General features: G+C 68.8%; 106 protein-coding genes and 1 pseudogene (2 of these 107 running past the window's edge). 43 read left to right on the plus strand and 64 right to left on the minus strand.

The genetic code is table 11. From position 1 onward, the window contains the following. The 6 genes from E1P53_RS20420 to E1P53_RS08465 all read right to left on the minus strand — a co-directional run. A protein-coding gene (locus E1P53_RS20420; protein ID WP_181954837.1) for a hypothetical protein crosses the window boundary here: on the minus strand, positions 1–1,182 show its 5' portion. Its footprint begins 669 nt before the window's first position; only the first 1,182 of its 1,851 coding nucleotides appear in the window; the start codon lies at positions 1,180–1,182; the stop codon falls past the left edge of the window. 156 nt (positions 1,183–1,338) lie between these two features. Next, positions 1,339–3,006: an allophanate hydrolase gene (atzF, locus tag E1P53_RS08445; protein WP_131734013.1), complete on the minus strand. Its 1,668-nt coding sequence runs from the start codon at positions 3,004–3,006 to the stop codon at positions 1,339–1,341. Further along, complete coding sequence (locus tag E1P53_RS08450) at positions 3,003–5,075, minus strand: 5-oxoprolinase/urea amidolyase family protein (protein WP_131734014.1); 2,073 nt, start codon at positions 5,073–5,075, stop codon at positions 3,003–3,005. The genes atzF and E1P53_RS08450 overlap by 4 nt, the downstream gene beginning before the upstream one ends. A gap of 42 nt (positions 5,076–5,117) precedes the next feature. Continuing rightward, positions 5,118–5,786 carry an urea amidolyase associated protein UAAP2 gene (locus tag E1P53_RS08455; RefSeq protein ID WP_131734015.1) on the minus strand — a complete coding sequence of 223 codons (669 nt, stop codon included), beginning with the start codon at positions 5,784–5,786 and terminating at the stop codon, positions 5,118–5,120. A gap of 30 nt (positions 5,787–5,816) precedes the next feature. Beyond that, positions 5,817–6,662, minus strand: coding sequence for an urea amidolyase associated protein UAAP1 (locus E1P53_RS08460; protein WP_131734016.1), 846 nt, complete (start codon positions 6,660–6,662; stop codon positions 5,817–5,819). 57 nt (positions 6,663–6,719) lie between these two features. Beyond that, positions 6,720–8,291, minus strand: coding sequence for an amino acid permease (locus E1P53_RS08465; protein ID WP_131734017.1), 1,572 nt, complete (start codon positions 8,289–8,291; stop codon positions 6,720–6,722). Positions 8,292–8,518: 227 nt separating this feature from the next. Here E1P53_RS08465 and E1P53_RS08470 point away from each other — a divergent pair, with 227 nt between their 5' ends. After that, a complete protein-coding gene (locus tag E1P53_RS08470; protein WP_006899259.1) occupies positions 8,519–9,163 on the plus strand; it encodes a TetR/AcrR family transcriptional regulator in 645 nt (214 codons plus the stop codon). Between the two features lie 11 nt (positions 9,164–9,174). Here E1P53_RS08470 and E1P53_RS08475 read toward each other — a convergent pair whose 3' ends face one another. Together E1P53_RS08475 and E1P53_RS08480 are read right to left on the minus strand one after the other, a co-directional pair. Further along, complete coding sequence (locus E1P53_RS08475; RefSeq protein WP_131734018.1) at positions 9,175–9,900, minus strand: ABC transporter permease; 726 nt, start codon at positions 9,898–9,900, stop codon at positions 9,175–9,177. A 232-nt stretch (positions 9,901–10,132) separates the two neighbouring features. Further along, entirely contained in the window at positions 10,133–10,345 is a 213-nt protein-coding gene (locus E1P53_RS08480) for a hypothetical protein (RefSeq protein WP_131734019.1), read from the minus strand. A gap of 345 nt (positions 10,346–10,690) precedes the next feature. On the opposite strand from E1P53_RS08480, the gene E1P53_RS08485 reads away from it, so the two are divergent. Next, positions 10,691–11,194, plus strand: coding sequence for a MarR family transcriptional regulator (locus E1P53_RS08485; RefSeq protein WP_006899256.1), 504 nt, complete (start codon positions 10,691–10,693; stop codon positions 11,192–11,194). Between the two features lie 449 nt (positions 11,195–11,643). On the opposite strand, the gene mmsB is transcribed toward E1P53_RS08485, so the two are convergent. From mmsB to E1P53_RS08500, 3 genes are read right to left on the minus strand one after another with little or no spacing between them, the layout of a single operon-like run. Beyond that, positions 11,644–12,513 carry a 3-hydroxyisobutyrate dehydrogenase gene (gene mmsB / locus E1P53_RS08490; protein WP_006899254.1) on the minus strand — a complete coding sequence of 290 codons (870 nt, stop codon included), beginning with the start codon at positions 12,511–12,513 and terminating at the stop codon, positions 11,644–11,646. 58 nt (positions 12,514–12,571) lie between these two features. After that, complete coding sequence (locus E1P53_RS08495) at positions 12,572–13,747, minus strand: acyl-CoA dehydrogenase family protein (protein ID WP_006899253.1); 1,176 nt, start codon at positions 13,745–13,747, stop codon at positions 12,572–12,574. 11 nt (positions 13,748–13,758) lie between these two features. Then, complete coding sequence (locus E1P53_RS08500; protein WP_131734020.1) at positions 13,759–15,291, minus strand: CoA-acylating methylmalonate-semialdehyde dehydrogenase; 1,533 nt, start codon at positions 15,289–15,291, stop codon at positions 13,759–13,761. 280 nt (positions 15,292–15,571) lie between these two features. On the opposite strand from E1P53_RS08500, the gene E1P53_RS08505 reads away from it, so the two are divergent. Further along, positions 15,572–16,018 carry a flavodoxin domain-containing protein gene (locus E1P53_RS08505; RefSeq protein WP_131734021.1) on the plus strand — a complete coding sequence of 149 codons (447 nt, stop codon included), beginning with the start codon at positions 15,572–15,574 and terminating at the stop codon, positions 16,016–16,018. 40 nt (positions 16,019–16,058) lie between these two features. Here E1P53_RS08505 and E1P53_RS08510 read toward each other — a convergent pair whose 3' ends face one another. Beyond that, the gene (locus E1P53_RS08510; protein WP_131734022.1) at positions 16,059–16,934 is read right to left on the minus strand and encodes a DMT family transporter; all 876 of its coding nucleotides are present in this window, start codon (positions 16,932–16,934) and stop codon (positions 16,059–16,061) included. Between the two features lie 114 nt (positions 16,935–17,048). Here E1P53_RS08510 and E1P53_RS08515 point away from each other — a divergent pair, with 114 nt between their 5' ends. From E1P53_RS08515 to E1P53_RS08530, 4 genes are read left to right on the plus strand one after another with little or no spacing between them, the layout of a single operon-like run. Further along, positions 17,049–17,345 carry a hypothetical protein gene (locus E1P53_RS08515; RefSeq protein ID WP_131734023.1) on the plus strand — a complete coding sequence of 99 codons (297 nt, stop codon included), beginning with the start codon at positions 17,049–17,051 and terminating at the stop codon, positions 17,343–17,345. Continuing rightward, positions 17,342–17,836, plus strand: a complete 495-nt coding sequence (locus E1P53_RS08520; protein ID WP_131734024.1) for a SixA phosphatase family protein — start codon at positions 17,342–17,344, stop codon at positions 17,834–17,836. Before E1P53_RS08515 ends, E1P53_RS08520 begins: the two co-directional genes overlap by 4 nt. Positions 17,837–17,875: 39 nt before the next feature. Beyond that, positions 17,876–18,700, plus strand: a complete 825-nt coding sequence (nadE, locus tag E1P53_RS08525; RefSeq protein WP_131734025.1) for an NAD(+) synthase — start codon at positions 17,876–17,878, stop codon at positions 18,698–18,700. 40 nt (positions 18,701–18,740) lie between these two features. Beyond that, positions 18,741–20,771 (plus strand): NAD(+) synthase, encoded by a 2,031-nt coding sequence (locus E1P53_RS08530; RefSeq protein ID WP_131734026.1) that lies wholly within the window; start codon positions 18,741–18,743, stop codon positions 20,769–20,771. A 27-nt stretch (positions 20,772–20,798) separates the two neighbouring features. Here the strand turns inward: E1P53_RS08530 and E1P53_RS08535 are convergent, their stop codons facing one another. The 3 genes from E1P53_RS08535 to E1P53_RS08545 all read right to left on the minus strand — a co-directional run bounded on the left by E1P53_RS08535 (position 20,799) and on the right by E1P53_RS08545 (position 24,976). Then, the gene (locus E1P53_RS08535) at positions 20,799–22,199 is read right to left on the minus strand and encodes a WS/DGAT/MGAT family O-acyltransferase (RefSeq protein WP_006899245.1); all 1,401 of its coding nucleotides are present in this window, start codon (positions 22,197–22,199) and stop codon (positions 20,799–20,801) included. A gap of 129 nt (positions 22,200–22,328) precedes the next feature. Then, on the minus strand, positions 22,329–23,147 hold the full coding sequence (locus E1P53_RS08540; protein ID WP_131734027.1) for a fibronectin type III domain-containing protein: 819 nt from the start codon (positions 23,145–23,147) through the stop codon (positions 22,329–22,331). Next, entirely contained in the window at positions 23,147–24,976 is a 1,830-nt protein-coding gene (locus tag E1P53_RS08545) for a serine/threonine-protein kinase (protein ID WP_131734028.1), read from the minus strand. The genes E1P53_RS08540 and E1P53_RS08545 overlap by 1 nt, the downstream gene beginning before the upstream one ends. A 122-nt stretch (positions 24,977–25,098) precedes the next feature. On the opposite strand from E1P53_RS08545, the gene E1P53_RS08550 reads away from it, so the two are divergent. From E1P53_RS08550 to E1P53_RS20425, 7 genes are all read left to right on the plus strand, one after another. Beyond that, positions 25,099–25,629, plus strand: a complete 531-nt coding sequence (locus tag E1P53_RS08550; RefSeq protein ID WP_006899242.1) for a nuclear transport factor 2 family protein — start codon at positions 25,099–25,101, stop codon at positions 25,627–25,629. Between the two features lie 347 nt (positions 25,630–25,976). Beyond that, positions 25,977–26,969, plus strand: a complete 993-nt coding sequence (locus E1P53_RS08555) for an acyl-ACP desaturase (RefSeq protein WP_109238684.1) — start codon at positions 25,977–25,979, stop codon at positions 26,967–26,969. Positions 26,970–27,022: 53 nt separating this feature from the next. Continuing rightward, a complete protein-coding gene (dusB, locus tag E1P53_RS08560; RefSeq protein ID WP_181954838.1) occupies positions 27,023–28,204 on the plus strand; it encodes a tRNA dihydrouridine synthase DusB in 1,182 nt (393 codons plus the stop codon). 176 nt (positions 28,205–28,380) lie between these two features. After that, positions 28,381–30,702: an LCP family protein gene (locus E1P53_RS08565; RefSeq protein WP_131734029.1), complete on the plus strand. Its 2,322-nt coding sequence runs from the start codon at positions 28,381–28,383 to the stop codon at positions 30,700–30,702. A gap of 94 nt (positions 30,703–30,796) precedes the next feature. Then, on the plus strand, positions 30,797–31,459 hold the full coding sequence (phoU, locus tag E1P53_RS08570) for a phosphate signaling complex protein PhoU (protein WP_006899238.1): 663 nt from the start codon (positions 30,797–30,799) through the stop codon (positions 31,457–31,459). 114 nt (positions 31,460–31,573) lie between these two features. Continuing rightward, complete coding sequence (locus E1P53_RS08575; protein WP_131734030.1) at positions 31,574–32,593, plus strand: IS481 family transposase; 1,020 nt, start codon at positions 31,574–31,576, stop codon at positions 32,591–32,593. A gap of 199 nt (positions 32,594–32,792) precedes the next feature. After that, positions 32,793–32,942: a hypothetical protein gene (locus E1P53_RS20425; RefSeq protein ID WP_165484408.1), complete on the plus strand. Its 150-nt coding sequence runs from the start codon at positions 32,793–32,795 to the stop codon at positions 32,940–32,942. Between the two features lie 9 nt (positions 32,943–32,951). Here E1P53_RS20425 and pstB read toward each other — a convergent pair whose 3' ends face one another. The 6 genes from pstB to E1P53_RS08605 all read right to left on the minus strand — a co-directional run bounded on the left by pstB (position 32,952) and on the right by E1P53_RS08605 (position 38,697). Next, complete coding sequence (pstB, locus tag E1P53_RS08580; RefSeq protein WP_006901720.1) at positions 32,952–33,728, minus strand: phosphate ABC transporter ATP-binding protein PstB; 777 nt, start codon at positions 33,726–33,728, stop codon at positions 32,952–32,954. 47 nt (positions 33,729–33,775) lie between these two features. After that, positions 33,776–34,675: a phosphate ABC transporter permease PstA gene (gene pstA / locus E1P53_RS08585; RefSeq protein WP_006901719.1), complete on the minus strand. Its 900-nt coding sequence runs from the start codon at positions 34,673–34,675 to the stop codon at positions 33,776–33,778. A gap of 2 nt (positions 34,676–34,677) precedes the next feature. Beyond that, the gene (gene pstC / locus E1P53_RS08590) at positions 34,678–35,700 is read right to left on the minus strand and encodes a phosphate ABC transporter permease subunit PstC (protein WP_131734031.1); all 1,023 of its coding nucleotides are present in this window, start codon (positions 35,698–35,700) and stop codon (positions 34,678–34,680) included. A 69-nt stretch (positions 35,701–35,769) separates the two neighbouring features. Further along, the gene (gene pstS, locus E1P53_RS08595) at positions 35,770–36,840 is read right to left on the minus strand and encodes a phosphate ABC transporter substrate-binding protein PstS (RefSeq protein ID WP_131734032.1); all 1,071 of its coding nucleotides are present in this window, start codon (positions 36,838–36,840) and stop codon (positions 35,770–35,772) included. Between the two features lie 155 nt (positions 36,841–36,995). Beyond that, positions 36,996–37,904, minus strand: a complete 909-nt coding sequence (gene mshD, locus E1P53_RS08600) for a mycothiol synthase (RefSeq protein ID WP_006901716.1) — start codon at positions 37,902–37,904, stop codon at positions 36,996–36,998. After that, positions 37,885–38,697: a winged helix-turn-helix domain-containing protein gene (locus E1P53_RS08605; RefSeq protein ID WP_131734033.1), complete on the minus strand. Its 813-nt coding sequence runs from the start codon at positions 38,695–38,697 to the stop codon at positions 37,885–37,887. The genes mshD and E1P53_RS08605 overlap by 20 nt, the downstream gene beginning before the upstream one ends. 208 nt (positions 38,698–38,905) lie before the next feature. Between E1P53_RS08605 and E1P53_RS08610 the strand changes: the two genes are divergently transcribed. From E1P53_RS08610 to E1P53_RS08625, 4 genes are all read left to right on the plus strand, one after another. Then, a complete protein-coding gene (locus E1P53_RS08610) occupies positions 38,906–39,769 on the plus strand; it encodes an LmeA family phospholipid-binding protein (protein ID WP_131734034.1) in 864 nt (287 codons plus the stop codon). Between the two features lie 402 nt (positions 39,770–40,171). Beyond that, complete coding sequence (locus tag E1P53_RS08615; protein WP_131734035.1) at positions 40,172–40,999, plus strand: sulfurtransferase; 828 nt, start codon at positions 40,172–40,174, stop codon at positions 40,997–40,999. A gap of 17 nt (positions 41,000–41,016) precedes the next feature. After that, positions 41,017–41,322, plus strand: a complete 306-nt coding sequence (locus E1P53_RS08620) for a DUF1416 domain-containing protein (protein ID WP_006901712.1) — start codon at positions 41,017–41,019, stop codon at positions 41,320–41,322. Between the two features lie 244 nt (positions 41,323–41,566). Next, positions 41,567–42,301 carry a heme-binding beta-barrel domain-containing protein gene (locus tag E1P53_RS08625; RefSeq protein ID WP_131734036.1) on the plus strand — a complete coding sequence of 245 codons (735 nt, stop codon included), beginning with the start codon at positions 41,567–41,569 and terminating at the stop codon, positions 42,299–42,301. A gap of 72 nt (positions 42,302–42,373) precedes the next feature. On the opposite strand, the gene E1P53_RS08630 is transcribed toward E1P53_RS08625, so the two are convergent. The 13 genes from E1P53_RS08630 to E1P53_RS08690 form a co-directional block, all read right to left on the minus strand. Next, positions 42,374–44,152, minus strand: coding sequence for an FUSC family protein (locus E1P53_RS08630; protein WP_165484409.1), 1,779 nt, complete (start codon positions 44,150–44,152; stop codon positions 42,374–42,376). Positions 44,153–44,735: 583 nt separating this feature from the next. Then, on the minus strand, positions 44,736–45,374 hold the full coding sequence (locus E1P53_RS08635; RefSeq protein WP_109238743.1) for a hypothetical protein: 639 nt from the start codon (positions 45,372–45,374) through the stop codon (positions 44,736–44,738). 89 nt (positions 45,375–45,463) lie between these two features. Further along, entirely contained in the window at positions 45,464–46,465 is a 1,002-nt protein-coding gene (locus E1P53_RS08640) for an Rv1363c family protein (RefSeq protein ID WP_210754816.1), read from the minus strand. Continuing rightward, positions 46,429–47,868, minus strand: coding sequence for an MCE family protein (locus E1P53_RS08645; protein ID WP_131734038.1), 1,440 nt, complete (start codon positions 47,866–47,868; stop codon positions 46,429–46,431). Before E1P53_RS08645 ends, E1P53_RS08640 begins: the two co-directional genes overlap by 37 nt. Next, the gene (locus E1P53_RS08650) at positions 47,868–49,181 is read right to left on the minus strand and encodes an MCE family protein (protein ID WP_006901705.1); all 1,314 of its coding nucleotides are present in this window, start codon (positions 49,179–49,181) and stop codon (positions 47,868–47,870) included. Before E1P53_RS08650 ends, E1P53_RS08645 begins: the two co-directional genes overlap by 1 nt. Further along, complete coding sequence (locus E1P53_RS08655; RefSeq protein ID WP_131734039.1) at positions 49,178–50,437, minus strand: MCE family protein; 1,260 nt, start codon at positions 50,435–50,437, stop codon at positions 49,178–49,180. The genes E1P53_RS08650 and E1P53_RS08655 overlap by 4 nt, the downstream gene beginning before the upstream one ends. 2 nt (positions 50,438–50,439) lie before the next feature. Beyond that, on the minus strand, positions 50,440–51,660 hold the full coding sequence (locus E1P53_RS08660) for an MCE family protein (protein ID WP_131734040.1): 1,221 nt from the start codon (positions 51,658–51,660) through the stop codon (positions 50,440–50,442). Continuing rightward, positions 51,657–52,715: an MCE family protein gene (locus E1P53_RS08665; protein WP_131734041.1), complete on the minus strand. Its 1,059-nt coding sequence runs from the start codon at positions 52,713–52,715 to the stop codon at positions 51,657–51,659. The genes E1P53_RS08660 and E1P53_RS08665 overlap by 4 nt, the downstream gene beginning before the upstream one ends. Further along, a complete protein-coding gene (locus E1P53_RS08670; RefSeq protein WP_280526269.1) occupies positions 52,708–53,883 on the minus strand; it encodes an MCE family protein in 1,176 nt (391 codons plus the stop codon). Before E1P53_RS08670 ends, E1P53_RS08665 begins: the two co-directional genes overlap by 8 nt. A 1-nt stretch (position 53,884) precedes the next feature. Beyond that, on the minus strand, positions 53,885–54,736 hold the full coding sequence (locus E1P53_RS08675; protein WP_006901700.1) for an MlaE family ABC transporter permease: 852 nt from the start codon (positions 54,734–54,736) through the stop codon (positions 53,885–53,887). A gap of 3 nt (positions 54,737–54,739) precedes the next feature. Next, positions 54,740–55,504 (minus strand): MlaE family ABC transporter permease, encoded by a 765-nt coding sequence (locus E1P53_RS08680; protein WP_006901699.1) that lies wholly within the window; start codon positions 55,502–55,504, stop codon positions 54,740–54,742. A 63-nt stretch (positions 55,505–55,567) separates the two neighbouring features. Continuing rightward, the gene (locus E1P53_RS08685) at positions 55,568–56,458 is read right to left on the minus strand and encodes a 3-oxoacyl-ACP reductase (RefSeq protein WP_006901698.1); all 891 of its coding nucleotides are present in this window, start codon (positions 56,456–56,458) and stop codon (positions 55,568–55,570) included. Positions 56,459–56,541: 83 nt separating this feature from the next. Continuing rightward, positions 56,542–56,736 (minus strand): ferredoxin, encoded by a 195-nt coding sequence (locus tag E1P53_RS08690; protein ID WP_131734042.1) that lies wholly within the window; start codon positions 56,734–56,736, stop codon positions 56,542–56,544. Positions 56,737–56,881: 145 nt separating this feature from the next. On the opposite strand from E1P53_RS08690, the gene E1P53_RS08695 reads away from it, so the two are divergent. The 5 genes from E1P53_RS08695 (at position 56,882) to E1P53_RS08715 (ending at position 61,437) form a co-directional block, all read left to right on the plus strand. Further along, the gene (locus E1P53_RS08695) at positions 56,882–58,084 is read left to right on the plus strand and encodes an acyl-CoA dehydrogenase family protein (protein WP_131734043.1); all 1,203 of its coding nucleotides are present in this window, start codon (positions 56,882–56,884) and stop codon (positions 58,082–58,084) included. Between the two features lie 27 nt (positions 58,085–58,111). Beyond that, positions 58,112–59,230, plus strand: coding sequence for an acyl-CoA dehydrogenase family protein (locus E1P53_RS08700; RefSeq protein WP_131734044.1), 1,119 nt, complete (start codon positions 58,112–58,114; stop codon positions 59,228–59,230). A 41-nt stretch (positions 59,231–59,271) separates the two neighbouring features. Beyond that, on the plus strand, positions 59,272–60,783 hold the full coding sequence (locus E1P53_RS08705; RefSeq protein WP_131734527.1) for a long-chain-fatty-acid--CoA ligase: 1,512 nt from the start codon (positions 59,272–59,274) through the stop codon (positions 60,781–60,783). A gap of 83 nt (positions 60,784–60,866) precedes the next feature. After that, entirely contained in the window at positions 60,867–61,160 is a 294-nt protein-coding gene (locus E1P53_RS08710; protein ID WP_131734045.1) for a hypothetical protein, read from the plus strand. A 97-nt stretch (positions 61,161–61,257) separates the two neighbouring features. Then, positions 61,258–61,437 (plus strand): hypothetical protein, encoded by a 180-nt coding sequence (locus E1P53_RS08715; protein ID WP_131734046.1) that lies wholly within the window; start codon positions 61,258–61,260, stop codon positions 61,435–61,437. A 121-nt stretch (positions 61,438–61,558) separates the two neighbouring features. Here the strand turns inward: E1P53_RS08715 and E1P53_RS08720 are convergent, their stop codons facing one another. Together E1P53_RS08720 and E1P53_RS08725 are read right to left on the minus strand one after the other, a co-directional pair. Then, the gene (locus E1P53_RS08720; protein ID WP_006901692.1) at positions 61,559–62,695 is read right to left on the minus strand and encodes an NAD(P)H-dependent flavin oxidoreductase; all 1,137 of its coding nucleotides are present in this window, start codon (positions 62,693–62,695) and stop codon (positions 61,559–61,561) included. A gap of 30 nt (positions 62,696–62,725) precedes the next feature. Then, a complete protein-coding gene (locus E1P53_RS08725; protein WP_131734047.1) occupies positions 62,726–64,351 on the minus strand; it encodes an acyl-CoA synthetase in 1,626 nt (541 codons plus the stop codon). A gap of 63 nt (positions 64,352–64,414) precedes the next feature. Here E1P53_RS08725 and E1P53_RS08730 point away from each other — a divergent pair, with 63 nt between their 5' ends. Together E1P53_RS08730 and E1P53_RS08735 are read left to right on the plus strand one after the other, a co-directional pair. Then, positions 64,415–65,239, plus strand: coding sequence for a crotonase/enoyl-CoA hydratase family protein (locus tag E1P53_RS08730; protein ID WP_131734048.1), 825 nt, complete (start codon positions 64,415–64,417; stop codon positions 65,237–65,239). Positions 65,240–65,255: 16 nt separating this feature from the next. Then, positions 65,256–66,257 carry a TIGR03617 family F420-dependent LLM class oxidoreductase gene (locus E1P53_RS08735; RefSeq protein ID WP_131734049.1) on the plus strand — a complete coding sequence of 334 codons (1,002 nt, stop codon included), beginning with the start codon at positions 65,256–65,258 and terminating at the stop codon, positions 66,255–66,257. Between the two features lie 119 nt (positions 66,258–66,376). Here E1P53_RS08735 and E1P53_RS08740 read toward each other — a convergent pair whose 3' ends face one another. Then, a complete protein-coding gene (locus E1P53_RS08740; protein ID WP_109238741.1) occupies positions 66,377–67,414 on the minus strand; it encodes an LLM class F420-dependent oxidoreductase in 1,038 nt (345 codons plus the stop codon). 94 nt (positions 67,415–67,508) lie between these two features. Between E1P53_RS08740 and E1P53_RS08745 the strand changes: the two genes are divergently transcribed. From E1P53_RS08745 to E1P53_RS08755, 3 genes are read left to right on the plus strand one after another with little or no spacing between them, the layout of a single operon-like run. Beyond that, positions 67,509–68,540 (plus strand): OB-fold nucleic acid binding domain-containing protein, encoded by a 1,032-nt coding sequence (locus E1P53_RS08745; protein WP_006901687.1) that lies wholly within the window; start codon positions 67,509–67,511, stop codon positions 68,538–68,540. Next, the gene (locus tag E1P53_RS08750; RefSeq protein WP_131734050.1) at positions 68,540–69,586 is read left to right on the plus strand and encodes a thiolase family protein; all 1,047 of its coding nucleotides are present in this window, start codon (positions 68,540–68,542) and stop codon (positions 69,584–69,586) included. Before E1P53_RS08745 ends, E1P53_RS08750 begins: the two co-directional genes overlap by 1 nt. Next, a complete protein-coding gene (locus tag E1P53_RS08755) occupies positions 69,586–70,764 on the plus strand; it encodes a thiolase family protein (RefSeq protein ID WP_131734051.1) in 1,179 nt (392 codons plus the stop codon). The genes E1P53_RS08750 and E1P53_RS08755 overlap by 1 nt, the downstream gene beginning before the upstream one ends. Before the next feature lie 174 nt (positions 70,765–70,938). Here E1P53_RS08755 and E1P53_RS08760 read toward each other — a convergent pair whose 3' ends face one another. From E1P53_RS08760 to E1P53_RS08770, 3 genes are all read right to left on the minus strand, one after another. Beyond that, positions 70,939–71,487, minus strand: coding sequence for a carboxymuconolactone decarboxylase family protein (locus tag E1P53_RS08760; protein ID WP_040527308.1), 549 nt, complete (start codon positions 71,485–71,487; stop codon positions 70,939–70,941). 247 nt (positions 71,488–71,734) lie between these two features. Then, entirely contained in the window at positions 71,735–72,184 is a 450-nt protein-coding gene (locus tag E1P53_RS08765; RefSeq protein ID WP_006901683.1) for a nuclear transport factor 2 family protein, read from the minus strand. Then, positions 72,181–73,503 carry a cytochrome P450 gene (locus E1P53_RS08770; protein WP_131734052.1) on the minus strand — a complete coding sequence of 441 codons (1,323 nt, stop codon included), beginning with the start codon at positions 73,501–73,503 and terminating at the stop codon, positions 72,181–72,183. The genes E1P53_RS08765 and E1P53_RS08770 overlap by 4 nt, the downstream gene beginning before the upstream one ends. 344 nt (positions 73,504–73,847) lie before the next feature. On the opposite strand from E1P53_RS08770, the gene E1P53_RS08775 reads away from it, so the two are divergent. After that, positions 73,848–75,011: a steroid 3-ketoacyl-CoA thiolase gene (locus E1P53_RS08775; RefSeq protein WP_131734053.1), complete on the plus strand. Its 1,164-nt coding sequence runs from the start codon at positions 73,848–73,850 to the stop codon at positions 75,009–75,011. 4 nt (positions 75,012–75,015) lie between these two features. Further along, the gene (locus E1P53_RS08780; RefSeq protein WP_131734054.1) at positions 75,016–75,513 is read left to right on the plus strand and encodes a nitroreductase family deazaflavin-dependent oxidoreductase; all 498 of its coding nucleotides are present in this window, start codon (positions 75,016–75,018) and stop codon (positions 75,511–75,513) included. On the opposite strand, the gene E1P53_RS20550 is transcribed toward E1P53_RS08780, so the two are convergent. Further along, positions 75,450–75,926, minus strand: a complete 477-nt coding sequence (locus E1P53_RS20550) for a hypothetical protein (protein ID WP_181954822.1) — start codon at positions 75,924–75,926, stop codon at positions 75,450–75,452. The genes E1P53_RS08780 and E1P53_RS20550 overlap by 64 nt on opposite strands. Here E1P53_RS20550 and E1P53_RS08790 point away from each other — a divergent pair. The 4 genes and pseudogenes from E1P53_RS08790 to E1P53_RS08805 all read left to right on the plus strand — a co-directional run. Further along, positions 75,907–76,140 (plus strand): annotated as a pseudogene (locus E1P53_RS08790) (steroid C27-monooxygenase); the annotation flags it as partial. The gene E1P53_RS20550 and the pseudogene E1P53_RS08790 sit on opposite strands and share 20 nt — an antisense overlap. 231 nt (positions 76,141–76,371) lie before the next feature. Continuing rightward, complete coding sequence (locus E1P53_RS08795; RefSeq protein ID WP_131734528.1) at positions 76,372–77,199, plus strand: sulfurtransferase; 828 nt, start codon at positions 76,372–76,374, stop codon at positions 77,197–77,199. A 46-nt stretch (positions 77,200–77,245) separates the two neighbouring features. Next, positions 77,246–78,457, plus strand: a complete 1,212-nt coding sequence (locus E1P53_RS08800) for an LLM class flavin-dependent oxidoreductase (protein ID WP_131734055.1) — start codon at positions 77,246–77,248, stop codon at positions 78,455–78,457. After that, on the plus strand, positions 78,454–79,656 hold the full coding sequence (locus tag E1P53_RS08805; RefSeq protein ID WP_131734056.1) for an acyl-CoA dehydrogenase family protein: 1,203 nt from the start codon (positions 78,454–78,456) through the stop codon (positions 79,654–79,656). Before E1P53_RS08800 ends, E1P53_RS08805 begins: the two co-directional genes overlap by 4 nt. 519 nt (positions 79,657–80,175) lie before the next feature. Here E1P53_RS08805 and E1P53_RS20430 read toward each other — a convergent pair. From E1P53_RS20430 to E1P53_RS08845, 9 genes are all read right to left on the minus strand, one after another. After that, positions 80,176–80,487: an acyl-CoA dehydrogenase family protein gene (locus E1P53_RS20430; protein WP_244941146.1), complete on the minus strand. Its 312-nt coding sequence runs from the start codon at positions 80,485–80,487 to the stop codon at positions 80,176–80,178. Next, entirely contained in the window at positions 80,468–81,289 is an 822-nt protein-coding gene (locus tag E1P53_RS20435; RefSeq protein ID WP_165484411.1) for an acyl-CoA dehydrogenase family protein, read from the minus strand. Before E1P53_RS20435 ends, E1P53_RS20430 begins: the two co-directional genes overlap by 20 nt. Next, positions 81,286–82,341, minus strand: a complete 1,056-nt coding sequence (locus E1P53_RS08815; protein ID WP_131734057.1) for a ketopantoate reductase family protein — start codon at positions 82,339–82,341, stop codon at positions 81,286–81,288. Before E1P53_RS08815 ends, E1P53_RS20435 begins: the two co-directional genes overlap by 4 nt. Next, positions 82,338–83,078: a class II aldolase/adducin family protein gene (locus E1P53_RS08820; RefSeq protein WP_131734058.1), complete on the minus strand. Its 741-nt coding sequence runs from the start codon at positions 83,076–83,078 to the stop codon at positions 82,338–82,340. The genes E1P53_RS08815 and E1P53_RS08820 overlap by 4 nt, the downstream gene beginning before the upstream one ends. Continuing rightward, entirely contained in the window at positions 83,075–84,454 is a 1,380-nt protein-coding gene (locus tag E1P53_RS08825; protein ID WP_131734059.1) for an NtaA/DmoA family FMN-dependent monooxygenase, read from the minus strand. Before E1P53_RS08825 ends, E1P53_RS08820 begins: the two co-directional genes overlap by 4 nt. Beyond that, the gene (locus E1P53_RS08830) at positions 84,451–85,320 is read right to left on the minus strand and encodes an ABC transporter ATP-binding protein (protein ID WP_109238651.1); all 870 of its coding nucleotides are present in this window, start codon (positions 85,318–85,320) and stop codon (positions 84,451–84,453) included. Before E1P53_RS08830 ends, E1P53_RS08825 begins: the two co-directional genes overlap by 4 nt. Continuing rightward, positions 85,317–86,450 (minus strand): FecCD family ABC transporter permease, encoded by a 1,134-nt coding sequence (locus tag E1P53_RS08835; protein WP_131734060.1) that lies wholly within the window; start codon positions 86,448–86,450, stop codon positions 85,317–85,319. Before E1P53_RS08835 ends, E1P53_RS08830 begins: the two co-directional genes overlap by 4 nt. Before the next feature lies 1 nt (position 86,451). Beyond that, complete coding sequence (locus E1P53_RS08840) at positions 86,452–87,570, minus strand: ABC transporter substrate-binding protein (RefSeq protein WP_131734061.1); 1,119 nt, start codon at positions 87,568–87,570, stop codon at positions 86,452–86,454. A 335-nt stretch (positions 87,571–87,905) separates the two neighbouring features. Then, on the minus strand, positions 87,906–88,802 hold the full coding sequence (locus E1P53_RS08845; protein WP_131734062.1) for a LysR family transcriptional regulator: 897 nt from the start codon (positions 88,800–88,802) through the stop codon (positions 87,906–87,908). A 202-nt stretch (positions 88,803–89,004) separates the two neighbouring features. Here E1P53_RS08845 and E1P53_RS08850 point away from each other — a divergent pair, with 202 nt between their 5' ends. Next, positions 89,005–89,730, plus strand: coding sequence for an alpha/beta hydrolase (locus E1P53_RS08850; RefSeq protein ID WP_131734063.1), 726 nt, complete (start codon positions 89,005–89,007; stop codon positions 89,728–89,730). Positions 89,731–89,733: 3 nt separating this feature from the next. Beyond that, positions 89,734–91,086 (plus strand): FAD-binding oxidoreductase, encoded by a 1,353-nt coding sequence (locus tag E1P53_RS08855; protein ID WP_131734064.1) that lies wholly within the window; start codon positions 89,734–89,736, stop codon positions 91,084–91,086. Positions 91,087–91,694: 608 nt separating this feature from the next. Here the strand turns inward: E1P53_RS08855 and fadD8 are convergent. Next, complete coding sequence (gene fadD8 / locus E1P53_RS08860) at positions 91,695–93,341, minus strand: fatty-acid--CoA ligase FadD8 (RefSeq protein WP_131734065.1); 1,647 nt, start codon at positions 93,339–93,341, stop codon at positions 91,695–91,697. Positions 93,342–93,485: 144 nt separating this feature from the next. Between fadD8 and E1P53_RS08865 the strand changes: the two genes are divergently transcribed. Then, positions 93,486–94,142: a GNAT family N-acetyltransferase gene (locus E1P53_RS08865; RefSeq protein ID WP_006901677.1), complete on the plus strand. Its 657-nt coding sequence runs from the start codon at positions 93,486–93,488 to the stop codon at positions 94,140–94,142. Between the two features lie 73 nt (positions 94,143–94,215). Here the strand turns inward: E1P53_RS08865 and E1P53_RS08870 are convergent, their stop codons facing one another. From E1P53_RS08870 to E1P53_RS08880, 3 genes are read right to left on the minus strand one after another with little or no spacing between them, the layout of a single operon-like run. Next, positions 94,216–94,590: a DUF8021 domain-containing protein gene (locus tag E1P53_RS08870; RefSeq protein WP_131734066.1), complete on the minus strand. Its 375-nt coding sequence runs from the start codon at positions 94,588–94,590 to the stop codon at positions 94,216–94,218. A gap of 10 nt (positions 94,591–94,600) precedes the next feature. Beyond that, positions 94,601–95,497, minus strand: coding sequence for an SDR family oxidoreductase (locus tag E1P53_RS08875; RefSeq protein WP_109238642.1), 897 nt, complete (start codon positions 95,495–95,497; stop codon positions 94,601–94,603). A gap of 46 nt (positions 95,498–95,543) precedes the next feature. After that, complete coding sequence (locus E1P53_RS08880; protein ID WP_131734067.1) at positions 95,544–96,332, minus strand: SDR family oxidoreductase; 789 nt, start codon at positions 96,330–96,332, stop codon at positions 95,544–95,546. Between the two features lie 91 nt (positions 96,333–96,423). Between E1P53_RS08880 and echA20 the strand changes: the two genes are divergently transcribed. The 5 genes from echA20 (at position 96,424) to E1P53_RS08905 (ending at position 100,946) form a co-directional block, all read left to right on the plus strand. Beyond that, positions 96,424–97,224 (plus strand): (7aS)-7a-methyl-1,5-dioxo-2,3,5,6,7,7a-hexahydro-1H-indene-carboxyl-CoA hydrolase, encoded by an 801-nt coding sequence (echA20, locus tag E1P53_RS08885; RefSeq protein WP_006901673.1) that lies wholly within the window; start codon positions 96,424–96,426, stop codon positions 97,222–97,224. Position 97,225: 1 nt separating this feature from the next. Beyond that, on the plus strand, positions 97,226–98,119 hold the full coding sequence (locus E1P53_RS08890) for a CoA transferase subunit A (protein WP_006901672.1): 894 nt from the start codon (positions 97,226–97,228) through the stop codon (positions 98,117–98,119). Continuing rightward, entirely contained in the window at positions 98,116–98,895 is a 780-nt protein-coding gene (locus E1P53_RS08895; protein WP_006901671.1) for a CoA-transferase subunit beta, read from the plus strand. The genes E1P53_RS08890 and E1P53_RS08895 overlap by 4 nt, the downstream gene beginning before the upstream one ends. Continuing rightward, a complete protein-coding gene (locus E1P53_RS08900) occupies positions 98,892–99,992 on the plus strand; it encodes an NAD(P)H-dependent flavin oxidoreductase (RefSeq protein WP_131734068.1) in 1,101 nt (366 codons plus the stop codon). The genes E1P53_RS08895 and E1P53_RS08900 overlap by 4 nt, the downstream gene beginning before the upstream one ends. Before the next feature lie 165 nt (positions 99,993–100,157). Beyond that, a complete protein-coding gene (locus E1P53_RS08905; RefSeq protein WP_131734069.1) occupies positions 100,158–100,946 on the plus strand; it encodes an ABC transporter ATP-binding protein in 789 nt (262 codons plus the stop codon). A gap of 107 nt (positions 100,947–101,053) precedes the next feature. Here E1P53_RS08905 and E1P53_RS08910 read toward each other — a convergent pair whose 3' ends face one another. The 7 genes from E1P53_RS08910 to E1P53_RS08940 form a co-directional block, all read right to left on the minus strand. Continuing rightward, on the minus strand, positions 101,054–102,790 hold the full coding sequence (locus E1P53_RS08910) for an ABC transporter ATP-binding protein (RefSeq protein ID WP_131734070.1): 1,737 nt from the start codon (positions 102,788–102,790) through the stop codon (positions 101,054–101,056). Then, positions 102,787–104,709 carry an ABC transporter ATP-binding protein gene (locus E1P53_RS08915; RefSeq protein WP_006901667.1) on the minus strand — a complete coding sequence of 641 codons (1,923 nt, stop codon included), beginning with the start codon at positions 104,707–104,709 and terminating at the stop codon, positions 102,787–102,789. Before E1P53_RS08915 ends, E1P53_RS08910 begins: the two co-directional genes overlap by 4 nt. A 53-nt stretch (positions 104,710–104,762) precedes the next feature. Further along, positions 104,763–105,386, minus strand: coding sequence for a TetR/AcrR family transcriptional regulator (locus E1P53_RS08920; RefSeq protein WP_131734071.1), 624 nt, complete (start codon positions 105,384–105,386; stop codon positions 104,763–104,765). A 125-nt stretch (positions 105,387–105,511) separates the two neighbouring features. Further along, on the minus strand, positions 105,512–107,041 hold the full coding sequence (locus E1P53_RS08925) for an aldehyde dehydrogenase family protein (protein WP_131734072.1): 1,530 nt from the start codon (positions 107,039–107,041) through the stop codon (positions 105,512–105,514). 371 nt (positions 107,042–107,412) lie between these two features. Next, positions 107,413–108,570 carry an acetyl-CoA C-acetyltransferase gene (locus tag E1P53_RS08930; RefSeq protein WP_131734073.1) on the minus strand — a complete coding sequence of 386 codons (1,158 nt, stop codon included), beginning with the start codon at positions 108,568–108,570 and terminating at the stop codon, positions 107,413–107,415. Positions 108,571–108,619: 49 nt separating this feature from the next. Continuing rightward, a complete protein-coding gene (locus tag E1P53_RS08935; RefSeq protein WP_109238635.1) occupies positions 108,620–109,444 on the minus strand; it encodes an SDR family oxidoreductase in 825 nt (274 codons plus the stop codon). After that, a complete protein-coding gene (locus E1P53_RS08940; RefSeq protein ID WP_131734074.1) occupies positions 109,445–110,704 on the minus strand; it encodes an acyl-CoA dehydrogenase family protein in 1,260 nt (419 codons plus the stop codon). A gap of 41 nt (positions 110,705–110,745) precedes the next feature. Between E1P53_RS08940 and E1P53_RS08945 the strand changes: the two genes are divergently transcribed. After that, complete coding sequence (locus E1P53_RS08945) at positions 110,746–112,329, plus strand: FadD3 family acyl-CoA ligase (protein ID WP_131734075.1); 1,584 nt, start codon at positions 110,746–110,748, stop codon at positions 112,327–112,329. Between the two features lie 26 nt (positions 112,330–112,355). On the opposite strand, the gene E1P53_RS08950 is transcribed toward E1P53_RS08945, so the two are convergent. The 3 genes from E1P53_RS08950 to E1P53_RS08960 form a co-directional block, all read right to left on the minus strand. Next, positions 112,356–113,243, minus strand: a complete 888-nt coding sequence (locus tag E1P53_RS08950; protein ID WP_230825079.1) for a type IV toxin-antitoxin system AbiEi family antitoxin domain-containing protein — start codon at positions 113,241–113,243, stop codon at positions 112,356–112,358. A gap of 100 nt (positions 113,244–113,343) precedes the next feature. Next, a complete protein-coding gene (gene lysS, locus E1P53_RS08955) occupies positions 113,344–114,924 on the minus strand; it encodes a lysine--tRNA ligase (protein ID WP_131734076.1) in 1,581 nt (526 codons plus the stop codon). Between the two features lie 126 nt (positions 114,925–115,050). After that, on the minus strand, positions 115,051–115,343 hold the 3' portion of the coding sequence (locus E1P53_RS08960) for a rhodanese-like domain-containing protein (RefSeq protein ID WP_131734077.1). The gene runs 166 nt beyond the window's last position; only the last 293 of its 459 coding nucleotides appear in the window; the start codon falls outside the window, past its right edge — the gene reads right to left on this strand; the stop codon is at positions 115,051–115,053.

A 115,343-nucleotide genomic window follows, 5' to 3' on the forward strand; every position in this document is an offset into this window, starting at 1 on the left:
CTCCTTGCCGTTGACCTCCACCATCGGGTACAGCGTGACCTTCTGACCCATCCACTCGATCTCGATCGGCTTCGTGAAGCCGTATTCACTGGTCAAGCGAACGAAATTGCCGCTGAACAGGCCGTGATCACCGGCCAGCGACAGGCGTGAGAAGTCCTTGGACAGCGACATCCAGTCGCCGTCGAAGTCGATCCCTTCCTTGCTGAGGATCCCCTTGAGCAATCCCTCCAGCACTTCCTGCCCGGCGCCACCGAGGACGCCGAGCGGGTCCGTGAGCAGCGCGGTCGGATCCGTGAGTGCGAACTGCACCTCGCCGTTGGTGGCCTGATACCGGAAGTCGAAGGTTGCACCGACGTTGGCACAGGCACCCACCCCGTCGGCATAGGCGGCAGTGATGCCTCCGTAGCACCCGACGCCCTTGATGCCGGGCACCTGGACGAGCGGGAGATCTTGGCCGAGGACGCTGATCTTGGTCGGGTCGGCATTCCATGCGTGCGCGATGCCGATCAGCGCGAACGACTTCGCGGTGCGACCGTCGGTGGCTCCCGCGGTCGCGATGCTGATCGGGAGGAAGGAAATGGCCGTCGCGTCGCCGTCGCGGGAGGCGACGGCCAGCTGGAAGCCGTTTCCGATGACAGTCGCCGAGCCACGCGTTCGCGGGCCTTCGGTCATCGTCTTCGGCACGTCGAGTCCGATCCACCGGGCGATGTCACCCAGGATCGATGACGACAGGGTGTCGTAGGTCTTCTTCACCGGGTCGTAGATCGCAACCGGCACGACCTCGATCTTGTCGGGCAGGACGACGGCGATCCCCAGACCGCCGAACTCGGTGCTCGACTGCGTGCAATCGGCCCCGCCATTGGGTGCCGACGCGCCGGACACGCACGACTGGATGCGCCACTCGCCCGCGATGTCCGCCAGGGCACCGTTACCGATGCCGGAGATCAGGCCGCCGAGCGGGTTGCCCGAGTTGAAGCTTTTCGACCACGTTTCCAGCTTCTCGATCGGCTCCGGAAGCGGAACGATCGCCGCCTCGGCCGCCGCCGGCTCCATGGCCTGGCCGGCCCCCACCGCCGCGACCGTTGCGAGTGCCGCCGCGCCTGCCGCCACGCGGTGCTTGCGCTTCTTGCGCTCCGCACGCCGCGCGACCTTCTCCGAACGTTGAATCCCGTTCCGCCCCATACTGGTCAACCGTCCAATTTCCTTCTCCCCGACCCTTATGCGCGAGTAATTGAAACATCAAGGATAGAAAATCGGTAACGCAGGGGTGTGAAAGACGGACACAGCGACGACCTGGACGTTTGTCCAGATCGTCGCTTATGCCGCTTGGCTGCCGGGCTACCAGCGGTCGCGGTCGAGTTCCGTTCCTGCCGCGCCCGCGTCCGCGGCACATCCGAAGCCGACGATCCACCGCGACGATCCGGTGTCGTCGGCGATCTCGACCCGGCCGAGCATCATCGGCTCGGGAAGCGCCGCGAGGAACTCGCCGAGCGCTGCGGGCGACACCCGCCAGACCTCGCCCCGGATCGCCCGGCCGGCCTCCGGGTCCCGGATCAGACCGGGCTTGGGCGGGGTGGTGTCGAGCGCGACCAGCCGGTAGGCCGGCACGGTCACGACCTCGCCCGCCCACCGAGCGCCGCGTTCGGTGAGTTCGTGCGTCAACGGGCCGCCGCGCATGTGGGCGCCGAAGACCGCGAGCTCGACCGAATTCTCACCCTCCACCCACGACGCGCCCACCCCGGCGTCGCCGAGGAACCGTGCCGCGAGGTCGACGAGCACCGCGTCCTCGTGCGCCCGTCCGAGGAACGTGACACCGAATTGCGCTTCGGTGCCGTCGTTTTCGGCGACCGTCCCACCCGGGACGGCAAGGCCGCACAGGTCGAAGAGGTTGCAGAAGTTCGTGTAGGTCCCCATCCGCGAGTTGACGCCGACCGGGTCCGCGTCGACGTCGGCGATCGTCGGGTGTCCCGGCGCGGTCGGGACCATGAGCGCGGTGGCCTCACCCCACTGCCGCATCGCCTCGGCGCGCAGGTCTGCGAGCCTCGCCTGCGCGCGCAGCAGGTCGACTGCGGAGAAGCGCGACGCCGCACCGATGATCCCGGCCACGGTGGGGTCCAGGCCCGCATCGGCCCCGGATGCCGTTGCCGTGTCGATGAATTCCCCGACGGCGGCATGGCGCTCGGCGACGAGGGCGTCCTCGTAGAGCAGCCTCGCGGCATCGAGGAAGGGCGTCGGGTCGATCGTCTTGATCACCATCCCCGCGGCCTCGGCCCGCAGGACCGCTTCGGCGAATGCGGCCTGCCAGGCGTCGTCGAGCTCCGGCAGGTCGGCCGGAACGGCGATCACGGGTCGTTCCGGGGCGGCGAGCGGCGCCGCCGGACCGAACGGCCTGGACCCCAAGGCCTTCGACATCGCCGCCGTCGCCGTGTTCGCGAGCGCGAGGTCGGGGGCGAAGATCGTGACCACGTCGTAGCTCCTGCACGCGGGCACGACGCCCTCGGTGGAGATCACCCCGAGGGTCGGCTTGATCCCGATGATGCCCTGCAGGCCGGCCGGCACCCGACCCGAACCCGCGGTGTCGGTGCCGATCGCGATGTCGGCGAACCCGAGTGCCACGGCCACCGCCGAACCCGAGCTGGACCCGCCGGAGATGCGGTCGGGGCGGCGGGAGTCCCGCACCGCGCCGTAGGGACTGCGTGTTCCGACGAGTCCGGTGGCGAACTGGTCGAGATTGGTCTTGCCGATGACGACCGCACCGGCGGCCCGCAACGCCGCGACGGCGGGCGCGTCGGTCTTCGGCGTGTACGCATACCCGGGGCACGCGGCGGTGGTGGGCAGTCCGGCGACGTCGACGTTGTCCTTGACGGCGAGGAGCCTTCCGGCGAGCGGACCGCCTGCCGCCCGGGATACCTCGACCTCGGCGGCGACCTCCGCCATCGGCCGCAGGGTGATGAAGACCTCGGGGCGGTCGGCGATGCGCGCGTAGATGTCGTCGATGTCCGTCATGCCACCCGCTCCTCGCTGTCGATTCCCAGGCCATGATCCGCCACCGCCGCCGTCGTCGCCGAGTCAGCGGCGAACTCGCCTCGTGCGGACCACCGCCGGCGCTCCTCCGCGCGGGCGGCCTCCATGGCAGCGCGCCTGGCGGCGATGTCCTCGGCGTTGGCGTCGAGGAATCGCTGATGCTCGGCCAGCGAGAAGACCCCGTCGACGATCCTCGTGCTGTCGCCGCGGCCGGCGGCCACGTCGGCGCGCATGTCCAGCAACTCCTCCGCGCTCACCGGGTACCACTGGATCCGGTCGAAGAAGCGCAGCAGCCACGGGTGTTCGGGATCGAAACCGGGTGTCGGCTGCGGGTGACGGTGGTTCCACACCTGGGTGGTGCGGCCGACGAACTGGTAGCCGCCGGGCCCTTCCATCCCGTAGATGCACAGGTAGGCGCCGCCGATGCCGACGGCGTTCTCCGGGGTCCAGGTCCGGGCCGGGTTGTACTTGGTGGTGACGAGGCGGTGCCGCGGGTCGAGCGGAACAGCCACCGGCGCACCGAGATACACGTCGCCCAGGCCGAGCACGAGGTAGCTGGCATCGAAGACGGTGCGGTACACGTCGTCGACGGAGTCCAGTCCGTTCATGCGGCGGATGAACTCGATGTTCCACGGGCACCAGGGCGCGTCGGACCGCACGCCGAGCATGTAGCGCTCGATGGCCTCGCGCGTCGACGGGTCGTCCCACGACAGCGGCAGGTGCACTGTCCGGCTGGGAACCACGAGTTCCTCCGCGGCCGGCAGCTGACTCTCGCATTCGACGAGCCACTCGAGCATCTGCTTCTGCGACCACACGTCCGGATTGGCCTTGACCTGCAGGGAGCGGATGCCCGGCGTGAGATCGACGAGCCCGCGCGGCTTCTCGGCCGCGATCCGCTCGCTCAGCGCGTGGACCCGCGCCCGCAGCGCGAGATCGAGTCGCATGTCGCCGTATTCGACGAGGATGTTGTCGTCGCCGGACCGGCGGTAGGTCACCGCGGTGGTGCCGTCTGCGGTGGTGGTCGTCCCGAGGATGCCGTTGTCGGCGTCGCCGCCGGCCGACAGCACCTCGACGAGGCCGGCGCGCCGTGCCGGGCCGATCTCCTTGGGAGATGCGGTCTCCTCGCTGCGCACCTGGACGAACCGGATCGTGTCGCCGGGCTTGAGCTGCCCGAGCTTCCACCGCTGCGCGGTCACCACGGTCACCGGGCACACGAACCCGCCGAGGCTGGGCCCGTCCGGGCCGAGCAGGATCGGGGTGTCGCCGGTGAAGTCGAGCGCGCCGACCGAGTACGCGGTGTCGTGGATGTTGGACGGGTGCAGGCCCGCCTCCCCGCCGTCGTTTCGCGCCCACCGCGGTTTGGGACCGATGAGCCGGATGCCGGTGCGGTCGGAGTTGAAGTGGACCTCGTAGGCGGTGCCGAGGAGGTCGGCGATGTCCGTCTCGGTGAAGAACTCGGGCGCCCCGTGCGGACCGACCGTGACCGCCAACTGCCAGGTGTTGGTGAACGCCGGCTGTTCCTCGTTGAGGATTCGGCGCGGCGCGGTGGTCTCCCCGCCGAGCAGCGCGAGACGGTCCCCGGTGGCCAGCGGACGCCCGTCGAGCCCGCCGAACCGGCCCATGGTGAACGTCGAGCGACTGCCGAGGTGCTCCTCGGCGTCGAGGCCGCCGCCGATCGCCATGTAGACGCGCATGCCCAGCGTCCCGACCGCGCCGACGTCGAGAACGTCGCCCGCCGACAGGTGCACCGGAACCCACTGGGGCACAGTGCTCCCGTTCACCGTCACGGTGACCGGCGCGCCGGTGACGGCCACCACGGCGGGCTCGTCGAACCGCAGTGCCGGTCCCATGAGCGTCACCTCCAGGCCGGCCGCGGTCTCCGGGTTGCCGACGGCGAGGTTGGCCAGACGGAAGGACAGATCGTCCATGGGCCCCGACGGCGGGACGCCGACCTTCCAGTAGCCGACACGACCCGGCCAGTCCTGGATCGTGGTGAGCGGGCCGGACCGCAGGACGGTGACGGGGGCCGGCTTTCCGGTGGGAGCGGTCATGATGAGTTCCTCGGGAGTTCGGGTCGACCAGGGATTCGGATCTCAGGCGCCGGGCCGGGTCACGATGACGCGGACCGCGGTCGGGTCGAATCCGTTGCAGGGGTTGTTGATCTGCGGACAGTTGGAGATCAGGACCAGGGTGTCGACCTCGGCCCGCAGGGCCAGGCGCTTGCCCGGCGCGGACAGGCCGTCGACGATGCCGAGCGAGCCGTCGGGGTCGACCGGCACGTTCATGAAGAAGTTGACGTTGCCGACGAGGTCGGCCTTGCCCAGCCCGTGCCGACTGCCCTCGATGAGGAAGTTCTCCACGCAGGCGTGCTGATGCCTGGTGTGGTGGCCGTAGCGCAGGGTGTTCGACTCCTGCGAGCAGGCGCCGCCGACGGTGTCGTGGTTGCCGACCTCGTCGGCGACGATCGTCATCAGCGGGTCGCCCTCCTGATCCCGGATGACGGTGCCCGTGGTGAGGAAGATGTTGCCCTGTGCGGCGATCGTGGCCTGGGCGGAGTAGCGCTTGGCGTGGTCGTCGGCGCCGTAGAACAGCGTGTCGACGGCCTGGTTGCCGTACAGGTCGACGATGGTGAGCACGTCGCCGGCCGCGACGACACCCGACCAGGGGCCGCGCTCGCCGATCACCTCGTCGAGGACGACGGTGCCGGGGACGAGTGCCAGATCGGTTGCGGGAGCGGCGGCGAAGTCGATGGCGGTGGTCATGATGATGCGTTCCTCTCGGATCGGGTGCGCTCAGGAGAGAGCGGCCCAGACGTCTTCGGAGTTGGCGACGGCGCGTTGGTATTCGGGTTCGGTGTCGGCGACGCCGGCCAGCAGGGCATCCAGATCGGCGGTCGCCCGCCAGGCGAGCACCTCGACCGAGGTGGTGTCGAAGGTGGGCGACGGGTCGACCGGGTGGGCGGTGTTCGCGATCGCGACGACGCAGGGCAGGTGCAGGATCAGATCGACCGACTTGCCCGGACCGGCCGAACCGGTCGAGCGCAGCGAACCGTCCTCGTCGACCCGGACACCGTGGAAGAACGACACCGACGGCGGGACGTCGGTGGGGGTCAGTCCGTGCTTGGCCGCGGCCAGGACGAACATCTCACGCCCGGCGGGGCTGGACGAATGCACGTGCCCGTCACCGTATCTCGCGGTGTTGCCGGCGAGTGTGGTGGTTCCGCACAGCGCGTCGTGACGGCCTGAGTCGTCGGCGACGACGGTGGCCAGGACGCGACCCTGATCGCTCAGCAGCGGATGGCCGGCACCGAGGTACGCCTGCCACGGCACCTTGACGGTGTCGGCGACGTTGAGGCGCTCCCAGGGCGCGTCGGCGCGCCACAGCAGGACGTGCGCGCAGGCGGCGCCGTCGACGTCGTGCAGGCGCAGGCGGGTGCCGCGTGCGAGCACCTTGCTGGTGTACCGGCCGCCGGGCACGGTCTCGGCCCAGGTCAGTGCGGCCGGATCGACGTCGGCAGGCGGGTTCGGCCAGTTCGACGCCGGGACGACGGGCATCGAGTCGGTGATCTGCCCGGCCTGCGCACGGGCGTGCTCCCGGGCGCCGGCGGTGGTTCCGGTGTCGGCGATGGTGGTGGTCATGACGGTTGATCTCCTCGAAGTGGGTCGTGGTGGACGGGCGATGATCGAGCCGGTCGGTCAGGCGGCGGGGTCGACCGGGTTCGGGTGCTGCTTGCCGCGGGGGAAGCATGCGATGCCGACCAGGACGGTGACGGCGATGACGATCGGTCCGGCCCAGCGCAGGACCGGCATGTCGCCGGCGGGGTCGAAGACCTCGGCCCGGGGCCAGGCCAGGTTGACCACCATCAGGGCGCCGTAGACGACGGCCAGGATGTTCACCGGGATGCCGAACCGGCCGAGGCCGAACAGCTTTCGCCCTCCCGCGTCGACGCCGCCGGTGCCCGGCCAGCCCTTCAGTCGGCGGTAGAGCATGGGCGCGGTGACCGCGAGGTAGGCGAGGTAGATCAGGATGATGCACACGCTGGCGAGCGTCGCGAAGATCGCCGAGTTCCCCACGTTGACCACGAGCACGCCGATGCAGAGGACGCCGATCAGGATCGACGGCGCGATCGGGGTCCCGGTCCGCGAGTTGACGCGGGAGAGCGTGGCCGAGAACGGGAGCCGGCCGTCGCGCGCCATCGAGAACATCAGCCGCGAGCAGGCGGTCTGGATGGCGAGGGTGCAGATGAAGATGGCGACCGCGACGTCGCAGAGCAAGACCTTGCCCCAGAAGCTGCCGAGCACCGAGTCCAGGACGTAGGGCAGACCGCCGATCGCGAGCTCCTCGCCGAGCGTAGGGGCGGCCATGAGCGCGCCGATCAGCATCAGGCCGCCACCGATGGCAGAGACCGTCAGTGCCATGCGGATGGTGCGCGGGGCGACGCGGCGGGGGTCGCGGGTCTCCTCGGCCAGCTCGCCGGCCGAGCCGAAGCCGACCATCACGTAGGCCGCCATGAGTCCGGAGACGATGAACGCCCAGATGTAGCCGGGCTGCGTGCCGGGGACGCCGGTGTCGAAGACGACGTCCGGGCCGCGCCGGGCATGGGTGAACAGCGCCAGGATCACGGCGGTGACGCCGACGAGTTCGCAGATCACGCCGATGTTGTTGACACGGCTCATCCAGGAGACGCCGACGCAGTTGATGGCGGTGACGATCACCAGCAGGATCGAGCCGAGCAGGACCGCATTCGACGCACCACTGGTGCTGGTGAGCGTCGGATCGTCGCCGATGATCTGGAAGCCCGACCACACGCTCGGGAGAACGACCTGGAGGGCGATGGCCGCCGCGGAGGCGGTGACGACCTGGGCGATCATCATGAACCAGCCGCCGAACCAGCCGATGACCTCACCGCCCATGCGCCGCGACCACTGGTAGATCGCACCCGATATCGGGTAACGCGCGGCGATCTCGGCGAAGCAGAGCGCCACCAGGAACTGGCCGGCGTAGACGATCGGCCACGTCCAGAAGAAGGCCGGGCCGCCGAAGCCGAATCCGAGGCCGAAGAACTGGAAGACCGTGGTCAGGATCGAGACGAAGGAGAAGCCCGCCGCGAAGGAGGCGAACTTGCCGAGTGAGCGGTGGAGTTGCTGGTCGTACCCGAACTCGGAGAGGTCGTCGGCGTCGAGATCGCCGGCCGGGCCTGCGGGACGGGTGTGAGCGGAACCGAGGGCGGTGGGCGCGGCCACCGTCTTGTCCGGGGTGAGAGTCATGGTGAGCAACGTCTTTCCGTGTCGAGGTGCTCCCCGTTGAGCGCGAAATCTGTCGAGTGACAGATAATCGAACGGACATTTCTGTCGATTGACAGGAATGTTCCGGGCGCGCAAACCGCCGTAAAGACTGCGTTAACCGGCGCAGGTCACGTGATCGCACTGCTGACCGGGACGTCCGAGACGTGGTCGACTCTGTCCGAAGCGGTCAGCTCTACGTAGGAGGAATCATGGCCACCGGCACGAGTCCGGCCCCCGCGACCGGCGGACCCGGCCGCCCTCGTCTGGTACCGGCGCGACGCCGGGGCGAGACGGCACGCGAGGAGATCCTCGACGCCGCGGCCGAGCTGTTCACCAGGCACGGCTACACCGGGACGTCCACCCGGATGATCGCCGAGGCTGTCGGCATCCGCCAGGCCTCGATGTACCACTACTTCGCGACCAAGGACGACATCCTGGCCAACCTGCTCGAGACCACCGTCGTCGGATCACTCGAGCGGGCGCGCGAACTCCTCGACGCCGACGGTCCGCCCCTCGACCGGCTCCTCGAACTGGCCCGCTTCGACGTCGGCCAGCTCGCCGGATCGCGCTGGAACCTCGGCGCGCTGTATCTCCTGCCCGAGGTGGGCGAACCCCGGTTCGCCGACTTCCGCACGCATCGGCAGGAATTGGCGAGGGCCTACGCGACACTTGCCGCGCAGGCCCTCGACGACCCCGACGACCGGCGCAGTCTCCTGCCGTTCCGGCTCGCGGAGTCGGTGATCATGATGCGCGCCGACGAACAGCGCGGCGAGCTCGGCGGCCACACGGCCGAGGGACTCGTCGACACCGTCGTCGGCGCCATCGCGATGCTCATCGAGCATCGGCCCGGGTGAGACCCCGGGGGTCAGCAACTGCCGATCGGGCCTCCCTTCAGGACCACCTCGACCATCCGGCCCGGTGAGCAACTGCCCGGAGCCTGAGCCGGATTCGCCTGGGCGACGGCCGGCGTCGGTGCCGGCGGTGCCGGGAGCGGCGGCAGCTCCGGCAGCTTGATCTGCGGCAGCGGGAGCTCCGGCAGGCCGACGGCCTCCTTGACCGCCTGCACCGGCGCGAACCCGGCCGGCGGGTTGACCGGCGCGGGCTCCGCGGCGGGCGGCGCCGTCCGTGCCACCGGCTGCGGGGCGATGCCCTGGTCGACCGGAGCCGAGGCGGCCTGCGGATGATGGTGCCCGTCGCCCTCGTGATGCCGATCCTCCAGGCGATGCTTGGCCTTCGGCGCGTCGAGCGGGACCGTCCATCCCTTCTGGTATCCGTGTACCGCTCCGGCGACGACGCCGGCCGTCACCGCCGACAGGGCGACGAGACCGGCGACGAGTGCGGTGCCGACGACCGGGCCGACCACCAGACCCGTGGGCAGGAACGGGATTCCGAAGAGGAACCCGATCACGCCGCCGGTGGGTGCGCCGATCGCGAGCCCCAGGGGCAGGGCAACCGCGCCCCCGATCACCCCGCCGACCGCGGCATCGCCGACCATCTGTTCGGCGACCTTGTCGGCCCTGGCATCGGGCACGCCGTTGCCGCGCAACACATCCGAGATGCCGCGGACGATGTCCTCGGATCCTCTCCACAACCACAGAGATGCCACTTCCTCGTCGACGGAAGAATGGGCTCGTGGCCCCCTGGATATTTCTGATGCCATCGACAAGAACGGACCCTACTCCCGCGAATATTTCCGCCACAAGGATTTTGAACAGCGCACCGGCGCAATCCGAACCGCCACCGTCGATCTCACCGGAAGTCGACCGTGAATGAATTAAATCGTTCGGACCACATGGCGATTAGTAGTCATTTCTGACCATGTTTCACCATACGCAACGACCTCCCCCGACAGAGTCGCCGCCACACCCGCCGACCGAACGATGGAACGGCCGATTACCGCTGCGCTGCTTGCTGTTCCAGACACGTCGCACCATCCGCAACAACTCGGACATACCTTCCATTCGGCGCGGATCAACCAAACCGCCGGCCGTCGCCGCTAATCGTCGTTTCAGATCGCCGAAATCGATCGTGATCATTCCTATACAGGAGCTATACAGAACGGTGAGGCGCCCCCGAATCACACAGGACTGCGAATGTCGTTCCACCGGAGGACACCGAAGAATCGTTCACGAAGCGACGTAGATCGCTCACAATTCGAGCACTTTCAACACCAGTCACATCCGTTTCTCTTGTGTCCTTCCGGCCGACGACGCGCTCTGGGCACAGACCACCGATCGGTGGGCGGCCGATATCAGAGGAGAGCGGGCCGGCGCAGTCGCAGAGTGGTCGACCCGCCCACCGCGAATCGCGCCCGTCCGCACCCGCGCAGCCCCTGGCGCGTCGCCGGTCGACCACGGCGCGCTCACACTAGGGTTGTCTGCATGGCAGGGCGCAGCATGGACTTCGACCCCATCGCCGAGGCCCGGGAGAACTGGATCGCGGCCGGCTGGGAGGACGTCGCCGACGGCATGGTGGCGGTCACCTCGGTGATGCGGGCGCATCAGATCCTGCTGGCCCGTGTGGAGGCCGCACTGCGTCCGTTCGACCTCACCTTCTCGCGCTTCGAGTTGCTACGACTCCTCGCGTTCTCGCGGCAGGGAGCGCTGCCGATCACCAAGGCGAGCGCCCGACTGCAGGTCCACGTCACGAGCGTCACGCACGCGATCCGCCGTCTCGAGGAGAGCGGGCTGGTGCGCCGGGTCCCCCACCCCACCGACGGTCGCACCACCCTCGTGCAGATCACCGACCTCGGCCGATCCACCGTCGAGGAGGCCACCACGGTGCTCAACGAGAAGGTCTTCGCCGACGTCGGCATGTCCGCCGAGGAGATGGCCGGGCTCGTGAAGGCCATCCAGTCGCTGCGAAAGCACAACGGGGATTTCTGAGCGTATGACGTTGTGCCCGCTTTCCGGGCACGACGTCATACGGAAGAGGTCGAGCCCGGAGCCGGAACCGCCTCGAGGACGGGGCACGATCGGAGCCGAGCGCCTGGCCGTCGGACTACTTCGTGACGCCGGCATCAGCGGCTGGGCCGCCGACGTCGAGGTGTGCGGGCATCTGCTCGACGTCGTGTCCGACGCCCCACGGCCGGCCGTGGAGACCGTCGGATTCGCCTGTCACCGGGACGTGGCGATTTTCCGACGCGACCGCACCAAGCGAGACGCACCCATCGGCCGGGGGACGGTCCTCGACTTCACCTGGGCCGACCTGACCGAGCATCGGCCGAGTTCGTCGAACAGGTCAAGGGCGCTCTACGACGGCTGGCCGGCCGAAAAGAGTATGACGTTGTGCCCGGAAACCGGGCACAACGTCATACAGATCCAGCGAGTGGCCGCTAGTGCAGCGTCTTGATGATCGCGCTGAAATCGAGGTCGCCGTGCTGCTCGGCGAACGCGCGGTAGAGCTGCGCGGCATGGGTGCCGAGCGGCGCCCGCGAACCGGTGCTGGCGATGGCATCCATCGCCAGGCCCAGGTCCTTGTTCATCAGCGCGGTGGCGAAGCCCGGCTTGTAGTCGTTGTTCGCCGGCGAGGTCGGGACCGGGCCCGGGACCGGGCAGTTGGTCTCGATGGCCCAGCAGTTGCCGGTCGCGCCGGTGACCACGTCGTAGAGCGCCTGGTCGGACAGGCCGAGCTTCTCGGCGAGGACGAACGCCTCGCCCACCGCGATCTGCTGGACGGCGAGCAGCATGTTGTTGCACACCTTCGCCGCCTGACCCGCCCCGGGACCGCCGCAGTGGATGATCTTGCCCGCCATCGGGTCGAGCGGGCCGCGAGCGGCCGAGAAGGCCTCCTCCTCGCCGCCGACCATGAAGGCCAGCGTGCCCGCGGTGGCGCCCTTGACACCGCCCGAGACCGGGGCGTCGACCTGCGCGAAGCCGTGCTCGACGGCCTTGCGGTGGATCTCCCGCGCATCGTCGACCGAGATGGTCGACGAGTCGATGAAGAGCGCACCGGTCTGCGCCGCCGGCAGGACCTCGTCGTAGACCTTCTTCACGATGCCGCCGTTGGGCAGCATGGTGATCACGACCTCGGCGCCGGAGACGGCCTCAAGCGCCGCCGGGAAGGTCTCGACCCCGTTGGCCTTGGCGGCCTCGATCGCCTGGGGGACCAGGTCGAAGCCGCGCACGGTGTGTCCGGCCTTGACCAGGTTGGCCGCCATCGGGCCGCCCATGTTGCCCAGGCCGATGAAAGCAATCGTCGTCATTGTCTTTGCTCCCTAAGTGTTTGCCTGCGAAAGCCGTTGCGCCAGAGATCTGGTCGCGTCAGCTCTCCCGGTACCGCGCTGCGATCGAGCGACCGAGAACGACCCGCATGATCTCGTTGGTCCCCTCCAGGATGCGGTGCACGCGGAGGTCGCGGACGATTTTCTCGATTCCGTACTCGTTCAGGTAGCCGTAGCCGCCGTGCAGCTGCAGCGCCTTGTCGGCGACGTCGAAGCAGCTGTCGGTGACGAACCGCTTGGCCATCGCGCACTGGTCGACCTTGTCCGGGGCGTCCTCGTCGAGGGCGGTCGCGGCGTGCCACAGCATCAGTCGCGAGGTCTGCAGCGCGGTCGCCATGTCGGCGAGGGTGAAGCGGATCGTCGACTCGTCGATGAGCGCGTTGCCGAAGGCCCGACGGCTGGCGACATAGGCGGCCGCCTTGTCGAAGGCCGCCTGGGCGCCGCCGAGCGACGACGCCGCGATGTTGAGACGGCCGCCGTTGAGGCCGTTCATCGCGATGCCGAAGCCGATCCCCTCCTTCTGTGCCAGCAGGTTCTCCGCCGGCACCCGCACCTCGTCGAGGATGACCTGCGCGGTGGGCTGTGCGTTCCAGCCCATCTTGCGTTCCTGCGCACCGAAACTCAGGCCCGGCGAGTCCTTCTCCACCAGGAAGGTCGAGATGCCCTTGGGGCCGGCGTCGCCGGTGCGGGCCATGATCACGTAGAGGTCCGACGACCCCGCACCGGAGATGAACTGCTTGACGCCGGTGAGCACGTACTCGTCGCCCTGGCGCTCGGCGCGGGTCGCGAGCGCCGCCGCATCCGACCCGGCGCCGGGCTCGGTGAGGCAGTAGCTCGCGATGGTCTCCATGGTGGCCAGTCGCGGCACCCACTTGTTGCGCTGCTCGTCGGTGCCGTAGGCGTCGACCATCCAGGCGCACATGTTGTGGATGGACAGGAACGACGCCACGGCCGGATCGGCGTAGGCCAGCTGCTCGAAGATGCGGACGCCGTCGAGGCGCCGCAGCCCGCTGCCGCCGACCTCGTCGGAGCAGTAGATCGCACCCATCCCCAGCTCGGCCGCCTCACGCAGCTCGTCGACCGGGAAATGTTTGGCCGCATCCCATTCCAGCGCGTAAGGCGCCAACTTCTTGGCCGCGAAGGCCGCCGCGGTCTCGACGATGACGCGCTCGTCACCGTCGAGCCGGGCGACCGCGGCCTCGGCAAGTGTGGTCATATCCGGCGCACTCAGTCCATGGTCGGGATGACGAACTCGGCGCCGTCCTTGATGCCGGACGGCCAGCGCGTCGTCACCGTCTTGGTCTTGGTGTAGAACTGGATCGACGCCGGGCCGTGCTGGTTGAGGTCACCGAAGCCCGAGCGCTTCCAGCCGCCGAAGGTGTAGTACGCCACCGGAACCGGGATCGGCACGTTCACGCCGACCATGCCGACGTCGACGCGCGAGGTGAAGTCGCGGGCCGCGTCGCCGTCCTGGGTGAAGATCGCGACGCCGTTGCCGTACTGGTGATCCGACGCCAGGGCGAGGGCCTCTTCGTAGTCGCCGGCGCGCACGATCGACAGGACCGGGCCGAAGATCTCGTCGGTGTAGATCGACATGTCCTTGGTGACGTGGTCGAACAGGGTCGGGCCGATGAAGAAGCCCTTCGAGATGTCCTCGTCGCCGAAGGTCTGCTCGTCGCTGGTGCGCTCGCGGCCGTCGATGACCAGCTCGGCGCCTTCCTCGACGCCCTTGCCGATGTAGCCGCGGACGCGTTCGAGGGCGGCGGCCGTGACCAGCGGGCCGTAGTCCGCCTTCGGGTCGAGGCTGTGGCCGACGCGCAGGGCGTTGACACGGTCGATCAGCTTGGCGCGCAGGCGATCCGCGGTCTGCTCACCGACCGGCACCGCCACCGAGATCGCCATGCAGCGCTCACCCGCCGAGCCGTAACCTGCGCCGATGAGCGCATCGACGACCTGGTCGAGGTTGGCGTCCGGCATGATGATCATGTGGTTCTTCGCGCCGCCGAAGCACTGCGAACGCTTGCCGTGGGCGGCCGCGGTCGAGTAGATGTACTGCGCGATGTCGGAGCTGCCGACGAACCCGAGGGCCTTGACGTCCGGGTGGGTCAGCAGCGCGTCGACGGCCTCCTTGTCGCCGTGGACGACCTGGAAGACGCCATCGGGAAGCCCTGCCTCGGAGAACAATTCGGCCAGGCGGACCGGGACCGAGGGGTCGCGCTCGCTGGGCTTGAGGATGAAGGCGTTGCCGCAGGCGAGGGCCGGGCCGGCCTTCCACAGCGGGATCATGGCCGGGAAGTTGAACGGCGTGATGCCGGCGACCACACCGAGCGGCTGGCGGATCGAGTGCACGTCGATGCCGCTGCCGGCGCCCTCGGTGAACTCGCCCTTGATCAGGTGCGGGATGCCGACGGCGAACTCGATGACCTCGATGCCGCGCTGGATGTCGCCGAGGGCGTCGGCGTGGGTCTTGCCGTGCTCGAGCGACAGGGTGGTGGCCAGCTCATCGGCGTTCTTGTTGACCAGGTCGATGAACCGCATCAGGACGCGGGCACGACGCTGCGGGTTCCATGCGGCCCACTCCTGCTGCGCCTTCTTGGCGTTCTCGACGGCGGCGGCGACCTCGTCGGTCGAGGCCAGCGGGACCTGCGCCTGCACGGCGCCGGTGCTCGGGTTGAAGACGTCGGCGAAGCGGCCGCCCTCGGCGGGGACGCGCTTGCCGTTCAGGTAGTGCGGGATGGACGGGACAGCAGGAGCGGACACTTCAGATCACCTTTGATTCATATCGGGGGTTGTGCAGGTCTTCACAGGTCATGAGTCGAGGTCGTCGACGTCTGTAGGGGCGGCCGGGCCACCTCTCGCCGGATGCCGCGGGCGAAGAGAGCTCCCCCCTACTCACGCCGTGACGCGGTATGGCCTCTGTCACCACATAGTAGGACATCCAAGTATTTCTTCCAACCCCTGCCCACCTGCGATTTCACGGCGGTGCGGCGGTTAGGCTAGCCTTTCGGGCGAAAAGCCGACGTCGAGAGGAGTTCTGCACATGTCGGTCGTCATCCTCTACGGAACCGAGACCGGAACGGGCGAGCTCGTCGCCGACTCGATCGCAGACGCGCTGAACCAGCACGACCCGTCGATCTACGACATGAGCGAGTTCGCGGTCGAGGACCTCGATCCGGCCGACTTCCTCGTGGTGGTCTGCTCGACCTACGGCGAGGGCGAGCTGCCGACCGGCGCCGTCCCGTTCGCCGAGGAGCTCGACGAGGTCGATCCGGACCTGACCGGCCTGCGCTTCGCCGTCTTCGGGCTCGGCGACACCGTCTACGGAGAGACCTACAACCGCGGCGGCGAGATCATCGCCGAGATGCTGACCAAGCGCGGTGCGGCCCAGGTCGGCGAGCACGGTCGCCACGACGGCTCGTCGGCGGTCAAGCCGACCGCCCAGGCCGAGGAGTGGGCCGAGGGCCTCGCGGAGCTGCTCGAGAGCTAGCCCCACCACCGACACCGCCCTGCACGCAGGGCCGAGCGTTTCAGGCCGCCGGACGTCCGGCGGCCTGATCCGTCTGTGCGGCCTCCGCGGCCACCGCCTTTTCCTCCCCGCGCACCGCGGACAGCTTCGCCAGTTCGCTGACCGCCCGGATCATGACCGCGAGCACGACCCCGAGGAACAGCGCCGTCGGGACCGAGACCTTCAGGTTCTCCCCCAGCAGCAGGACGCCCAGCACCATCGCGACCGCCGGTTCGGCAACCGTCATCGAGGGGAACGAGGTCTGCAGGTCCCCGGCCGCGAAACCCACTTGCTGGGCCACGACGGCACCGACGACGACCAGCACGAACAGATAGATCGCGGGCTGGACGAAAGTGTGCAGGAACTCGTGGGTGACCTGATAGACGATCGCCTTCACCAGCAGTGCCGACACCCCGAAGAGGATGCCCGCCACCAGGCCGTAGAACAGGGCCTTGTAATGCGGGCTGCAGCGTTGGGCGAGCAGGACCAGCGCGATCACGAGCGCGGCGACCGAGCCGACGGTCGACCACATGAGCAGGGCGTCGGGCCGCCGCATGGACGGCTCGGGGCGCGCGACGGTCAGGAACGTCGCGACGCAGACCACCAGCACCCCGCCCCACGCCCATTCGATCCGCGCCGGATGCCGGTGATCGGCCCAGGCCTCCAACGGCAGGGCGAACAGCACCGCCAGCACGATGAGCGGCTGGACCAGCAGGATCGAGCCCAGTCCGAGCGCCGCGGCCTGCAGGGCGAAGCCGCAGAGCGCGATCGCCGCGCCGAGCCACCAGCCCCGGGTGATCGCGCCGTTGACCCTGCTCGCGCGCTGGCGGAGCACGGTCCCGGCCGCGATCAACAGCGCGGCCAGCACCGCCAGCAACGCGGGAACCCAGGTGTGCACGTCCACAAGAGTAGGGGTGTGCGGGCGGCCCCGCCGAGATGAGTGCCGGGGCAAGCGAAACGCCCGGGGGTCTCCCGGCACTGCCGGCGGACGCACTCGTCGTACATTCGGGGTATGCGTTATCGGTCGGATCTGGAACGTCTGGCGACACTCGACGCCGCGGCGATCGAGGCGGTCTGCACCGACTGCACCACCATCGACGAGTACATCGCCTGCGCCGTCGACAAGTCGATCGAGCACGATGCCCTCGCCGACGAGTTCGAGGCGTTCGACGAGCCCGAGGAGGCCGCTTTCCTGCGGCAGGAGGCCGCGGCCTGGCGCGCGACCGCGCGGCTGCTGCAGACCGTCGCCGCCGACCCCGAGGCGTACACCGGCGAATCGGGGCGGGACCGCACGCACGGAGTCGCATGACCGGCGCCCGGACGCTCGTCCTCATGCGTCACGGCAAGTCGGGCTATCCGCCGGCCACCCGCGACCACGATCGCCCGCTCGCCGAGCGCGGCCGGCGCCAGGCCGCGCTCGCCGGCCGGTGGATGGTCGACGAGGGGCTCGCCGTCGACGCGGTGCTCTGCTCGACGGCCACCCGCACCAGGCAGACCCTCGAACGCACGGGCATCGACGCGCCGGTCACCTACGTCGAGGACATCTATGGCGGTGACGCCGACGACGTCCTCGAGGCGATCCGCATCCACGCCCCGGCCGATGCGCGGACCCTGCTCGTCATCGGCCACGAGCCCGGCATGCCGCTGACCGCGCTGGCGCTCGACCCCGACGGGACCGTCGAACGCTTCCCGACGTCGGCCTATGCGGTGGTCACCGTGTCGCAGCCCTGGGACGAGCTCGGGCTCGCCCCTGACCCGGATGCATGTCTCGTCGGCGTCCGGGTACCCCGCGAGGACTGACCACATCGGCGCCGGCGTCCCGGTGCAGAACGGAGCGCCATGCGCGAGCAGCAGCGGATCATCATCGACGCCCTCGGGGTCGTGCCGGCGATCGACCCGGAAGCCGAGATCGAGCGACGTGCGGGCTTCCTCGCCGACTACCTTCACCACACCGGAACGCGCGGATACGTCCTCGGACTGTCGGGCGGGGTGGACTCGACGCTCGCCGGGCGCCTGGCCCAGCTCGCCGTCGAGCGGGTCCGCGCCGACGGCGGCGACGCCGTGTTCGTCGGGATGCGACTCCCCTACCGCGTGCAACACGACGAGCACGACGCGCAGGCGGCCGCCGACTTCGTGTCCGCCGACGAGCTGCTGACCGTGAACATCGCCCCCGGGGTCGATGCGCTCGACGACGAGATCGCCCGGGCGACCGGCACGACCCTGACCGACTTCACCAAGGGCAACGCGAAGGCACGCCACCGGATGGTCGCGCAGTACGCGGTGGCCGGCGACCGCGGGCTGCTCGTCGTCGGCGCCGACCACGCCGCGGAGAACGTGACCGGCTTCTTCACCAAGTACGGCGACGGCGCCGCCGACGTCCTGCCGCTGGCCGGACTCACCAAACGGCAGGGCCGGGCGCTGCTGCGACATCTCGGAGCCCCCCGACAGCTGTGGGAGAAGGTGCCCACCGCCGACCTGCTCGACGAGAAGCAGGGTCAGACCGACGAGGAGGAACTCGGACTGGGCTACCACCACATCGACGACTACCTCGAGGGCCGCGAGGTGCCCGACGAGGTGGCCGAACGGATCGAGGCGGCGTGGCACCGCAACCGGCACAAGCGGACCACTCCCGTCGAGGTCGACGACACCTGGTGGCGCCCCTGAGGGCATCCCGCCACATGGCGCGGGCACTAATGTGGTCGGCGTGTCTGTCTACGCCAACGGCTTCGCCCGGGTTGCCGGTGCGGTACCGGTGCTGTCCCTCGCCGATCCGGCCGCCAATGCCGAACGCACGATCTCGATGATGCGTCGAGCCGCCGACGAGGGCGCCTGCCTGGTCGTCTTCCCCGAAATGGGGTTGTGCGGTTACAGCGCCGACGACCTCTTCCACCAGGACGCACTGCTCGACGGCTGCCGCACCGCGCTCGCCGAGATCACCGCGGCGAGTAGAGGTCTCACACCGCTGGTCGTCGTCGGGCTGCCGCTGCTGGTCGGGGACGGACTGTTCAACTGCGCCGCGGTGATCCGGGACGGGTCGGTCCTCGGCGTCGTCCCGAAGTCGTACCTGCCGAACTACCGCGAGTTCTACGAGCAGCGGTTCTTCTCCGCCGCTCGGGACGCGGTGCCCGACACGGTCACCATCGACGGTGAGACCGTCCCGTTTGGCAACGACCTGGTCTTCGAGGCCGACGACCTGCCGGGCTTCGCCCTGCACGTGGAGATCTGCGAGGACGGCTGGGTGGCCATCCCGCCGAGCACGTGGGCCGCACTCGGCGGGGCCACCGTGCTGGCCAACCTGTCGGGCAGCCCGGTCACGATCGGCAAGGAGGCCTACCGCAAGAGCCTGTGCACCTCGCATTCCGCCCGCACCATCTCGGCCCACGTCTACGTCGCCGCGGGTTACGGCGAGTCGACCACCGATCTCGCCTGGGACGGCGACGCGCTCATCACCGAGAACGGGTCGCTGCTGGCGCGCAGCGAGCAGTTCGCCACCGACGACCAGATGATCTCCGCCGACATCGATCTCGACCGCCTGCGTCAGGAACGCATGCGGATGATCAGCCTGCGCGACCAGGCCGGCGACCACGCCGAGCGTCTGAAGTCGTTGCGGCGCATCAGGTTCGCGTTCGGCGACCTCCGCGTCGACGACGACGTGCTGCGCAGGGTCGTGCCCCGGTTCCCGTTCGTCCCGGCCGATTCCGCCGATCTCGACGAGCGTTGCGCCGAGGTCCGGCACATCCAGGTGCAGGGCCTGGCCCAGCGCCTTCGCTCCACCGGCATCGAGAAGATCGTCATCGGCGTGTCCGGCGGTCTCGACTCGACGCTGGCGCTGCTCGTCGCGGTCGACACCTTCGACCGGCTCGGGCTGCCGCGCGCCAACATCCTGGCCTACACCATGCCCGGTTTCGCGACCGGCGGCGCGACGCTGCGCCGGGCGCACGTGCTGATGGACTCGCTCGGGGTGAGCGGCAAGGAGATCGACATCCGTCCGTCGTGCGAGCAGATGCTCGCCGACCTGGACCACCCGTACGCGCGCGGGGAGAAGGTCTACGACGTCACCTTCGAGAACGTGCAGGCCGGGGAACGCACGTCGCACCTGTTCCGGCTCGCCAACCACCACGGCGCGCTCGTGCTGGGCACCGGTGACCTCTCCGAACTCGCGCTCGGCTGGTGCACCTACGGGGTCGGCGACCAGATGTCGCACTACAACGTCAACGGCTCGGTGCCGAAGACCCTCATCCAGCACCTCATCCGGTGGATGATCCACAACTCCCACCACTCGCAGGAGACCACCGACGTGCTCGCCGAGATCCTCGACGACGTGATCTCCCCGGAGCTCGTCCCCGCCGGGGAGGACGGCAAGATCCAGTCCACCGAGGACACGGTCGGCCCGTACGAGTTGCACGACTTCTTCCTGTACCACGTGACCCGGTTCGGCTACCGGCCGTCGAAGGTCGCCTATCTCGCCCGGCAGGCGTGGGGCGACCGTTCCCGCGGCCCATGGTCGGAGCTGCTCGCCGAGGACAAGCGCAACGAGTACGACGCCGAGACGATCGAACATTGGCTCGGAGTCTTCCTCCGGCGCTTCATGAACAACCAGTTCAAGCGCACCGCGATGCCCAACGGCCCCAAGATCGGTTCCGGCGGCTCGCTGTCGCCGCGCGGCGACTGGCGTGCGCCGTCGGACGCGTCGGCACGGGTGTGGCTCGACGAGCTGGCCGGCGGGAGCGCCTGAGCGACACCCGCCCGCCCGGCGCCGCGGTCAGTCGCAGGCGGCGAGCAGCTGCTTGAGCTGGTCGTCGAAGGCGTTGGCGATCTTCCACGGGTCGGGTGTCTGGTCGGTGCACGCCAGGATGCCGACGTTGAGGTGCCCGTCGGCGGAGAACACGGTGATGTTCAGTCCGAGGCCCTGGAAGATCGGTCCCAGCGGGTAGACCGCGGTCACCCGAGAACCCAGGAAATACAGCGGGAAGTTCGGTCCCGCGACGTTGGAGACGAGCACGTTGAAGATCGGCGGGTGCGCCGACGCCAGCTTGCGGTCGCCGTAGAACTTCATCACCGTCGACAGCGTCGTGCCCGGCGCGAATTGCGCCCAGGACCGCAGGATGTTCGCGTCGATCTCGGCGTGGTGTTCCTTCGACGTCCGGCTGAACTCGGCCTGCTTCTCCAGGCGGATCACCGGGTCGTCGACGTCGGTGGACAGCAGCGTGAACATGCCGGTCACCTTGTTGGTCCCCTCGACGACGAGGTCGGACTCGTCGGCGCCGTGCACCGACACCGGCACCATCCCGACGATCGGGCGGTCGGGAAGTTCGTCGTGCTCGATCAGGTAGGTGCGCAACGCGCCGCCGACCAGGGAGAGGACGACGTCGTTGATCTTCACGCCGAAGTGGTTCTTCACCCGCTTCACGTCGTCGAGCGACAACTGCGCCAGGGCGATGCTGCGGTGCGGGGTGATCGGCCCGTTGAAGCGGGTCCGCGGTGCCATGAACGGCGCCGGCATCGCCGACTGCTGCTGGGCGCGACGCAACCAGCCCACCGGCACGCTGAGGGTGCGCGGGAGCAGCTTCGCCATCGCGATCGGGCGCGCGACGAAGTAGTTGAGCGCGCCGGTGGCGGCGATCGTCGCCCGCGACGGCGGGCCGGCCGACTCGCGGATCTTCTTCGGGTCCAGTTCCGGCGGATCCGGTGTGAGCGTGCACATCTGGGCCAGCATCTCCGCGCTGGTGACGCCGTCGGTGCCGGCGTGGTGCATGCGCAGCATCGCGCAGATGCGGCCGGTGGACAGGCCCTCGATGATCCACAGCTCCCACAGCGGCTTGCCGCGGTCGAGCGTCTGGCCGGCGAGGTGGCCGCACAACTCGGCGACCTCGCGCTCGCCGCCGGGTGCGGGCACCGCGACGCGGTGCACGTGACGCTGGATGTCGAAGTCCTCGTCCTCAACCCACACCGGATGGTCGATGTTGAGCACCGAGTCGGCGAGCTTGCGGCGGAAGGCCGGGATCGCGGCGACGCGACGCTCCATCTCGTCTCGCAGCTTGGTGAACTCGTAGCCGCCCGGCATCGTGCTCGGATCGATCTCGACGAGGCCGATCACGTGCATCAGTTGGCTTCGCGTCTCCAGGTAGAGAAACGACGCATCGAGACCACTCAACCGCTGCATTGCACCAACCTCTCTTCCCCCGGCCGGAACCGCGGAATCCCCACGGCCATCATGCCGCACGCGGGTGGGTCCGGCGGTGCGATCGTCCCAGTCACACGTCCGGGTCGTCCCCGGATCTGCGGAAACGGCTCAGATCGGCATCGAATCGACCGTTCGGAGGACGTCCTGGGCCGGCGTCCGGAGCACGACGATCATCGCCAGCTCCCGCGCCGGGTCGTCGGTGATCTTGAATACCCCGCGACCGTTCTCGTCGATGAGACCGGTGCCGTGTCGCCACCGGACGGGGCGCGAGGTCGCCGAGGACCGCGAGTACTCGGCGTTGAGGGCATCCTTGGAGGCGAACCAGAAGACGCCGAACGGGCGGTCGACCGTACCGGCCGTGCATCGGACGACGAACACGGTGCGCACCCGACCGTTGCCCGTCTCCGACGGCCCGACCTCGTCGCGGCCGCCGGAGTACCGGCGCACGCAGCGGGCGTCGTTCCACGCGGCCACGGCGTCGGGGGCCTGTGGAAGCAGTTCGGGGAACTGCGCCACCAAGGGCGCGTACACGCCCCAACCGTTGCCGGTCCGGACCGACTTCGGTTCGCTCGGCGGCGAACTCGCGTCGCCGCGCAGGGCCACCACCCGATAGGTGTGCTCGCCGGCGGGGACGGCGACGTCCACGGCCTCGGTCTCGTCGCCGCGGTAGACGACCAGGCCGTCGTCGCGCACGAGCTGGTAACCCGACGCCCCGGACACCGGTTCCCACGACGCCACGAGCCGTCCCGACCGCTCGTCGAGCCGCAGGCCGCGTGGAGCATCCGGCACGTCCACACCGGTGAGGGCGCGCACCGAGAGGAAGGCACCGACACCCACCAGCAGGGCTGCCACCACGACCAGCGCGACCGCCCATACCGGGACGACACGGCGCCGCGGGGCGGAGATGCCCGGGACCCTGGTCGCCATCAGATCGGCAGCCTCTTCATGAGATCGGCGGCCGCGGCCGCCGGCCGGCCGGGTACCGCGACCCAGACGACCGACCGCGCGCGGTCACCGGTGTCCTGCGCGAGGATCGCCCTCCCCTGGCCACCGGTCTCGGACAGGTACAGGGTGCCGGTATGCCCCTGAGCCGTGGTGTGCGCGGCGCCCCGGGGGTTGCGGGCCGTCAGCTCGGCGGTGGCCCGGGCCTCTTCCGGGGTGTCGTACACGTCGACGACGACCTGGTAGGCCGTCTCCCGGTCCTCCTCGTCTGCATACCGGGTGCACCAGATGGTGCGCTTGGAGGAACCGAGGGCCAGGTCGCCGTCCTCGCCCCAGCACCGCATGCCGTCGAACCCGTTGGTGGACAACGGCGTCGCGGGGATGAGGTCGTGGTAGGCGTCGGCGATCGGCTGCAGCTCGCCCCAGGTCATGAAGACGTCGACGGCCCCGGAGTTCCCGGAGAAGTCGGAGGTGCGTCCGTCCGGGGCCTGCGCCGCCACCTGATACGTGTACGTGCCCGGGATGGGCCGGGGCGCGGAGAACCTCGTGTCCGGGCCGGAGTAGATCACCTGGTCGTTCTGGGTGACGACGTAATTGGTGGCCTCGTCGACACGCCCCCACGACAGCTCGACCGCGGAGGTGGTGACCTCGGCGTCCGGCCGGTTCGGCGTCTCCAGCCCCTCCGTCGAGGTGCGCAGGACCCCCGCGCCGGCCCCGATGACCGCGGCGAGCACCACCGCGGCGACCCCGGCGGCCATCATCTTCCCCGCGCGCCGTCGCACCGGCGCCGTGGTCTCCGCGGCGTCGACCGGTGTCCATCCGTGCAGGGTCTCGGGGGAGGTGCCCACGGCTCCGGGTGCGGGCGACGGCCAGGCCGCCGGATCGGAGGGAGTCGCGGTGTCCCGGGCCCCGAACCCATCCTGGTCCGGCACGAACCCGGCGAGCGTCTGCCGGTTGTCGAAGGCGTCCTCGAGCGCGCGGGCGAACTCCCCGGCGCTCGGGTACCGGTCGTCGGGGTCCTTGGCCAGCGCCCTGGCGAGCACCGCGTCGACCCCCGGCGGCAGGGCCCCGTTGCGGCTCGTGGCCGCCGGCGGGTCCTCGCGGAGGTGCGCGGTCATCAGCCCGTGCAACGAGGTTGCCTCGAACGGCGGTGCGCCGGTGAGCAGTTCGAAGGCCGTCGCACCCAACGAGTAGATGTCGCTGCGGGCGTCCACCCGGCGTCCCTCGATCTGCTCGGGCGACGCGTAGTGCATCGTGCCGATCGTGATGCCGTCGCCGGTCAGGTTGGTCACCTCGTCGATCACCTGCGCGATGCCGAAGTCGGTGACCTTCACCGCGTCGGGGACGAAGAACCCGCTCGGCGCCGCGGCATCGGCGGCGCCCGGGGTGACGAGGATGTTCGCCGGTTTGATGTCGCGATGCATGATGCCGCGGCGGTGCGCGGCGTCGAGACCGGCGGCCGCGCCCGAGACGATCAGGCAGGCCAGATGCGGCTCGAGCGGGGCGTCGGCGGCCAGCATTCGGGCGGCGTCGGTGCCGGGGACGTACTCCATCGCGATCCACAGCTGGTCGTCGAACACACCACGGTCGTACACCGCGACGACATTGGGGTGGTTCAATGGCGCGACGACGTCGGCCTCACGTTCGAAACGGGCCCGGAACACCGGGTCGGTCGCATGGGCCGACCGCAGGACCTTGAGCGCGTCGGCGCGCGGCAGCCGCGGATGGGCCGCCTTGTACACGTCCCCCATGCCCCCGCGCCCGAGCACGTCGAGAACCCGGTAGCCCGCGATCAGGTCTCCTACCTGGTACATGACGTCCTCACCGATATCCCCGGGTGTTATTTGCCGGTGCGGCAGTTGCGTAGGCCGCAAATGCTACCGAGTCCGCCGAAAACCGGACGAGGACACCGGTCCGGTCCATAGGATCGGCCCCGATGGAATCCACCGAGAATCAGCAGACGTTCACCGCCGCCGAGCTCGACGAGGCGTTCGCCCGGTTCCAGCGCACGGTGGCCGAGGTCGCCGAGACCGGCGACTGGGACCGCTACGCCGACCTGTTCACGGTCGATGCCGACTTCGTCGAGCATGCGCTGGGAACCCTCAAGGGTCGCGAGGAGATCCGCGCCTGGGCGTGGAAGACGATGACCGCGTTCCCCGGCAGCCACATGACGGGTTTCCCGTCGTTGTGGCACGTGGTCGACGCCCCGACCGGCCGCGTGATCTGCGAGGTCGACAACCCCATGCGCGACCCCGGGGACGGCAGCGTGATCACCGCCACCAACATCACGATCCTCACCTATGCCGGGGACGGGCTGTGGAGCCGCGAGGAGGACGTCTACAACCCGCTGGAGTTCGGGCGGGCGGCGATGCGGTGGTGCGAGAAGGCCCGCGAACACGGTCGGCTCGACGAGGCCGCCGCCGCGTGGATGGAGACCACCGGCGCGATGTTCGCCCGTCGCCGCTGACCTGCAAGCGCCCCGGTCCCCCGACGCCGCGCCCGCCAGGACCTCCCTGGCCGGACCGCCCGCAGGACGTGACGCAGGCCACTGAGAGTGGCAGTAACATCGGGACTGCGCGGACGCGACAGCCATGCCGACGGACTTGGGACAGAACCTTCGGTGCCGTAGGCTAGAGCTTTGACCAGTGGCGTCAGATTCGGCCTGACAAGGTCCGGCGCCCCACGGTTCGCCGAGTCGGGACCGCTCGTCCCGACGACGTCGGGGCCCTTCTCCGCACGTCGGCGACGCCGCGACCGTGGAGACACATTGACGAGACACATACGACATACGCGGACACCGTTCGGAGGACATCTATGGCACGGCTGCTGACGCAACTCGAGCTTCTCAGGGAGCTCGAGCCCGTCGCGGAGGAGAACGTCAACCGTCACCTCAAGATCGCGAAGGACTGGAACCCGCACGACTACGTCCCGTGGGACGAGGGCCGCAACTTCGCCGCCCTCGGCGGCGTCGACTACGACCCCGAGCAGTCGGAGCTCTCCGACGTGGCCAAGGCCGCGATGATCACGAACCTGCTGACCGAGGACAACCTGCCCTCGTACCACCGCGTCATCGCCGACAACTTCTCGATGGACTCCGCCTGGGGCCACTGGGTGGGTCGCTGGACGGCCGAGGAGAACCGCCACGGCATCGTCATGCGCGACTACCTCGTCGTCACCCGCGGCGTCGATCCGGTCGCCCTCGAAGAGGCGCGGATGATCCACATGACCAACGGCTACGACCCGATGCTCGCCGCCGCCGGACGCGTCGACGAACTCGAAGAGCACGCCGACGACCTCGGTCTGCTGCACTCGGTCGCGTACGTGACCTTCCAGGAGCTCGCCACCCGCGTCAGCCACCGCAACACGGGCAAGGCCTGCAACGATCCGGTCGCCGACAAGATGCTGCAGCGCATCGCCGCCGACGAGAACCTGCACATGATCTTCTACCGCAACATCTGCGGTGCGGGATTCGACATCGCGCCCGACCAGACGCTGCGCGCGGTCACCGACATCGTCACCAACTTCCAGATGCCCGGCGCCGGCATGCCGAACTTCCGCCGCCACGGCGTCCTCATGGCCAAGCACGGCATCTACGACCTGCGCCAGCACCTCGAAGAGGTCGTCATGCCGGTCCTGCGCAAGTGGAAGGTCTTCGAGCGCGACGACTTCACCTCCGAGGGCGAGAAGACCCGCGAGGAGCTCGCCGCCTTCCTCGAGCAGCTCGAGAAGGACACGATCCGCTTCGAGGAGATGCGCGACCGTTCGCTCGCCCGCGAGGCCAAGAAGCGGGAGCAGCAGGCATCCTGAGCACGACCGTCTCCAGCCGACCGGCGCCTTCGGACTCCGAGGGCGCCGGTTCGCTGCATCCCACCGAAACCCCGGGCACCGGCGCCATCACCACAGAGAAGCTGCGCATCGGGTCGATCGAACTGGCCAGTCCCGTGGTGCTCGCGCCGATGGCCGGCGTCACCAACGTCGCGTTCCGCACCCTGTGCCGTGAACTCGAACTCGCGCGCACCGGCACCGTGTCGGGCCTGTACGTCTGCGAGATGGTGACCGCGCGGGCCCTGGTGGAGCGCCATCCGGTGACGATGCACATGACCACCTTCGGCCCGGACGAGAACCCGCGGTCGATGCAGCTGTACACGGTCGATCCCAAGTGGACCTACGAGGCGGCCAAGATGATCGTCGAGGAGAACCTCGCCGATCACATCGACATGAACTTCGGCTGCCCGGTCCCGAAGGTCACCCGCAAGGGCGGCGGCTCGGCCATCCCCTACAAGCGGACCCTCTTCCGCAAGATCGTCGCCGCCGCGGTGCGGGCGATCGAGGGCACCGACATCCCGGTGACGGTCAAGTTCCGCATCGGCATCGACGACGAACACCGCACCCATCTCGACGCGGGCCGGATCGCCGCCGAGGAGGGCGCCGCCGCCGTCGCGCTGCATGCGCGCACCGCCTCGCAGCGGTACTCGGGGCAGGCCGACTGGGACGAGATCGCCAGGCTGAAGGAACACGTGACCTCGGTGCCGGTGCTCGGCAACGGCGACATCTTCGAACCCGCCGACGCGGTGGCGATGATGAGGCAGACCGGATGCGACGGCGTCGTCGTCGGCCGCGGCTGCCTCGGCCGGCCGTGGCTGTTCGCCGAGCTGGCCGCCGAGCTGAACGGGCTCTCCGCCCCCGAGCCCCCGAACCTCGGCGAGGTCGCCGAGATCATGGTCCGGCACTGCGAGCTCCTCGTCGAGCACCACGGCGAGGACAAGGGCTGCCGCGAGATCCGCAAGCACGTCGCGTGGTACCTGCGCGGGTTCCCCGCCGGCTCGGAGGTCCGCCGCCGGCTGGCGCTGGTCAAGAGCGTCGACGAACTGCGCGAACTGCTCGCCGAACTCCCCGCCGACGCCCCGTTCCCCCGGGACGGGCACGGCCCGCGCGGCCGCCAGGGTTCCCCGGCCAAGGTCGCGCTGCCCGAGGGCTGGCTCGACGACCCGTACGAGGACGTCGTTCCCGCCGGCGCCGAGGTCATGCACTCCGGCGGCTGAAACGATCTGCGAAAACCGTCACAACGCGCATCTGGCTGAGGCCTCTTCTCAGGTGTGGTCAGTAGTATGGCGCGGAGGTCCCGGCCACCGGGTCCACGCAGTCCTGCGCCCGCCGCCACGCACAGCCCCGACGTGCGGTGACGCGCCATCGAGCCTCGGGGCATGAGGAACGTGCATTGAGTCGTTGGACATCGGGACCGGACGAACCGGACGCGGCCGACGGGACCAACGGGTCTCGGCGAGGCCGTCGTGCCGCTCGACCGAGTGATGGCAACGACCGCCGTCCCCGGATCGACCCGAACGCCCAGGGCACCGGCACCCAGGCGCCCGGCGCGAGTGCCCATGCGAGCCTGCGCGAGCCCCGGTCCACCGACCGCTTCGTCCGCGGCCGCACCCGTCTGACCGTCCGCGAGCTGATGGAGCAGATGGAGGCCGAGGGAGCCGCCCAGGCCGGCGACGCAGGCGCCCCGCGCGCAACCGAGCGCCCACGCCGTCCCGATGTCCCGCCCCCTCCGGTCACGCGCGGGCGCTCGAGGCGCTTCACCCCGTCGGCGTCCGGCCCCGGCGACCGTCCGACCCCGCGTCGCGACCCCCGCCGGCCCGCCGCCGACGACCGGCCCACCGAGGTCCACCGCTTCGACAACGAGGTCACCCAGAAGATCCCGACGATCTCCTCGTCCGGTGAGACCCCGCCCGATCTGTCCGACCGCGCGACCGCGCAGCGCGCCATCGAGGAGTCCCGCGCGCAGGACGCGCCGATCCCGGCCGAACCGGTCCCGTCCGGAACCACCCCCACGCCGCCGCCCGCCCCGAAGGTCCCGCGCGAACCGCTCGAGCCCACCCCGGACCTGACGGGCCCGCTGAACCTGCGGTCGGGGCCGCGGCGCCTCGACCCCCCGCGCGAGGACCGCAAGCGTTCGCTCCTCCGCAAGACCACCGCCACCGGCCGGGTCCTGGTGGCGCTCGCCTGCGTCACCGCGCTGATCGGCACCGGTTTCGTCTGGGGCTACCTGCAGTCGTGGAACGGCAACTGGCGCAACGTCACCGCCGTCGACCCCGAGGACAAGAACATCCGCAACAAGGATGCGCAGACCGGCGACGAGACCTATCTGATCGTCGGCACCGACACACGCGGCGGCCAGAACTCGAAGGTCGGCGCGGGCACCACCGCCGACGCCGAGGGCGCCCGGTCGGACACCGTCATCCTGGTGAACGTGCCGGCCAACCGCGAGCGCGTCGTGGCGGTCTCGTTCCCGCGCGACCTGCAGGTGGATCGTCCCGAGTGCAACTCGTGGGACAACGAGACCGGCAAGTACGGCGAGGAGATGCCGGCCGAGGACAACGTCAAGCTCAACAGCGTCTACTTCTACGGCGGGCCGCAGTGCCTGGTCCGCGTGATCACGCAGATGAGCGGCCTGAACATCAACCACTTCATCGGGATGGACTTCTACGGGTTCGAGAAGGTGGTCCGCGCCATCGGCGGCGTGGAGGTCTGCTCGACCGTTCCGCTGTACGACTACGAGATCGGGCACATCCTGCGCAAGCCCGGCAAGCAGAAGCTGACCGGACGCCGCGCGCTCAACTACGTCCGCGCCCGCAACATCGCCACCGAGGGCAACGGCGACTACGGCCGCATCAAGCGCCAGCAGTTGTTCATGTCGTCGCTGCTGCGGTCGACGCTGTCGGGCGACGTGCTCAAGAACCCGAACAAGCTCAACAGCATCGTCAACACCTTCATCGAGTACAGCTACGTCGACGGCGTGGACACGCAGTCGCTGATCGATCTCGCCGAGTCGATGCAGGGCATGGACGCCGGGCGGGTCACCTTCCTGACCATCCCGACCTCCGGCACCTCGGAGGACGGGCAGAACAACGAGATCCCGCGCACCGACGACATCGACGCCATCTTCAACGCGATCATCGACGACCTGCCGCTGCCGGGTGAGAAGAAGGCCGAGAAGACCCCGTCGTCCAAGGCACCGTCGTCGAAGGCCACCACGTCGAAGGCCACCACGTCGAAGGCCACCACGTCGAAGGCCCCGGCCGGCCCGTCGCGCAAGAGCTCGACCGACACCGTCGGCCAGATCACCGCGACCGCGCAGAACCCTGCGAACGTGGGCGTCCGGGTGCTCAACGGCACCTCGACCGCCGGCCTCGCCTCCGAGGTCTCCGACCGTCTGACGCCCTACGGCTTCGACGTGCGCGGCGTCGCCGATGCGTCGGAGAACCGCGACGACACCGTCGTCCGCTACGGCGTCGGCCAGCAAGCTGCGGCCGCGACCCTGGCCAAGATGTTCCCGGGCGCCGAGATCCAGTTCGACCGGACGGTGAAGTCTGGTGTCGAGGTGATCCTCGGCTCGGACTTCGGCGGCGATCTGGGCGCGGTTCCCGACACCGGCGCGACGATCAACGTCGAACAGCTCGCACCGGCGGAGAACACCGGCGACCTGCCCAACGACCTCGCGGTCACCAACGCCGGCGACACGACCTGCACCTAGCGGCAGGCGCCGGCTCGACTCCGGCCGCGTGATGTCGATCCGCGGGCACCGGACGTTCATCCCGCGTTCATCGAGGTCACGTATCCTGAGCGTCATGCGTACCGCCTACCAAGAGCAACTCGAAGCGCTGACCGCCGTCCTAGGCGAGATGTGCGAGCTCGCAGGGGTCGCGATGGCGCGTGCCACGCAGGCGCTGCTCCAGGCCGATCTCACCATCGCCGAGGAGGTGATCAGCGACAGCGAGCGTATGACGCAGCTGTCGGCGCGCGCCGAGGAACAGTCCTTCGCCCTGCTCGCCCTGCAGGCGCCGGTCGCGGGCGATCTGCGCGGGGTGGTCAGCGGTTTCCAGATCGTCGCCGACGCCGACCGCATGGGTGCGCTGGCGCTGCACGTCGCGAAGGTCGCACGACGCCGGCACCCGGCGAAGGCACTTCCCGAAGAGGTCAACGGCTACTTCGCCGAGATGGGTCGACTGGCCGTCGCACTCGCCAAGAGCGCCCACGAGGTGTTGGTCACCCGCGACCCGCAGGCGGCGCTGCGGCTGCAGGAGGACGATGATGCGATGGACGACCTGCATCGCCACCTGTTCACCGTCCTGATGGACCGCGAGTGGCAGCACGGGGTCGCGGCCGCGGTCGACGTGACCCTGCTCGGCCGCTACTACGAGCGTTTCGCCGACCACGCCGTCCTCATCGGGCGGCGCGTGGTCTTCACGGCGACGGGCAAGACCCCCGAGCAGTGCCGCGGCATCGGCTAGATGTACTGACCCGGAACGTTAGGTACAGAGTTCGGCGAGTCGACGTGACATAGGGAAGACCTCCGAGTGAGGTGTGGAGCTGTCTAAGAACCGCTCCTCAACCCGGAGGTCTTCATGTCCCACCGTAATTCACCGCTGTCCCCGACTGGCCGGTTGCGTCTGGCTCGGTGTGCTGTGGACGACCGGTGGCCACTGCGCCGCGCAGCTGACCGGTTCAACGTGTCAGTCACCACGGCCAAGCGATGGGCGGATCGCTACCGCGACCACGGGCCGGCCGGAATGGGTGATCGGTCCAGCCGGCCCCGATCGTGTCCGCATCGCACCAGCCGGCGCCGGGAACGCCGGGTCGTCGGGTTACGCGTCTCCCGCCGCTGGGGGCCAGCCCGGATCGGATACCACCTGGGGTTGAACGTCTCCACGGTGCACCGCATCCTCACCCGCTACGGCTGCCTACGACTGTCGTGGATCGACCCGGCAACCGGGGCGCCGGTACGTGCCCGCAGACGCGAGATTCGCCGGTACGAACACCAAGCGCCCGGAGACTTGATCCACGTCGACATCAAAAAGCTCGGCAGAATCCCCGACGGCGGTGGACATCGCGTACACGGCCGCGCCCAGGGCACCCGCAACTCCAGTGCCCACCGCGAGCCTGGACGAACCCGCAAAGTTGCTGGCCGCCCCAACCTGGGGTACGCGTATCTGCATCACGCCGTCGACGACCACTCCCGCTACGCCTACTCCGAGATCCTCGCTGATGAGAAGAAGGAAACCGCGACCGCGTTCATGACTCGGGCGTTGGCGCACTTCGCCTCGATCGGTGTCACCACCGCGCGAGTGATGACCGACAACGGGTCGTGTTACCGGTCCCGCATATTTCGGGACTTGTTGCACGACAACAAGATCAAGCACAAGCGGACCAGACCGTACCGGCCGCAAACCAACGGCAAGGTCGAACGATTCAACCGGACCCTGCAGGAGGAATGGGCCTACGCCCGTCCCTACCTCAGTGAAACCGAACGCGTCGCGGCCTTCCCCGAGTTCCTTCGCATCTACAATCACGAACGCGGCCACACCGCACTCCGAGGCAACTCACCCGCCGACCGCGTACCCAACCTGTCGGGTCAGTACAGCTAGACCACGTCGCCAGGTCGCGGGTCACGACGTGATGTTGCTCGCCCATGCCGGGCGGTCGAGCGCGAGCACACACCCCGACGCCCCGCAATTCAATTCAGCGAACCAACTCGGCGTCCATATTCACTCTGTCGAACAATCGGCAGGAAATCAGACCACACCCGATTTCACACATTCTCGAGTCGTGGTTAGTGTGGCCCCCATGGGCCAGCATCATCCGATCGAACCCGATTTCAACGCCGCCACCGACGAGAAGCTGGCGGCCGCCGCCCACCGGCGCCAGATCATCACCTACCTGGGTGTGATCGCGTCGCTGGCAGCGCTCCTGGTGATCCTGCTGCTCAACATGTGACGTCGGCCCTCAGCCGAATCGTCCCGAGATGTAGTCCTCGGTCTCCTTCTTCGACGGATTGGAGAACATGGTCTCGGTGTCGCTGATCTCGACCAGCTGACCCGGCTGACCCACCCCCTCGAGGTTGAAGAACGCGGTCTGGTCGCTCACGCGCGCGGCCTGCTGCATGTTGTGGGTCACGATGACGATCGTGTAGTCCTTCTTCAGCTCCCCCATCAGATCCTCGATCGCGAGCGTCGAGATGGGGTCGAGTGCCGAACACGGTTCGTCCATCAGCAACACATCCGGTTCGACGGCGATGGCCCGGGCGATGCACAGACGCTGTTGCTGACCGCCGGACAGGCCGCCGCCCGGCTTGTCGAGACGGTCCTTGACCTCCTCCCACAGGTTCGCGCCGCGCAGGCTGCGCTCGGCCACCTCGTCGAGCACGGCCTTGTTCCGGACGCCCTGCAGGCGGAGGCCGGCGACGACGTTGTCGCGGATCGACATCGTCGGGAACGGGTTGGGGCGCTGGAACACCATCCCGATGGTCGCGCGGACGCTCACCGGATCGACGTTGCGTCCGTAGATGTCCTCGCCGTCGAGCAGAACGCTGCCGGTCGCGTAGGCGCCGGGCGTCACCTCGTGCATGCGGTTGAGGGTCCGCAGCACCGTCGACTTTCCACAGCCCGACGGCCCGATGAACGCGGTGATGCAGCGGGGCGGGACCTCGAGGGTCACGTCCTTCACTGCGTGGAAGTCGCCGTAATAGACGTTCAGGTCCTTGATGTCGAGGCGCTTTGCCATGACGTGAGTTTCCGTTTCTCGCAGGGAATGGAGGTCCGGTATCGGACTCAGGAGGACTTGGGCGCGAACAGACGCGCGACGAGCTTGGCGCCGAAGTAGACGAGGGCCACCAGGATGACCAGGCACAGCGCCGCGCCCCAAACCCGGTCGAGGGCGCCCGGGCCGTTGTTGTACTGCTGCACCATCATCAGCGGCAGCGATTCCTGGTTGCCGTCGAACGGATTCCAGTTCATCGCGCGGGTGGAGCCGACCAGGATCAGCACCGGGGCGGACTCGCCCATGACACGAGCGATGGCGAGCATCACGCCGGTGACGATCCCCGAGAGTGCGGTCGGCAGGACGATTCGCACGATCGTCTTCCACTTCGGGATGCCGAGCGCATACGAGGCCTCGCGCAGATCCTGAGGGACGATCTTGAGCATCTCCTCGGTCGCCCGGACCACCAGCGGGACCATCAGCAGCACGAGCGCGATCGCGACGACGAAACCGGACCGCGGCAGGCCGAGGGTGGTACGCCACACCGCGTAGACGAACAGCGCCGCGACGATCGAGGGCACGCCCGACAGGATGTCCACCATGAAGGTGGTGATCTTGGCGAGCCACGACTTCGCGGTGGCGTACTCGACGAGGTAGATGGCGACGAAGATGCCCAGCGGGATGGAGATCGCGGCGGCGAGCGCCGTTTGGATGAGGGTGCCGACGATGGCATTGGCGGCACCGCCGCTGCGTTCGGGCAGCGTCCACCAGTCGATGTCGAGAAGCGGTTCGATGCCGCGGATCACCAGTGTCGAGACCAGCCACACCAGGGGCACGAGCGCGACGAGGAGAGCGAGCACGACCGCGATCCGAACGACGTGGTCGGCGACGCGGCGTCGCCTCGCCATCGGCGCGAAGCCCGACGGCTTCTTGACCGGGTCGGCCGCGTGCGGGGAGGTGGCGACGGTCATGGTCACTTCTTTCCGGCGACCACCGCGCGGGCGGCGGCGTTGACGACGAAGGTCAGGACGAACAGGGTGAGGCCGGCCGAGATGTAGGCACCGGTCTTGGCGGGCGAGTCGAACTCCGCGGCGTTGTTGGCGATCTTGGTCGCGAACGTCTCGCCGCTCTCCATGAGGTCGAAGTCCATGGGTCCGGCCGTGGAGATGATGAGCAGCAGCGCCATCGTCTCGCCCAGGGCGCGACCGAGGCCGAGCATGCAGCCGGAGATGTATCCGGAGAACCCGAACGGCAACACCGCGAGCTTGACGACCTCGAACTTGGTCGCGCCCAGTGCCAGTGCCGCCTCGCGATGACCCTTCGGGGTCTGCATGAACACCTCGCGGGTGACGGCGGTGATGATCGGCAGGATCATGACCGCCAGCACGATCCCGGCGGTGAGCAGGGTGCCGCCGGTGGACATGTTCGCGACCTGCGTCGGCTCCTGGAAGAAGGGCAGGAACCCGAGATGCCCGACGAGCCACTCGTTCACGGGCACCATCGCCGGGCCCAGCACGAGGATGCCCCAGAGGCCGTAGACGATCGACGGGACCGCGGCGAGCAGGTCGACCGTGTAAGAGATAGGGCCGACCAGGCGCTTCGGCGCGTACTCTGTGAGGAAGATCGAAATGCCCAGGGAGACGGGCATGGCGAGCATGAGCGCGATGACCGAGACGACCACGGTCGCGTAGAACAGCTGCGGGATGCCGAAGGCGAGCCGGTCGCCGGTGGTGACCCAGTCGCCGCTGTAGGTGAAGAAGTTCTCCTCGTTGTCCAGCAGCGACGGGACCGCCTGCGCGAGGAGGAACACCGCGATGAGACCGATGACGACGGAGACCACCAGGCCCGAACCCACCGACAGGGTGCGGAACACCCGGTCGGCGATCCGATGACGGGCCCCGACCTGCAGACCGGCAGAACCCGTGCCGTCGGGGGATTCTCCGGGCGCGCCGGTCGCCGGCGGGACCGCGTCATCCTCGGTGGTCGGCGACGTCATGTGTGTTTCTCGTACCTCTGCTCTTGTCATCGGGTCTGCTCCCCGGTCTCACGGGCCGTCCGGACCGCCTCAGGCATTGCCGTCGCCGGCGAGCGCGTCGACGCTGGCCTGCAGTCGGGCCTTGAAGCCCTCGGGAACAGGCACGTATCCGAGCTCCTCGAGACCGGCCTGTCCCTGGTCGAGGATCGCGGTGAACGCGTCCTTCAGCGTGGTCGAGGTCTCGGCGTCGTCGTAGCCCGCCGAACACACGATGGAGTACGGGGTCAGCAGCAGCGGATAGGCTCCCGGGGTCTTCGACGCGAACAGGGCGTCGGTGTCGACGATGAGGTCCTTGCTGCCGGGATCGGCGAAGGTCAGCGCGTCCAGGGCCTTGCCCGCGCTCTGAGTATCGAGCGCGACCGGTCCGGCGCCGAAGTCGATGTCGGCGATGCCGAGATCGTTCTCGGTCGCGAAGCCCCACTCGACGTAGCTGATCGAGCCCGGGGTCTTCTTGACCGTGTCGGCCACCCCGGTCGACTTGGACGCGCCGGAACCGACATTCTGCGGCGCGAACTCCTTGCTGTGCTCGTACGGCCAGTCCGCCGGCGCCGAGGTCTGCAGGAAACGCTGGAAGTTGTCGGTCGTGCCCGAGCTGTCCGAGCGGTAGACGGGCACGACGTCGTCACCGGGCAGTGCGACGCCCGGGTTGAGGGCGGCGATCGCGGGATCGTTCCAGGCGGTGATCTTCCCGTCGAAGATCTTCGCGATGACGCCGGGCGTGAGCTGCAGCTTGTCCACGCCGTCGAGGTGATAGGCGATCGCGACCGGCCCGACCACGAGCGGCAGGTGCCACGGGTCGTTGCCGTTGCAGCGCGCCTTGGCCTCGGCGACCTCGTCGGGCTTGAGGGCCGAATCCGAGCCGGCGAAGTCGACGTCGCCGGCGATGAACTTCTTGATGCCGTCGCCCGACCCGCTACCGGTGTAGTCCAGGACGATCTCGTCTTCGTCGGAGAGGATCTGGCTGAAGTGCTCCATCGCCTTCTGCTGGGCGGTGGACCCCTCGCCGCTGACCGTCGGGGTGCCACCCCCGCTGCACGCTGTCACCAGGCCCAGAACCGCGATCGCCGACGCCGCCAGTGCGCCGTTCCCCTTGATCTTCACCGCAGGTGTTGCCTTTCCGTAGTAGGTATTCGCGCCCCGAGGTGCGCAACGACCTCGGACGTCCCGTGGAAAAGCTAGGCCCGCTCGGTGCACGGAACCCCGACGGAAGGTGAACGGAGGGTGAACCCCTGCGGTCGGCGTGGTGGCGAAGGCTCTCAGCCGTAGGCGACGTCGACCGCGTACCGCGAGAACCCGAGACGTTCGTAGGTGCGCAGGGCGGCGGTGTTGTCACCCTCGACGTAGAGGTTGATCTCCCGGACGCCGCGCCGGGCGAGATGATGCAGCCCGGCCAGGGTCAGCAGTCGCCCGAGCCCGCGGCCCTGGGCCTGCGGGTCGACACCCACGATGTACACCTCGCCGAGGTCGGCGTCGTGCAGCTTGGTCCAGTGAAATCCCAGGAGCGTCTGGGGATCTGAGGCGTCGAAGGCGAGGAAGAGCCCCTCGGGATCGAACCAGTCCGACCCCACCCGCTCGGCGATCTGGTCCATCGACCACCCGCCCTGCTCCGGATGCCAGTCGAAGGCGGCGTTGTTCACGCGCAGGATCTCGGCGTGGTCCTCCGGCCCGGCATAGGTGCGCAGGACGATCGACGGGTCGACGACGAGTTCGGGGAGTTCATGCCCCTCCCCCACCGGCCGCCGCAATTGAAGGAGCTCGCGCCGCTTCTCCAGTCCCATCGACGTCGCCAGCGCGACGGCAGCGGGCAGATCGCCATGGGCCCAGACGCGAACCCCGTTCGGCCCCAACGCCTGTGCGGCGCCGAAGGCGGTGTCGAGCAGCGCCCGGCCGAGTCCACGCCGCCGATGGTCGGGGTGCACGACGGCCTCGATCATCGCCGGCTCACCGTCGCGCCCGGGCACGATGTTCGCGTAGGAGGCGTCGGTCCAGACGTGCACCACCGGCGAATCCTCGCCGGCGTCAATGGCTTTCACCGCTTCGTCGGACAGCGGGGCGACACCGTCGACCGCCGTGGCGGCATGCACCATCGCGTGCGCGGACTCGGCGACGTCGGCCGGCAGCGCACCGCGATGCACCCGTGGCCGCTCAGTTCCCGGCACCGGCATGCAACTCCTCGTCGAACGAATCCGGACCGTCGAGGCCATCGGCGAAATCCGCGTCGGCCTCGACCGCGGAGGCGTCGGTACCCGCGGACTCGTCGGCACCCTCCGGCACCGGCGCACGCCCCTTGGTGGCGGGGCGCACCGCCTTGTAGCCGACGTTGCGGACGGTCCCGATCAGCGACTCGTGCTCGCTGCCTAGCTTGGCGCGCAGGCGACGCACGTGGACGTCCACGGTCCTCGTGCCGCCGAAGAAGTCGTACCCCCACACCTCCTGCAGCAGCTGCGCACGGGTGAACACGCGACCCGCGTTCTGCGCCAGGTACTTCAGGAGCTCGAATTCCTTGTAAGTCAGATCGAGGGGCCGACCCCGCAGTCTTGCGGTGTACGTCCCCTCGTCGATGACCAGTTCTCCCAGCGTGACCTTGCCGCTCGTCTCCTCGGCCGTCACCCCCCGGGTTCGCACGACCAGCAGGCGCAGTCGTGCGTCGAGCTCCGCCGGACCCGTGCCCGGCAACAAGAACTCGTCGATCCCCCAATCCGCGTTCACCGCGACCAGTCCGCCCTCGGTCAGCACCGCGGCGACCGGCACGGAGGACCCGGTGCTCCCCAGCAGGCGGCACAGCCCTCGTGCTGCGGCGAGATCAGCCCGCGCGTCGACCAGCGCCACATCCGCGTTGCCCGCCTCCATCAGCGAGGAGACCTCGGTGGGGGCGACACGCACGTTGTGAGCCAGCAGCGACAACGACGGCAGGACCGAATCCGGATTGGGATCGGCCGTCAACAACAAGAGATCCACCTAGCACTCCGATCTCGTTTTCGTCCCCGTCCCAGACCAACCAATCCGCTCACCACGCTGTGAACGCCTCCACACACACGGACAAGAATTGTTTACTCTGCCTTACCAGCGTGTGCGGGATAGGTGACAGAATAACGCCATCGACTTACTTCACCGTTAACAAGGCAGACCGGGGCACCGGGTGGTCCCGAGGGAGAGGGAGGACCTGGTGAGCAGGCCGGTCGTCCGGAAATCCCTCGTCGTCGCGGTCGTGGTGGTCGTGGTCGCGGCCGTGGCGGCCCTTCTCGCCGACGTCGCCACGGCGATCCGCAGCGAGCACCGGCTCTCCGTCGCCATCGCCGAATCCCCCCGCGTTCCTTACGATCCCGAGGTCACGCTCGCCGGCTTCCCGTTCCTCACCCAGGCCGGCGACGGCCGCTATTCCGGGGTGACGATCGCCGCGAAGGGCGTCGAGCTCCCCGGCTGCGAGCCGCAACGGGGTGTCTGCCGGGCCGAGCTCGGGGCCACGCTGGGCTCCTTCGACGGCCCGGAATGGGGGCGATTCTCCGGCAGTGATGTTCTGCACACTTCGTCGATCACGGCCTACACACGCCTCGACGCGGTCACCCTCGCCCGCTTCATGCGGATCACCGACCTCACCCTGAGCACCCCCGCCCCGGATGGAAAGGCAGGTGGCGGCGGCCCCCAGGACGGCGTCGTGTCGCGGTCGGAGGGGGTCGTGCTCACCGGCACCGTCGCGCTACCGCCGTCGGACGGGCTCGACCCGCGGAATCCGCCGTCTGCGTCGGACTACGACGGCCCGAAGGTGAAGGTGAGCGTCGCCGTGGACCTGTCGGTGACCGACGGCGCGCTGCGCATCCGCGCCACCGACTTCTACACCGGACCCGAGCGGCATGTCGCCGCCGACGTCCCGGCCGGGATGCGCGCGGCCGTCCTCGAGCGGTTCAGCATGACGCTGCCCCGGTTGCCGATGGCCTGGGGCGTCGAGCCGGAGCGCGCGGAGAGCTTCGGCGGCGACATCCAGCTCGTCGGGGCGTCGGGCCCGGCCGTCGTGCGGCCCCACGAATTCTGACCCCGTCGGCTTTTGCGCAGGTCACCGCCTAAACCACCTGGGCATTCGGCGTCCGGGGAACACTGTTGTACCCTCGTGGGCATGCAACAGCGCCGTGAGTTGATGCTCACCCGTCGCCGGGCGATCGACTTCTGTCGAGTCGCCTGTTGTTGCTGTCGCACGCACCGCTGACGGTGTGGCATGACATGCGCTGCCCCGCAGCACATCCATGCGCACCGCCGATGACGACGGGGTGCGTTTCTCCCGAGGCCTGAGTCCTCGTCTCTGCGCGCCTTCCGCTCGCCATCACCAGATCTGAGCCGTGGGCCGATTGCCTTCGTGCTCGCGTGTTGTTCACCGCGGGTTGTTCCGCACCACCTTGATCGATCGATCACAGAGATAACCATCCGAAAGGAACCAGACATGGCACGTTCCGATGTCCTGGTCAGCGCCGATTGGGCTGAGCAGAACCTCAACGCCGACAAGACCGTCTTCATCGAGGTCGACGAGGACACCTCGGCGTACGACGTCGGCCACATCCCCGGCGCCATCAAGCTCGACTGGAAGAAGGACCTGCAGGACGGCGTCCGTCGCGACTTCGTCGATGCCGAGCGCTTCTCGAAGCTGCTCTCCGAGCGCGGCGTCGCCAATGACGACACCGTGATCCTCTACGGCGGCAACAACAACTGGTTCGCCGCCTACGCCTACTGGTACTTCAAGCTGTACGGCCACAAGGACGTCAAGCTGATCGACGGCGGCCGCAAGAAGTGGGAGCTCGACGGACGTCCGCTCTCGAGCGAGACCGTCACCCGCCCGGCGACCGACTACAAGGCCTCCGAGCCCGACCTCAGCATCCGCGCCTTCCGCGACGAGGTCATCGACTCCATCGGCAAGAAGAACCTCGTCGACGTGCGCAGCCCTGACGAGTTCTCCGGCAAGATCCTCGCCCCGGCCCACCTCCCGCAGGAGCAGGCCCAGCAGCGCGGCCACATCCCGGGTGCGATCAACATCCCGTGGTCGACCACCGCGAACGAGGACGGCACCTTCAAGTCCGACGAGGAACTCGAGGCCCTGTACAAGGAGAAGGGCTTCGACGACAGCCGCGAGACCATCGCGTACTGCCGTATCGGCGAGCGCTCGAGCCACACCTGGTTCGTGCTGACCGAGCTGCTCGGCAAGAAGGGCGTCAAGAACTACGACGGCAGCTGGGTCGAGTACGGCTCGCTGGTCGGCGCCCCGATCGAACTCTGAGAAAGAAAGTAAGAACTATGTGTGCTGCACCCAAGCAGGGACAGAAGCTGCCCGCCGGCGTCGACGTGGAGAAGGAGACCGTCCTCACCGGGCAGGTCACCGACGGCTCGGGCAACCCGGTTGCCGGCGCGTTCGTGCGCCTGCTCGACTCGACCGGTGAGTTCACCGCCGAGGTCGTGGCCTCGCCCACCGGCGACTTCCGCTTCTTCGCCGCCCCCGGCACCTGGACGCTTCGCGCCCTCTCGTCGGTCGGCAACGGCGACGTGAAGATCAGCCCCGAGGGCCCCGGCATCCACGAGAAGGACATCGTCGTCTCCAAGTGACGATGATCCGGTCGTGACGCCTCGCGACCCATGACGCAACCCGGTCACCGTTTCGGTGGCCGGGTTTCGTCGTTTTCCGGCCCGTTTTCGCACCTCCGTCGCCAGGGTCCGGATGAACGGGGTCGGCCGGCGCGGGTTAGAATCTGCTCGTGGTTCTCTTCTTCGAAATCCTGCTGATCGTGGCCGCGGTGCTGATCACCTGGTTCGGCCTCTACACCCTCTACCGCCTCATCACCGACGAGTCGTGACGACGCCGACCGGCGCCGGTGAGCCCGGCGACGAGACGGCCCCCACCCCGTCGGACACCGGCGCGACGAGCAACGGAGCCGATCCTGCCGGCGACACCGTCGCCGCGCCTCGTCGTTCCGGCGACGAGGCGATCAGTCAGGCCGAGGCCCGGGCGCAAGCGTCCGGCAGCCGGGAGCGCAACATCCCCACTTGGGACGACCTGCCGATCCCGCCGGACACCGCCAACCTGCGTCTGGGTGCCGATCTGCATCCCGGCCTGCTCGCGCTTCTCCCCCTCGTGGGCGTGTGGCGCGGCGAGGGCGAGGGACACGACCCCACGACCGGTACGGACTACCACTTCGCCCAGCAGATCGTCGTCGCCCACAACGGGCAGAACTTCCTCAGCTGGGAATCGCAGTCGTGGGTCATCGACGATGACGCGAACTTCGTGCGTCCGGATCTTCGCGAGACCGGATACTGGCGGATCGGCGAGGACGACACCATCGAACTTCTCTTGGCCAACGCAGCCGGGGCGGTCGAACTCTTCTACGGCGCACCGCTGAACCAGACGTCGTGGGAGCTGACCACCGACGTCGTCATCAAGACGCAGACCGGGGTCCAGACCGGCGGCGCCAAGCGCCTGTACGGAATCGTGCCCGACGGCGACCTCGCCTATGTCGAGGAACGCGTCGACAGCGACGGCGACCTCACCCCGCGACTGTCGGCCAAGCTCCGCCGTCACGTCGGCTAGATCCGACCCCGACTTCCGCTTCCCTCGCCACGGCGCACCGACGTGCGCAGGTGGACGATCTCGTCCGCGAGCTCACGCACGTCCGGGTCCGACGAGCTCACCGCCGCTTCGTACGGCCGTCTCGGTTTCCCCGACCAGGTCATCGAGTGCGTCTGCGGCCGCGACCAGATCCGCCCTGGGCACCGGCCGCCGCAACGCCGAGATGCCGGTGATCCGGTCGGCGATCCGCTCGGCGGCGGTGACGAGCGGAATCCAGGACCAGGCCTCGGCACCGGCCGGCGGCGGCTCCGACAACGTGCGCTGCAGATGCACCCGGGTGTCGAACAGACGCCGGTACGCCCGCCGACGCTCGGCCGTCACCCGCTCCGCCGCCGCCCCGTCGGCAACGCCCCTGAGGTAGGCGGCCAAGGCCTCGATCGCCGCCGCGAACGCCGCGTCGACACGTGGATGCCGTTGCGACGGCCAGATCAGGTAGCCGAAGACGACGACGATGAGTCCGCCGATGACCGTGGTGATCAGGCGCGCTTCGCTGATGTCGAGGACCGACTCGTGCGGGACGACCGCGTCGATGAGGAGCATGATGAGCGGCGTCAGGAAGACCGCCTGCCAGAGATAGGACCGAGCCATCGCCCAGGGCAGGCAGGCGGCGAGCACCGCGATCGCGAGGGCCTCGCCCGCGGAGGTCGTCAGCAGGGCACCCACGACGACCGCGATCGCCGCGCCCGCAACGGTTCCCAGGCTGCGCAGGACGGCGCGGGAGAAGATCGAGCCCAGATCGGGTTTCATCACGAGCGCGACGGTGAGCGCGATCCAGTAGCTGTGCGCGACCGGGAGCAGATAGAAGGCGGCGTAGGCCAACCCCGTGCACAGCGCGAGGCGTGCCGCGGAGGAGACCAGGGCGACACCGGGCAGGGCGAGACGCGCGCGCTCGGCGACGGGGAGCTCGTCGTGTGCCGGACCGGCGCGCCACAACGCGTCTTCGAGCATGCGCACCCGGATCAGGGTGTCTCCGGTGGCGTCGATGGGCGTCAGCGGTCGACGACGCATCACCGCGGCCGCGCCCTCCTCCAGGCGATCGGCCGCACGCCCGCACAACTCGGGTTCGGCATCATCGGCGAGCAGGCGCGCGAGCAACTGATCGGCCGCGCGGACAACCGTCGACGCGCGGACATATTCGGGCGTGGGTCCGTGGGAGGTACCTCGCGACGCGATCCCCATGGCGTCGAAGGCGTCGATCGCCGTGATGGCGCGGGCACGTGCCGCGGCGAGATCGGCCGTGCCGTCCGCGCGGCACCGGGACAACGCGCCGAGCGCACGGATCATGTCGGCCTCGGCGGCACGCTGGGGACGACGCGGGTCGACCACCACCTCGATCGCCAGGACCAGTGCGCAGATCGCCGCGCCGACGACGAACAGGGCCGCCTTCCAGTACGGCGCAGCCGCGGGCACGCCGATCGCGATCGCCGCGATGAGCATTGCCTGCATCGACCCGACGGAGAAGGTGCTCGAGTACCCGCTCCCGACTCCGCAGGCGAACGCGATGACGGCCATCACCACGACCGTCAGCGCGTGCGGCGCTTGCGAGAGTGCGCCGAGGAAGTAGGCGGCCGCAGCGAGCGGCGTCGTGACCGCGATCTGCCGGAAGCGGACCGGATAGGCGACCGACCGCTCACCGGCGGCGAGCAACAGGGTGCCCATGCTGATCCACATGCCGATCAGCGTCTGGTCGCAGAGCGCACCGATCAAGTGCGGACCGCCGACCGTGATCGCAGCCCTGATCGATCGCGTCCCGTCGGCCACGTGGCGGGCGCGCAGGAGAGCAGCGTCCGAAGCCAGATCGAGGGCCGCCACGGCGCCTGAGGGGTCCCAGGACGTGCAGTCACCACTGCCGGTCTCCTTCTGCGGTCTGGGCTTTATCGCCTCTGGAGACTCGAACATTCGCAGCGCGGCGCACCTGCGGAGGCGAACTCGGTGCCGCAAATCGGACACCCGTCTCGGACCGCACGCTTCATCGGATCGGCTGTGGTGGGAGCTGGGGCGTCGTGCCGGGTGCCGACATGGAACGACCCCCGCACCGTGCTCGCAGAGCACCGAAGCCGACCGGACCGGGTCGGGATGCGGGGGCCGGGTGACCACCTGGTATTCGCTCGCTGCCGGCGGTGACCGCAGTTCTCACTGGGGTCGGTTCCGCCGCCTCGGCGACACGAATGCCACGCGGTCAGCAGCTAGCGGGTGGTCACCTCACATGTCCGATGAAAACTCACTACCAGACCACCTCCTTCCCTGTGTACCAGCGAAGCTACGCCCGCAGAGACCGCCCCGCAACGGATATTTCCGAGCCCCCGTGCAGAACGTGGGCCGAGGCGTATTCCCGGGCCTGCGTGGGGTGACCGTGGCGGGGGACCCGCCGACCGCCACTGCGAACGGCGCAGTGTCAGGGAACGGGCACGGGCTCCGGCGCCGGAGACGACGAGGGCTGGGGTGCCGGCGCCGACGACGGCGCCGTGGACTGCTGCCCGGGCAGCGGCTTGGCGTCCGGCGGCAGCGATTCGACGACCTCGATCTTGGACCGGAACGTGTCGTCGGTGATGACCTCGATCTGGTTGATCATCCAACGGTCGCCGTCGCGTCGCATGTCGAAGGTGAGCCGCGACGGGTTGATGCTGACGAGTTCCTTCTTGCCGCGGGTCACCGACTGATTCATGAAGATCAGCACCTTCGAGGTGTCGGCGGTGTTGGTGACCACGCCCGCGTCCTGGATGGTGACCTCGGAGACGACCTGTTGCTTGCGCACCTCGGCGGCGAGATTGCTCTCGGTGACCAGCTTGGAGTATTCGGGCTTGGCCGGTCCGGTGAGCACGCTCATCGACTTGTCGATATGCTCGCTGACGTTGTCGGCGTCGTAACCGAACATCGTCGTCGCATAGTCGCGAGCCGCGGCCAGCGAGGACTCGCGGGCCTCCTCCACCGATCGTCCCTCGGCGTACCGGTAGCCGAGGAAACCGGTCACCACGACCGCGGCGACGGTCAGGACCGCCAGGCCGATCGCGGCCAGGCGGCCCTTGCTCAGCACCGACCTCCTGGTGCCGCCGGGGCGTCGGGGCCGTGCGCCCTGGTCGGCGACCGGCGACGCGGGGTTCTCCGTGCTCTTCGGGTCGGTCATCACGCCACCCACTCGAAGTCGGTCATCTTCAGTTCACCGTTGATCCGGGTCATGTCGACGCGCCAGCGGAACACCTTCTCCTGCGACGGGATCTGTCCGTCCAGCGACCGTTGGTGCCAGCCGAAGACCATGATCACCGATCCCTCGTCGGGCTCGGCCTTGGTGACCGCCGAGCTGAGGATGATCGTCTTGGTCTCGAGCTTGCCGTCGCGGACGAGCGAGGCCACCTGGGAGATGTTGTTCTGCACTTCCTCCTTGACCTTGCCGGAGGTGTCCTTCTGCACCGACTCCAGCGTCTGGTCGACGGTGTCGGGGTTCATGCTGGTGAGGTTGAGCAGGACCTGGGAGGCGAAGGTGGAGTACTCCGCGCGCAGGTCGTCGACCTCGTCCTGATGGGCGATGCCGAGCGCGAAGACGATCGACGCGACCGCGCAGACCGCGATGATCACGATCGAGAGGACCACGCCGACGACCGTGCGCGCGGAGGTGCGCCCGGAGCCCTTGTAGCGGACCCCGGACGACTCGGGCCCGGTGGCGGCGAGGCGCGCGCGCCGACGCTCGCGGTAGCTGATCGTCCTCTCGACCTCGGAGGGATCGGGCGCGGCCTCCTCGGCGAAGTCGGGCGAGACGGAGTCCGTTCCCGCGGCCGGCTTGTCGAGCGAGACCGTCGACGCGGCCTCCTCGCGACCCGTGCCGGCCTGCGCGACCTCCGCCCCGGTGACCTCCGAGGTGCTGTTCTCGGCCCGGTCGTCCTCGTCCGCTGCTGCAGCGACGGAGGTCTCCGCCCGCGGCGCCGAGTCGGCGACCGGTTTCCCGGCCTTCTTCGACCCTCCCCGACCGCGTCGGATCGGTGCCGACCGGACCGGGCGTCTACGGCTCTCGGACCCGCCGGCGGCCCGCGCCTCGACCATCTCTTCCGACGTGTCGGCGGCACCGGCTGGGGTCGTCGTCGACACGTCCGGCGTCACGAACTGACCGTCCCGCTGATCATCTTCTGCCATGAACTGCTCTGTACCTGCCCCCCACGGCCGGTTCCGGCGTTGTAGGTCTTTCCGTCGGGACCGATGAAGTCACCCGACTCGGGGTCGTATGTCGTGGCGTACACCGCCGGCTCCGGATCGAAGTCCTTCGGTGTGCCCGGTGTCACGGTACCGAACGACGCGGGCTTCCATTCGCGGCCGCCCGGCAGCCCCTCCTGGAACGGGTCGACCGACCCCGGCAGCGGCTTGTATCCGGTCCGGCACTCCGCCGGGGTCGGCGCACGACGACCCGGGAACTCCGCACACGGGTAGTTGCGGGCGCCGCGGACGGCGATGTTGGAGTTCTGCGGGACGCGGCACAGCATGCCCGGGGGCAGCTCGCGCGCGTCCTGCGCCGACTGGAAACGCCACTGCTCCTTGGGCAGGAAGCCGATGTTGCACACCGGACGGTCCTGGAAGCCGAGCGAGAAGTTCACGTTGGCGCCGAAGTTGTTGGTGCCGGTGTTGAGCGCGGTGATGAGCGAGGCGGTCAGCCGCGGGTAGAGCACCAGGATCTGCTTCCAGTTCGCCAGGTACACCACCTGCGTCTGCGCGATCGTGCCCAGGTTCGAGACCAGCAGCGGGTACGAGCCACCGAGCGACTCGAACAGCTGCTGGCTCTTGGACGCCGTCGACGGCCCCTTCTGGAGGATGTCGCCGATCTCGGGGCGGTTGGCCCGCAGCTGATCGGTGAAGGCGGTGACGTTCCGCGTCCAGGCGCGGATGTCGTCGGCGGTGCGCGACTGGGTGGCCAGCAGCGGCGCGCCCTGTTCGACGAGGTCGATCGTGGTGTCGGTGTTCTTGTTCGCCTCTCTGATGAACAGCGCCATCGAGTCGAGGAGACGCTGCAGCGCCTCGCCGGTGCCGTTGAACGCCACGAAGGCCTCGTCGACGAGGGCCCGGAGCTTGGTGTCGCCGATCTCGTCGAGCAGCAGGTTGGCCTGGTCGAGCATGGACGAGATCTCGACCGGGACGCTCGTCACCTCGAGCTCGGAACCGTTGTGCAGGTACCCGGTGGGGGCGTTCGCAGGCGGATCCTGCGGCGGGGCGAATTCGACGAACTGCTCGCCGATCGCCGACACGCTGCGCACCGATGCCTCCGACGACGCCGGGATCTTCGCGCCGTCCTCGATGGTCAGCGTGGCCTGCACGCCGTCCTCGGTGAGCCGGACGGACTTCACCTTGCCCACGTAGACGCCGCGGTAGGCCACGTTGGCGTTCTGGTAGAGCCCGCCGCTGGTGGGCATGTTCAGCTTCACGTCGTAGCTGCCGATACCGAACATCGACGGGATGCGGATGTAGAACAGCGCCATCGCGACCATCGCGATCACGGTGACGATCGAGAAGATGAGCAGCTGCATCTTGACGAAGCGGGTGATCTTCATCAGCGGCCACCCTCCTCGGGATAGTCGGGAACCGTCGGCGGCGCCGTCGGCGAGGGAACCTGGACCGGCGGGATCAGGTTCGCCGGAACCGGTTCGGCGGAGTCGGGCAGCTTCTCACCGCCCGGGATCAGCGGCGCCGTGAACGGGTCGAGGCCGCGCGCGGCCGCGCCCGCAGGCTTGCCGAAGACGCCCTCGGGACCGGTGACGCCCAGGCTGGCGAACATGGTCTCGTTCATGCGGTCGATCGTGAGGTCGAGGGTGAGGTCGGAGTTCACGAAGTCGCCCTTGACGATCCGGCGGATCGTCGGCTCGTAGAACGGGAAGGTCAACAGGATGTTCAGCGACTGGGTCATCGCCGGACCCGTCTGCTGCAGCTGGTCGAGCGCGGGTTCGATGCCCTTGACGATGGTCACGATGTCCTCGGAGTTGGCGTCGAGGATGTCGTTGGCCGTCTTGGACAGCTTCGACACCGAGGCGAGGGTGTCGAGGAACTGCTGCCGCTGGTCGACGAGGAGCTGCAGGATCTGCGGGCTCGCGTCGAGCGCCCGCTCGATGGTGCCCTTCTGCTCGTTCATCGTCTGCGACAGCCGGTCGAGGCCCTCGGTCGCACGGATGATGTTGTCCTTCTGCGCGTTCAGGTCGGCGACGAGAGTGTTCAACCGCGGGATGAGCTTCTTGATCTGCTCCTCGCGACCGCCGAAGACGTTGCTCATCTCGTGCACGATGTCGCCGAGCTGCGAGAGACCGCCGCCGTTGAGGACCACCGACAGCGAACTCAGCACCTGCTCGGTGCTCGGGTAGGTGCAGGCCGCCACCTGTTGCGCGGCGTTGATGTCGGGAACCGCGGGCACCGACGGGTCGGTGATGATGTTGGACTGCTCCGGGCACTTGGTCAGCGGGATCTCGTCGCCCGGCTGCAGCCGGCCACCCTCGGGGTCTGCCGGCTGGACGATCTCGAGGTGCGTCGAACCGAGGACGCTGGTCATGCCGACCATCACGTGCGACCCCTTGGGCACGATGACGCCCTTGTTGAGGCGGATCGTGACGAGGGCGTTCCAGTCCTTGACCTCGATCTTGCCGATGCTGCCGACGGTCGCGTCGTCGATGAGGACCGGAGCGTTGTTGACCAGGCCCGCGGCCGACGGGATGAGCGCGGTGATCTGGTACGAGCCGTTGCCCGTGCCCTCGGCGCCGGGAACCGGCAGCGAGTTCGGTCCGTCGAAGGAGCATCCGGCGAGCGTCGTGACGAGCGCGGTCGCGCCCGCGACGAGCCCGGCACGCGCGCGCCCCGACCGGGAGCGGAACGGTTTCATCGGTCACCCCCGAACGGCACCAGCAGGTTCCCGAGCGGCGTGTTGCCGTTGTCCTTGCGGGTCTGGGCGTCGATGCGCTGCACGCCGGCCTGCGCACGCGCCTTCACACTGGCGTTCTGGTACTGGATCTGGCTGGGCAGGGCATTGGCGCCCTGGACCGGATTCGCCAGGAACGGCGGGTAGTTCATCGAGATCGACGACAGCACCGGCGCCAGGATCTCGACGCACTTGTCGATGTCGACCTGCGAGGTGCCGGGCCGGTTGGTGGCCTCCATCGAGCCACACAGCAGCGTGATCAGGTTGGTGCCGTTGGCCAGGCCGAACACACCGGACAGTGAGCCGGACAGCGGGTTGTAGATGTTGTAGAAATTCGCGAGCTGGTTGGGCGCCGAGTGCAGCACGCCCCGGACCTGTTCGTCCTTGTCCGCGACGATCTTCGTCGACGCCGCGAGCCGCTCCACCGACGACGCGAGGGCGTCGGCGTTGGTGTCGATGAAGTTCTGCACGTCGGTCATGGCGGAGTCCAGACCCTTCAGCGCCTCGTCGAGCTGGGTGGTGTTGTCGGCGAGAACCGAGCTGACCGAGGCGATCCGGCCGTTGAACTGCACGAGTTGCTCGTGGCTCTGCGACAGCGCGTCGGTCAGTTTCTGCAGGTTCTGGATCGTCGCGAAAAGGTCGCCGCGGCCGGCGGCCAGCGTGCCGATCACCTCGGACATCTCGGTGATCGACTTGTTGATCGCGGCCCCGTTGCCCTGCAGGTTCTCGTCGAAGACCTCGATCGCCTCGGCGGCCGCGCCCCGCTGTTCGCCCTTCGGGCCGATGGCCTCGGTCAGCCGGGTCAGCTGGGCCTTGATGTCGTCCCACTCCATCGGCACCGCCGTGCGCTCCATCGGGATGTCGTAACCGTCGGGCATGACCGGACCGCCCGAGTAGACGGGGGTCAGCTGCACGAAGCGTCCCGACACGAGGCTCTGCGCGACGATGACGGCCTTCGCGTCCTCGGGCACCTTGATGTCCTTGTCGACGCGCAGCTCGACCTTCACGTCGTTGCTGCGCGGCTGGATCCTGGCGACACTGCCGACGTTCACGCCGAGCACGCGCACCGGGTCGCCCTCGTAGAGGCTCGCGACCGAGGTGAAGTAGGCGGTGTAGGTCTTGGTGGTGGTCTTCACGAAGACCTTCCAGCCGACGACGACGAGAGCGACGGCGAGGACCGCGGCGATCACGCCGAAGGCCACCTTGCGTCCGATGGTCATGCTCACCTCCCTCTCGTGGTCGGCACGGGCTTCGGATAGGTCGGCGTCGGCAGCGGGCCGCGCGGGCTGTCGGTGCCGTCGGGCGGACCCGGCTTGTAGTAGTCCGGGATCAGCGGGAAGCCCGAGTACATCAGCGACTGCCACACCTGCGGGTACCGGCCGCGCAGCGCGTTCAGGAAGATCGCGGTGTAGTCGCCGAAGGTGTTCAGGCCGACCAGCGAGTCGAAGTTCGGGCCCGACGCCACGGCCTCGCCGAGCGTGTTCGCGAACGGCCCGAGCCGGTCGATGGTCTCCTTCAGGTCCTTCTCGCTGTCGGTGAGGATCGTCGCTACGCGGTCGAACTTCTCGAGCACCGGGGTCAGCTGGGCGTTGTTCTCGGCGATGAACCCGCGCAACTGCGTGGTGAGGTCGCCGATGCCCGAGATCAGCTGCTGCAGCGCATAACGCCGCATCTGGATCTCGCCGACCAGCGCGTTGGCGTCGATGAGCAGGCGGTTGATCTGCTCGTTGCGATCGCCCACGATCTTGCTGACCTGGTTGGCCTTGGCGAGCAGGGCCCGCAGCTCGTTGTCGCGGTCGGCGACGGCCTTCGACAGCCGCGCCACGCCGTCGACGGCTCCCTGCACCTGGTCCGGGGTCTCGGAGAAGGTGACGGTGAGCGTCTTCAGCGCGCGGTTGAGCTGGTCGGTGTCGGTCCCCTCGATCGTCTCGGTGGCGCCCTCGAGCGCATCCTGCAGCGAGTAGGGAGCGATCGTCTGTCCGAGCGGGATCTCACCGCCGGGCTTGATGCGCTCGCCGCCGTGCGGGATGACCGTCAGGTTGCGGCGGCCGAGCACGGTCTCGGTGCGGATCGCGGCCTGCGTCTCGTCGCCCATCTCGATGGTGTCGTCCATGCGGAACGTCACCTTCACCTTGGTGCCCTGCTCGGTGTCCGCGAGCTCGATGCCCTCGACGGACCCCACCTGGACACCCGACACCTGCACGATGTCGCCCGTGGTGAGACCGCCGGCGTCGTCGAAGTAGGCGCTGTAGGTGCTGATCGGCGACAGGTACGGCAGCTTGTCCATCTGCATCGCCGTGATCACGACGAGCGCGACGACGACGATGCCGATGACGCCGACCTCGGCGCGGCTGCGCCCACCGCGCTTGACCTCGCGGGCGGCGTCGGCCTCCGCGGATTCTGTTCTGCGGGAAGAGAACAACCCGCCGAAGGGAAGACTCATGAGCCGTCACACCTTCCGCCTGCGCGGGTGGTGTCACCCATCACGTTGTTCGAGGTGTAGAGAATCGTCTGGCCGCCCGGCGCCGGGAGCAGCAGGCGCAGCCGGCAGAAGTAGATCTGCAGCCATGCGCCGTAGGAGCCCAGGTTCGACAGGACCTTGTAGTCCTCGGGCAGACGCGAGATCAGGTTCCGGATGAACGGCTCGGCCGCGAGCAGCTCCTCCGAGACCCGGCCCGTGTTCGTGATCATCGACTGCAGCGTCGGACGGGTCGTCTGCAGCAGGTCGGCCAGACCGTTGGTGACCTTGGAGGTCTCGGTCAGCGCGGTGCCGATCGTGCCCTTCTGCTCGGCGAGCCCGGTGACCAGCTGCTGCAGCAGGTCGACCGAGGTGTCGAGTCCCGCGCGGTCGCCGTCGAGGGTCGCGAGCGTGGTGTTCAGGTTGTCGATGACGTCGCCGATCAGCTGATCGCGGTCGGCCAGCGAGTTGGTGAACGACGCGGTGTTGGCCAGCAAGGTGTTGAGTGCGCCGCTCTGCCCCTGGAACACCGCGATGAGCGAGCTGGTCAGTGCGTTGACCTCTTCGCCGTTGAGGGTGCGGAACAGCGGCTTGAATCCGCCGACGAGCTTGTCGAGATCGAGCGCCGGCTCGGTCTGGGTGACGGGGATCTGCGCGCCGTCGGCCAGGAACGTGGAGGTGTCACCGGTCCCCTGCTGGAGTTCCAGGTACCGGTCGCCGGTGAGGTTCTCGTAGCGGATGAGCGCCCGCACCGACTTCGGCAGCGGGTACTTCTGGTCGACCGAGAAGGTCACCACGGCCTGGTTCTCGCGGTTGAGGTCGACGTCCCCGACGGCCCCGACCTCGACGCCGGCGATCTTGACCTTGGCGCCCGACTTCATCGACGAGGCGCTGGTGAACACCGCGCTGTACTCGTTCGAGGCGCCCGACCGGTAGCGGCTGAACACCACGACCAGGGCCACGAACACCATCAGCATCACGACGGCGAACACGCCGAGCTTGATCAGGGTCGCGCGAAACGCGCGTGCGCGACTATCCACGAGGCGGCTCCTCGAACAGGATCTGGAAGAGCTTCTTCGAGTTCACCTTCGGCTTGGTCCTCGGCTGGTAGGGCTGGGGAGCGTTGTCGATCACGTAGAACGGCGCGTGCTCCGTGCTGGCCGGATCCCCGAGGCCGTATCCACAGGTGGGCGGCCCCTCGCCGCGCACCTCCGGCAAGTCGTACGGGTACTGGTACGGGTCCTTGCCGGGGAGCAGGCCGGCGTCGAGCATCAGCATGCCGTTGCGCTCGCCCATGAACGGCGCGGCCACCTCGCCGGCCACCGCGCCGGCGGTCAGGAAGCACTTGATGCCGGGCGAGTTGTATCCGAGCAGGTCGGCGATCGGGTTCAGGTCCGACAGGGCGCCGATGAGCGTCTTCTTGCTCGGCGCGATCACCCCGTCGATGGTGTTGGCCATCCCCGTCGCGTTGATCAGCAGCGCATCGAGGTTGGAGGTGTTGTCGACCAGGGTGTTGCCGACGACGGTGAAGTTGTCGACGGTCCGCATCAGGTCCGGCATCGAGTCCGCGTACACGTTGGTGACGGTCGCGGCCTCGCGGAACAGCCGGTTGAGCGCGGGCAGGTGCCGGTTGGTCTTGCCCAGCATGGACGTCAACTGCTCGAGTGCGACGCCGATCTCGTCGCCCTGCCCCGACAGCGCGGTGTCGATGGCGCCGAGCGTGGCGTTGAGCTTCTCCGGCTGGAGGTCGGCGAGCACCGCGACGAGCTGCTGGAAGACGGTGTTGAGCTCCACGACCACCCGGTCGGCGGAGATCTCGGCACCCGCCCGGAGCCTGCCCTTGGGCTCACCCGGCACCACGAAGTTGACCGCCTTGGCGCCGAAGATGGTGTTCGACTTGATGTCGGCGACCACGTTGCCGGGGATCTTCGACATCTCGCTGTCGCGGATGTCGAGGGTGAGGACCGCGTTGCCGTCCTTCTCGGAGATCTTCGCGACGCGTCCGACCTCGACGCCGCGCAGCTTCACCTTGGCATCGGGGTTCATCACCAGGCCGGCGCGTGGTGCGACGAGGGTGACCTGCTTGGTGCCGGTGAACATCCCGAGGAAGGATGCGCTCGCCCCTGCGATGAGTGCGATCAGCACCGCGACCATCGCGACTGCCGCCAGCCGGCGGGTTGTCCGTGACCGTTCCTGTCGTCTGCTCATGTCAGCCCGCCAGGTTGAAGTTGCCGTCCGCGCCGTAGATGGCGAGGGAGGTGAGCAGGGTGATGACGACGACCACGACCAGCGAGGCGCGGACCGCGTTGCCGACCGCGACGCCGACACCGACCGGGCCGCCGGAGGCGTTGTAGCCGTAGTAGGTGTGGATGAGCATGACCGCCACCGCCATGCAGATGGCCTGCACGAACGACCACAGGATGTCCGACGGGATCAGGAAGGTGTCGAAGTAGTGGTCGTAGACGCCCGGTGACTGCCCGTAGAGGAACACCGTGGCGGTGCGGCTGGCGAGGAACGACGCCAGCGAGGCCAGCGCGTACAGCGGGATGATCGCGATCAGGCCGGCGACGATACGGGTGCTGACCAGGTACGGGATGGACGAGATCGCCATCGTCTCGAGGGCGTCGATCTCCTCCGAGACGCGCATTGCACCCAGCTGTGCCGTCGCACCGGCCCCGATCGTGGCGGCCAGCGCGATGCCGGAGATCACCGGCACCGCGATGCGCACGTTGATGAACGCGGAGAAGAAGCCGGTCAGCGCCTCGACGCCGATGTTGGCCAGCGAGCTGTATCCCTGGACGGCGATGGTGCCGCCGGTGAACAGCGTCAGGAAGCCGACCACGACGACGGTGCCGCCGATCATCGCCAGGGCGCCGGTGCCCATGGAGATCTCTGCGATGAGCCGCAGCGTCTCCTTCTTGTAGTGCTTGATCGCCCGGGGGATCGCGATGATGCTGTCCCAGTAGAACAGCGCCTGGTCGCCGATCTGGTCCCAGTCCTCGCCGGCCCGCTTCACGGCGACGCGCGCCGTTCGGAGTCGTGTGGTGAAAGGCAGTACCATCGCTCAGCCCGCCGTTGCCTTGAGTCCGACGGCGGTGACGACGACGTTGACGACGAACAACGCCATGAACGAGTACACGACTGTCTCGTTGACGGCGTCGCCGACACCCTTCGCGCCTCCCTTGACGTTGAGCCCTTGGTAACACCCAACCATGCCGGCGAAGAGTCCGAACAACGCGGCCTTGACCATCGAGATCATCAACTCCCCGAAGCCCGTGAGCAACGTGAGGTTCGCGACGAAGGCGCCCGGGTTCACGTCCTGGAGATACACCGAGAAGATGAAGCCGCCGCCGATGCCGATCGTGCAGACGAGGCTGTTGAGCAGCAGCGCCACCAGCGTCGAGGCGACGATGCGCGGCACCACCAGACGGTGGATCGGGTTGATGCCGAGCACCTTCATCGCGTCGATCTCCTCGCGGATGGTGCGGGCACCGAGGTCTGCGCAGATGGCGGTCGCGCCGGCGCCGGCCACGATCAGCACGGTGACGATCGGACCGATCTGGGTGATGGTGCCGAGGGCCGCGCCGGCTCCCGAGAGGTCCTGCGCGCCGATCTCGCGCAGCAGGATGTTGAGCGTGAAACTGACCAGCACCGTGAACGGGATGGCGACCAGCAGCGTCGGCACCATCGACACACGGGCGATCGCCCACGACTGTTCCACGGTCTCCCGCCACTGGAACGGACGATGGAACAACTCGCGCGCCGAATCGACGCCGAGTGCCACGAAATCACCGATTCCACCGAGGGGCGTCGCCAACTTGTTCAGCACAGGCTCACCCCCTTCACCCTCGAACCATCGCGAAACCTACCACGCACAAACCCGACGAAATGGTCAGTTCATCAGAGCGCTCGCCGAGAACGTGCGTCCCGGATCGCGGTCGGCGAAGTAACCGGTCAGGGTCTTCGCGAGATCGTCGGAATCCCAGGCGTCACCGTCTGCGGTGAACACCTCGTCGATGGTGGGGGCCGCCATGAGGGTGACCTTGGGGCCGTAGACGACGAACACCTGGCCGGTGACGTTGTCCGAGTCGGGTCCGGCCAGGTAGGTGACGAGCCGGACCACGTGTGCGGGATCGAGCGGGTCCACGCCGTCGGCCGGGGCCTCGCCGAAGACGGCGGCGGTCATCGCGGTGCGCGCCCGCGGGCAGATGGCATTGGCCCGGACGCCGTACCGCTTGAGTGCGCGCGACGCGGACAGCGTCAGCGCGGTGATGCCGGCCTTGGCGGCACCGTAGTTGGCCTGTCCCTCGGGACCGAGCAGGCCGGCCTCCGAGGACGTGTTGATGATGCGGCCGTAGACCGGGCCTCCCGCGGCCTTCGACGCCGCGCGCCAGTGCGCTCCCGCGTTGCGGTTGAGCAGGAAGTGCCCGCGCAGGTGCACGCGGATCACCAGGTCCCACTCGTCGTCGGTCATGTTGAACAGCATCTTGTCGCGAACGACGCCCGCGTTGTTCACGACGATGTCGAGTGAGCCGAGCTGATCGGTGGCCGCGGCCATGATCGCGCTCGCCGTCGCGGACTCGCTGATGTCACCCGGCACCGGGATCGCGCGACCTCCGGCCGCGGTGATCGTGTCGATGACATCACTTGCGTCGAGCGCCGCCTGCAGGTCGTTCACCACGACCGAGGCCCCTTCGGCAGCGAGGCCGATGGCCTCCGCACGTCCCAGACCTGCACCTGCTCCGGTGACGACCGCGACGCGCCCGTCCAACGAGTTACCCACCCACATCCTCCTGAGGATCAAACTAGAACTTGTTCTAGCACAGGTTCCCGTTCGGATGGAACCAAACGGAAATCCGGGCCGACTCAGCCCTCCTGGAGGAAGAGCGCCGACTTGGGGCAGTTGGCGACGACCTGGCGCAGCTCCTCCTCGCGCTCCTTGGGCACCTCTTCCTGGAGAATGACCAGGTAGTCGTTGTCATCGAGGTCGAAGAAGTCCGGCGCCATCCCCACGCAGATGGCGTTGGACTCGCACAGGTCGAAATCTGCCTTGATACGCATCAGAACCTTCTCCTCACCGGCTCGCCGCCTGTTGACTGGGCTGTGTTTACAGGTTAGAACGTGTTTCAGAAACTGGACGAGCCCATCCCCAATACTTGACCACATGCGGGGTTCGGGCGCCAGACATCACACCGACGGAGTTTCGATGCGTATCGCCTACACCGATGAACAGTCCGAGCTCCGGCGGGAGCTACGCGCCTACTTCTCGAACCTGATGACCGAAGAACGTCGCGCGGCCCTCGCCGGCGGCGACGGGGAGCTCGGCGAGGGCGACGCCTACCGCGACGTCGTCGCGCAGATGGGCGCCGACGGCTGGCTCGCCCTGGGCTGGCCGACCGAGTACGGCGGGCAGAACCGCTCGATGATGGACCAGCTCATCTTCACCGACGAGGCGGCCATCGCGGGCGCCCCGGTTCCGTTCCTGACCATCAACTCGGTCGCGCCGACGATCATGCACTACGGCACCGAGGAGCAGAAGTCGTACTTCCTGCCGCGCATCGCCGCGGGCAAGCTGCACTTCTCCATCGGCTACTCCGAGCCGGGCGCCGGCACCGACCTCGCGGCGCTGCGGACGACCGCGGTCCGCGACGGCGACGAGTACGTCATCAACGGCCAGAAGATGTGGACGAGCCTCGTCCCCTACGCCGACTACATCTGGCTGGCCTGCCGCACAGACCCGTCGACGCTGCAGGAGGGCGGCAAGAAGCACAAGGGCATCTCGGTGCTCATCGTGCCGACCACCGCCGAGGGATTCAGCTACACCCCGGTGCACACGCTCTCCGGAGTCGACACCAGCGCCACCTACTACCAGGACGTGCGGGTGCCGACGTCCGCGCTGGTCGGCGAGGAGGGCGGCGGCTGGCCGCTGGTGACCAACCAGCTCAACAACGAGCGGGTCGCCCTGTGCAGCGCGGCGCCCATCCAGACCGCGCTGCGGGAGACCATCGCATGGGCGCAGCAGACCAAGACCGGCGACGGCCAACGCGTCATCGACGCCCCGTGGGTGCAGCAGAACCTGGCGAAGGTGCACGCGAAGGTCGAGTTCCTCAAGCTGATCAACTGGAAGATCGCCTCCGCCGCGAGTTCCGGCGGCGCGCCGTCGCCGGCCGACGCCTCGGCCACCAAGGTGTTCGGCACCGAGTTCGCCACCGAGGCCTACCGGCTGCTGATGGAGGTCGTGGGTCCCGCCGCGACGCTGCGTCAGGGCAGCCCCGGCGCGCACATCAACGGTCGTCTCGAACGGTTCCAGCGGACCTCGCTGATCCTCACCTTCGGCGGCGGCACCAACGAGATCCAGCGCGACATCATCGCCATGCTCGCCCTCGGCCTGCCGCACCAGCGTCGCTGATCCCTCGAGAGACAAAGGCACACTCCCATGGACTTCTCCCTCCCCGAATCCGGCAACGACGTCCGCGGCCTCGCCCGTGACATCGCCACCGCCGTCAGCACTCCCGAACGGGTCGCCGAACTCGAGGCGTCGCGTGCTCCGATCGACTCCGACCTCTGGCGCGAACTCGGCGCCGCCGGACTCCTCGGCCTCGAGGTCCCGTCCGCGGTCGCCGGTGACTCCGGCGGCGACCTCGGCATCATCGAGAATGCGCTCGTCGCCACCGAACTCGGCCGCGTGCTGGCCCGGGTTCCGTTCGCGCAGCACGCGATCGCGGCGCTGCCGGTGATCGCCGAACACGGCTCGCCCGCGCTGCGCGACCGGCTCCTGAAGGCCGGCGCATCCGGCCAGACCACGGTGACGGTGGCGATCGAGGAGGATCTCGGCTCGCCGTACGACTCCCCCGCCACGACGTTGTCGGCCGACGGCACGCTGAGCGGCACCAAGGTCGACGTCCCCTACGCCGAGGCCGCGGACGTGGTGCTCGTCGACGCAACGGGGCCGGACGGCGTCGTGGTGGTCGCGGTGGACGCGAAGGCCGCGGGGATCACGGTGACGCCGACGCCGTCGACGGGCCTGATCCCCACCGCGCAGGTCGATTTCGACGCAACCCCGGTGGAGTCCGGCGCGATCTGCGCGGGCAAGGCCGCGGTCGACGCACTGTGGGCACGTGCGACCCTCGCGATCTGCGCCGAACAGACCGGAGTCGTCGAGCGCGCCCTCGAGCTGACCGCCGAATACGCCCGTGAGCGCGAGCAGTTCGGCCGTCCGATCGGTTCGTTCCAGGCGGTCGCACAGCGTCTCGCCGACGGCTACATCGACGTCCAGGGCCTGTCGCTGACCACCACCCAGGCCACGTGGCTGCTCGCGAACTCCGACAACACCGCCGAGATCCACAACGCCATCGCGACGGCCAAGTTCTGGGCGGCCGAGGCCGGCCACCGGGTCGCGCACACCACCGTCCACGTGCACGGCGGCGTCGGTCTCGACACCAGCCATCCGGTGCATCGGTACTTCCTGCGCGCCAAGCAGAACGAGTTCACCTACGGATCGGGCACCGCGGCCCTGCGCGGCCTCGGCGCCGACCTGGCCGACGCGCCGGCGTGACCGCGCCGGGCCCGGTGTCCGCGAACACGGTCCCGGCGAGCATGGTGACGCCGCGGTCCACCGTCGCCGACCTGCTGGCCGATCTGGCCGGCGTCGCCGACCGCGGTGTCTACTTCGAGGGCTCGTTCACGCCGTGGGCGCAGCATCTCCGCGATGCCGCGATCCGCGCCGGCGCCCTGCGCCGGTGGCTGTCCGGAGACGGGCCGCCGCACGTCGGCGTCCTGCTGCCGAACACCCCGGAGTTCAGCGCGTTGTTCGCGGCGGCGGCCCGCCACGGCCTCGTCCTCGTCGGACTCAACACCACCCGTCGCGGCTCCGCGCTGGCCGCCGACATCGCCCGGTCGGATTGCCAGCTCGTGTTGTGCGGCACCGACACCCGCGACCTGATCGCCGATCTCGATCTCGACGGGGTCCGCGTCGTCGACGTCGACGGGCCGGAGTGGTCGGAGGCGGTGCGGCGGTCCGATCCCGCAGAGGTCGTCGAGGCCACGCCCGACGACCTGCTCATGCTGATATTCACCTCGGGCACCACCGGCGACCCGAAGGCGGTGCGATGCACGCACCGGACCTTCGCAACCAGCGGTCAGATGCTCGCCGAACGATTCGGGATCGGCTCCGACGACGTCGTGTACCTGTCGATGCCGATGTTCCACTCGAACGCGATGATCGCCGGATGGAGCGTCGCGGTGTCGGGCGGGGCCTCGATCGTGGTGCGCCGCAGATTTTCCGCGAGTGGATTCGTCGCCGACCTGCACCGCTACGGCGTCACCTTCGCCAACTACGTCGGCAAGCCGCTCAACTACATCCTCGCGACCGAACCGCATCCCGACGATGCGTCGAGCTCGCTGCGGATCATGTACGGCAACGAGGCGTCGGCCGTGGACCGGCAGCGCTTCGCCGCGCGGTTCGGTTGCCGCGTCGTCGACGGATTCGGTTCCACCGAGGGCGGTGTCGCGATCACCCGTACCCCCGACACCCCCGACGACGCGCTGGGACCCCTGCGTCCGCCGACCGCGGTCGTCGACGTGGAGACCGCCGAGCCGGTGCCGCCCGGGGTGATCGGCGAGATCGTCAACTCCTCCGGGCCGGGCCTGTTCAGCGGCTACTACAACGATCCCGACGCGACCGCCGACCGGATGCGCGGCGGCGTCTACCACACCGGCGATCTGGCCTGGGTCGACGACGCCGGCTACGTGCACTTCGCCGGACGCCTCGGCGACTGGCTGCGCGTCGACGGCGAGAACCTCGGCACCGGCCCCATCGAGCGAATCCTGCTGCGCCATCCCATGATCCGACAGGTCGCCGTGCATGGAATCCCGGTGGAGATCGGCGACGAGATCGAGGCTGTCATCGTCGCCGACGGCGATCTCGACCCGACCGAGTTCGGCGAGTTCCTCGCCGCCCAGGACGACCTCGGCCCGAAGCAATGGCCGCATCGGGTACGCATCGTCGACGCGCTGCCCGAGACCGCGACGTTCAAGACGGTCAAGCGTCTGCTGGCGCAGAACGACGAGCCGCCCACGTGGCGGCGGGTGGGTCGCACATTCCGCTGACCGGGCGCGGCGGCACCTGTGGACAACCGGTGGAGACCGGCGCGTCACGGAACTAACGTGGGGCGTCCACCAGAGGAGAAGTGATGTCCACGTCGCGCGCGTCGGCCGACGAGTCCGACCGGGGTCCGGGTCAGCTCACCTATGCGGCCCAGACGCTGCTGGTCCTCGCGCAGGTGTGGGCGATGATCGGGATTCCCGCGGTACTCGATGAGAACCAGCTGGCGGCCTTCCTGACCATCAGCACCACGTCGCTGGTCGTCGGGCTGTGCATCCTGCCGTCCGGTCGCACACGGCCGTGGGGGCGGATTCTGGTCGCGTCGGCACTCCCCGCATTCCTGATCGTGGGAATCGGTTACCTCGTGGCGGGATCGACGTGACCGCCGCACGGGATCACACGGTGGACGCCCGGTTCTTCGGGCCCTCACTCCGTACGCCACGATCGCAACCCTCACGTCGACCGCACTCCTCTTCATCGTGCACTGGCCGATCGCGGTTCTGGTGACCTTCACGCTGTTCTGGGTCAGCCCGCTGATCATGCTCGCCGGCCCCGGGCGGACGCGTCAGATCGGTACCGGGATGGCCGTCTCGTACACCGCGATCGCCGCGACCGTGGGCCTCGTCCTCCTCGTCGACTACCTGCGCACCGACGTGTGAGCGAGCGCGCTCGCAGCCTGATCCCGCGAATCCGCCACTCCTGAGAACCCACCACGTTTCGGTGGCGCCGCCCCTGATGTCAGGGGCGGCGCCACCGAAACGTGGTGGGTTCGGTGGGGTTTCAGCGCAGGGTCTTGTTCATCCGCGCGACGGCCTCCTCGTACTCGCTGACCAGGTCGGCGATGAGGTCGGCGACCGGGGTGATCGCGTTACAGCGCCCGACGATCTGACCGGCGGGCATCGCGACGACGTCGGGGTTGTCGGCCGCGGAGATCCGCGCATGCGCTTCGGCGACGAGCAGGTTCTGCAGCGGCATCGGCAGCGGCTCGGGCGCGTTCTCGGCATCCCAGGCGTCGGTCCAGCGCGTCTTGAGCAGTCGTGCGGGCTTGCCGGAGTAGATCCGGCGACGCACCGTGTCCCGCGACGTCGCCTTGAGCAGCGCCTGCTGCACCGTCGACGGCTTGTCCGAGCCCTCGGGCACACCGAGCTTGTATTCGGCGGCCGTCAGCCAGTAGGTGCCCATCCAGACACCCTGTGCGCCGAGGGCGATGGCGGCGGCGATCTGCCGGCCGCTGCCCACGCCGCCGGCGGCGAGCACCGGCGCACGGTCGCCGACCGCGTCGACGAGTTCGGGCCACAGGATCATCGAGGTCACCTCGCCGGTGTGTCCGCCGCCCTCGTAACCCTGCGCGATGACGATGTCGACGCCCGCCTCGACGTGGTGCAGCGCATGATCTTTCGCTCCCGCGAGTGCCGCGACCAGGACGCCGTTGTCGTGGGCGGTCTGGATGACGTCCGCCGGCGGCGAACCGAGCGCGTTGGCGATCAGCTTGATCTGGCCGTACTTGCGGCGGTGCTCCATCGCCACGTCGACGTGCGAGCGCGCCACCGAGTGCAGCCAGCCCAGCACGCCGGCGTCGACGCGCTCGCCGTTCGGCAGCGGCGGCACCCCGAGATCGTCGAGGGTGCGCTCCACGAAGGCCTTGTGCTCCGGCGGGATCATCGACTGCAGGTCGACCTTCGACCCCTCGGTGGGGATCTTCGCCGGCATCACGACGTCGACGCCGAACGGCTTGCCGTCGGTGTTCTCGTGCATCCACTCGAGAACGGCGTCGAGCTCCTCGGGGTCGTTGAACCGCACACATCCGAGCACGCCGAGGCCACCGGCCCGGCTGATCGCCGCAGCCACGTCCTGGCTGGGCGTGAACCCGAAGATCGGGTATTCGATGCCGAACTTCTCGGCCAGTTCAGTACGCATCTCTCACTCGTTTCCGGCGCCTGCGCGCCATTACAGGGCTTCGTCAGCGGGTCGTTCGGCGGTGACCGCCGCTCCCCATCGATAGTCGGGTTTTCCTGCGGGCGACCGCTTGATCTCGTCGACGAACCACACGCTGCGCGGGCACTTGTACCCGGCGAGCTCCTTGCGGACCACGTCGTTGAGGCTCTCCAGCGAGGGCCGTGCCCCGTCGCGCGCGGCGATCACCGCGGCGACCCGCTGCCCCCAGCGTTCGTCCGGGACGCCCACCACGACGGTGTCGAAGACATCGGGATGCGCCTTCAGCGCACCTTCGACCTCCTCCGGGAACACCTTCTCGCCACCGGTGTTGATCGACACCGAGCCGCGGCCGAGCATCGTGATGGTGCCGTCGGCCTCGATCGTCGCGTGGTCACCCGGGATCGAGTACCGCACACCGTCGAAGACCTTGAACGTCTTCGCCGACTTCTCCGGGTCGTTGTGGTAGCGCAGCGGCACGTGCCCCGACCTCGCGAGCACGCCGACCTCGCCGCTGCCGGGCTCCACCGGGGTTCCGTCCTCGCGCAGCACGTGGGTCTCGCTGTCGGCCTTCACTCGGGGGCCGCCGGTGTGCGGGGTCCCCTTGGACACGATGCCGAGACCGCCGAAGCCCGTCTCCGACGACCCGATCGCGTCGACGATGACCGCGTTCGGGAACCGTTCCACGAACTGCTCTTTGACCGACGGCGAGAACAGGCACGCCGACGACGCGATCGACACGACGCTCGACAGGTCGTACTCCCTGCCCTCGCCCAGCGCCTCGATCATGGGGCGTCCCATGGCATCTCCGGTGATGAAGATGACGTTCACCTTGTGCCGCTCGACGACCTCCCAGGCCGTCGGACCGCTGAACTCGGGGTACACCACCGCTTTTCCGCCGGCGAACAGCGACTGGAACACCGCCCACTGCGAACCGCCGTGGATGAACGGAGGGATCGGATACCGCACCAGCTGGCCGCCCTCGGCGCCGGTGCGGGCGAGATGCCACTCGTCGGGCACGGGTTCGCTGGTGTACCAGTCGATTCCGCCACCGAGGACGCGCCACACGTCCTCCTGCCGCCACACGACGCCCTTCGGCTTCCCGGTGGTGCCGCCGGTGTAGAGCATGTAGAGGTCGTCATCGTTCCGCTCCTCGAAGTCGCGTGCGGCCGACGACTCGGCGATCGCGTCCTCGTAGCGGATGGCGTCTCCGTGACCCGCGCAGCAGAGGTCCGTCGACGATCCGTCCTCGATGGCGATCCGATGTTCGATGGAAGGCGATTTCGGTAACGTGTTGCAGACCCGCTCGGAGTACCGCCGCTCATGGATGAGCACCTTCATCCCGGAGTCGGTGAAGATGTGCTCGAGCTCCGGCTCGACGTAGCGGTAGTTGACGTTCACCATCACCGCGCGCGCCTTGAAGACGGCGACCATCGCCTCGACGGACTCGATGGTGTTTCTGCTGTACAGGCCCACTCGATCGCCCGGTTTCACCCCGAGCTCGCGGAGCTTGTGGGCGAGCGCGTTGGACCGCGCCTCGAGCTCGGCGTAGGTGCGGCCGCGATCGCCGGATTCCAGCGCGACCCGCTCGGGAACCAGGTCGACGGCATGCTCGATGAGATCGGCGATCGTATAGGCCATGGCACCAAAATTAGAACGTGTTATCGTTCTGGGCAAGTGCCTACGACGACCCCGGAGACAGTGATGACCACAGCCACCCCCGCCGAGTCCGTCACCACCGACAAGGCCCCCGAGTGCCTCGTCGAGAAGCGCGGCCACGTCCTCATCGTCACGATGAACCGGCCGGAGGCCCGCAACGCGCTCTCCACCGAGATGATGCGGATCATGACCGAGGCGTGGGATCAGGTCGACAACGATCCCGACATCCGCGTCGCGATCCTCACCGGCGCCGGCGGCTACTTCTGCGCGGGCGCGAACCTGAAGAACATGAACAAGAGCGCCCCCGGCGACACCGTGGACTCCGGCGCGTGGAACCCCGCGTCGCTGCCCGCTCTGCTGAAGGGGCGCCGCCTCACCAAGCCGCTGATCGCCGCGGTGGAGGGCCCCGCGATCGCCGGCGGCACCGAGATCCTGCAGGGCACCGACATCCGCGTCGCCGGTGAGAGCGCGAAGTTCGGCGTCTCCGAGGCTCGTTGGGGTCTGTACCCGATGGGCGGCAGCGCCGTCCGACTCGTGCGGCAGATCCCCTACACCGTGGCCTGCGACATCCTGCTGACCGGCCGCCACATCACCGCCCGTGAGGCGCTGGAGTACGGACTGATCGGGCACGTCGTCGAGGACGGCAAGGCCCTCGACAAGGCTCTCGAACTCGCCGAGCAGATCGCCGCGAACGGCCCGCTGGCCGTCCAGGGCATCCTCAAGACGATCCGCGACACCGAGGGCCTGCACGAGCTCGACGCCTTCGAGATCGACGCGAAGATCGGCGTCTCCGTCTTCAAGTCGAAGGACGCGAAGGAGGGACCGCGGGCATTCGCCGAGAAGCGCGCCCCGCAGTTCTCCGGCGAGTGAGGGCCACCGGACCCCGGTGAGAATCCACACCGCCCTCTTCGGGCCGCAGCAGGCGGCCGAACGCGCCCGGGCGCTGCGAGACGTCGGGATCGACGGCATCTTCACGTTCGACGGCCCGCACGACGTCTTCAGCCCCTTGTTCGCCGCGGCCGCCGTCGACGACGTCGCGCTGATGACGAACGTCGCCATCGCGTTCCCGCGCAATCCGATCACCGTCGCCCATCAGGCCAACGACCTTCAGCTGCTCAGCGGGGGACGTTTCACGCTCGGGCTGGGCACCCAGATCCGCCCGCAGATCGAGAAGCGGTTCGGGGTGCCGTTCGAGCGGCCGGTCGACCGGATGGTGGAGTTCGTCGCCGCACTGCGCGCGGTCTTCGACGCCTGGAACAACGGCACGCGGCTGAACTTCGAGGGCGAGTTCTACACCCATCGGCTCATGACGCCGATGTTCAACCCGGGCCCGAATCCTCATGGTGTGCCGCCGATCTTCGTCGGCGCGCTGGGGCCGCGCCTGACCCGCGCCGTCGCCGAGCACGCCGACGGACTGCTGGTGATGCCGTTCACCTCCGACGCGTTCGTCCGCGAATCCATCCTGCCCCGGGTCGACGCGGGGCTCGCCGCATCCGGGCGGCGTCGCGAGGACTTCGCGGTGGTGCCGGAGATCATCGTCGCCACCGGCCGCACCGAGGAGGAGTTCGAGACGTCGGTGGCCGCCACACGACGACTGCTGTCCTTCTACGGCTCGACGCCCGCCTACCGCCCGGTGCTCGAACTGCACGGCTACGGCGATCTGCAGACCGAACTCAACCTGCTGTCCAAACAGGGCCGCTGGGCCGAGATGGCGGGACTCGTCGACGACCGGCTCCTCGAGCTCATCGCCGCCCACGGCAGCCCGCGCGACGTGGCCGCCACCATCCGCGCCCGCGCGCACGGCATCGCCGACGACGTCGCGGTCTACCAGCCGTTCCCGCTCGCCGACGAGACCCTCGCGGAGATCATGGAGAGCCTCGCGGAGTAGGCCGGCATACCCACGCGGCGCCTCGTCGGATCGCGGGTTCGCATGCGGTCTCGCAGGACTCGCGCACCGCGTGTGCCCGAGGCGCCGGTCCTGCGCGGGCTCGGGCACAAGCGGTGCGCTCACACCAGCGTCGCCAGCTCCCGGATGGTCTCGACGTCGCGCGCGGTGACCATCAGCATCGTGACGCCGGCCGCCTCCCACTCCTTGATCTGCGCCCGCACCTCGTCGGCCGTGCCGACAAGCATCGTCTCGCGAACCATCTCGTCGGGGACCGCGGCGATCGCCTCGAGCTTCTTGCCGCTCAGGAACAGGTGCATGATCTCGTCGACGGCGTCGCCGTACCCCATGCGCTTGTACAGCTCGGCGTGGAAGTTCTTCTCCTTGGCGCCCATTCCGCCGACGTAGAGCGCCGTCGACGGCCGGTAGCGGTCCACGGCGGAGGCGACGTCGTCGGTGATGACGACCTGCACGGTCGCGGCGACCTCGAAGTCCTCGCGACTCCGGCGCGCACCCGGCCGCGCGAATCCCTCGTCGAGCCAGGCGTTGTACTGCTCGGCGAGACCGAGACTGAAGAAGATCGCGAGCCACCCGTCGGCGATCTCCGCGGTCTGCGCGACGTTCTTCGGCCCCTCGGCGCCCAGCCAGATCGGGATGTCGGCGCGCAGCGGATGGGTGATCGGCTTGAGCGGCTTGCCGAGTCCCGTCGCGCCCGGCGCGTCGGCGGGGTACGGCAGCGGGTAGTGCGGGCCTGCGTTGGTCACCTTGTCGGTCCGGGCCAGCACGTCGCGCACCACCTGCACGTATTCGCGCGTGCGCGCCAAGGGCTTTGCGAACGGCTGCCCGTACCAACCCTCCACCACCTGCGGGCCGGAGACCCCCAGCCCGATGATGTGGCGGCCGCCGGACAGGTGGTCGAGGGTGAGCGCGTGCATCGCCAGCGAGGTCGGCGGACGTGCCGACAGCTGGGCCACCGCGGTGCCCAACCGGATCCGCGAGGTGGCCGCGCCCCACCACGCCAAGGGCGTGTACGCGTCCGAACCCCACGACTCCGCGGTGAACACCGCGTCGAACCCGCATTCCTCGGCCGCCGCGATCAACTCCGGCGCGTTCGGGATCGGATCGGCGCCCCAGTAACCGAGCTGCAGACCGAGCTTCATCGCCACTCCCCTCTCGCCGGACCGCAACATGTTCCGCGGCCTGACATGCATCTTGTGTCCAATACTAGAACGTGTTCTACTCGAAGACGTGAGCATGAGCGTAACGTCTCCGGCCGCCGGCAGTCCCGTTGCCGAGGTGCCCGAGCCGAAGTCCCCCATCCTGACCGCTCCACTGATCAACTCGTTCGACTACACGCGATCCCTGGGTCCGGTCCTCAGTCGGTTCGCGCTCGCACTGCGCGACGGCCGCATCGTCGGCTCCAAGGGCAGCGACGGCAAGGTGAGCGTGCCGCCGGTCGAGTTCGATCCCGTCACCGGAGCACAGACCACCGAGATCGTCGACGTCTCGACCGTCGGCACCGTGACCACCTGGACGTGGCACGACGCCCCGTCGCCCGGCCAGCCGCTCGACAAGCCGTTCGCGTGGGCGCTGATCCGCCTCGACGGCGCGGACACCGCTCTGCTGCATGCGGTTTCGGTCGATTCGCCTGCGGACATGTCGACCGGCCTGCGGGTTCACGCCGTCTTCCGCGCCGCCCGCGCCGGCCGCATCGACGACATCGCGTACTTCGCGCCCGGCGAGACCCCGGAGACCGCGCCGGCGAACACCGGCGACGAGATCAAGGGCGCCGAGGAGGGCCGCGTCGTCATCAAGACGCCGATCACCACCGAGATCACCCACTCGGCCACCGAGGAGGAGTCGGTCTACCTCGACGGCCTCAAGAAGGGCAAGCTCATCGGCACCCGGATCGGGTCGGGAGTCGACGCCGGACGCGTGTACTTCCCGCCGCGCGGGGTGAGTCCGGCCGACGGCGCGCCCGCCGTCGAGCACGTCGAGCTTCCCGACACCGGCATCGTCACGACCTTCTGCATCGTCAACGTCCCGTTCCAGGGTCAGAAGATCAAGCCGCCGTACGTGGCCGCCTACGTGCTCCTCGACGGCTCGGACATCCCGTTCCTGCACCTGATCCTCGACTGTGAGGCCTCCGACGTCCGAATGGGCATGCGGGTCAAGGCCGTCTGGCTGCCCGAGGACCAGTGGGAGCACTCGATCGGCAACATCAGCCACTTCGCGCCGACCGGGGAGCCCGACGCCGACTACGAGACCTACAAGGACCACCTCTGATGACACTGCCACCGATCGCGATCATCGGGTTCGCCCACAGCCCCAACGTCGAGGGCACGCACGGCACCACCAACGGTGTCGAGATGCTCATCCCGTGTTTCGACAAGCTCTACGCCGAGCTCGGGATCACCCGCACCGACATCGAGTTCTGGTGCAGCGGATCGTCCGATTATCTGGCCGGACGCGCGTTCTCGTTCATCTCCGCGATCGACTCGATCGGCGCCGTGCCGCCGATCAACGAGTCGCACGTCGAGATGGACGGCGCCTGGGCGCTATACGAGGCCTGGGTCAAGATCGCCACCGGCGAGGTCGACCTGGCGCTGGCCTACGGCTTCGGCAAGCCCACCGCCGGCAACGCCGAGCAGACGCTCGCACTGCAGACCGACCCGTACACGGTCGCGCCGCTGCATCCCGACGCCCGTTCGCTGGCCGCGCTGCAGGCGCGCGCCGGTATCGACTCCGGCGCCTGGACCGAGGCCGACATGGCCGAGATCGGCGCCCGCACCTTCGGCGGATCGGTCGACGAACTGCTCGCCGCCGACTACGTCGCCGACCCGCTGCGCCGTCATGACATCGCGCCGTACACCGACGCCGCGGCCGCCGTCGTGATCGCCAGCGAGCGCAAAGCCCGTGAGCTGGTGGCCAATCCGGCGTTCATAACCGGCTGGGACCATCGCATCGACTCCCCGAACTTCGGCGCCCGGGACCTCACGGTCTCCCCGTCGACATCGCTCGCCGCCGACACCGCCTTCGGGGACTCCGACCGCGCGGTCGACGTCGCCGAGATCCATGCGCCGTACTCGCATCAGGAGATCATCGTGCGCAAGGCGCTGGGTCTCCCGGATTCGGTGCGCATCAACCCGTCCGGCGGCGCGCTCAAGGGCAACTCGCTGTTCTCCGCGGGGCTGCAGCGAATCGGCTACGCCGCGCACGAGATCCTCAGCGGCAACGCCGAGACCGCCGTCGCACACGCCACGAGCGGCCCGCTGCTGCAACAGAACATGGTGGTCACCCTGAGTGGCCGCAATTCGGGAGGCCAGAACTGATGGGACACAACAACCGTGCCGCCGTGATCGGCACCGGCCAGACCCGCTACGTCGCCAAGCGCTCCGACGTCACGATGGCGGGCGTGGTCCGCGAGGCCATCGACGCCGCGCTCGCCGACGCCCAGACCTCTCTCGACGACATCGACGCGATCGTCATCGGCAAGGCCCCCGACCTCTTCGAGGGTTCGATGATGCCCGAGCTGGCGATGGCCGAGGCGATCGGCGCGGTCGGCAAACGTCTCATCCGCGTGCACACCGCCGGGTCGGTCGGCGGTTCGACCGCCAACGTCGCGGCGTCGCTGGTCTTCGCCGGCGTGCACAAGCGCGTCCTCGCCGTCGCCTGGGAGAAGCAGTCGGAGTCCAACGCCATGTGGGCGCTGTCGATCCCGGTGCCGTTCACCAAGCCGGTCGGCGCGGGTGCGGGCGGCTACTTCGCGCCCCACATCCGCGCCTACATCCGGCAGTCCGGCGCACCCGAGCACATCGGTGCCATGGTCGCCGCGAAGGACCGCCGCAACGGCGCGCTCAACCCGCTGGCGCACCTCCACCAGCCCGACCAGAGCGTCGAGAAGGTCATGAGCTCCCAGATGCTCTGGGATCCGATCCGCTACGACGAGACGTGCCCGTCGTCCGACGGCGCGTGCGCGGTCGTGATCGGCGACGAGCAGGTCGCCGACGCCGCGGTGGCCGACGGCAACCCGGTCGCGTGGATTCACGCCACGGCCATGCGCACCGAGCCGCTGTCGTACGCGCACCGCAACGTCGTCAACCCGCAGGCCGGCCGGGATGCGGCCGCGGCCCTCTGGAAGGCCGGCGGCATCAGCAGCCCGATCGACGAGATCGACGCCGCGGAGATCTACGTGCCGTTCTCGTGGTTCGAGCCGATGTGGCTGGAGAACCTCGGCTTCGCGCCCGAGGGTGAGGGCTGGAAGCTGACCGAGGCCGGGGAGACCGAGATCGGCGGCCGAATCCCGCTCAACGCCTCGGGCGGTGTGCTCTCGTCGAATCCGATCGGCGCGTCGGGCATGATCCGGTTCGCCGAGGCGGCGATCCAGGTCATGGGCAAGGCGGGTGCGCACCAGGTCGAGGGCGCCCGGAAGGCCCTCGGTCACGCCTACGGCGGTGGCTCCCAGTACTTCTCGATGTGGCTCGTCGGAGCGGACAAGCCGCAGCACTGACCCGCCTCCCTGCCCGGGGCAGACGCCGAATCGACATCGCCCGCGACGTCGGTTCGGATCGGCGACCTCATCTAGGGTCGCCGATCCGGGCCGACGTCGCGGGCGATGTCGTGTGTGCCGGTGTTCCCAGGTGCTGACCGACGCCTCGCCGCCGGGTCGGGTCGCCCTCGCCCCCTACGAAATCCGTTCGGGCAGAGCGCAGGCCGCGCCGTCGGACATCCCGGTGGGGCGAACCCCCAGCGACTGGTTGAGCCGTGCCCGCTGGTTCTCCCAGGCGACGGCCATCGCCAGCTCGGCGATCTGCGTCTCGCTCAGGTGGTCCTCCAGTCGTCGGCGCACCTCGGCCAGGTCGTCGGCGATCGCCGGGGTCGACGTCATCGCCTCGGCGAAAGCGATCACCAGCTTCTCGACCTCGTCGTAAGCGTCGGAGTGCCGGTATGACGGGAGATCCCGCAGCTGACGCTCGGTGGCCCCGGAGCCGACCGCCAGCGCCGACCCGATGTCGAGGCAGAACTCGCAGCTCACCATGCCCGCCGCCTTGAGTTCGGCGAGCTCTTTGAGTTTCGGGTCCAGCCTGTTCGACAGCAGCATCGCCGTCTCCATCCCGAGAGTCGCGCCGCCGACCAGGGGCCGGCGCACCAGATGCCGGGCGAGGTCGGTGCGATGGCGTTTGGCCCGGCCGAACGCGCGCAGGTACGCCCAGGTTCGCTGCAGTGCTCTCATGTCCATCCCTCCCGTCCGGCGCGCCGACGACACCCGGCTCCGGACGACGCCATGATCGGCCGGCCCACCGCGGGCGCGGGTGGTGCGCGCCGATGTCCTCACCCCATCGTGCGCTCCTGTCCGCGGTCGCACAGTCGTTGAGAAGGAAGTCGGCTTCGCCCGAAAACGCTGCCCGAAGCCGAAAACACCACGGGCGGGACGGGTGGCGAACCCGTCCCGCCCGCGGCGGATGGAAGTTGTACCCCTCTCAGGCCTTGCGCACCGAGTTGATGGTCTTCTCGACCTCCCAGTAGGCACGCAATGCCGACAGCTTCCCGTCATCGTCGGCGCGGTAGGTGAAGACACCCCGCGCCTCGGAGATGTGCCCCGCGATATGGGTCACGATCTTGCCGATGTAGGCGACCTCGTTGCCGCAGATGATCTCCTCGTCGAACTGGAAGTCGATGCGCTCGGTGTTCGCGATCGACTTGTCCCAGAACTCCGAGATCCGCTCGCGCCCCTGGAATCCGACACCCTCCGGGTCGAACATCGAGGGGCCGACCGGGTCCTGGACGATGGCGTCGGCCGCGAAGTTGTCGAGCCACGCCTGCTTGTCCCGGACCTCCACCGCTTCCCGCGAGCGCCGGCCCGCGACGACCGCGGGATGGTTCTCGCGGTCGATGCCGAGGTAGGCCGGCGTCGGATCGGTCGCGGTCACTTCGTCCCGTAGTCGACGCGCAGTTCCTTGACGCCGTTGATCCACCCGTGGCGGAGACGACGCGGCGCGGCGACCTTGGTGATGTCGGGGACGATGTCGGCGAGCGCGTTGAACATCAGGTTGATCTCCATGCGCGCGAGGTTGGCGCCGACGCAGAAGTGTGCGCCGTTGCCGCCGAAGCCGACATGCGGGTTCGGGTCGCGGAGGATGTTGAAGGTGAACGGATCCTCGAAGACGTCCTCGTCGTAGTTGGCCGAACCGTAGAACAGGCCGACGCGCTGGCCCTTCTTGATGTCGACCCCGCCGATCTGCGTGTCGCGCTTGGCGGTTCGCTGGAAGCAGTTCACCGGTGTCGCCCAGCGGACGATCTCGTCGACCGCGGTCGCCGGACGCTCACGCTTGAACAGCTCCCACTGATCCGGGTGATCGAGGAAGGCGTTCATGCCGTGGCTGATCGCGTTGCGAGTGGTCTCGTTGCCCGCGACGGTCAGCAGGATGAAGAAGAAGCCGAACTCGGTCTCGTCGAGCGACTGGCCGTCGATGTCGGCGTTGACCAGTGTGGTGACGATGTCGTCACCCGGGTTGCGGCGCTTCTCCTCGGCCATCTGGTAGCCGTAGCCGAGGATCTCGGCGTTGGCCTGCTGCGGATCCGTGTCGTAGTCCGGATCGTCGGCGTTCATCATCGAGTTCGACCAGTTGAACAGCTTCTCGCGGTCCTCCTGGGGAACGCCGAGGAGATCGGCGATCGCCAGCAGCGGCAGGTCGACGGCGACGTCCTTGACGAAGTCGCCGCTGCCCTTTTCCGCCGCACGGGTCACGATCTCGCGGGCCGCCGCGTCGAGCTTCTCCTCCAGAGAGTGCACCGCACGCGGGGTGAACAGCTTGGAGACGAGCTTGCGCAGGCGGGTGTGCTCCGGCGGATCGTGGTTGATCAGCAGCGCCTTGGTGATCTCGATCTGCTCGGGGGACATGTCGTCCTCGAAGCGCATGATCACGCCGTTGGCGTTGGTCTCCCAGTCGTCGTTGTTCTTGGAGATCTCGCGGATGTGAGCGTGCTTGGAGATCACCCAGTATCCGCCGTCGTGGAAACCGCCGCCCTTGCCGGGAAGCTGCGCGTTCCACCAGACCGGGGCGGTCTTGCGCAACTGCGCGAACTCCTTCACGGGGAGGCCCTGCTCGAGCAGGTCGGGGTTGGTGAAGTCCCATCCCTCCTGCTCCATGAACGCGGCCTTCTCGACGGTGTCGTCGAAAGGGCTCACGTGCGCAGAATCCGCCGTCGTCGGCTCACTGCCGATCGGGGCACTCTGGGCCTGGGTCACGTCACACCACCTCGCTGGAGATTTAGAACCTGTTTCAAATTCATTAGACCACATTGTGACACAAGCGACACCCCCCGATGAGAACTCGTTCTAGTTTTCACCGGACAAACCGTCGCTCACCTGCGACATCCGGCGTCGAACCTGTCACAATCAGTTCGTCGCGACCCTCGCCCCGAGGAGGCTCCACCCCGTCGGACGCCCCGCGTCCGAACGCTCGAATCGGCCGGCCATGGACGCAAACATAGAACATGTTCTAGTTTGGATGCACGGCCTCGGCACCTCCGTCGACGAGCCGTGCCCCGAGGGATGGCGGACCGGGTCCGCCGGCTGACGAAGGAGTGGGAATGGGCGTTCCGGTGATCGTGGAAGCTGTGCGTACGCCGATCGGCAAGCGTGCGGGCTGGCTGTCGGGTCTTCATGCCGAGGAGCTGCTCGGCCTCACGCAGCGCGGACTCCTCGAGAAGGCCGGCATCGACCCGGCCCTCGTCGAGCAGGCCATCGGCGGCTGCGTGACCCAGGCCGGCTCGCAGGCCGGCAACGTCACCCGCAAGGCGTGGCTGTCGGCGGGACTGCCGGAGGGCACCGGCGCGACGACCATCGACGCGCAGTGCGGCTCGGCGCAGCAGGCCAACCACCTGATCGCCGGGCTGATCGCCACCGACGCCATCGAGATCGGCGTCGCCTGCGGCGTCGAGACGATGTCGGCGGTTCCGCTGGGCGCCAACGTGGGCACCAATGCCGGCCCGTACCACGCGGATTCGTGGAACGTGGATCTCCCCAACCAGTTCGAGGCGGCCGAGCGGATCGCCAAGCGCCGCGGCATCACCCGCGCCGACGTCGACGCGCTCGGCGAGCGCAGCCAGCGTCTCGCCAAGCAGGCATGGGACGAGGGCCGCTTCGACCGCGAGATCCTCTCCGTCAAGGCGCCCGAGCGCACCAAGGAGGGCGAGTTCACCGGCAAGATCCTCGACGTCACCCGCGACCAGGGCCTGCGCGAGACCACCCTCGAGTCGCTCGCCGCGCTCAAGCCGGTCGTCGAGGGCGGCATCCACACCGCCGGCACGTCGTCGCAGATCTCCGACGGCGCGGCCGCGATCCTGATCATGGACGAGACGAGGGCACGCGAGCTCGGATTGACGCCGCGCGCCCGCATCAAGGCGCAGGCGCTCGTCGGCGCCGAGCCGCACTACCACCTCGACGGCCCGGTCCAGGCGACCGAGCGCGTGCTGGCCAAGTCCGGGATGTCGTTGTCCGACATCGACATCGTCGAGATCAACGAGGCGTTCGCATCGGTGGTCCTCAGCTGGGCGCAGGTGCACGACGCCGACATGGACCGGGTGAACGTCAACGGCGGCGCCATCGCCCTCGGCCACCCGGTCGGCAGCACCGGCTCGCGCCTCATCACCACCGCGTTGCACGAACTCGAGCGTCGCGACGGCCAGACCGCACTCATCACGATGTGCGCGGGCGGCGCCATGGCCACCGGAACCATCCTCGAACGGATCTGAACCCATGCCTCTCATCGACCCGAACAACAAGCCGAAGCAGCTCGACTCGCCCATCGTCAGCAAGATCATCAGGCTGGGGTCGCGAGCGCACACCGCGGTCTACAAGGCGACCGGCGGTCGGGTCGGTGAGACCTGGCGCATCGGTGCGGGCCTCAAGAAGCCCGCACCGGTGTGCCTGCTGACCACCATCGGCCGCAAGTCCGGTCAGCCCCGTACCGCGCCGCTGATCTACCTGCGCAAAGGCGACACCTTCGTCGTCGTCGCGTCGCAGGGCGGCTCGGCCAAACATCCGGCCTGGTACCTGAATCTCCGCGAGAACCCGGAGGTCACCATCCAGCTCGGCAAGAAGACCTTCGACCTCGTCGCCCGCACCGCCTCGGATGCCGAGCGCGAAGAGCTGTGGCCCGAACTGGTGAAGGTCTACGAGGACTACGACACCTACGCCGCATGGACCGACCGCAAGATCCCGGTGGTGATCTGCGAGCCACGCGCGGCCGGCTGAATCACTTTCCCGCACAAGCACTCCACCCCTGCGATGCCCCTTGCTCCCGCCGATCCGTCGGCGTGAGAGAGCGGCGCCGCGGGAGTCCGAGTCGATCGCCCTGCCAGTTCCCGTATCGCCGCTCCGGCCCAAGCGTCGAGGACGGACCTCAGCTCGCCCCCACTTCGGTGTGACATCACGCCGAGCACCATCGGCTGCAGTGTGCGCGGCGCGATCTCGGCGACGAAGTCGAGCGCGTCGGCCTCATAACCGTGTGAGGGCCAGCCGACGTCGAGCCGTTCGACCGTGGTCCTGCGAAACCGCAGCGCGTCGTCGGAGGTGAATCCGCCCACGACCGCCACGCTGAGATTGTCCGCGCGCAGCTGCAGGCCGACGTAGTCGTTCTCGGCGAACGTCTTCGAGGCCCCCTTCACCTTCGACGTCCTGAGGGATCCCAACCCGCACTTGTCCTTCGGGGGCAACGGCACCCACTTCTGCGCCGGCGCGAACCTCGCCCGACTCGAACTCGGCCTCGTCTTCGACGCGATCGCCGACACCCTGCCCGACATCAGCCGGATCGGCGAGCTGCAACGGACTCGATCGGGGTGGTTGAACGGGGTGAAGGCGCTCGACGTCGCATACCGGTGACACCCGTCAGCCGATCCGCCGACTCCGACTCACGCTGATCTTTACTCACCTCCGCCCCGCGGAGGGCAGGCCACCACCACCGGGCGGGTCACCCCGGAGCACCGCCTGGCTGGCCGAACGCCGGACCGAGACCATCCCGGGCGCGTCCATCGACGCCGCCGATCGATTCGGATCGCGAACGCCTATTGGACCCCTGAGCTGCGGCGTTCATAGCGTGAGGTCGTGTCGATCCTGATCTCGGTGGACGAACTCGCCACCACGCTGTCGTCGTCGGCTCCCGGCCCGCGTCCGGTCATCCTGGACGTGCGGTGGGAGCTCAACGGCCCTCCGGGCCACAAGGAGTACCTCGCCGGCCACATCACCGGTGCCGTGTACGTCGACCTGGAGACGGAGCTGTCCGCGCACGGCCTCCCCACGGACGGGCGTCATCCGGTGCCGTCGCCGGGCGCACTGCAGGAAGCGGCCCGCCGCTGGGGCGTCGACCCCGACTCGCCGGTCGTCGTCTACGACGCCATCGGCAACCAGTCGGCGGCCCGCGCATGGTGGTTGTTGCGGTGGGCGGGTCACGGCGATGTACGCATCCTCGACGGCGCACTGCCCGCCTGGACCTCGGCGGGGCTGGACCTCGCCACCGATGACGTGCGGCCCGACACCGGCACCGTCGTTCTCACCGGCGGTGGGCTGCCGACGATCGGTCTCGACGAGGCGGCGATCTTCCCAGAGAACGGCATCCTGCTCGACGCCCGTGCACCGGAGCGCTTCCGCGGCGAGATCGAACCGATCGATCCCAAGGCCGGTCACATCCCGGGCGCCGTGAGCGCACCCACCGCCGCGAATCTCGCCCACGACGGGCGCTTCCGATCCGCCGACGAGCTGCGACGCCGGTTCGCCGACCTCGGCGTCACCGACGCCACACCCGTCGCCACCTACTGCGGCTCCGGGGTCACCGCTTCACACCAGGTCGCCGCGCTCGCCATCGCGGGTTTCGGAGCGGCCCTCTTCCCGGGGTCCTGGTCGCAATGGAGCAATCACGATCTGCCGGTCGCGACCGGCGACTGACCGTCCCCACCGACATCTCCCTTCCCGAAAGGACGAACAACCGAACATGAGCGCGAATCTCGAAGCCGGATCGCCCATTCCGACCACGGCGTCTCCCGAGGTGGAGTTCATCTCGCTGTCGCACCTCAATCCGTCGACGGAGCTGAACCCCATCCCGACGCGCGGCATCGACCGGGCCTGGTTCCGGCGTTACGTCCGCACCCTCGAGGACGGCGGTTTCGACTACACGCTGCTCCCCTACGGCTCCGACGGCGCGGACTCGTTCGTCGTGGCATCGGCCGTCGGCCAGCTCACCGAGCGGATCAGGCCGATCGTCGCGGTCCGCCCGAACACTGCCCCTCCGCTGGTCGCCGCCCAGAAGCTCGCCACCCTCGACCAACTGACCGAGGGTCGCGCCGTCGTCCACCTGATCTCCGGCGGCAACGACGCCGAACAGGCGCGTCAAGGCGACTACCTGCCCAAGGAGAAGCGGTATGCCCGCACCTCCGAGTACATCGATCTCCTGCGCCGGGCGTGGACCGAGACCCAGCCGTTCAGCCACGACGGCGAGTTCTTCAGGTTCGACGACTTCGGTCCCGGCTTTCCGCCGTACGGCGCGACGATCCCGATCTCGATCGGCGGCCAGTCCGACGCCGCGTTCCAGGTGGGCGGCAGCAAGGCCGACATCTTCGGTTTCTGGGCCGAGCCGCTGAACGACGTGCGGTCGGAGATCGAGCGCGTGCTCGCGATCGCCGACGCCGCGGGCCGGCCGCGTCCGCGGATCTGGGTGACCTTCCGCCCCATCATCGCCGAGACCGACGAACTGGCCTGGCGCAAGGCGGTCCGCTACGTCGACCTCATCGGCAAGACGTTCTCCGCCGGCAAGTACCACCGTCGGGCGTCGCAGGCGACGCCGGAGAACGTCGGCTCCCAACGCGCCCTCGCGTTCGCCGAGAGGTCCGATGTCTACGACCGTGCGCTCTTCACCCGCACGGCCGCCGCCACCAACGGCGCGGGCGCGGCGACCGCCCTGGTCGGCAGTCCGGAAACCGTCGCCGCCGCGATCCTCGACTACATCGACATCGGGGCGTCGCTGGTCTCGATCCGCGGCTACGACACCCTCAACGACGCCATCGACTACGGCCGCTACGTGCTTCCGCTGGTCCGGCAGGAACTCGCCCATCGTCGGGCGACGGGCAGGCGCGGCTCCCTGCAGGCGGAGCATCCCGGCGCCCTGGCACCGGACTTCGCCCCGTCGGCCCTGGCCGCGGCACGATGAACACCAGCACCGCCGACCTCGACATCCGGCTGCCGAGACCCGACCTGTCCTCGTCGGCGCTGGCGGCGGTGACCTCCGAGATCGCCTCCACCGCAGCTGACTACGACCGGACGGGGCAGGTTCCCACCGCCGGTCTCGAGGTCGCCCACCGGGCCGGCCTGCTGACCGCGACGGTCGGCGCCCGGTTCGGCGGTCCGGAGGTGTCGGCCATCGATGCGCTCCGCATCCTCGTCGCGCTCGGTGAAGGTGACGCCTCGGTGGCGCTGATCGCCGCCAACACCCTCGCCGTCCATCAGACGCAGGCCGCCGCCGAGCAGGGTCGGGGCTGGCCGCGGGATGCCTATCGGGACCTGTTGCGGCGCAGCGTGTCCTGTCCGGCGCCGGTCAACACCGTGCGCGCCGAGCCGGAACTGGGCGCACCCGCTCGCGGCGGACTGCCGGCCACCCGGGCCCGGCGAACCGTATCGGGATGGATTCTCAACGGCCACAAGGCCTATGCGACCGGAGGTACCGCGCTGGCCTATCACGCGGTGTGGGCGGTGGCCGACGAACCCGAACGCGCCGACCTGCCACCGCGAGTGGGACATGTCATCGTGCCCGCCGACGCACCCGGCATCGAATGGGTGGAGACCTGGGATCACCTCGGGTTACGGGCATCGAACACGCATGACGTGATCTACACCGACGTCGCGGTGCCCACCGACGCCTTCGTGGAGATCCCCCGGGGCGTCGACGGCGTCTACCGGGACCCGGCGGCGGCCACGCGAATCGGCGGACTCGGACACGTCGCGCTCTACGTGGGGGTCGCGCGGGCCGCACGCACCGCGTTCCTCCGCTATGCGCACGAGCGGGTTCCGATCGCGTTGGGCCGTCCGATCGCGACCACCGAGCGCATCCAGACGGTCGCCGGCGAGATCGACGCGGCGATCGCCCAGGCGGAGACGCTCCTGTACGGGGCGGTCCTCCGCGCGGAATCGGGGGACACGGAACACTTGCGGCAGTTGTCATTGATCAAGGTGCAGATCGCACGGTCGGCAGTGCATGCGGTGCAGACCGTGGTGGCGGCGCTGGGCAATCCGGGCCTCACCCGCAACCAGCCGTTCGAGCGGCTCCTCCGCGACGTGTTGTGCGTGCGCGTACACCCGCCACAGGAGGACGCCGCCCTGCTGGCCGCCGGTCGTCAGCTACTGGACGTCTGAACCCACCCGGTCGATTCCCGGCCCGGCCAGTTCGTCAGTCGTTCGGTGGGGGCCGGCGCCGGGACGCGGCTCGACGACGGTCGCAGAGGGCACGTTCTGATCCCGACGAATCCCGCGGGGATGAACCTTTTCGCACCGCGGGGGCGGCCTTGGCCACCTCCCGGCTTCGGCGGCTGGCCGGTGGCGACCCCGAGGTCCCAGCCGCGGAAAAGGCTCTCGCCAGACGTGGCCCCACAGCGCCCCGGCACCCGGGACCTCGCCCCACGGCACCTACTCCATCTCGGAGAAAGTTGCGTCGTCGGAACAGAGTTCGAGCTACCGGGCGACAGCGGCCGCGTAGGACCCTGCATCGTGACGATCCGCGATGAACGGGGCCGTCCGGACGTCGATGCCGCGCCTCGGCCGCGATCGTCGGCGTCTCACCCTGCGTCTGGCGAATCACCGTCATGCGGTGCGTGGGCCGTGGACGACACCGTTCGATCACGAACTCGTCGTGATCAGCACGCGCCGTCCTCCGGCTCAGAACGTACCGTCCTCCAGGACCTGGCGGGCCAACCCGTCGATCGCAACGTCCTCAGGCGGTGAATTGTGTGCTCCCACGCGCAGATCCCGGAAGTAGCGCTGCCAGGCGTGGCTGTGCCACACGGACGCGGTCCCGAACGCCCGGCCGACCTGGTCGACGGCGGTGGTCGCGGACCGGTGCACGGCCAGCTTCACCGCGGCCGATTCGGCGGCGGTGAGGGTCTGCTCCTCGTAGCGTCGGACGGCATCGTCGACGAGGGACCGCACCGTCAACAGCGCCACGGCAGCCTCACCTACGTAGCCGCGCACGCGCGGGACGTCGACAGGCAAGGCCCCAGCCGGCCTGGACCGGCAGACCCGTCGTGGCGAGTGCGAACGCGCCCTCGGCGATGCCCGCGTACAAACCCGCGAGCACCAGCGTCCACCATGCCCCGTCCTGCGAGACCAGGCCTGGCGGGAGCAGTGCGTCGGTGGTGACGAAGGTGTCGTCGAACACGACGTCGTCACTGCCCGAGGTCCGCAAACCGATGACGTCCCAGGTCTTCTCGATCCGCACGGTGGGCTGGTCGAGCCCGACGAGGAACTGGTCGAGTTCGTCGGAACCGTCGACGGCGGCCGACACGACCGCATGCGACAGCGCGTGGATTCCGGTCGCGTACTTCTTGCGTGTCCGCAGCAGCCACCCGCCGTCCACGCGGATCGCGCGGGCCCGCACGGCGCCGCCGCGGGCGGGCGCGATCGACCGGTTCTCGCTGACCAGGGCACTGACGAAGCCGGAACCGGCGGCGATCTCCCGGGCGGCCTCGGCCAACGCCGGGGAGAGGCCGACGTCTGCGAAGACACGCCGTGCATGGATCAGGTGCATCGCCACGACCAGGCCCAGCCCCGGGTCGGCGGCACCCACGGTCCGCACGATGTCGACCAGCGCCGACGGCGCGAGACCGTCTCCGCCGGCCGAAACCGGGATCGGGGCCCGAGCGACACCGGCATCGATCAGCAGACGGACACTGTCTATCGGGAATGCGTTCCCGGCGTCGGCGATCGCCCCCAGATGGAAGAGTTCACCGGACAGTTCGCGCACCCGGTCGGGCGGCGCCAGCAGCTGCGTCACGGTGCCCCGATCGTCATCGCGCGCGTCGCCCCCGGCGCGGCAGCCCGGGCCAGCACCTCGTCGACGAGGTGGACGCGCGGCCCCTCGCCGGCGTCTGCAGAACGTCCGAGCACGTGCTGAAGGGCCGCGTTGAACGGGGCGTCGAGCCCATGGCGTCGGGCGATGGCCACGATCTCGCCGTTGAGGTGATCGACCTCCGAGCCCACACCGCGTTCGAAGCTCTGCCAGGTGGACTGCTGTCCCTTGCCGTACCCGCTCTCCGGCGCGATCGCAGCCAGATTCGCGTCGTAGGTGACCTCGGCGGACGGGTCGGCGAACTCATGACCAGCCGCGATCAGCACGCGCCGGGCCTCGTCGCGGACGAGGTCGGTGAGCTCGTCCAGCTCGGCATCGGTCCCGCGCAACACACCCACTGCGAACGTCGAGGAGATCCACGTCTTCCAGGCGAGCCAGCGCTCGATGTCGGGCACCGACTGACTCAACCAGCCACCGACGCTCAGGTCGGCGACGACGGACTCGGCCGTCGCGGCGAGCGCGGATCCGCGGCCGTGCACGCCGGACGGATACGGTCCCACGATGATCTGCCCGGCGAGCGGGCTGTTCGCGACGTGTATCTCGCCGGTGACGACATGGCGGGCCCCGGTCAGGGTGATCGCGCCGAGCACCTTGTCGAAGTACCGCAGCGCCGCGCGTTCGGCCTCCAGGCCGTTCTGCAGCAGCACGATCGGCAGGTCGGCGGCGGCGCCCACCGTCTGGCCGCCGGAAACCACGGGCCGCCAAGCCCATTCGGCGAGGGCCGCAGCGACGTCCTGGGTCTTGACCGCGAGGACGAGGACATCGTCCGGGGTGAGCGTCAAGGTGTCCGGGCCGGGCACCACGTCGACATCGAGTGTGCGCGTCCGACCGTTGTGGGTGTAGCGCAGGCCGCGTTCCCGGATCGCCTGGTAGGTCCGTCCTCGCGACACGAGCACCACCGGGATCCCCGCATCCGAGAATCCGGCCGCGACGGCCGATCCCACCGCGCCCGCGCCGATGACGACGTAGCGACTCATCGCAGACCCTCGCGCTCGGCGATGGTGAACGCAGGTTCGAAATGTGCTCGGGCCAACTCGGGGGTCAGCGTCCACCTGGCCACGACCTCGGGGGCGAGCACGTCATGGGCACCGAGACCCCGCAGCACCAGATTGGCGTCGGCGGCGCGCTCGGCGGCCTCGAGCAGAAACGCCGCCTCCCCGACCGACGACCCCCACGTGGTGAAACCGTGACCCTTCTGCAGGATCACCCGCTTGCCCTGGGCGGCGAGGTCGACGTTGGTCGGCTCGGTCGTGGCGCCCCAGATGGTCGACGACACACCCACCAGGTCGGTCACCAGCGCCGAGTCGGTGTTGACCGGGGCAGGTGGTTCGCCGTGGTTGGAGAAGATGAAGGCGCGTGGGGTGTGCAGGTGCACGACCGCCTCGGCTTCGGGAATCGCGGTGTGCAGGGCGAGATTTCCCGCAAAACCGTTGATCGCGTGGTTCCCGCGCGGTTCCACGATCGTGCCGGTCTCGTCGACGAGGACGAAATCGGCCGGGGTGACGGTGGAGATGGACACTCCGAATGGATTGACCCAGAAGTGGCCCGGAGCCTCGGGCGCGCGCGCCGACACATGGCCGTTGAACCCGAATTCGTAACCGAGACGGCCGAAGTGACGCAGTGCAGCGGCGAGTTCCCACCGCACGTCACGGACACGCAGTGCGGGCTGGGCAGGTGCTGTCGCGGCCTTCGGGGTGGTGACGGTGGTGGTCATGACCGGCTCCTGGCGTCGACGAGGTCGCGGTCACGGGACGACACGACCGGGGGAAGCCCGAGGCTGTCGCGGAGATCTCCGTCGGCGTACTCGGTGTGGAATGCGCCGCGCTCCTGCAGGATCGGGACGACGGCGTCGGTCAGCAGCTGCAACCCCTCGGGAAGGAACGACGGCAGCAGGATGTATCCATCGGCCGAGTGGGCCTCGAAACGCCCGAGCAACAGATCGGCGATCTGTTCGGGATCGCCGACGGGCACGAAGTGGCCGGCCGAGGAGACCTCCCATTCGATGAGCCGGCGCAGCGTCCAACCCTCGGCGATCAGGTCGAGGTACACACCGTACCGGGACCGTCGGCCCTGCACGGCCGACTCCGCGGGAAGGCGCTCGGCGGGGATGGGCTCGTCGAGTTCGAGATCGCTCAGGTCTATCCCGGCGAGCTGCCGCGACAACCGGACGCGTCCGTCGTCGAAGTCGATGTATCCGTTGAGCTCCTTCTCGAATGCTCTTGCCTGGGCCTCGGTCTCACCGATGATCGGCGACACGCCGGGGAGCACCTTGACCTCGTCGGCCGACCGGCCGGCGGCGACGACCCGGGTCTTGAGCGAGCGATAGAACCGCGCCCCGTCCTCGACGGTGGTGCGCCCGGTGGTGAACACCAGGTCGGCGTAACGCGCCCCGACGGCCTGACCGTGGTCGGACGATCCGGCCTGCGCGATGATCGGACGGCCCTGCGGCGGCCGGGCGACGTTCAGCGGACCCTGGACCGAGAAGTGCTTGCCCCGGTGGTCGATGCGGTGCACCCGGTCGGGGTCGGCGTAGACGCCGGCCTCGCGGTCGATGCGGATCGCGTCGGCGTCCCAGCTGTCGAAGAGTTCGCAGAGCACCTGTGCAAACTCGGCTCCGCGTTCATATCGTTCGGCATGCGGCGGCAACTCGACGCCGAAGTTCTCCTCGCCGTAGGCGGAGGTGACCAGGTTCCACCCCGCCCGACCCCGTGAGAGGTGGTCGAGCGAGGCGAGCTGCCGCGCGACGTTGTACGGCTCGGAGAAGGTGGTCGAGATGCTCCCGATGAGACCGATGTGCTCGGTGACGGCGGCCAGGGCGCTGAGCAACGTCACCGGCTCCAGGCCGGCGAAGGGTTGGGTCCGCAGTGATTCGGCGTCGAGGCGCACCGTGTCGGCGAGAAACACCGCGTGGAGCTTCGCCGACTCCGCCCAACGGACCACGTCGGTGAACAACGACAGATCATACTTCTCCTCGACGCGGCTGTTCAGCCGGCGCCACGCCCCCACGTGATTGCCCACCCCACCGATGAGAGTGGCGAGGACGAGCTGTTCGCCGGACGCGACCCGCGTGCCCTGATGCGATGACGTCATGATGCGGACGCCCCCACCGGTATCCGGTCGAGTTCACCGGCCGCCGGGACCGTCGACGTGGCCTCCGCCGCGACCGCCGGCCCGTCCCACAGGTCGTCGTCGGCCACGGGATGGATCTCCGTGTATCCCTTGTGTTCCGAGAGTTCGACGCGCACGCCGTACACCTCCTCGATGAGTTCGGGTGAGTACACCTCACCGGGCGTTCCCGAGGCGAGCACCCTTCCGCCGCCGAGGAACACGACGCGGTCGCAGAAGCGAGCCGCCTGGTTGAGGTCGTGGATGGCGATGACCGCCGCCACGTTCTGGGTCCGGGCGATCCTCCGCGTCAGCGAGAGGGTCTGCCACTGGAAGCGGATGTCGAGTGCCGAGGTCGGTTCGTCGAGCAACAGCACCGTGGGGTCCTGCGCGATCGCCCGGGCGATCAGCACCCGCTGCGCCTGACCGCCGGACAGCTCGGTGACCATCCGGTCAGCCAGATCCTCGAGCCCGAGCAGTTCGAGCGCACGGTCGACGTGCCGCCAGTCCTCGGGTCGCGGCCGTGTCCCGAAATACGGTGTCCGGCCCAGCATCACGGCCTCACGGACGTCGAGGGTGAAGGTGAGGCTGATCGACTGCGGTACGTAGGCGACGAGCTGTGCGCGGTCACGGCGCGACAGCGCGTCGAGGTCGGTGTCCCCGTCCCAGCGAAGCGTGCCGGACGTGCGGTTGTTGATGCCCGCGATCGTCTTGATGAGCGTCGACTTGCCCGACCCGTTGGGGCCCAGCAGGCCGACCACCTCTCCGCGTCGCACGTCGAGGCTCACCTCGTCGAGAACCAGGCGCTTCTTGCCGTATCCGACGGACAGCCGGTCGATCTCCAGGGTCATGCGAGTGCCTTTCGCCGAGTGAGGATCAGGTAGATGAAGATCGGGGCGCCGATGAGGGCGTCGATGATGCCCACCGGGATCACCGCCGGTGCCAGCACGATCCGGCCGACCGCGTCGGCGATCACCAGCAACAACGCACCGATGACCGCCGAGAAGGGGATCAAGAAGCGGTGATTGGCGCCGATGATGAGCCTGGCGATGTGCGGTCCGACGAGACCGACGAAGCCGATGATGCCGGTGAAGGCGATCGTCACGGCAGTCAGGACCGCGGCCACCGCGATGATCTCGAGCCGCACCCGGGTGACGGGGACGCCGAGGCTCTTGGCCGCGTCGTCACCTGCGAAGGCGATCGCGTTGACCGCACCGCTCCGGTACTGCACGTAGATGTACGCGGTGACGACCAGGATCAGCAACGTGTTGACCTGATACCAGACCGACCCGTTCACCGACCCCCAGGTCCAGCGCACGATCGCGGCCAGGACCTCGTCGTCGGTGAAGTACTGGAGACCGGCGGTCAGTGCGCTGAACAGCTGGGTCAATGCGATGCCGAGCAGGATGAGGGTCGTGGCGTCGAGTTGCTTGGTCGATGCCAGGGTGAGCACCAGGACCGTGTTGAGCAGCGCCGCGATCAGCGCCCCGGCCACCAGCACGACCCCGCTGCCCGACGCCGACGCGCCGAAGACGATGATCGCCACCGAGGCGCCGAAGGCCGCGGCCGGCGCGATACCAAGGGTGTACGGACTGACGAGCGGGTTGCGCAACAGACCCTGGAACAGCACACCGGCGATCGCCAGCGCCGCGCCGCCGAGGATCGCGACCGCGACCCGGGGCACACGCAGCTCCCACACGATCTGCTGGGTGCGGCGTTCCACCACGTTGTCGGGGATGTTCCCGGTGATCTTCGACCAGAACGTGTCGAGGATGCCGGCGAACGTCGCCCCGTCGGTGCCGACCTTGATGCCGATGACCGCGGCCACCAGTGTGGCGACCGCTCCGACCGCGATGATCCCGGTCTCCTTGACATAGCGGCGTCCCGCCGGCGATTCCGGTTCGCCGGTGGCCGTTGGATTCTCGTCGTCGATGCCTGCCGTGATGTCCTCGACGGCCCGGGTGTCGGTGTGCACGACCATGTCAGCCCTCGTACTTGTGGTAGTAGTCGCCGACCGTGCGCGGCTCGACGCCCTGGGAGGCCAGCCAACGGTCGAAGTAGGTGTCCAGGTCGACATCGGCGAACTGCTCGGGATGCGCCCATTTGGCGACGGCCAGTGCGCCGAACTTCTTGCCCAGGGCCGAGTAGAAGAAATTGTTGAAGACGTAGATGTCCTTGGTGCGCACCGCGTCGATGGACTGCCAGCCGCTGCGGCCGGCGATCTTGCGGGCCTGCTCGGCCATCTGCTCACGGGTCCAGGGCTGATAGCCAGAGGTCTGGCCGTCGACGCCGTTGTGGATGATCACGCTCGGGTTGCGGCCGATGATCTCGACCGGGTCGACCTCGAACTGATGGACTGCGGCGCTGGAGCTGTCGGCCTTCACGTCGCCGAAGATGTTCGCCGTGCCGCCCTCGACGAGCGCATCGTGCCACCCCGATCCCTCGACCGAGGTGATGAAGTCGGCACTGTTCTCGAAGTAGGCCGTACGCTGTGCGACGCCGTCGAGCTTCTCCTTCAGGGTGCCGTCGATGTCGTCGAAGAGGTCCGCGAGATCCTGCGCCTCCTTCTCCTTGCCGAACAGCTGTCCGAGCTGCGGCAGGAACTTGCGCGTGACAACGGGATCCCAGCCGGTGACCACGACGACCTTGATGCCGAACGGCTCCAGCTTCTTGATGGCCTCTTGCCAGGGACCGTTGCGGCGCATCAGTGCGACCTCGGCCCCGGAGGAGACGATGGCCTCCCAGTTGGGCTGCTCGTAGTGGCCGACGTCGGGCAGGCCCTGGAAGTCGGCGAAGTACTCCACGTTGTTGGGGTTCTTGTCCGGGTTCACTGTCGTGTCGACCGCGGTGATGGTGTCCGCCGCACCGAGCGCGCGCACCAGCTCGGCCTGATACCAGAGGTCCGGGTAGACCGCCTTGATCGGCGTGGCGACCTCGACCTGCCGGCCGAGCTCGTCGGTGATGGTGATCGTCTCACCCGAACCCGCGGTGGTCGCCGAGTTCGCCGACCCACAGGCCGTGGCGAGTCCGGCGACCAGACCGATGATCATCAGGGTGCGTATCAGCACCCACACTCGACTCGACACTTCCTGGGACTTCATGGACTTCGGATCCTTTGGTATGTGGACTGGTGTGTGGACTCGTATGTGAACGAGGGGATTCGCGATCGGCGCAGTGGCCGTGTTCGGTGTTGCGGCCAAGAAACGTTTCGGCCACATCGAGAAGGTTACGGAGCGGTCTCGTCCGGGGTCCAACAACTTTGTCGAAAGCCGAACCATAGTCCGGCCTTATCGTTCCGGGTCCGATCATGTTGTCTTACAGCACATTTCAACGACACCCCGACATGCGGCAGACGCCGAGATCGCATCGTCGACCTCGGCGTCGTGGGTGTTCCGCGGTGATGTCGACCCAGCGAGATCACCGAGAGTTGTTGCGGCTACGCCCCGACGACGTCCCGCTGTTCGGAGACCAGCTGCAGGTGCGGCCGATCTCGGTAGAACTGCGTCCCGGCGCGCAGTGCGGTATCGGTGATCTCGGGCCGCAACCCACGCCGGGTGATGAGCTGCAGGTTGACCGCTCCGGCGTCCGGCAGGTCGCCGCGTTCGACCAGTCCGCGCGGCAGACCGCCCGCGCTCGGCAGCAGGGCGACGCCGAGACCGGCCCGGACCCCGGCCAGGACGCCTTCCAGGGTCGTCGACTGCGCGGATACCTCCACCCGATGCCCCTGGGCCGCAAGGGCACTCAGGGCACGTTCGCGCAATCCGCACGGTTCCTCGAAGGCAACCAGAGAGAGCGGTTCGTCGGATCCGGGAGCCACCCAGTTCTGGGCCGCGTACCACGCGAGATTCAACCTGCCGACCGTCCGCCCGGGTCCCTGCTCGCTCGGGTCGAGAACGAAGGCCAGGTCGACCGCGCCACGTCCGACGGCCTCGATGAGCTGGGTGGACCGGCCGATCTCGAACCGGGTCGATGAATCGGGGAAGGCCTCGTCGAGCGATCGCAGCATTTCCGGGAGGATTTGCTCGGCGCTGTGCTCGGTCGAACCGACCACGATCGTGCTCCCCTGCACGGCGTTGAGCCGGCGGATCGCCGCGTCGTGAACCTCGAGGATCGTGCGGGCCTCCGCCAGCACCTTCTCCCCCTCCGGGGTGAAACGCATGGTGCGCCCGTCACGTTCGAAGAGTTTGCGCTTGAGGCCCTTCTCGAGCAGACGGACGTGCTGACTCAGGGCCGGTTGGCTGATGTGGCGAACCGCCGCGGCCTTGCTGAAGCCACCACATTCGGCGATGGCGATCAGGGTGCGCAGGTGTTCCAGGTCGAGCGAGTTCGTCATGGGTCGCAAGGACACCACACCCGCCACGGCCTGACCATAGATAAAACACGGGCGCGGATAAATCGAAAAGAATCATCACGATCGGTCATCGCAACCGATTCAGAACGACTCTTGGACAGATCCACACCGCCCGCGCCACGGTGACCTCGTGACAACTTCCACGACACTCACCGCACCGTCCTCCTCGCCCGCCGATGCGCCCATGAGCACATGGGTGGAACCGGCCGGCATCCTCGCGCGCGGCACCGTCATCGTCCTCACCGGCCGGGGCGAGACCGCGTCCGCCTATCAGCGCTTCGCCCGCCGGATCTCCGCCGACGCCTACCGCGTCCGCATCGTCGAGGTCGACGAATCCCTGGCCCCGGAGTCGACCCGCGCCGCGATCGACGAGATCGTCGCCGGCGGCGACGCTCCCGAGCCGCGCATCCTGGTCGGTTCCGACACCGGCGCCGCGCTGGCCGCCACCCTGGTCGACGATGTCCCGGTGGACGCGGCGGTGCTCGCCGGCATCGCGTTGCCGACGGCATCGGCCGCGGTGCCCGTCGCCGCCGCCGAGACCGCTCTGTCGTGGGATGACGAGATCGAGGCCCGCTCGGCCTGTCCGGCCCACCGCAAGGTCCTGACCACCGACGAGCGGTTCCGCCGCGGCGCGTTGTCGGTGCCGCTGACGCCGGATCTGTCGGTCGTCCCGCCGTCCAAGCCGACGCTGGTGATCCACGGGACCGACGACCCGGTGACCCCGGCCGACCAGGTGGTCGGCGCTTTCAGCGGCCGGCCGCGTACCCGGGTCCGCACCGTGGTCGGCGGTCGCCACGACATCCTCAACGACGTCAGCCACCGGTCCGTCGCCGCGACCATCGTGCTGTTCCTCGAGAGCCTCAAACTGGGCGCCGATCTGCCGGACATCGTGCGCGTCCCCGGGGCCTGAGCCGTGGGGATCGTCGACGATCTGGTCGCACGGGGAGTCCCGGTCCTCACCGACCCGGAGTCGGTCATCGTGGCACGGACGGATCGCTCGGGCGTCGCACCGGACGGCAAGCCGCGAGGCGTCGTCCGGGCGGAATCCGTCGACGACGTGGTCGCCACCCTGCGCGCCGCTCATGCGCACCGGGTGCCGGTGGTACCCCGGGGCGCCGGCTCGGGTCTGGCGGGTGGGGCGCTGGCCGGTGCCGAGACCCTGGTGCTCGACGTCAGCGGACTGAACCGGATTCTCGAGATCGACCCGGTCGACGGGATCGCGGTCGTCGAACCAGGGGTCATCACCGCCGAACTCGACCGAGCGGCAGGCGAACACGGCCTGCGGTTCGCACCCGATCCCGCCAGCGCACGGATCTCGACCGTCGGCGGCAACATCGCCACCAACGCCGGCGGCATGCGCTGTGTCCGGTACGGCACCACCGGCCAGTCCGTGCTGGGGCTCGACGTGGTGCTCGCCGACGGCACGCGCGTCTCGACCGGACGCCGAACGGTCAAGGGGGTCAGCGGATTCGATCTGACCGCCCTGCTGGTCGGGTCAGAGGGCGCGCTGGGCGTGATCGTCGGTGCCACCGTGCAACTCCTGCCGCGACCGGAGCAGACCGTCACTCTCGCAGCCGGTTTCGACGACGTCGGCGCCGCCGCGCGAGCCTGCTCCGCCGTGGCACGACGTCGCGCGAACCCCGCGCTGCTGGAGCTCCTCGACCATGCGACGCTCACCGTCGTCGACCGCGCACAGGGCTCCGATCACTCCGAGCGATCCCGCGCGCTGGTCATCGCCCAAACCGAGGGCGTGGCCGCCAGCGAGGAGGCCGCGATCATCGGCGAGGTGTTCGGAGAGGAGGCCCGCTGGTGCGAGACCTCCACCGACGACGAGAGCGCGGAAGACCTCGTCGAGGCCCGGCGCCTCGCGCTGCCGTCGATCGAGGAGTACGGGCGCGCACTGATCGAGGACATCTGCGTCCCGCGGTCGCGGCTTCCGGAGGCGTTCGATGCCATCTCCGAGATCGGACGACAACACGGCGTGGACGTGTTCGGCTTCGCCCACGCCGGGGACGGCACCATTCATCCGATCCTGAGCTTCGACCGGAACGAGCCACAGGTCCCGGCCGCGGTCTCGGCGGCGGCCGACGACATCTTCGGCCTGGCGATCGACCTCGGGGGCACCGTCTCCGGCGAGCACGGCATCGGTGTGCTGAAGCGCGACTGGCTCGCGCGGGAGATCGGTCCAGAGTCGCTGGCCGTGCAGCGCGCTATCAAGGATGCGTTGGACCCGCGGGGAATCCTGAACCCGGGCAAGGGGATCTGAGTGTCTCATCCCTTCGGATGACATCGGCCGGCGGGCGCTGACGGTCCGTGATCTCGTCGTCGGATGTCCGGGGTTCCCCTGCTTGCCGTCACATACTGGATGACGACCTGCTCCGCCAAAGGCGTGCACGCCTGTGCAGGGCTGGCTGTCGTTGCGGGACGATCACGGTCAACTGGCGAGGCCCACGGTGAACACCGACACCGGCATGGTGTCGATCCTGACTGCGGCACAGCCACCGGAACCGTGGACGTCGAGCACCGCTGGACGGTGCCCGCTGCGGGAATATGCGTCCGGCCACCGTGGTCGCGGCCGACGAACCGGGTGTCCGGCGGCCGCGCCACGGCACTCCCCTGAGCGCGGCCAAGGCGGCCGATGTCGACGCCGAACGGGGGTTTCGGTCTCGTGCCGAAGGCGCGCGTGCGGTCGTTCGTCGCCGATGGACCGGGCGCCGGACTTCGTCGTCACGCCAGTGCAGCGACAAGTATCAAGGACGCGCTGTGCGACTGCGATTGTCAGTGCGACTGCCGCGAGTGCTGCGACCTGCCCCGGGGAGCGACTCTTCGGTACGTCCCTCGCACGCGTGGCCGGTCGTCGAGTGGCAGACGCGTCTAACCGACCCCGCGCTCGGAACCGGCCCAGTACTGGGCGCGCAACGCCTTCTTGTCCGGCTTGCCGAGTGCGGTGAGCGGCAGCGACTCGGCGAAGATGACCCGCTTGGGCGACTGCACCGCGCCCTTGCGGTCCTTGACGGCTCGCTGGATCTCCGCGGTGATCCGCTCCTTGGCCGCGTCGTCGGCGTCGACGTCGGGGCGCAGCACCACCACCGCGGTGACCGCCTCGCCCCACTTCTCGTCGGGCACGCCGATGACGCCGACCTGGCCGACGGCGGGATGTTCGGCGACGACGTCCTCGACCTCGCGCGGGAACACGTTGAAGCCGCCGGTGACGATCATGTCCTTGGTGCGGTCGACGATGTACCAGAAGCCGTCCTCGTCCTCGCGCGCCACGTCGCCGGTGCGCAACCAGCCGTCGCGGAAGGTCTCGGCGGTCTGTTCCGGCAGTCCGAGGTAACCGCCGGCGAGAAGCGGCCCGGCGACGCAGATCTCGCCCGGCTCACCCTGCGGGACCGGCTTGTCGTCGGGACCGAGCAGCGCGGTGCGCAGGAACGCCGACGGCCTGCCGCAACTGGAGAGCCGGCGCTGGTCCTCGCCCGGACCCGGGTGGTCGTCCTTGGCGAGGTAGCTGATGACCATGGGGGCCTCGGACTGGCCGTAGTACTGGGCGAAGATCGGGCCGAATCGCTCGATGGCCTCGGCGAGGCGGACCGGATTGATCGGGGACGCACCGTAATACACGGTCTCCAGTGACGACAGGTCGCGGGTCCGCGAGTCGGGATGATCGAGCAGCGCGTAGAGCATCGACGGCACGAGCATCGTCGCGGTGATCTTCTGCTCTTCGATGACGCGCAGGACCTCGGCGGGGTCGAACTTCGAGAGCACGACCATCGACCCGCCCTTCATCAGGGTCGGGATGAAGAACGCGGCGCCCGCATGCGACAACGGGGTGCAGAGCAGGAACCGCGGATGCTCCGGCCACTCCCACTCGGCGAGCTGGATCTGCGTCATCGTCGCCATCGCGCGAGCCGTGCCGATCACGCCCTTGGGCTTGCCGGTGGTGCCGCCGGTGTAGGTGATCGACACGACGTGATCCGGCGGGAGATGCGCGGCGACAAGCGGTTTCGGCTCGAAGTTGTCCGCCTCGGCGATGATGTCGCGACCATGGGCGGCGAGCTGTTCGGGCACCGGGCCGAGCGTGAGGATCTGCTTGAGGCCGGGGACCCGGTCCAACAGGGCTGCGGCACGTTCGACGAACATCGGGACCGGGTCGATGACGAGCGTCGAGACCCCGGCGTCGTTGAGAACGTAGGCGTGGTCGTCGAGCGAGCCGAGCGGATGCAGCGCGGTGCGGCGCCAGCCCTGCGTCTGCCCGGCGCCGATGACGAACAGCACCTCGGGACGGTTCAGCGACAGCAGCCCCACCGCAGTGCCGGTCCCGGCGCCGACGCTCTCGAAGGCCTGGATGTACCGGCTGATCGCGTCCGCCATCTCCCCGCCCGTCATCTCGGTCTCCCCGAGTGACAACACCGTGCGCTTGGCGTGACGCTTGAGCGCGGCGACCATCAGGTCGCCCATGTGCGTCCCGCCGCGGAGGTGATCGAAGTCGGTCGGTGCGGTCGTCGTTCCCTCGTTCGTCATGCCCCAAGACTAGGACGTGTTACAGATCCAGGAAAGAACTCCCACCAAAATTGCGGTTCTGATCCATCGAACCTGTTCTAAGTCCGCCGCTTCCGGCGCGCCGACCGATACCCGCCGGGACCTGAGTTGACCTAGGATCGGTCCATGACTGATCTCGACCTGGCCACCACCCGCCGCGACATCGCCGACGCCCTGCTCACCGCCCTGGAGCGTCGACACGAGGTCCTCGACGCCATCGTCGACGCGGAGAACCACGCGGAGGCCGTCTCCGCGATCGCCGACCTGCTCGGCAAGTCCCAGCTCGGCGCCGAGGCGATCCTCGACATGAAGCTCAAGCAGCTGACCAAGGACGAGCGCCGCAAGAACCAGGCCGAGCTCGACGATCTCAACAACGAGATCACCTTCACCCTGGCGCAGCGTCCGGCCAGCAGCGGCGACACCCTCGAGCTGCGTCCGTTCGACCCGGAGGCCGACGCCGAGCTGTTCGCCCTGCGGACCGAGGACATCGGCACCGCCGGCGACGGTTCGGGCGCGCCGGCCGGCGACGTCACCGCCGAGATCAAGGCGGCCACCGACCGCGTCGATGCCGAAGAGGCCGTGTGGCTCGTGGCCACCGACGGCGATTCCAAGGTCGGCCTGGTGTTCGGCGAGCTCAAGGACGGCGAGGTCGACCTGCGCATCTGGATCCACCCGGAGCATCGCAAGCGCGGTTACGGCATTGCGGCCCTGCGGAAGTCGCGGTCGGAGATGGCCGGATACTTCCCCGGCGTCCACCTGGTCGTGCGCGCCCCGTCGGCCTGACGCCCCGTCCGACGAATACGTCCACCGCCCCTCGGGGGTGGTGGACGTATTCGTTTCCGCGCGGCTTGTGCGGTTAGTGCCGTCGGCGCGGCAGGCCGAACCGGGCGACGATCGCGCGGATCCGGTTCTCGTCGTCGACGACGAAGGTCTCCGACACCTCCGCGCCGAGTTTCAGGGCCTTCGGCCGCACGTGCACGACGTACCGCGTGGAGACGGTGTGGCCGTCGACGATGGCCGTGAAGTCCGAGATCCGGTGGATCACACGGAATTGCGGTCCGCGTGCGAGGCTGCGCGCGATGTGCGGTCCGTTGCGACCGGTCTTCAGGCCGAACTCGACGCGCGTGCAGTCCGGATGCAGCGACACCCCGGAGGGATCGTGGCTGACCAGGGCGTCGACGTACGCCCTGGCCGCCGCCAGGAGTTCCTCGTCTCGCCGTGAAGCGGTCACCGCGGACCGGTCACCGGGCGCCGTAGACCGGCATCGGGACCGGCGCCTTGGCCACGATCTCCTCGACCACCGGACCGAGTTCGGCGACCTCCCACCGAGCACCCTTGTCCCGCTCGACACTTCGCTGCCAGCCGTCGGTGACCGAGATCTTGCCGCCCTCGATCTCGAAGACCCGGCCGGTGACCGAGCCCGCCTCCGGCGAACCGAGCCAGACGACGAGCGGCGAGACGTTGGCCGGGTCCATCGCGTCGAACGACCCGTCGGCGGGCGGCGCCATCTGGGCGGCCATCGCCTCGCCGGCGCCCAGGGTCATCTGGGTGCGCGCCGCCGGCGCGATCGCGTTGACGGTGACGCCGTAGGAACCGAGTTCGGCGGCCGCCTGCACGGTGAGTGCGGCGATGCCCGCCTTCGCGGCGACGTAGTTGCCCTGGCCGATCGAACCGTAGAGACCGGCGCCCGAGCTCGTGTTGACGATCCGGGCGACCGGGGTGCGACCCGCCTTGGCCTCGGCGCGCCAGTACGCCGCGGCGTGACGCAACCCGACGAAGTGACCCTTCAGGTGCACACGGACGACGGCGTCCCACTCGTCCTCCGACAGCGACACCAGCATCCGGTCCCGGACGAAGCCGGCGTTGTTGACCAGGATGTCGAGGCGGCCGAAGTTGTCGAGGGCGGCGGCCACCATCGCCTCGCCGTTGGCCCACTCGGCGACGTCGCCGACCTGCGCGACGGCCTCCCCGCCGGCGGCGCGGATCTCGTCGACGACCTGATCGGCCAGGTCCTGGGCGTAGTCGTTGACCACGACCTTGGCGCCGTCGGCGGCGAAGGCGAGCGCGTGCGCGCGGCCGATCCCCTGCCCGGCACCGGTCACGATGGCCACTCGACCCTCATTCAACTTGCTACTCAAGGTGTTTCCTTTCTGAACTGCGAAGAATCGGTGGCTCGCCGGACGTCTAGACGGAGTTGCCCGCCGTCGCGGCGTCGAGAAATGCGGGCTTCTCCCCGCCCCCGTGGACGGTCAGCGTCGACCCGCTTATGTATCCGGCCAGCGGCGACAACAGAAAGGCGACGGCGTTGCCGACGTCGGCAGGCGTGGCGAGCCGGCCCATCGGGATGGTGGCGCCGACCGCCGCCACCCCCTCGTCGTCGCCGTAGTGCAGGTGCGACTGTTCGGTGAGGACCGGACCGGCGACCACCGAGTTGACCCGCACCTTGGGCGCCCACTCGACGGCCAGCGAGGTCATCAGGTTGTCCAGGCCCGCCTTCGCCGCGCCGTAGGCCGACGTCCCGGGCGAGGGCCGGTGGCCGCTGACGCTCGAGACGTTGACGATTGCCCCGCCGTCGGCCTGCTCCTGCATGACCGCGTTGGCCGCCTTGGCCACGGCCAGCGGCGCCAGCAGGTTGAGGTCGACGATCTTGCTCGCGAACCGCACCGAGGCGTCGGCCGCCAGCGCGAACGGCGAACCGCCGGCGTTGTTCACCACGCCGTCGATCCTCCCGTTGCGGTCGACGATCTCGTCGATCATCGCCTCGACGGCGCCGGCGTCGCGCACGTCGCACGAGACGAATGCGACGTCGCGGAGGTCCTCGGCGAGGCTGTCGGGATTGCGGCCGCAGATGACCGGCACGGCACCCGCCGACGCCAGCACCCGGGTGATCCCGGCGCCGACACCGCGCGCACCCCCGGTGACCAGCACGACCTTCCCGGCCAGGCCCAACTCGACCTGTGACTGCGTCTGCATGGGTGCTACCCTACCAAACAACCAAGCACTTGCTTGGTCCGTGCTTGTGCAGCCGCCGTGGCTGCCCCAAGCAGCGACGAGAGGAGCACGCGTGCCGATCACCACGACACGTACCGAAACCGGCATCGTCACCGTCACGGTCGACTATCCGCCGGTCAACGCCCTGCCGTCGGCCGCATGGTTCGAACTCGCCGACGCGATCACCGACGCCGGCAACGACCCGGCGACCCACGTCGTCGTCCTGCGCGCCGAGGGCCGCGGCTTCAACGCCGGGGTCGACATCAAGGAGATGCAGGCCACCGAGGGATACGACGCCCTCATCGGCGCCAACCGCGGGTGCGCCGCGGCGTTCGCCGCCGTCTACGACTGCGCGGTCCCGGTGGTCGTCGCGGTCAACGGGTTCTGCGTCGGCGGCGGCGTCGGCCTGGTCGGCAACGCCGACGTCATCGTCGCCTCCGACGACGCGGTGTTCGGCCTGCCCGAGGTCGATCGCGGAGCCCTCGGCGCCGCAACGCATCTCGCGCGCCTGGTCCCGCAGCACCTGATGCGGACCCTGTACTTCACCGCGAAGAACGTCACCGCCCAGCAGCTCGAGCATTTCGGCTCCGTCTACCGCGTCGTCCCGCGCGAGCAGTTGCTCGACGCCGCGATGGAGGTCGCCGGCGAGATCGCCGCCAAGGACACCCGCGTCATCCGCGCGGCCAAGGAGGCCATCAACAACATCGACCCGGTCGACGTGAAGGCCAGCTACCGCCTCGAGCAGGGCTACACCTTCGAGCTCAACCTCGCCGGCGTCGCCGACGAGCACCGCGACGCCTTCGTCGCCACCGGGAAGCCGCTGGCCGAAGCCAAGTCCGGATCGACAGCCTCGACCAACGGAGGACACGCCTGACATGCCGACCGACAAGACCAGCACCCTCGACGACGTCATCGGTGAACTCCGCGACGGGATGACGATCGGCATCGGCGGCTGGGGTTCCCGCCGCAAGCCGATGGCGCTCGTGCGCGCTCTCGCCCGATCCGACGTCAAGGATCTGACCGTGGTGACCTACGGCGGACCCGATCTCGGATTGCTCTGTGCCGCAGGCAAGGTCCGCCGCGCCTACTACGGCTTCGTGTCGTTGGACTCGGCGCCGTTCTACGACCCGTGGTTCTCCAAGGCTCGCACCAACGGCGAGATCGAGGTGCGCGAGATGGACGAGGGCATGGTCAAGTGCGGCCTGGAGGCCGCCGCCGCCCGGCTCCCCTTCCTGCCCATCCGCGCCGGACTCGGCTCCGACGTCCTGAAGTTCTGGGAGGGCGAACTCAAGACCGTCGAGTCCCCCTACCCCGACCCCGACGGCCGGACCCAGACACTCATCGCCATGCCGGCGCTCAAGCTCGATGCCGCATTCGTGCACCTGGATCTGGCCGATGCCCACGGCAACGCCGCCTACACCGGGGTCGACCCGTACTTCGACGATCTATACTGCGCGGCCGCGGAGCGTCGTTACCTCGAGACCGATCAGCTCGTATCGACCGAGGTCCTGGTGAAATCCGTTCCGCATCAAAGGCTCCTGCTCAACCGCATGAACGTCGACCGGGTCGTGCACACCCCGAACGGGGCGCACTTCACCTTCGCCGGGGACTACGGGCGCGACGAGAGGTTCCAGCAGTTCTACGTGGCGTCGGCCAAGGACCCCGAGGCCTGGAAGGCGTTCTCGCGCAGGTTCCTCGAGGTCGACGAGCAGACCTATCAGCGCGAGGTCGCCGCATGGCAGGACGACCAGAAGGAGGACGGACAGTGAGCACCGCAGAAACCCAGGCGCCCGAGTCCACCGAGGCCGCCACCCGCGCCGAGTACTGCGTGGTCTCCTGCGCCGAGATCTTCCGCGGCGCAGGGGAGATCATGGCGTCGCCGATGTCGCCGGTCGCACTGCTAGGCGCACGACTGGCTCGCCTGACCTTCGAGCCCGATCTGCTGATCACCGACGGCGAGGCGCTGATCCTCGCCGACACCCCGCCGATCGGCAAGACCGGCGCCATCGAGGGGTGGATGCCGTTCCGCAAGGTGTTCGACGTCGTGGCGTCGGGCCGTCGCCATGTGGTCATGGGCGCCAATCAGATCGACCGGCACGGCAACCAGAACCTCTCGGCGTTCGGGCCGCTGCAGCATCCGACGCGTCAGATGTTCGGCGTGCGCGGCGCTCCCGGGAACACCATCAACCACGCCACCAGTTACTGGGTCGGCCGCCACTCCTCCCGAGTCTTCGGGGAGTCGGTCGACATCGTGTCGGGTGTCGGGTACGACAAGGTCGACCCGGACAACCCGGCCTTCGACGACCTGAACATCCACCGCGTCGTCACCAACCTCGGCGTCTTCGACTTCGGTGGCCCCGACCACACCATGCGGGCGCTGTCGCTGCATCCGGGGGTCACCGCCGAGGAGGTGGCCGAGAACACCGGGTTCGAGGTCGCCGGCCTGGCCGACGCGCCGGAGACCCGTCAGCCGACGGCCGAGGAACTCTCGCTGATCCGGGACGTGCTCGACCCCAAGGGAATCCGCAACAGGGAAGTGAAATGAGCGCTCAACCGACACCGGCGCGCGCGGCGTCGCTGCGCACCCCGTTCACCGAGCTCGTCGGCATCGAGTACCCGATCGTCCAGACCGGGATGGGCTGGGTGTCGGGCCCGTCGCTGACCTCGGCCACGTCGAACGCCGGCGGCCTCGGCATCCTGGCCTCGGCGACGATGACCTACGAGGAGCTCGAGGCGGCGATCGCCAAGACGAAGTCGCTGACCGACAAGCCCTTCGGCGTCAACATCCGCGCCGATGCGACCGACGCGCCGCAGCGGATCGACCTGCTCATCCGCGAGGGCGTCAAGGTGGCGTCGTTCGCCCTGGCCCCCAAACAGGAGCTGATCGCCAAGCTCAAGGACCACGGCGTGGTGGTCATCCCGTCGATCGGGGCGGCCAAGCACGCGGTGAAGGTCGCGTCGTGGGGCGCGGACGCGGTCATCGTGCAGGGCGGCGAGGGCGGCGGCCACACCGGCCCGGTCGCCACCACCCTGCTGCTGCCGTCGGTCCTCGATGCTCTGGCGGAGAAGGACATCGACATGCCGGTTGTCGCGGCCGGCGGCTTCTTCGACGGTCGCGGCCTCGCCGCGGCGCTCGCCTACGGCGCGCAGGGCGTCGCGATGGGAACCCGATTCCTGCTCACCTCCGATTCGGCGGTCCCCGACTCGGTGAAGCAGGAGTACCTCAAGCGCGGACTCAACGACACCGTGGTGTCGGTGAAGGTCGACGGTATGCCGCACCGGGTGCTGCGGACACCGCTCGTCGAGGCCCTGGAGAGCGGCAACTCGGTCAAGGCACTGTTCGCAGCTGCCCGTAACGCCAACGAGTTCAAGCAGATGACCGGGATGCGCTGGACCAGCATGCTCAAGGACGGCCTCTCGATGAAGAAGTCGGGCGAGCGCACCTGGCAGCAGGTCATCATGGCCGGCAACACCCCGATGCTGTTGAAGGCCGGCCTCGTCGAGGGTGACACCCGCGCGGGTGTCCTCGCGTCGGGCCAGGTGGTCGGCATGATCGAGGACCTGCCGAGCTGTGACGAGCTGATCCAGTCGATCATGCACCAGGCCCACGAGCGCCTCAAGCTCCTCGCCTCCCTCGGCTGACCCGGGTATCGGGGTGAGCCGGGCCCCAGCAAAATCGCACCTTCGCTCCAGAATCGCGAGTTCCAGCTCGCGATTCTGGGGCTGAACCCGCGACTTCATCCCGGCTGCTGGAGAAGGCCCGGAGCGAGCGGAGGGCCCTCACGAGCCCTCCGGTAGGTTCGCCTCGTGACTACTCCCGATGTTCTGCGGCTCGAATCGGTCGACTTCGTCCGTCAGGGGCGCCCGATCCTGTCCGATGTCCACTGGACCGTCCGCGCCGGCGAGCGCTGGGCCCTCATCGGCCCGAACGGTGCGGGTAAGTCGACGATCCTGAGTCTCTGCGGCGCCCATCAGTTCCCGACGCACGGCAGCGTCGACGTGCTCGGCCACCGGCTCGGCCACGTCGAGATCCGCCGACTGCGTGAGTCGATCGGCCACGTCAACCCGCGCCACCCGCTGCGGTCGCCGCTGACGATCCGCGAGGTCGTGCTGACCGGCGCGACCGGTACCACCGAGCTGATGGACCGTCAGAAGCCCGACGCCGAGACGGTCGCCCGGGCGGACGAGCTGATCGAGATGCTCGGGCTGGGTGCGCTCGCAGGGGCGCCGTGGACCCATCTGTCCCAGGGCGAGCGTGGACGGACGCTCATCGCCCGCGCGTTGCTGCCGAACCCGCGGCTCCTGCTGCTCGACGAGCCGTCGACCGGCTTGGACGTCGCTGCGCGCGAACGACTCCTGCACACCGTCGACCGGCTGCACCGGTCCCACCCCGAGCTGGCGACGGTACTGGTCACGCATCACCTCGAGGAGTTGCCCGAGACCACGACGCACGCCTTGCTGGTGTCCGGCGGGCGGGTGCTCGCCGCGGGACCTGCCCACGACGTGCTGACCACCGAGCTCGTCACCCGCTGCTTCGACTACCCGATCGAGATCGAGCATCGGGACGGGCGGTGGTCGGCGCGAGGAGCGTCCTGAAGAACGTTCCCGAACTCAGGATCGCGACTACTCGGGTCACGGCGACTCGGGTTGCGCCGGTCCGGGTGGGGCGGCGCGGGGTACGACACCGGTTCCGACCGCGCCGGTTACGACGACGCGGCGAGCGTCCAACCCGCGGCGGCCGCGCGCTGGTTCCAGAACTCGCGGTAGCGGCCACCCCGGGCCAGCAGCTCGCCGTGGGTGCCGATGTCGTCGACGCCACCCCGGTCGTCGAGCACGACGATCTGGTCGGCCGCCACCACCGTCGACAGCTTGTGCGCGATCACGAGCACGGTGCTGCGGTCGGCGAGCCGGCGGATCGACTCGGCGACGTGGGCCTCGTTCTCCGGGTCGAGCGCGCTGGTGGCCTCGTCGAAGAGGACGATCGGCGCGTTCTTCAGCAACGCCCGCGCGATCGAGACACGTTGACGCTCACCGCCGGACAGTGCCGATCCGCCTTCGCCGACGACGGTGTCCCAGCCGTCGGGCAGTCGTTCGACGATGGAGGTGACTCCGGCGGTCTCGGCGGCCGCGCGGATCTCGGCGTCGGAGGCGTCGGGCCGGCCGAGTCTGATGTTCTCCCACAGGGTGTCGTCGAACAGGTAAACGTCCTGGAACACCTGCGACAGCTGACCCATGAGCCGGCCGGTCTCCTGGTCGCGGACGTCGACGCCGCCGACCTTCACCGAGCCGCCGTCGACGTCGTAGAAGCGGGCGATGAGGCGGAAGATCGTGGACTTGCCCGAACCCGACGGGCCGACGAGTGCGGTCATCGTGCCGGGGGCGGCACGAAGTGTCACGTCGCGCAGCACCGGCTTGTCCTTCTCATATCCGAAGGTGACATGCGACAACTCGACGGCGCCGGGCTCGACGATGGGCTTGGGCACGTCCGGCGCAGGCATCCGGTCGGTGTCGAGAACGCCGGTGATGCGGTTGATCTCATCGGTCGACATGCGCAGCGTCGATCCGAGTTCGGCGAGTTCGCCGATCGGACCGAAGAACCGCGCCGCCAGACCGAAGACCGCGATGAGCAGGGCGGGTTCGACGTTGCCGGACACCGCGAGCCACGCGCCGTACGCGAGCACCGCGCTGAACACGACCTGCACCATCAGACCGTTGAGCAGGATGCCGAGGATCGACCGCCACAACATCGACCGGCCCACGCGGGCCTGACGACCCAGCGCCTCGGCAAGCGGGGCGTGCGCGGAGTCGGCGTCGCCGAAGGCACGCAGCACGGCCTGGCAGCGGGCGTACTCGATGACGCGGTTGTTGACCGTCACGGCCTCGGCGCGCTTGCGCCGCTCGGCCTTCGAGAGGAACTTGCTCGAGAGCTTGCCGACGTACATCAGCACGAGGCTGCCGGCCACCATGAGCAGTCCGATCCGCCAGTCGAAGACGCAGATGCCGATGACCACCACGATCGAGCTGACCGTGTTCACCACGACCGGCGTGATGTAGTGCGCGCCGGTGCTTCCCACGAACATGGTGCCCTTGACCGCGATCTGCGAGACCTCGCCGATGCGCTCGCGGGTGAACCAACCGAGCGGCAGCGTGACCATGTGGTCGCCGAGTCGGTGGTGCAGCATGCGCATCGCGTAGAGCGCCATGGTCATGCCCTTGATGGACTGGACGTAGGCACTGACCGCACAGATCGCGACCAGGATTCCCAACGGCCACAACCAGGCCGCGGCACCAGAGCGGTCACCGGTGAGCAGGTTCTCGGCGATCGGGACGAGCGTCAGCATCGCGAGGCCCTGGGCGATGCCGTAGACGAGGACCCAGCCGAGGAAGACGACCATCCGGGCGCGCTCGGAGCCCAGAATCGTGTAGAAACCGCGGATCATCGTGCCACCCCGTTGCTTTCGATCATGCTGTCGTCGCCGCTCGCGCCGCGGGCGATCTTCTCGTCCTGCCGGGTGGTGCCGGCCTCGTAACCGGCCCACATCATCGAGTACAGACCGCCCTTCGCGAGCAGTTCCTCGTGCCGTCCCTGTTCCACGACGCGTCCGCGGTCGAGCACGACGATGTTGTCGGCGTGCGTGATCGAGCCGAGCCGGTGTGCGATGACCAGGACGGTGCGCCCGACCATGAGGGCGCCGATGGCCTTCTGGATCTCGGCCTCCGACTCGGGGTCGGCGAACGCGGTCGCCTCGTCGAGCACCAGGATCGGGGTGTCGGCGAGAAGTGCCCGCGCGATCGAGACCCGTTGCGCCTCACCGCCGGAGAAGTGGGCGGCGTCACCGACGATCGTGTCGTAGCCGTCGGGCAGGTCCAAGATGCGGTCGTGGATCTGAGCGGCGAGTGCGGCGTGGTAGACCTCCTCGTCGGAGGCCTCCGGGCGTCCGAGCCGGATGTTGTCGCGAACCGACATGGTCAGCAGCTGCACGTCCTGCAGCACGAAGCCGACGTGGCGGTACAACTCCGACGTCGCGATCTCGCGGACGTCGACGCCGCCGATGCGCACCGAACCGGAATCCGGGTCGCCGAAGCGCGGCAGCAGCGTCGCCAGCGTGGACTTGCCGCTGCCCGACGGGCCGACGAGCGCGGTCACGGTGCCCTCGCGCAGGGTCACGCTCACCCCGTCGAGCGCCTTCACACCGGAGGGCACACCGAGGCGCGGCGGGTAGGTGAAGTGGACGTCCTCGATGACCACGTCGTGGCCGTTGGGGACCTTGGGGTTCTCGGGGATCGTCAGTTCGGGTTCGGCGAGCAGGTCGGCGATGCGCAGCGCCGCGGCCGACGCCTGCTGGCGGGTGTGCACCGCGGTCGACACGGTCAGCAGCGCGGACGGCAGGACCATCGCGATCAGCGTCGAACCGACCAATTCGATCGGGCTGACCCAGCCGTTGTCGACGAGCCAGTACCCGACACCCAGGTTGACCAGCAGGATGAGCGGCGCGGAGATGAGCACCGTGGTGATGGCCTGGACCCGCAGCATCGGGCCCATGTAGCCGGCGAAGTCGTCGTTGAACTCGTCGGCGGCCTCGATGAACCGCCGGTGCGCCTTACCGGTCTGGCCGAAGGTCTTGACCACTGCCACGCCGTTGATGAACTCGACGATGGTGGCGCTGATGCGCGCGACGCCGCGGTCCATCTTCTCCATCTCCGCGGTGAGGTCGCGGGCCATCCACGAGTACGTCAGCGCGTACAGCGGGACGGTCGCGATGGCGAGCAGACCGAGGCGCCAGTCCAGCACGAAGCAGTAGACCAGGGCGAAGATCGGCGAGAGCACGGCCGCGGCCGCCTCGACCTGGGCGTGTGCGACGAGGTAGTGCAGGTCGGCGACGTCGTTCTGCACGGACTTGCGGACCGCGCCGGAGCTGGTCCGGCTGAACCAGCCGAGCGGAAGCCGTCCGAGCTTGTCGGTGATCCGGATGCGCAGCCGCGCCTGGAGATCGAGGTCGGCGAAGTGGGTGATCGCCAGCGCCAGGAAGCTGAACAGGGCACGCGCCGCGAGTCCGCCGACGACCAGCCACACCACCAGCCAGACACGGCCGGTGTCGAGCGTGCCGGGCGCCAGCAGCGTGCGGCCGAGTTCGACGATGCCGATGTACGGGACGATCGTCGCGGCCGAGGCGAGGATCTGGACGAGCTGGGCGAGGATGATCCGTCCACGCACCGGGGCGAGGATGTCCGCGAGCGCCGCGGCCTTCGCCTTGGCCTCCGCACGGGCGTTCTCCCGGACGGTCTTCGGATCCTCCGGGGTGCTTGCGGACTCCTGTGTGGGGGTCGGTGTGGCGACGTCTGTTCCGCCGATAGTCATAGGCGAACCTTAGCCGCCCTCACCTGCCGCGAGAAAGGGAACCCTAACCTCGCTCAGCGCGGCAGGATGCCGTCGAGCACGATCGAGAGGTACTGATCGGCGATCTTCTCCACCGACAGCGCGCCGCCCGGGCGGTACCACCGGACCGCCACCCACACGGTGTCCCGCATGAACCGGTACACCAGTTCGACGTCGAGGTCTGGACGGAACTCCCCCTCGTCGACGCCGCGCTGCAGCACCGCGTGCCACAGCTGCCGGAATTCGACGTTCAGCTCGGAGATGTAGGAGAAGCGTTCCTGGCTCGACAGCCGCTTGGCCTCGTCCTGGTAGATCGCGACGGCGTTGCGCTCGGCGTCGATCGATTCGAAGGACGCGATGACGAGGCGACGCAGTGTTTCGGTGGCCGAGAGTCCCGAGGCGGCGATGGCGCGGTATTTCTCGAAGAGGTCGTCGAGGAATCGGCGCAGGATCTCGTCGACCATCGACTCCTTGGAGTCGAAGTGGTGATAGAGACTGCCCGACAGGATGCCGGCGGCGTCGGCGATGTCGCGGACCGTCGTCGAACGCAGGCCGTTCTCGGCGAACATCCGGCCCGCGGTGGCGAGCAGCTCGTCACGCCGTGACGAGTTCTTGGTCGTCTCGGCACCCGAAGCGGTTTTCTGACCACGTGGTGACACGCATCCTCCTGGAGAGTCTGCCCATCACCCTAGCAAGCGCTTGGCCGGGAACATCGTGAGATGAACCCGGCCAAGCGATCATGCCAGTCGTATTTCAGGGTCGGCGCACCGGGCGCCCGACCGGATCAGGCGCCGAGGCGCTTGCGCACCTTCTTGATCGCGCGGTTGTTGAAGAACTTCCACAGCTTGAGCTGGTTGTCGGTGAGCTTGGAGTCCTTGGGCAGGAACGGCGGCGACATGAGGTCGGCGACCGTCATCGGCAGCGTCGAGAACGCGACCGCGCGAGCGTGACTGAAGGTCTCGAAGCCGGTCTTACCGTGGTAGCCGCCCATGCCGGAGCGGCCGACGCCGCCGAACGGCAGGTCGCCGCTGAACAGATGGATGGCGAAGTCGTTGCCGTTGATCGAGCCGCTGCGGGTGTTGTCGGCGAGCTTCTCGAAGCGGTCGTTGCGGTCGCCGCACCAGTACATGGTCAGCGGGTGCGGGTGCGAGGTGATGTGGCTGATCACCTCGGTGATCTCGCGGTACGGGTACACCGTGAGGACCGGACCGAAGACCTCGTCCTCCTCGATCTTCATGCCGGCCTTGACGCCGGTGAGCAGCGTCGGCGGGATCTTGCGCCGCTCGGCGTTCGGCAGGGGCTCGCCGCCGGGGATCACCTGACGCTTGGTGGCGCCGAGCTGCTCGGCGTCCTCGATCAGGCCGACGATGCGCTCGTAGTTCTTCTGGTTGATCGTCGACGTGTACTGATCGTTGTCGAGGATCGTCGGGAACATCTCGGTCCAGCGGGCGATCACCTTGTCGGTGAACTGACCCAGCTTGCTCTCCGGGACGAAGACGTAGTCGGGGCACAGGCAGACCTGGCCGCCGTTGACCATGCGGGCGTCGGCGAGCATCGTCGCCGCCTTGTCGATGTCGGCGTCGATGTCGACGACGGCCGGGTTCTTGCCGCCGAGCTCGAGGGTGACCGGGATCAGGTTCTTCGCGGCCTCCTGCGCGACCGACGCGCCGACGTCGGGCGAGCCGGTGAAGAACATGTGGTCGACCTTGAGCTTGGCGAAGTCCGAGCCGGAGCCGTGCTTGGAGGTGACGACCGCCAGCTCCCCGATGGAGAAGTAGTCGGGCGCGTGCTTGGCGATGACGTCGGTGGTGCGCGCGGTGATCGACGACGGACGCATCAGGACGCGGTTACCCGCGGCGAAGGCCGAACCCGCCGGCACGAAGGTCAGCTGCAGCGGGAAGTTCCATGGACCCATGATGCCGACGACGCCGAGCGGGTCGTGGCGGACGCTCTGCTTGTAGCCGAGCAGACCCTGGATCTTGGCGTACTTGGTCTCCTGCATCCACTCCTTGACGCCGCGGCGCTGGTGGGTGAGGTCGATCATGCAGCCCGCGACGTCGGCGGCCAGCGACAGCTCACGCGGACGCGTGCCGAAGTCGGCGGCGAGCGCCTCGGCGATCTCGTCGGCGTGGTCGAGGAGGAGTGCCGAGAGCCGGGTGATGCGGTCGATGCGGGTGTCCGCGTCCGGGATGCCGTCGCGCAGGAACGCGGCCCGCTGGATCTCGACCAGTTCGGTCAGTGTGTATTCCTCCGACGACACGCCACGCTTGGCGGTCGCCGCTGCAGTGCTGGTGTGCTCAGCAGGCTTGGTCATCGAGATCCCCTCAGGTTCTTCGTGCTGGATCTGGGTCCTTGGCATTCGGTTGGAACAAAATGCTCCACTTGTCCCACACAATAGTATGCGCCAGGTCACACCAGTATGCGCCACGTCACAAGACACATGTGGGAACATCCGTTGTCAGAAGTGTACGGGGCGGAAAAGACAAGGTCGAGACCTTCCCGGATGTAGGGAAGGTCTCGACCCTGCCGTGTGGGTACTTGTCAGCTCAAGCGCTCGATGATGGTGACATTGGCGGTCCCGCCGCCTTCGCACCCGCGGCTGACCGCCGCACCTCAGCCCAAGCGCTCGATGATGGTGACGTTGGCGGTCCCGCCGCCTTCGCACCCGCGGCTGACCGCCGCACCTCAGCCCAAGCGCTCGATGATGGTGACATTGGCGGTCCCGCCGCCTTCGCACATCGTCTGCAGGCCGTAGCGGCCGCCGGTGCGCTCGAGTTCGTTGAGCATCGTCGCGAACAGCTTGGCGCCGGTCGCGCCGAGCGGGTGGCCGAGGGCGATGGCGCCGCCGTTGGGGTTGACCTTGGCGGGGTCGGCGCCGGTCTCCTTCAGCCAGGCGAGCACGACGGGCGCGAAGGCCTCGTTGATCTCGACGACGTCGATGTCGTCGATCGACAGGCCGGTCTTCTCGAGTGCGTACTTGGTGGCCGGGATGGGTGCGGACAGCATCATCACCGGGTCGTCGCCGCGGACCGACATGTGGTGGATACGGGCGCGGGGGGTGAGGTTGTGCTCCTTCAGCGCACGCTCGGAGACGACGAGGGTGGCCGACGATCCGTCGGCGATCTGCGACGCCACCGCGGCGGTCAGGCGCGACCCCTCAGCGAGCACCTGCAGGCCGGCCATCTTCTCCAGCGAGGTCTCGCGCGGGCACTCGTCGACGACGCAGTCGCCGAGCGGGACGTTCTCGTTGTCGAACCTGCCCTCGGCGATGGCGGCACGGGCGCGCTCATGCGACTGCAGCGCCCAGCGCTCCATGTCCTCGCGGCTGATGTCCCACTTCTGGGCCATCATGTCGGCACCGATGAACTGCGAGATCTGCGCGTCGCCGAAGCGTTCCTGCCAGCCCTTGGATTCCGCGGTGGGCGTGGTGAACCCGAACTCCTTGCCGGAGATCATCGCCTGGGAGATCGGGATGGCGCTCATGTTCTGCAGGCCGCCGGCGACGACGATGTCCTGGGTGCCGCTCATGACGCCCTGCGCGGCGAAATGGATTGCCTGCTGGCTGGACCCGCACTGACGGTCGACGGTCGTGCCGGGCACCTCGAGCGGCAGTCCGGCGGCGAGCCATGCGGTGCGCGCGACGTTGCCGGCCTGGCCGCCGATGGTGTCGAGGCAGCCGAACACGACGTCGTCGACGGCGGCCGGATCGATGCCGGTGCGCTCGACGAGCGCGGAGATGATGTGGGCGCCGAGATCAGCCGGGTGCACCTTGGCGAGCGAGCCGTTGCGCTTGCCGACCGGCGTGCGGATGGCGTCGACGATGTAGGCCTGGGGTGTGGACATGGGCGGGACTCCTTGCTTCTCTACGGAAAGGTTCGTGCGGGGCCGGTGATCAGGCCCGCTGGCTGGAGATCGAGACGACCTCGCCGGTGAGGTAGGTGGTGTAGTCGCTGGCGAGCATGGCGACCGTCGCCGCGACCTCCCACACCTCGGCGGCACGGCCGTAGGCCTCCTTGGACGCCAGCTCGTCGAGCAGTTCGTCGCTGGTGACCTTGGCGAGGAACGGGTGCTTGGCGATCGACGGGGCGATCGCGTTGATCCGGACGCCGACGTCGGCCGCCTCGAGCGCGGAGCAGCGGGTCAGCGCCATCACACCGGCCTTCGCCGCGGCGTAGTGCGCCTGTCCGCGCTGGGCGCGCCAGCCGAGGACCGAGGCGTTGTTGACGATCACGCCGCCGTGCTCGACAGAGCCGAAGTAGCGCAGGGCGGCCCGCGTCGCGCGGAAGGTGCCGGTGAGGGTGATGTCGAGGACGCGGTCCCACTCCTCGTCCGTCATCTCCGCGACCGGGGTCTCGCCGCCGAGGCCGGCATTGTTGACCAGCACGTCGATGCGGCCGAGTTGGGTTGCGGCGTCGGCGATCAGGGCGTCGACCTCGGCGGTCACCTGGACGTTGCAGGTGCGCTGGGCGACGGTGCGCTCGGGGAACTCGGCACTGAGTCGCTCCGCGGCCTCACCGAGGCGGCGCTCGTGCCAGTCGCTGATGAGGACGTCGGCGCCCTCGAGGAGCGCGCGGCGCGCCGAGGCGAAACCGATGCCGGTGCCGGCGGCCGCGGTGACGACGACCTTCTTGCCCAGCAACAGGTTGTGGCCGGGGGTCTCGGCCGGCGGGGTGGCCAGCGGTGAGATCACGTGGGTACCTGCGTCCGTTGCGGTCATTCAGCGAGCCTCTCGGGGAAGGCCGAGCACACGCTCGGCGATGATGTTGCGCTGCACCTCGTTCGACCCGCCGTAGATGGTGTCGGCGCGGGTGAACAGGTAGAGCCGTTGCCATTCGTCGAGTTCGACGTGTTCGGGGTCAGCGATGTCGTTGGGCTCGCCCTCGACGGTCGTCGGCGGACCGATGAGCGCCGGAGCCCCGACGACGTCCATGGCGAGTTCGCCGAGGTCGCGATGCCAGTTGGCCCACAACAACTTCGAGACCGACGCCGCGCCCGCCTGGCTGGTGACGTCGCCGTCGAGCGTCCGCTGCGCGTGGGCTCGCATGACCTTGAGCCCGATGTCGGCGCGGACGAGGCGCGAGGCGATCTCCGGGTCGTCGACGGCGCCGTTGGAGCGGGCGAGGTCGGTGAGGTTCTCGAGTTCGCGCGCGAACCCGACCTGCTGGCCGAGGGTGGAGACGCCGCGTTCGAACTGCAGCAGACCCATCGCGACCTTCCAGCCGTCGCCGGGTTCGCCGACGATCAGGTCGGCGTCGGTCTCCGCGTCGTCGAAGAAGACCTCGTTGAATTCCGATGTGCCGGTGAGCTGTTGGATCGGCCGCACGGTGATGCCGGGCTGGTCGAGCGGCACCAGCAGGAAGCTGAGGCCTGCGTGACGCGACGACCCCTTCTCCGTGCGCGCGAGCACGAACACCCACTGCGCGACGTGGGCCAGCGAGGTCCAGATCTTCTGGCCGTTGATGATCCACTTGCCGTTCTCGAGCCGCGCCGAGGTCGAGACACCCGCGAGATCGGAGCCGGCGCCGGGTTCGGAGTAGCCCTGCGACCACAGTTCGGAGACGTCGACGATGCCCGGCAGGAACCGCTTCTTCTGCTCCTCGGTGCCGTAGGCGATCAGCGTCGGGCCGAGGAGCTCCTCGCCCAGGTGGTTCACCCGCGCGGGCGCGTTGGCGCGCGCGTACTCACGATGGAAGATGATCCGCTGTTCCAGGGTGGCGCCGCGGCCGCCGTATTCGGTCGGCCAGCCGATGCAGGTCCAGCCGGCGCGAGCCAGGTGACGGTCCCATTCGAGCCGCTCGGCGAAGAACTCGTGCTCGCTGCCCGGGCCGCCGCGACCCTTGAGGCCCGCGAACTCACCCGTCAGGTTCTCCTCCAGCCACGAGCGAACCGCGGCGGCGAACTCGTCGGCGGCATTCGGCGTCGACTTGGCCCATTCGCCCAGGTCGACGCCACGATCCGCGAGATTGATCGAGGTCATTTCGCTAGCATAACCCACCAAGCAAGTGCTAGGTTGGGCGCATGGCGCAGACCTCCGTACTCGCGAGTCTCCCCACGATCACGACGCCGGCCGCGTTGCACCACGCCGCCGAGAGCTGGCCCGACGGTATCGCCATCGTCGACCGCCAGTGGCACGATTCGTCTCAACCGAACGTGGAACTGACGTGGGAACAGTTCCGCGACGCGGTGCGCGCGTTCGCCGCCGCACTCGTGGCCTCCGGCATCGAGGCCGGCGACCGGGTCGCCATCTGGTCGCCCAACAGCTTCCACTGGCCGATCGCCGCCCTGGGCGTCCACCACGCCGGCGCGACGCTGGTCCCGCTCAACACCCGCTACACGACGGGTGAGGCGATCGAGATCATCGAGCGGTCCGGCGCACGCGGGCTCGTGGTGTCGGGAGAGTTCCTCGGCACCGACCACACGGCACAGCTCCTCGACGAGCACCGCGACCGACTGCCCGGCCTCGTCGTCCGCGTCCCGCTGACGAGCGACGCCCCGGCCCCCGACGGCGCGGTCGACTGGCACGACTTCCTCGACCGGGCCACCGACGACGCGCTCGCCGAGGCGGATCGTCGTGCCCACGCGGTCTCCCCCGACGACCTCTCCGACATCCTCTTCACCTCGGGGACCACCGGAAAGTCCAAGGGCGTCATGGCCACTCATCGGCAGACGCTGTCCGGTTCGCACGCGTGGGGAGCCAACGGCGGCCTGAATCCCAGCGACCGCTACCTGATGGTGAACCCGTACTTCCACACCTTCGGGTACAAAGCCGGGATCCTGCCGTCGGTGTTGTTCGGGGTGACGATGCTTCCGCTGGCGGTCTACTCCCCGTCGGATGCGATGAAGCTCGTCTCCGACGAACGCGCCACGGTCTTCCCCGGCGCGCCGACGATCTTCCAGACCATCCTCGACGACCCGAAACGCGCCGAATTCGACCTGTCGAGCCTGCGACTCGTGGTCACCGGCGCGTCGATCGTTCCGGTCGTGCTCGTCGAACGGCTCCAGTCCGAGCTCGGCATCGAGACCGTCATCACCGCCTACGGGCTGACCGAAGCCAGCGGTTTCGTCTCGACGTGCACACCCGACGACGATGACGAGACCGTCGCCAACACATGCGGGCGGGCGTTCGAGGGCATGGAGATCAAGCTCGGCGAGAACGGCGAGGTCCTCGCCCGCGGCGACATGGTGATGGTCGGCTACCTCGACGACCCGGAGGCCACCGCCGCCACCATCGACGCCGACGGCTGGCTGCACACCGGCGACATCGGGACCATCGACGAGAACGGCAATCTCAAGATCACCGACCGGCTGAAGGACATGTACATCTGCGGCGGGTTCAACGTCTACCCCGCCGAGGTCGAGCAAACGCTCGCGCGGCTCGACGGCGTCACCGAGTCCGCGGTCGTCGGCGTTCCCGACGACCGGCTCGGCGAGGTCGGGCGCGCCTACATCACCGTCCGCGACGGCGCCGACCTCACCGAGGAGAAGGTCATCGCCTTCGCCAAAGAGCACCTCGCGAACTTCAAGGTCCCGCGGTCGGTGGTGTTCGTGGATGCGTTCCCGCGCAACGCCTCCGGCAAGATCCTCAAGCGCGAACTCGCCTGACCCGCGTTTCGTAGAAACGGTGGGCGCTATGCGCCCTTCTTTTCTACCGATCGCAGGCGGAGGGCGTTGCGGATCTGGGCGAGCACCCACTGGGGACGAGCCGTGAGGTCGCGCCAGGTGAAGCGGAGGACGATCCACCCGTTGGCGACGAGCACGTTCTGCCGGGTGCGATCGTTCTGAAACGCCTTGGCGTCACTGTGGAACGCCATGCCGTCGATCTCGACGGCGACCTTCTGATCGGCGAACGCGATGTCGAGCAGGTAGCCGCATGCCGGCACGTTGGTCCCCCACCCGACCAGGTCCGACGTCCGCAGGAGTCGCACGGTCATGCGCTCGGCCTCCGAGCGGGCGCCCGACGACATCACCTCCAGCATTGCTCGCGCACGTGGCGACCCGCGGCGGCCCGCGTTGCGACGCTGCACGGCGTCGAGATCAGCGATCGTCACACGCTTGTTCAGCAGAGCCGAGTCCATCACCTTCACCCCGATGTCGACCGACGCATCGAGGACGGTGAGTTCGCAAGTGGTGACGGCCAATCCGTCGACCTCGGTGAGATCTCGAGAATCCACGGACCGGTGCCACACCGTGGCGCCGTCGAGAGGATCGCCGTGCCGGCCCCGTGGTGCGACGACGCTGACGACCTTCGGAGCCTCTCCGACGAGACCGTGCCACCAGGCGGCAGAGCCGCTGACCAACGCGGCGCCGGGGCCGGCCCGCAGAACCGCGAGTCGCGCGGTCATGCGATCGTCGATCTTCCGGTCGGCGACGCGGAACACTCCGCGCGACACACGTACCCACTCGCCCCTGCCGACCCGGTGGCGGACGGCATCGTTGGTGACGCCGCAGCCGCGAAGTTGGGCGGTGGTGAACACTCCGTCGTGGTCGGCGATCATCGCCCACAGGTCCTCAGGCACGACCTTCAGACGCGCGCCACCACCCGGCCGGTTCCCGCACCCGGCGATCGGTAGAAATCAGCGGGGAATGACGTCCACTATTTCTACGAAATCCCGGGCGTCAGGAGCGCGGCTTCACCAGCGGGAACAGGATGGTCTCGCGGATGCCGAGACCGGTGAGCGCCATCAGCAGGCGGTCGATCCCCATGCCGGTGCCGGTGGTCGGGGGCATGCCGTACTCCATGGCGGTGAGGAACTCCTCGTCGAGGACCATCGCCTCGTCGTCGCCGGCGGCGGCGAGACGGGCCTGGTCGACGAAGCGCTCGCGCTGGATGACCGGGTCGACGAGCTCGGAGTAGCCGGTGGCCAGCTCGAAGCCGCGGACGTAGAGGTCCCACTTCTCGACGACGCCCGTGACCGAGCGGTGCGAGCGGACCAGCGGCGAGGTCTCGACCGGGAAGTCGCGCACGAACACCGGTGCCGACAGCTTCTCGCCGACCATGTGCTCCCACAGCTCCTCGACGAGCTTGCCGTGGCCGTAGCCCTTGTCCTTGGGGACCTCGAGGCCGACGCGCTCGGCGATCGCCAGCAGCTGTTCGACGGTGGTCTCGTTCGGGTTGCCGGCGGGCACGATCTCCTCGCCGAGAGCCTCCGACAGCGACGGGTACATCTCCAGCGAGGTCCACTCGCCGGACAGGTCGTAGGTCGAGCCGTCGGGCATGGTCGGCTCGAGCGTGCCGAGCGCGGCCTGCGAGACCTCCTGGACCAGCTCGCGGATCATGACCGCCGAGTCGTCGTAGGTGCCGTAGGCCTGGTAGGTCTCGAGCATCGCGAACTCGGGCGAGTGGGTGGAATCCGCGCCCTCGTTGCGGAAGTTTCGGTTGATCTCGAAGACGCGCTCGATGCCGCCGACGACGCAGCGCTTGAGGAACAACTCCGGCGCGATGCGCAGGTAGAGGTCCATGTCGAAGGCGTTGGAGTGCGTGACGAACGGGCGTGCCGCCGCACCGCCGTGGATCGTCTGCAGCATCGGGGTCTCGACCTCGAGGAAGCCGCGACGGGCGAGCGCCGCACGCAACTCGGCGATGACGGTGATGCGGGTGCGGGCGATCTTGCGGGCCTCGGGACGCATGATGAGGTCGACGTAGCGCTGGCGGACGCGCGTCTCCTCGTTCATCTCCTTGTGTGCGACGGGCAGCGGACGCAGGGCCTTCGACGCCATCTGCCAGTCGTCGGCCATCACCGACAGCTCACCGGTGCGGGAGCTGATGACCTCGCCGGCGACGTAGACGATGTCGCCGAGATCGACCTCGGACTTCCAGCGGCCGAGGGCCTCCTCGCCGACGCCGTTGAAGCTGACCATCGCCTGGAGCTGGGTGCCGTCGCCCTCCTGGAGCGTGGCGAAGCACAGCTTGCCCTTGTTGCGCAGGAAGATGACGCGACCGGCGACGCCGACGTGCTGACCGGTCTCGGTGCCGGCCTCGGGGTCGGGGTAGGCCTCGCGGATCTCGCGGAGGCTGTGGGTGCGCGGGATCGAGACCGGGTACGCCTCTCGACCCTCGGCCAGGATGCGCTCGCGCTTCTCGCGGCGGATGCGCATCTGCTCGGGGGTCTGATCGGCGTCCGCGTTCTTCTCGGCCGCGGTGGTGGCGGCGCTGGTCGGGCTCTCACTCACCCCACGAACACTATCGGGGCCGGTCACCGACCCCCAAACCGCAGGCCGGGGTGTGACAGCGGCGACAGCGTGGGCAGCGTCGACGAGCTCTGGCGCGCCACGGTCCCACGCCGGGACTCTGCGGCCCGCTCGATGTGCCGGCTCGGGCGTGGATCAGTTGTTCTCGTGGGCGGAGACCAGCGCGAGCTCGTCCGGGCGAATCCGGCCGTTGACGCCGGCCTGGCGCATCCGGTGATGGCCGCCGACGACGAACACCGCGTTCCGGATGCCGCGCGCCTGCAGATGCCAGGCGAGCCATTCGGCCTCATGGCCGTCCTCGCTGACGAGGATCCAGCGCGAGTCCTCGCGAGCGGTCCGGAGTGAATGGTCGGTGCCCGGGGTGAGGCGGTCGAGGACCTCGGCGGCGTCGATGGCGAGCGCCCCGAACAGAGCGCCGTCGATCTGGC

Origin of the sequence: Gordonia paraffinivorans (assembly GCF_900683595.1) — a bacterium.
GTDB lineage: Bacteria > Actinomycetota > Actinomycetes > Mycobacteriales > Mycobacteriaceae > Gordonia > Gordonia paraffinivorans.

Excerpts from the sequence above, each read along its gene's own strand:
- E1P53_RS08555 (WP_109238684.1), top strand. The coding sequence starts at position 25,977 with ATGGCACGGCTGCTGACGCAACTCGAGCTTCTCAGGGAGCTCGAGCCC.
- E1P53_RS08520 (WP_131734024.1), top strand. The coding sequence starts at position 17,342 with ATGACCGGCGCCCGGACGCTCGTCCTCATGCGTCACGGCAAGTCGGGC.
- E1P53_RS08830 (WP_109238651.1), bottom strand. The coding sequence starts at position 85,320 with ATGACCCTGGAGATCGACCGGCTGTCCGTCGGATACGGCAAGAAGCGC.
- E1P53_RS08710 (WP_131734045.1), top strand. The coding sequence starts at position 60,867 with ATGTCCACGTCGCGCGCGTCGGCCGACGAGTCCGACCGGGGTCCGGGT.
- E1P53_RS08650 (WP_006901705.1), bottom strand. The coding sequence starts at position 49,181 with ATGAAACCGTTCCGCTCCCGGTCGGGGCGCGCGCGTGCCGGGCTCGTC.
- mshD (WP_006901716.1), bottom strand. The coding sequence starts at position 37,904 with ATGCCGGTGCCGGGAACTGAGCGGCCACGGGTGCATCGCGGTGCGCTG.
- E1P53_RS08805 (WP_131734056.1), top strand. The coding sequence starts at position 78,454 with ATGAACACCAGCACCGCCGACCTCGACATCCGGCTGCCGAGACCCGAC.
- E1P53_RS08880 (WP_131734067.1), bottom strand. The coding sequence starts at position 96,332 with ATGCAGACGCAGTCACAGGTCGAGTTGGGCCTGGCCGGGAAGGTCGTG.
- E1P53_RS08700 (WP_131734044.1), top strand. The coding sequence starts at position 58,112 with ATGGACTTCTCCCTCCCCGAATCCGGCAACGACGTCCGCGGCCTCGCC.
- E1P53_RS08450 (WP_131734014.1), bottom strand. The coding sequence starts at position 5,075 with ATGACCGCTCCCACCGGAAAGCCGGCCCCCGTCACCGTCCTGCGGTCC.
- E1P53_RS08815 (WP_131734057.1), bottom strand. The coding sequence starts at position 82,341 with ATGAGTCGCTACGTCGTCATCGGCGCGGGCGCGGTGGGATCGGCCGTC.
- E1P53_RS08695 (WP_131734043.1), top strand. The coding sequence starts at position 56,882 with ATGCGTATCGCCTACACCGATGAACAGTCCGAGCTCCGGCGGGAGCTA.
- E1P53_RS08890 (WP_006901672.1), top strand. The coding sequence starts at position 97,226 with ATGCCGACCGACAAGACCAGCACCCTCGACGACGTCATCGGTGAACTC.
- E1P53_RS08760 (WP_040527308.1), bottom strand. The coding sequence starts at position 71,487 with ATGAGAGCACTGCAGCGAACCTGGGCGTACCTGCGCGCGTTCGGCCGG.
- E1P53_RS08655 (WP_131734039.1), bottom strand. The coding sequence starts at position 50,437 with ATGACCATCGGACGCAAGGTGGCCTTCGGCGTGATCGCCGCGGTCCTC.
- E1P53_RS08465 (WP_131734017.1), bottom strand. The coding sequence starts at position 8,291 with ATGACTCTCACCCCGGACAAGACGGTGGCCGCGCCCACCGCCCTCGGT.
- E1P53_RS08780 (WP_131734054.1), top strand. The coding sequence starts at position 75,016 with ATGCCTCTCATCGACCCGAACAACAAGCCGAAGCAGCTCGACTCGCCC.
- E1P53_RS08725 (WP_131734047.1), bottom strand. The coding sequence starts at position 64,351 with ATGGCCTATACGATCGCCGATCTCATCGAGCATGCCGTCGACCTGGTT.
- E1P53_RS08460 (WP_131734016.1), bottom strand. The coding sequence starts at position 6,662 with ATGACCACCACCATCGCCGACACCGGAACCACCGCCGGCGCCCGGGAG.
- E1P53_RS08470 (WP_006899259.1), top strand. The coding sequence starts at position 8,519 with ATGGCCACCGGCACGAGTCCGGCCCCCGCGACCGGCGGACCCGGCCGC.
- E1P53_RS08850 (WP_131734063.1), top strand. The coding sequence starts at position 89,005 with ATGAGCACATGGGTGGAACCGGCCGGCATCCTCGCGCGCGGCACCGTC.
- E1P53_RS08660 (WP_131734040.1), bottom strand. The coding sequence starts at position 51,660 with ATGAGTCTTCCCTTCGGCGGGTTGTTCTCTTCCCGCAGAACAGAATCC.
- E1P53_RS08640 (WP_210754816.1), bottom strand. The coding sequence starts at position 46,465 with ATGGCAGAAGATGATCAGCGGGACGGTCAGTTCGTGACGCCGGACGTG.
- E1P53_RS20425 (WP_165484408.1), top strand. The coding sequence starts at position 32,793 with ATGGGCCAGCATCATCCGATCGAACCCGATTTCAACGCCGCCACCGAC.
- E1P53_RS08775 (WP_131734053.1), top strand. The coding sequence starts at position 73,848 with ATGGGCGTTCCGGTGATCGTGGAAGCTGTGCGTACGCCGATCGGCAAG.
- E1P53_RS08925 (WP_131734072.1), bottom strand. The coding sequence starts at position 107,041 with ATGACCAAGCCTGCTGAGCACACCAGCACTGCAGCGGCGACCGCCAAG.
- E1P53_RS08740 (WP_109238741.1), bottom strand. The coding sequence starts at position 67,414 with ATGAAGCTCGGTCTGCAGCTCGGTTACTGGGGCGCCGATCCGATCCCG.
- E1P53_RS08705 (WP_131734527.1), top strand. The coding sequence starts at position 59,272 with ATGGTGACGCCGCGGTCCACCGTCGCCGACCTGCTGGCCGATCTGGCC.
- pstA (WP_006901719.1), bottom strand. The coding sequence starts at position 34,675 with ATGACCGTCGCCACCTCCCCGCACGCGGCCGACCCGGTCAAGAAGCCG.
- E1P53_RS08545 (WP_131734028.1), bottom strand. The coding sequence starts at position 24,976 with ATGTACCAGGTAGGAGACCTGATCGCGGGCTACCGGGTTCTCGACGTG.
- E1P53_RS08730 (WP_131734048.1), top strand. The coding sequence starts at position 64,415 with ATGACCACAGCCACCCCCGCCGAGTCCGTCACCACCGACAAGGCCCCC.
- mmsB (WP_006899254.1), bottom strand. The coding sequence starts at position 12,513 with ATGACGACGATTGCTTTCATCGGCCTGGGCAACATGGGCGGCCCGATG.
- pstB (WP_006901720.1), bottom strand. The coding sequence starts at position 33,728 with ATGGCAAAGCGCCTCGACATCAAGGACCTGAACGTCTATTACGGCGAC.
- E1P53_RS08690 (WP_131734042.1), bottom strand. The coding sequence starts at position 56,736 with ATGCGTATCAAGGCAGATTTCGACCTGTGCGAGTCCAACGCCATCTGC.
- phoU (WP_006899238.1), top strand. The coding sequence starts at position 30,797 with ATGCGTACCGCCTACCAAGAGCAACTCGAAGCGCTGACCGCCGTCCTA.
- E1P53_RS08865 (WP_006901677.1), top strand. The coding sequence starts at position 93,486 with ATGACTGATCTCGACCTGGCCACCACCCGCCGCGACATCGCCGACGCC.
- E1P53_RS08720 (WP_006901692.1), bottom strand. The coding sequence starts at position 62,695 with ATGCGTACTGAACTGGCCGAGAAGTTCGGCATCGAATACCCGATCTTC.
- E1P53_RS08915 (WP_006901667.1), bottom strand. The coding sequence starts at position 104,709 with ATGACTATCGGCGGAACAGACGTCGCCACACCGACCCCCACACAGGAG.
- E1P53_RS08515 (WP_131734023.1), top strand. The coding sequence starts at position 17,049 with ATGCGTTATCGGTCGGATCTGGAACGTCTGGCGACACTCGACGCCGCG.
- E1P53_RS08645 (WP_131734038.1), bottom strand. The coding sequence starts at position 47,868 with ATGAAGATCACCCGCTTCGTCAAGATGCAGCTGCTCATCTTCTCGATC.
- E1P53_RS08930 (WP_131734073.1), bottom strand. The coding sequence starts at position 108,570 with ATGTCCACACCCCAGGCCTACATCGTCGACGCCATCCGCACGCCGGTC.
- E1P53_RS08505 (WP_131734021.1), top strand. The coding sequence starts at position 15,572 with ATGTCGGTCGTCATCCTCTACGGAACCGAGACCGGAACGGGCGAGCTC.
- E1P53_RS08620 (WP_006901712.1), top strand. The coding sequence starts at position 41,017 with ATGTGTGCTGCACCCAAGCAGGGACAGAAGCTGCCCGCCGGCGTCGAC.
- E1P53_RS08845 (WP_131734062.1), bottom strand. The coding sequence starts at position 88,802 with ATGACGAACTCGCTCGACCTGGAACACCTGCGCACCCTGATCGCCATC.
- E1P53_RS08535 (WP_006899245.1), bottom strand. The coding sequence starts at position 22,199 with ATGCAGCGGTTGAGTGGTCTCGATGCGTCGTTTCTCTACCTGGAGACG.
- E1P53_RS08615 (WP_131734035.1), top strand. The coding sequence starts at position 40,172 with ATGGCACGTTCCGATGTCCTGGTCAGCGCCGATTGGGCTGAGCAGAAC.
- E1P53_RS08825 (WP_131734059.1), bottom strand. The coding sequence starts at position 84,454 with ATGACGTCATCGCATCAGGGCACGCGGGTCGCGTCCGGCGAACAGCTC.
- E1P53_RS08675 (WP_006901700.1), bottom strand. The coding sequence starts at position 54,736 with ATGGTACTGCCTTTCACCACACGACTCCGAACGGCGCGCGTCGCCGTG.
- pstC (WP_131734031.1), bottom strand. The coding sequence starts at position 35,700 with ATGACGTCGCCGACCACCGAGGATGACGCGGTCCCGCCGGCGACCGGC.
- E1P53_RS08495 (WP_006899253.1), bottom strand. The coding sequence starts at position 13,747 with ATGACCACACTTGCCGAGGCCGCGGTCGCCCGGCTCGACGGTGACGAG.
- E1P53_RS08550 (WP_006899242.1), top strand. The coding sequence starts at position 25,099 with ATGGAATCCACCGAGAATCAGCAGACGTTCACCGCCGCCGAGCTCGAC.
- E1P53_RS08900 (WP_131734068.1), top strand. The coding sequence starts at position 98,892 with ATGAGCGCTCAACCGACACCGGCGCGCGCGGCGTCGCTGCGCACCCCG.
- E1P53_RS08540 (WP_131734027.1), bottom strand. The coding sequence starts at position 23,147 with ATGGCGACCAGGGTCCCGGGCATCTCCGCCCCGCGGCGCCGTGTCGTC.
- E1P53_RS08755 (WP_131734051.1), top strand. The coding sequence starts at position 69,586 with ATGGGACACAACAACCGTGCCGCCGTGATCGGCACCGGCCAGACCCGC.
- E1P53_RS08935 (WP_109238635.1), bottom strand. The coding sequence starts at position 109,444 with ATGACCGCAACGGACGCAGGTACCCACGTGATCTCACCGCTGGCCACC.
- E1P53_RS08670 (WP_280526269.1), bottom strand. The coding sequence starts at position 53,883 with ATGAGCAGACGACAGGAACGGTCACGGACAACCCGCCGGCTGGCGGCA.
- E1P53_RS08840 (WP_131734061.1), bottom strand. The coding sequence starts at position 87,570 with ATGAAGTCCCAGGAAGTGTCGAGTCGAGTGTGGGTGCTGATACGCACC.
- E1P53_RS08750 (WP_131734050.1), top strand. The coding sequence starts at position 68,540 with ATGACACTGCCACCGATCGCGATCATCGGGTTCGCCCACAGCCCCAAC.
- E1P53_RS08800 (WP_131734055.1), top strand. The coding sequence starts at position 77,246 with ATGAGCGCGAATCTCGAAGCCGGATCGCCCATTCCGACCACGGCGTCT.
- E1P53_RS08745 (WP_006901687.1), top strand. The coding sequence starts at position 67,509 with ATGAGCGTAACGTCTCCGGCCGCCGGCAGTCCCGTTGCCGAGGTGCCC.
- E1P53_RS08485 (WP_006899256.1), top strand. The coding sequence starts at position 10,691 with ATGGCAGGGCGCAGCATGGACTTCGACCCCATCGCCGAGGCCCGGGAG.
- E1P53_RS08940 (WP_131734074.1), bottom strand. The coding sequence starts at position 110,704 with ATGACCTCGATCAATCTCGCGGATCGTGGCGTCGACCTGGGCGAATGG.
- atzF (WP_131734013.1), bottom strand. The coding sequence starts at position 3,006 with ATGACGGACATCGACGACATCTACGCGCGCATCGCCGACCGCCCCGAG.
- fadD8 (WP_131734065.1), bottom strand. The coding sequence starts at position 93,341 with ATGACGAACGAGGGAACGACGACCGCACCGACCGACTTCGATCACCTC.
- E1P53_RS08945 (WP_131734075.1), top strand. The coding sequence starts at position 110,746 with ATGGCGCAGACCTCCGTACTCGCGAGTCTCCCCACGATCACGACGCCG.
- nadE (WP_131734025.1), top strand. The coding sequence starts at position 17,876 with ATGCGCGAGCAGCAGCGGATCATCATCGACGCCCTCGGGGTCGTGCCG.
- E1P53_RS08835 (WP_131734060.1), bottom strand. The coding sequence starts at position 86,450 with ATGGTCGTGCACACCGACACCCGGGCCGTCGAGGACATCACGGCAGGC.
- E1P53_RS08820 (WP_131734058.1), bottom strand. The coding sequence starts at position 83,078 with ATGACCACCACCGTCACCACCCCGAAGGCCGCGACAGCACCTGCCCAG.
- E1P53_RS08910 (WP_131734070.1), bottom strand. The coding sequence starts at position 102,790 with ATGATCCGCGGTTTCTACACGATTCTGGGCTCCGAGCGCGCCCGGATG.
- E1P53_RS08575 (WP_131734030.1), top strand. The coding sequence starts at position 31,574 with ATGTCCCACCGTAATTCACCGCTGTCCCCGACTGGCCGGTTGCGTCTG.
- E1P53_RS08480 (WP_131734019.1), bottom strand. The coding sequence starts at position 10,345 with ATGATCACGATCGATTTCGGCGATCTGAAACGACGATTAGCGGCGACG.
- E1P53_RS08455 (WP_131734015.1), bottom strand. The coding sequence starts at position 5,786 with ATGACCACCGCCATCGACTTCGCCGCCGCTCCCGCAACCGATCTGGCA.